We start from the raw sequence: 115,343 nt of genomic DNA on the forward strand, positions 1-115,343 counted from the left end.
CCAGTCCGACGATAATCGTTCCAGGTTTCGAGTCCGTTACCCGTAAACGCAATGTATTTCTGCGTGATGATTTGCTCCAGTTTCTGGGCGTTGGTTCCGGTTAACGTAGCAACTTTAGGATTAGCTGCCAGATACGTATCAATCTGAGCCGCCGTCAGTCCGGCCAGCGTCATCGAAGCGCGGATGCCTTCGGTATATAACGCCTGTGGATCACCTGCTGTACCCAGAATCAGAGCTGATTCGGCCAGAATGAAAGCCCGCTGAAAATTAGTAATCAAACGAACAGGTCCTTCACCATTTGCGCCCGTAACATAAGCGTTGTAACGCGACCAAGTGCTGGTTGGCGATGGACGGGCTCCTGTCTGACCATTGTCCCAGGTTACGTAATTTGCGGCTGGTTTTGTGAAGAAGATCGGCAAACGAGGATCGTTCAGGCCCTGCAATAGGGTCAGGTACCGCGTACTCATGATCAGGTCATCTTTAAACGAGCTGATGTTCGTGTATTCGAAACGTGGGTCGCGGCTACCAACGCTGGCGCCAAACGTAACGTTCAGGTCATCGGCGTTCGTTTTGATGTAATCGCCAGACGTAATAACCTGATCGATAACCGATTTAGCCAGTGCAGGCTCTTTCCGGCTGATCGTATTAGCCAGTTTAAGCAGCAACGTATTACCGGCCCGACGCCATTTGGCCAGATCGCCTTTGTAGATAGCGTCATCGTTGCCAGGCTTCGTTGCCGACGTAGCGCTCAGATCAGTGAGACCTTCGCGAACCAGGTCGAACAGGCTTTGAATACCCGCTGTCTGATTGCCTTTGTAGATATCTTCCTGTTTATCCAGACGAGGTTGCAGAACGGCTTCGCCCTGTAGCGCTTGCGAGTAAGGAATATCACCCCACACATCAGTCGTAAGCGCAAACGTGTATGCCTTCATGATTTTAGCAATACCGCTATACGCTTTCGAGCCCGACGCATCGGCCTGCTTGATGATCTGCTGATAGTTTACGAGTGCACCGTCATAAATCTCAAAACGCCACTGGTTACCAAAATCAGCACTTGTGTGTACGTATACATCGTAGTTGGCTGGGCTGTTGGCAGCACCTGCCAGTTGCTGGGTCAAGGTCGAGGCAAACCGATTTATTTCGTTCGCATTGGCAAACGCAGTGCCGTATTCTGCCCCTGGCAATAACACCGAGTTCGGAACGGCCGTCGGGTTATTGGGGGTTACGTTGACATCAAGAAATTTACTGCATCCGCCCATCCCTATTAGAAAGGGGAGAAGCAAGGCAGATTTTCGAAGTATGTTATTCATGGATGAAATCGAATTAAAACTTGTCATTAGAAGGTAAGCCGGACGTTAACACCATAGTTGCGTGTGTTTGGCGGACCGTTCAGGTCAAGACCCTGGATGTTACCAGCACCCTGCGTGTTTACTTCTGGATCAGTAAAATACCCTGGTGCGTAGAAGAACAGGTTACGTCCGCTGACACCTACCGAAATAGCGCCGAATGGCGTTTTATTCAGCAGAGACTTCGGTAAAGCGTAATTCAGGGCTACTTCGCGCAGGCGGTAATTCGTAGCGTCGAACACAGAACCTTCAGACGCCAGACCACCCAAACCTACCCAGTATGCCTGCGACGACAACTGGATGTTGTTCGGCTTGTAACCCGTAACTTTTCCATCGGCACCCGTGATCGGAATAACGCCAGGAAGGATACGTGGTTGGTCGCGGTCGACACCTGTTGCGTAGATGGCACCGGTCGTACGGTAATCAGCCGCTGCAAAGGAGAAAAGCTGACCACCCTGACGAATGTCAATCAAAGCTGACAGCGTTAAGCCTTTGAACGAGAACGAGTTGTTAATACCCAACGTATAATCTGGGTTCGGGTTAGACACCGCCTGACCAGCAAGACCCGGCGCAAACTGACCCGTGGTTGGGTTGATTACCAGTTGACCAGCATACTGCCCGCTTGCATCGTAGTTGGCTGCGTTCGGATCGGTGCTTTGTACCCGTGGGTTAGCTGTACTAACAATCAGACCATAAGGCTGGCCCGCAACGATAGATGGCGTGATACCCGTAAACCCGTTACCCGTGATACCCGATTGAAGTACGCCAGGAGCAATTGAGATAACTTTGTTACGGATGCGCGTAAAGTTGGCCGTGATGTCCCACTTGAATCCAGCAACCCGAACAGGCGTTCCTGTCAGTACAAGTTCGATACCCTTGTTCTGCAATTCACCCACGTTCGTTGTGCGGGTGTCGAAGCCTGTTGAGTTAGAGATCGATACGTTAAAGATCTGATCTGTCGAACGGCTGAAGAAGTACGTAGCATCTAAGCTCAATCGGTTGTTGAAAAAGCCTAGATTTAAACCAACTTCAGACGACGTAACGAACTCAGGCTTCAGACCGTTGTTGCCAATCCGTGTGCTGATGCCAAATCCTGGCAGGCTGCTGCCGCCCACTGAAAGCGGGAACGTAATGCTCGCTACGTTGTTACCATAACCTGATTTGGTAAATACCGAGTTCAGCAAATAAGGATCTGCATCACGACCTACGCGGGCGATGTTAGCGCGAATTTTAGCGTACGACAGCACACTCGACTGAACCTTAAAGGCGTCGGTCGGAACAAAGCTGATCGAAGCCGAAGGATAAAAATACGTATTGTTGCTGGCTGGCAGGGTCGAAGATTGGTCAGCACGGCCAGTCAATTCCAAAAACAGATAGTTGTTGTAATCGAACGAAGCCTGGGCATAGTAACCAACCAGACGACGTAGCGTGCTGGTTTCGCCACTGTTGGTGAAAACGGCGCCATTGCTTGGGTTCAGGAAGCCTGGAATAGTCAACTGCTCGGCAACCACGAACGGGTTTTGCGTTTTCCGCTGGTTGATGTTATTACCTAGTAACAGGTTAGCGCTCAAACCTTCAAGGAAGAATTTGCTGGTTTTCGCGTTGATAAGCAGGTCGCCGTTCAGCTCAGACCGGAAGAAGATATCCTGCGTAACCGAACCCTGTGGAGCGCGGGCAGCACCGATGTTTTCAACCGATTTCCGGCGGTCGGTATACGTATCACCCGTTACGCGATACGATACGTTCAACCATTTCGTGATATCATAGGCCAGCGTAAAGTTTCCGAAGAAACGATCTACCTGGCTTTCGAGGGTTGAGTTACGAATAGCCCAGTTCGGGTTAGCAGATGTAGTCAGGAAGTAAATGCTCTGACCGTTAGCGTCGATGTATGGTTCGCCAGCCAGGTTGTAGCTACGTGGAATCCGGGTGATCTGACCGAATGCACTACCACCATTTCCCAGAATGGAACCTGTCTGTACTGACTGCACATACGTACCAGTTCCCGAAACTTTCAGACCATTGTTCAGACGTGTTTCGCCACCCAGTTGTACGTTGGTACGGTTAAATTTCGACAGTTCGGTGATACCGCTTTGTGTAGAGTTACCGATGGCAAGGCTGAAGTTCCGATTCATATCCCCACCGGCAATATTGATCGAATTCTGGAAAATGCTACCCTGCTTGTAGAAATCCTGAATGTTGTTTGGATAAGCCTGATACGGAACAACCTGACCCTGCAGGTTAGTTACCGACGTTGGACCACCCGCAAAAGCAGGACCCCATGAGTTAGTCGAGTTATTGACGAACAGGTTGTTGGTACCCTGACCATATTCATTCTGGAATCTGGGCAGACCATATACGTTCTGTACGTTGTACGACGACGTAACGGTTACTTCCGTCTTGTTATTCTGATTACGTCCCGACTTGGTCGTGATAACGATAGCGCCAGCCGATGCCCGCGATCCGTACAATACAGCCGCAGCAGGTCCTTTCAGAATGTTAACTGACTCAATTGTTTCTGGGTTGATGTCGGCCAGACGGTTCGATGATTGCGCCTGGAACAACGTATTACCCGTAACGTTTACATCATTGCTGAAGATAATTCCGTCGACCACGATGAGCGGTTGGTTCGATCCGTTGAACGACGTAATACCCCGAATGTTGATGTTTGTCGACGCACCGGGAGCACCACTCTGCGTACCAATGTTTACCCCGGCTACTTTACCCTGGAGTGCATTTAGTAAGTTAGGTTCCGATTTCTGGCTCAGCAGCGAGCTGCCAACTTCCTGTGTTGAGTAACCAAGTGAGCGCTTGTCACGCTCAATACCTTGTGCTGTCACAACAATTTCATCGAGGCTTTGTGTACCACTAGCGAGTTTTACATTAATCGTTGTCTCGTTACCAACGGGAATTTCCTGACTGGCGAAGCCAATGTAGCTAAATACCAATCGACTGGCGGCTGGCACCGAAATCTGGTAGTTACCATTTGCATCGGTTGTTGCACCACGAGTTGTTCCTTTTACTTGGATGCTCACACCCGGTAGGGTAGAGCCGTCATCTGATGAAGTGACCTGGCCTTTTACAGCAACGTCCTGCGCCAATACTGGCAAGCAGAATAGCAGCGAAAGCAGCCAGCTTCCCAATAAAATTTTTCGCATTTGTGAGTAGAGATTAAATTGACATTAAAAATTAAAACGAAAATGGGTAACAAAGATAATGATTGGAATTGGAACTGTTTATGTCTAAACAGGTTAAACGCATTAAAATATATTTAACCACCCATTCAAACCATCTTGGAATAACAGAAAATAGTACTTAATAAAGGTGTTTTACAGCCGACTTGTTCCCGGAAAAGTATTAATTTTCCTAGATCTCACCTTTTCATCAGTCCTGTCTCTTAACGCACGGTTAAGTCTACATTGGATGATTTGATGGAAACTAATCAAGTTGCCTGATAGATGGTTCCGGCTGAACGAATTAAAAGGCCAATAAACAGTATGCCTGATCCATCATTTTCCTGTGAGTTCCGCAAACCCATTCCCGTAAAGACACAAGTCAGTGACAAAAAGATGCATGTCAGAAAAAAATCTTCTGCAAATACAGGCTCATACCAGTTCATTACGGCTTTTGCGTCTTGCTCTCAGGCCTTGTAAACTCTGCATGACCCTACTCGACGCAAAGGTTGGTGTAAAACGTAATACCCCGCATCTACTGGAATTTTTCACCAGTAAATGCGGGGTATTACTTTCGTCGGGATGCTAAAAATAGATACTAAAACCGGCAGTATACGTAACCTTACCGGGCAATCATCACTCGTTTACTGAGTAAACCCTGGGGTGTTTCGACGCGCAAGATGTAGTTACCCATCGGTAAATGTCCCACGTTAATACGTACCGACGTAGTGCTTGGCCGCGACGTACCGACCAATACAAATCGCCCCTGCATATCAGCCATTTCCAGCGAAGCAATCCCCTGACCAAGCAGACTGGATTCCAGCGTCAGCTCGGAGGAGGCCGGATTTGGGTAAAGCTTTACGTCTGCTGCAACAGGCTCTGTATCCGTAACGGTTTGCCGGAAAACGGGCGCTACTGAAAAGTCCTTAAACAACGCAGCCGATTCTGTAGTGGCGTCGGTACCGAACCAATCGGTCAGAATGGCTGCGTACACCTGCCGGAAATCGGTCTGCATTTTCAGGTTATTATTGTCCAGATCGCTCAGATTAGGATTCTTGCCCACCATTTGCGTCTTGATCGATGAACCGAATAGAAACATAGGGGCCGACGTACCGTGGTCTGTACCGAAACTCCCGTTGGAAATAGCCCGTCGACCAAACTCAGAAAAAGTCATCCCCGCTACCCGATCTTCGATTTTTAACTGCGCTAGATCTGTCTGAAAAGAAAGAATCGCATCCGACAGCGTTTTCAGTAACGTAGCATGTGTACCGGTAGACGTATCAGTTGTTACTACTTGGGTCGCATGTGTATCGAAACCGCCCATTGTCAGGTAATAAACTTTGGTCTGCATCCCGCCACTGATGAGCCGGGCAACGATTTTCAGCTGAGCAGCCAGCGTATTCGAAGCCGGATAGGTTGCCAGATTTTTTCCTTTTGTAGCTGCCGTTTTGATTTGTCCGGCATAACTCACCGAACTAGCCTGCTGCTGCCGGATAAACTCAACCTGTTTTCCTACGTAGCCCGTGAGCGTAGTGGCAGGCGCATTGGGTTTGTCGCCGACGAGCCGGGCGAACGTATCAGGGTCCTGCAAAACGATAGCCATCGAATCCGTGGGGCTGAGCAACGTAGTAGCCGTTACGTAGCCGATCTGGATCGCGGGCGGATCAGGCATTTGCGCGGTTGGATATTTGTCGGGAAAATCCGGGAAACGCTTATCCAGGTAACGACCTGCCCAACCCGAAAACGCTGTCTGGCTCGAATCAACGGCAGTCATCCAGATGTCGCTGGCCCGAAAGTGCGAGAAGTTGGGCGTAGGATACGATACGCCCTGTACAATGCTCAGTTTTCCATCGTTGAAAAGCTGCTGCATCCCTGTCATGGCCGGGTGTAAACCAGTAGCCGGATAGTTTTTGAGCTTGAGTGCTTTATCTTCTGCGATGGCAATATTCTTTCGAAAATTTGTGCCCGTGTATACGCTCATCTGGTCAAGCGGAATTACCGTATTCAGGCCATCGTTGCCACCCTGTAACTGGATGATAACCAGTACCCGGTCGCTCTGATCGGCTAGATTGATCAGCGATTGAACAAACGACGACGGCCGGGCAAAGGCTTTCGCCCCAAAGCCATCAATCAGAACCGGCAACGCCAGCGACGAAGCCGCCAACTGGATAAAATTACGACGCTTCATAAGTAGTAAAGAGCAGTTTCAAAGAGTGAAAGAGCGAATGAGTGCTGGCGCTGGAAATTCGCTCCGCTTCGGCGGTCCGATTTCACTCATTCGCTCTTTCACTCTTTAGTTTACCTGATACTCGGCCATTCTGAAAATGTATTGCATGAATGCCGTCAGTTTCATCTGGACGGCCTGGCGTTTGGCGGAATCGTTCGGCGCCTTTATATAGTCGTTCCATTCAATAATCCATTCGTAACGCGGGATGGAACTGAGTAGCACCGTATCGGTTAAGAAATCTTTCTGAGCCTGGTCGAGCGGAATAGCCACCAATTGAGTTACGGCCTCGTTCACTAGTTTGGCGGGGTCGGTGGGGTCGGAAAGCGTTTTGGCGTAAGCCAGTACGTCTACTGCTAGTTTGCCATTTAGCTTCAAAGCGTTGGTGGTAAGCGCATCGGCAAAAAAACCACGCAGCCCCAACGTAGTGGAATTAATCCACTGCTGATAATAGTCGTTCAGGTAATAAGCCGTCCAGCCAAAAACCGTAGGCGGATTCAGAATATCCTGTTGTTGCTCCTTCAAACGGCTGTAGAGGTAATTACCGATCTGATAATAAGCAGTCAGATTGGCCGTACTCTGGGCCGGATCGGGCGCCTGAAGGCCCCAGAACCGGAACGTACCAACCACTAAATCCATTGGCGATTTGATCACAGCTCCCCGAACGCTCTCATCGAAAAAATGCTGGCTCTGCAACAGCGCCGACACCACGGGTTTCAGCTCGAAATTGCTTTGGCGAAACAGGTCGGCCAGCGGCTGAATAAAATTGGTTTCGATGGCATCCGGAATGTCGAAGTTAATAAACCAGCGATACAGTTTCCGGCAGATGTAGCGGGGTGTTTCGGGGTTGGTCAGCAGCATATCGACCAGATCAGTCAATTCGGCCAGGCCAGCGTCGGCTCCGGTACGTCCTTTTATGATCGTATTTTTATAAGCTGCCGAAAACTTCTTGTCCGTCGTATCGTGGCGATTGGCGCGGAACGTACTACCGATGGCTGCATTGGCGGTATCGCGGTAGCCCGTATCGGCCCAGCCGGTCAATACTTTAGCTGCTTCCCGAATGTCGGTCTCGGTATAGCCGCCGTTACGTCCCGTCGTGAAAAGCTCCTGAAGCTCACGAGCGTAGTTCTCATTAGCCGTGCCTACTACGTTCTGATTACCGTTCAAAAACCGCAGCATAGCCGGGTCCTGCGTCATAGCAATCGTGAAGGTTTTGAAATTGCCCAGCGCGTGCTGACGTAGCAACGTATTGTACCGATACATAAATCGGTAATCGTTTACCGTGGCATCGTTCGTTACAAAATGATTCGACCAGAACAGGGTCATCTTTTCGAGCAGCGACACTGGCTGATTCAGCATGACATTGCTCCACCAATATTTAACGTAGAGATTTAGTTTGCCAGCGTTGGTGCTATCAAAGGGCAGGTCATGAAACGGTTTACTGGTAGCGAGGTCGAGGGGCGGAGCGGGTGCGGGCTGATCGGTGAGGAGCTTTCCTACGATTTGAGCCGCCGTTTGTCCGGTCAGCGTTTTCCCCTGATCGGGGGTAGGGCCGAACGTAGCGCGCCGAAGCAAGTACATGACTTGATCGGTCGTTAAAGGTTTTGTATACGCATCGAGTAAAGCCACAACATAAGCGATTAAATGCGACTAGATAAAGTGATTTAATATCGACATAAAATCGCAAAAATCGTTTAGTAAGTAAGTTGTAATTAACTGACTTTTAATAGTTAATAAACTATATCGCTTCCTTTGTTGATTAAAATACTATAGTAAATATACTTAATTATATGGTTAGGTATATGGCTTAATATAACTAGGGAAATTACTTACTATCGTGTCATCGAGTGGACTTCGTATGATATGAAACTATACAACAGAAAATTAAGGTGGGATATAACCAGTAGGAAACCAGTATCAGTACTCAGGTTTTACTGCTTGTATGCTGTTTAGTAGAACGACATTATAATACCATAAGGCGTATTCTCGGGAGATTGACAGGAATTTGTTTCCTTATGCTTTGTGATTGGCCGTAGTTAGGAGATCATGCAGTACCGCAGGCTCAACCCGGTGGCCACCGGCAAAATCAGTGATTTGCAGATTGGGAACCTCTTTCTGCATTCGCTTTAAATAAGTGTCAACGTTGTCGAGCAAGTTAAAATACTCGTCCTGCTTGCCGTAAACGTAGTGAGTCTCAACCGAAGTTAGCTTGGTCGGATCGATTACGTCGCTCAGCCCATTCGGGAAAAATCCTGCCCAGAGAATAAGCCGGTTGGCGGCAATATGGCCGTAGTTGAGCCATCGACAAGCCGTGGCTGCTCCCTGCGAAAACCCCAGCAACGTAATCTGAAATTGGTTTGGGTCCCGGCCTTCCAGAATACGGTCGTACAGCGTATTCAGATAGTCCAGGAAATCAGTAATTTCCTCCTCTTTGGCTTCGCGAGTGAGCCACGAAGCGCCTACTCGCTGAAATTCGCCATTCAGATATAGCCGCGATAATCCTTCGGGCACAATTACAACGGTTTGTTCATCAGCCAGACTCTCGAATTTTCGGCTGAAATAGCGCGCTAACTGCCCAAAACCATGCAGACAAAACCAGATGTTTTTTGTCTGAGAAGTTAGTTCCCCGAGCGTATAATAACGGGCCGTCCGGCGAACGGACAAATGATGTTCCTGTAACATAGCTTTTTAACGATGAAAGCGTGATTGTTGATTATCCCGCTTCCGTTGCTCGTAATGGTTTTTGTCGGCAACGTAGCACAGTCGTTCAAGCTCGGCGTAGACTGTGCCTTCTTTATCAAGCCATTGAACCCGAAACGTTTTTTCTGTCTGGCCATGCAGTGCTACGTCCTGACGTATCGTTTCAAGATCTTCGTCGGTTAGTTCGAAACGAGCGTAGAGGGTTTGGCGCCCCGGTTTACGGAATCGGATGTTGGCCGACTTGTCCCAAACAACGTACTGCTTACCCAGATTGTGAAGAATCATAAGCATGTAAAACGGGTCGGAAGCCGCAAACAGACTGCCGCCAAAGATGGTCCCGACGTAGTTGTACGTCCACAAATTCAGCCGGAGCCGAAGATGTACTTCCCGCCAGTCACTCGACCAGAACAGAATCTTTCCTCCCGTTCCGAAATACATCGGATACCAATTCATGAATGTCCGAAAGCGCCACGATTTGAACGATTCACTACGTTGTGTTTGCAGAAAAGCAGGCTTCATAACGTATTAGTTACTTTAGGGTTGCGGTTCCAACTGTGCAACTTCGCTTCCTTTTTTAGCCGCCTGAGCAATCTGGCCAGCATGGTAGGAATTATGATGCATCAAAAAAACCAACACCTGCACGCGCGGCCAATCACCAAAAGGAGACGGAATAGGTTCAGCCCATTGCTCATCGGTGAGCTTTCCAATATGTTCCGTAATCATAGCAAATGCATCTTCCACAGCTTGCTGAACAGCAGCCAGATCAAGAGACTGGCCTTCGTCGGAAACGCCACCCACGGTTTGCAGCGGAATACTGACAGGTCGGCCGAACAGCATGAACGCAAAGCGGTGCATAACCTCGGCCGTGTGCAGAGCAATAAAACCCGCCGAGGCCGTTTCGGGCGTAAGCCGGTTGCGATACGTAGCAGGGGTGAGCTTTCGGGTGGGGCCTAACGAGGGCGATTGGCTCATCTGCCACATTTGCTGGATGGATTCAGTGGTCATACGTAGTAAGAATGATTAGTTATGAAATAAGCTTAGTGATTACGTTATCCGAGAAAATAGTCAGGCCGTGGGTCGCGTCGGGACCTAATTCGGCCCAAACATGCTGATTCAGCGCTTTCCAGATTTTGTGGCATCGTTTGGCTAAAAGTCTGCCTTCTTCAGTCAGAAAAAGTCCGCTACGTATGTTATCGGTCAGCCAGCCGTTTTTCTGTAGCAACTGTACATCCCGACTCATCGCCGATTTTTCGATTTGCAATCGTTTCGAAAGCTCCGCTTGACGAATACCCGGCTGCGCGAAAATGTGCATGAGCAAACCCGCCTGCGCGAACGTAACGCCTTCGCCCGTAAACGCTTCGTTGTATCGGGACGATATCACCCGCGCCAACATCCGTAATCGTCCCGCAATGCAATACGTTTCAGTAGTCATGGTGTAAAGGTTATACGTAAAAGTTGCATATACAACTTTATTGGAAAAAGTTATAGAGTAGCAAGGTTATAAAGTCGAAAAGTTGGCTTCGCGTTGGTTCAACTCTTCAACTTTATAACCTTACTACTCTGTAATTCTGTAACTAAATAGCCTGGGGCGATGTAGTGGTTTGGGCAACTTCTTTAGGCGGGCGTTGGCTCCAGTACGTTGCCAGCAGTGAGCCAGTGGTGTTCATAATGGGACCAAATAGGGCAGGGGCCAATCCAACGGTAGCCACTTTCCCCATTTGTACGGCAATTCCTGAGGCTAGTCCGCCATTTTGCAGACCTACTTCAATGGCTACGGTACGGCAGCTCTGTTCATCCATGCCAAACAATCGAGCCGACCAATACCCAAGCGTAAAACCCGTGAGGTTGTGAATCAATACGCAAAACGCTAATGTCCAGCCAACTGTCAGCAGACTATCGCGACCGGCAGCGGTGATGATTGCTACAATCAGAACAATACCGCCCATCGAAATAAGTGGCATAATTCGGTTAATAACCACCGCCGATTTATGAAAAATGCGATTTAACGCAAGGCCGACGATTACTGGCAGAATCACAATTTGGATAATTTCAACCATCATTTTCATGAACGAAATCTCTATAAACTGACCAGCCAGTAACTTCATCAGAGCGGGCATTAGAAACGGAGCCAGCAAAGTCGAAATTGTTGTGACGGTGATGGAAAGCGGTACGTTGGCTTTGGCAATAAAGCACATTACGTTCGACGCCAGTCCGCTTGGCGAACAACCGATAAGTACGACGCCAGCCGCAATTTCGGGTGGGAATTTGAACGTATTGGCCAGCGTATAGCCCAGCAGAGGCATGATAATAAAATGGCAAACGACGCCAACGAACACAGCCCGAGGTTGTTGAATGACGCCTTCAAAATCCCTAATCGACATGGTTGTGCCCATTCCCAGCATGATAATTTGCAGCAATGGCACAATTAATTTCTTGAGCGGAAAATCACCAATTTGCGTGAACGGTCCCGGAAAAATGAGGGCAATGGTCACAGCGCCAATGATGAAAGCAGTATAAATCAGGTTATTGTACGAAGAGCGGGCGTTAGTTTCGGCTTTCATCGCTACGTAATAGATAATGGATAATTAGAAATGTAGAATGAAGGATGAGTTTGACCTAGAAAGCTTGTATTGCTCAAAACTTACCTGCTACGCTGCACATTACTAATTAACCATTATCCATTCATCGATGCCAATACGCCTTCTTTCAACGAATACGTCGATGTTCTGATTTCCGAAATACCATAGGTTTTCAACACGTAATCAATCAGGCAAACGGCTACCACAATCATGTCCACACGTAGCAAAATCATACCGGGAAGTTCCATCCGCTCGTCGTGATTGCGGGCAATTAGCAGTTGATAAGACCGATAAAATTCGGCGATGGGTAACGTAAATGTCGGCTGATTTGGGTCGGGTAAGTGGCCACGCTCGTGCATGAACCACATATCGACCAACGTATCAAACGAGCCTGATGAGCCCACTAGAATTGTCGGCTGATACTGATGAATAGCGTTGGCCAATGGAAGCAGTTGTTCCTGGAAATAGTCATGCAATTTTCGAATACTACCGGCGCTGATGGGGTCAGTCGACATAAATCGTTCTAACAGTCGCTGCCCGCCAATTTCGAAACTCTGCTTCCAGAAAATGCGGTTCTGATTTCCGAGAATAAACTCAACACTACCACCACCAATGTCCATCACCAACGACGTAGCATCGTCCAGCGCATCAGCCGCCCGGATACCCTGATAAATATAATCGGCTTCCTGATCGCCCGAAATGACTTGTATCTGAATACCCGTCGCTTTTTGAACGCGGTCAATAAATTCGGCCTGATTTTTTGCCACCCGAATCGCGCTGGTACCGATGGCCGTTACGTGCTCGGGCGCTATGTTATGCTGGTCGAGCACACTCCGAAAATAGCTCAGTACGTTCAAGGCCCGGCCAATGGCTTCTTCGGTAATAACTCCTTGATTAATACCCGCCATCCCGATTTTTGCTGGTCGGCTTTCGCGAAATAACGTAGTAACTGCCGAGCCGGTTTTTTCAGCAATAAATAAGTGGAAGGTGTTGGTGCCTAAATCAATAATCGCTTGTTTCATAGTCGCAAAGCTATTATCTTTGCCGTCCTGTTTTAGCTAAAACACAATATTAAAACATGCTTATCATTAACGTAAAAGACAACGAGTCGATTGACAAGGCCCTCAAGCGCTTCAAAAAGAAGTTTGAGAAAACGGGCGTGTTACGGCAGTTGCGGTCGCGGACGGCTTTCCAAAAACCGTCGGTAAAGCGTCGCACCGAGATCATCAAAGCCGCTTACAAAGAAAGAATGTACGGCAATCACACCGAGCAATAGATCGGTTGTGAGCGGAGTTCGGCCGCGTTGAATGCGCAGTCAGCGACGACCGACTCTTCAACAGAACGCAGAGCAGCAAGCAGGGATGTTTGCTGCTTTTTTGTTTCTGAACCCGGATTTAGCTGATTCATGGATTTTCTGGATTTTGTTTCTCGTTTTTAAGGCTATTATTTTGAAATTGGTAAAGCAAAATCCTGAAAATCCCTAAATCTGTTAAATTCCGGTTCAGATGGCATCAGACTTCCTCCAATACATTCGCTTTGAGAAACGGCTGAGTCATCATACGCTGACGGCTTATGCTAAAGATCTGGAGCAGTTCAGTACGTTCCTGACTACGGAGTGCAATATTGACGCTCCCGAAAAAGCTGATTTCCGGCATATTCGGTCGTGGATTGTGAGTCTGGTGGAAGGCGAAATGGACAAATCGTCGGTGAATCGCAAGATTGCTACGTTGCGTAGTTTCTATGGATTTCTGCTACGTCGGAAAGTGATCGATATTGATCCGATGACGAAGATTCAGGCGTTGAAAGCGAGCCGGAAACTACCGGTCTACGTGGAAGAGAAACCTATGGAAACCCTGCTGACGGACATCGATTTCCCTGATACGTTTGACGGAATTCGCGATAAACTGGTACTCGAACTGCTCTACGGAACCGGTATCCGACTGAGTGAATTAATTGGGTTGAAAACGGCCGACGTTAACCTGTACAACAAAACGATTACCGTACTGGGGAAACGTAACAAACACCGGATTGTACCCCTGACCCAGCCGCTTTTTGAGTTGATTCAGCAGTATACGCAACTGAAAGAAACGGAATTTTCGGGGCAGGCTGATAACAGTATTTTAATTGTGAGTGATAAAGGCGTAGCGGCTTATCCGGTGCTGATTCAACGTATCGTGAAACGACATCTGGAACTGATTACTACCCTCGAAAAGAAAAGCCCACACGTGCTACGTCATACCTTCGCAACACACCTGCTCAACCGGGGCGCCGATCTGAACGCCATTAAGGATTTACTGGGGCACAGTAGTCTGGCTGCCACCCAGATTTACACGCATACCAGCCTGGAACAATTGAAAAAGACCTACGACCAGGCACATCCCAAGGCGAAAAAAGAATAACGGTCGGCGGCTGACCTTCCTATTTCTTCCGTTTCGGAGCTGGCTCAACTGGCAGTGGCTTCAGATATGGCTGAAGTTTCGTCAGTAATTGTCGGTAACCTTCGGCGTTGGGGTGCAATCCGTCGCTGAACATCGACTCGTCTATTTTTCCATCTGGTTTTAGAAACACCGTTCCAGGCTGGATGAACGTTACGTTCAACTCGCCCGCAGCCTGCGCAATACGTTGATTTAGACCAGCAATTCGCGCTTCTTCATTTCGACGAGGTAATATGCCAATGAGCAGCATATCGGCGTTGGGCTGGCGGGCTTGCATGGCACGTACCAGAAACGACAGGCCATTACTGATTTCGGCATCAGAATTCAGTTGCAGATTGTTCGTACCGATCATCAGCGCAATCTGTGCTGCCTGATAACCATCGAGTTCGCCATGATAAACCCGCCATAATACGTTCTCGATTCGGTCCCAGCCATAGCCCAGATTCAATACGTCCAACGGCTTCATAACAGCATCCCAGCTATCAGCACCACGTAGCGTTGCCCCTGTCGATTCGCCACCCCAGAAATGCGTGATGGAATTTCCGATAAATAAAATGCGCGGAGGTTTACTCTGGACGCGAGACATGATTTCCCGGTGGCGCGTTTCCCAGTCGTACACACGTGCGTCGCGGTATTGGGTGCGCGGTTTCATGGTTGCTACGTCGCCAACAGGTTCGTTTAAGATTTTGCGGATGCTACGTTCGTAGGCATCAGCGTACTCCTGCATTCCCAGATCGGTAGGGTGCGTGCCATCGACCGTTGCGTCGGTGTTCATATTAATGGCCGAATAGGGAAGGAGGTATATATTTTTGATGCCTTCACTTTTTAACTGCGCAAAAGCCTGTTCCATCACTATGTTGGCATCGTTGTATTGCTGACGCCGAGTTGTGTTCGTACCGCCGTCGCTGTAACCTGCATGTTCGACCAGCAGCAGGGGCGTATCAGGTTTACGCTGACGTAGCGTTTTCACCGACGTAGTAATTTTTTCTCTCAATTCGTCGGGCTTCGTTCCGGCGGCAGCAACGAGATTTGGCAGGCAATCCAGTACGTATACTTTAGCGTCTATATCGGGGAGGATATCTATAATCTCCTTTTCCAGACGACCATTGCCGGAGAAAGCCAGATTAATAATGGGCCGGTCGAGTTTGCGTCCAAGAATAGCGGGCCAGGCCATGCCGGGTCGTGAAGCACAGGCACCTTGGGCAATCGACGTACCATAAACTACAATCGGTTTCTCACCTCGAACGGGTAGGGGCGTCAACGTAACGCTGGTCGGTACGCCAACTTCGAGCCATTTAACGGAGTTATACAATGGGAGATAGAGCCGATACTCCCGGCCTTTCTGGTGATACGTATCGTTGGGTTCGAGCCCGGTAAATTTATATTGAATGGTATCGCCAAAGGTATATTTTCCAGCGCACCACAGTGCATCACCATCACTATTAACCGCATATAAATCGACACCGCTGACGCCTGTGGCGGGCATGTGGGGAAGTTCTTTTTTACCCGTTACTACGTATCGAACAGCAATCTGGTCGGTGCTGGCGCGGAAGCGTATCAGTAAGCCAGCTGCATTATGCGACAGATTCCAGACGGGCGTTCGAACGCTTTTTTCGACTTTTGCAGGCAGTCGATCGTATGAGTTCCGTAATGCACTGGATGGCCAGCCCTGCCCCTCGATCACCGGAAAACTGTTCTGAATCGGGTTCCACCAAGTGTATTCGGTAGCGGATTGAGCGAACGTAGCAGCGGGCAATACACCGATCACCGCGAACGGAACGAGTAGCCATTTTTTCATAGTATAAAACAGACGTAGCGTTTGGCGTAAAGTCTATAAAGGTGAGTATGGCAACGTACTAATGTGTTTTTGACAAGAAAGAGTAATGATTCCTTCAGGTACCTTTGCAGTATGAATATTTCTCAGATGAGCCAGACGCTGTTCTACCTCATTGAACAGCAACCCGATTCCGAAAAAGCCGTTGATTATCTGCGCCAGCAGGCCGCTACGTTCCAGGCGAATCCGCAGACGTCACTGTTTTACCGTGTTTTTACGGCTATCCCGCGTTTCGTCGGAAAACATCCGATCAACGTAGCACCGGATATGGCTTTTTCCCTGGAACGGCTGCGTCCCGGTTTTACGCTCAATGACTGGACGCTCGACCGGCTGGCCCGCGTCTGGTGGCTCCTGCAACTTCCGGCTGATGATGAAACAACGTACGTGAAAACGATAAGCCAACTTTTTAAAGCAGCTGAACTCAACGAATTAGTAGCGCTTTACTCCGCACTGCCTATACTGGCTTTTCCGGAAAGTTGGCGGTTTCAGGCGACGGAAGGTATACGTAACAACATTGCTGATGTGCAGTCCGCGATTATGCTGCATAATCCGTACCCAATGGATTATTTCGATGAAGCCGCCTGGAATCAAATGATTCTGAAGGCCTTTTTCACAGACAAGGACGTAACACAGATTACTGGTCTGCACGAACGCAAAAACGACCGGCTAGCCCATACTTTGGCCGATTATGCCGCCGAACGTAGAGCCGCCGGCCGTAGCCTGCCGCCAAATATTGAGATGCTGATGTAGGGGTTTTATTTTACGCCTAAATCCCCTAAAGTGAACTTCGCCTACTAGTAGGAAAAGTCCACTTTAGGGGATTTAGATTGAAGTCACTTCAATGCTCTAATACCATCGATAACAAATACCAACCGATAGCATGAGGGCTGGTGCGCTGTTTTTCAGGAAGTCGTAATTGAAAAATACGTTCTGATACTGAGCCTGTATCTCAGCCCCCAAGCCCTTTTCGCGGCCCTGGTAAAACTTCAGACCAATGGCTGGCGCAATGGCGCCTTTAAACCCGGTTTGCTGGTCGGCTAGTGGCCCGAAATAATTGGTGTAATCCACAAAAGCACCCCCGCCCGCCATTTGAATATAAGGCCGAATGGCGGCTGCATTATCCGCGAAATAATAGGATAGTGAAGCCATTGCCGGGATGATTGTAAGCGTACGGGTCTGAACAGCCGAAATAGACTGCTCATCATACTGATAGACCTGCCGACCGATACGTTGCTGCGAATATTGATAGCCCGATTTTAGGCCAAGTGAAAAGCGTTGCGGAAATAACCATTCGCCGTCGAGGGCAAAATTGGTTGGCGAAATTTTGTTAATGTACCCCTGTTGGCCACCCATCGGTGCAACGACTCCGTAACGGGCTGAGATGTTGAACGTTACGTATCGGTCGTACATCGACGATTCGTACTCATTTTTATATTGTGCCCGGCCTACTGTTGTCAGGCTCACCAGGGCAATTAGTGCAATTAGGCGTTTCATGACGAATTAGCGGGTTATTTGCAAATAAGGCGATTGATTGAAAATGGCCGACGTAGCGGCATCGACTGTCTGCGTATCAGTGATGTCGGCACCACGGATCGTAGCATCATAAACGACCGGCAATTGTTGCTGTTGTCCTGTGCCAGCAGTTGGGCTATTTTTTAAATCGACTACCTGAATTTCCCAGTACCGGTCGGTGACTTCATAAGTATAGTAGCTAGGATAGTACGGCGAATAACCATAACCACCTAAGCCACCTCCATAGCCCCAATAATTTGAATAGTAAGAATACGGGTTCGACGCGACGCCGGTATACTGGTTGTTTACCAGGATGACCGCTACGCCCAAATCAGCTTTCTGGCCTCGTTCTACACGCTGAAATCCTCGGGAAGTTAACGCGGTGGCTACGTTACTCACAAAGCGATCCGAAATCGAATTCTTCGCTGTTGCATAGCTATTGTTCGACTCGATGATCACCGAATCAGGCAGACTAAACGTTTTGTACTGACCAAAGTTGACCGAGCGGTCGTAATTGGTAATGTAAACCGGGCTATCGGCCGGACTCAAATCGTTGATAGCATTGTCGCGGCAGGCTGTCAGAGCTCCGCCTACAGTCAGGAGTAGTATTACCCATAGGCTTCCTTTTCCTGACCACTGTTGTTGAAGCGTTTTCATGAGTGAGTTTGTTGTATACTAATTATAGAACGAACAGATGAAGACGAAGTTTGAAAAATGGGCCTTAAAATCGAGTGAAAAAATGACCCGTCCCGGCCAAAATTTTTAAGAACTTTGTTACGTCTATCAACGGAGTAGTTATTCCGTTATCTTTTTAGCAACGCGTATGGATTTTATGGATTCAATTCGGGGCATGTCGTTTTTCGATATGCACGTCCACATGACATCCCGAACTACCGACGATTATCAGGCAATGGCCGATGCTGGCGTAGTGGCCATGATTGAACCGGCTTTCTGGCTGGGGCAACCACGTACCGGCGTCGATTCGTTTCGGGATTATTTCGCCAGTCTGGTGGGCTGGGAGCGGTTTCGGGCGTCGCAGTTCGGTATCCGGCACTATTGCACCATTGGCCTGAACTCAAAAGAAGCTAATCAGCTGGAACTTGCCGAGCAGGTTATGGAAATTCTGCCGCTTTTCATCTATAAGGAAGGTGTAGTGGGTGTGGGCGAGATAGGCTTTGACGATCAGACGCCGGCCGAGGACAAATACTACCGCGCCCAACTCGAATTAGCCAAAGAAGCCAATTTGCCTGTGCAGATACATACTCCTCACCGCGATAAAAAACAGGGGACTAGCCGTAGCATGGACATCGCCATCGAACACGGTATCGACCCCGGCATGGTGATTGTCGATCACAATAATGAGGAAACGGTGAAGGAGGTACTTGACCGGGGTTTCTGGGCGGGTTTCACGATTTACCCATTCACGAAAATGGGCAATGAACGCATGGTCGAAATTGTGAAGCAATACGGCCCAGAACGTATCATGATCAATTCAGCCGCCGACTGGGGCATCAGCGACCCGCTGGCCGTACCGAAAACGGCTGCTCTAATGAAACAGCGCGGCATTTCGGACGAAGCGATACGTCTCGTTACGTTTACCAACGCCGTTACTGCCTTTGCCCAAAGCGGACAACTTAGTCTGGAGGAACTCACCCAACCCCTAACTATCGACCAGAGCCAGCGTTACAACGGTAGCTCGGTGCTACGTGGTGGCCAAGCCCCTCGTCGCGTCGATAAAGAATCAACAATAATTAAATAAAGAGTGAAAGAGCGAACGAATGAAAGAGTGATTCCATCCGAAGAATTTTCGCTCTTTCATTCTTTTGCTCTTTCACTCTTTCACTTTCTATGCTTAAAGCACTGATTTCCCTCACCCGTCCGGCGAATTTAGTTACGGCGATTGCCGACGTATTGGCGGGGATGGCGATTGCCGGTTATTTTCTGGATATGAATCCTCCGCCAGCGCCTGTGGGATGGCTTTGTCTGGCAACGGTTGGCTTGTATGGGGGTGGCGTTGTGTTTAATGATGTGTTCGATGCTGAATTAGACGCCATCGAGCGGCCTGAACGACCGATTCCGAGTGGATTAGTACGTAAAAGTACGGCGGTAGCATTGGCGCTGTCGCTATTTGCCATTGGTATTGTTTGCTCATTTCTGGTAAATCAGACGGCTGGTTTTCTGGCGATTGCCATTGCTGTAGCTTCCGTAGTATATGATCGATTCGGCAAACATCATAACCTGCTGGGACCGCTCAACATGGGCTTGTGCCGTGGTCTGAATTTGCTGCTTGGCGTGAGCATCCTGCCTGATCAGGTGATGCCGTGGGTGTGGGTCGGCCTGATTCCGATTGTGTACATAGCTGCCATCACCATGATTAGTCGGGGCGAAGTGCACGGAGGGCGTTCCACTACGTTGCAATTCGCCGGCTTGCTCTATGCGCTGGTAATTGGGTGCGTAGCAGCTCTGGCTCAGCGACAGCAGCAGTTGGGAACGGCTTTCCCTTTTCTAGCTCTGTTTGGCTATTATATTTTCCCTCCGCTTTGGCGAGCCGTCAAAGAGCCTGTTGGACGTAACATCGGTATGGCGGTGAAAGCAGGCGTTTTGTCGCTCATTGTAATGAATGCCGCCTGGGTCGCGGCCTTTGCTTCATTTCCCCTGGCTCTTCTGGTATTTTGTCTTCTCCCTTTGTCTCGCCTACTGGCAAAACTGTTTGCCGTTACGTAGAAGGCCCCGACAGGCTCCGGCTGTCGAAGTCGCCGGATGGTTTGTAGTTAGTCTCTAGCGCGACTCCGACAGCCAGAGCCTGTCGGGGCCTATCTCAATTTGGTACGTTAGTTGCTCTACCTAGTTGGGCGACTTCCGGAAATGTATTTAAACAAATCTTTATGACTCAGACAACTGGCTCAATTGAGGCAAAGGGTTCATTTATATTTGTGAAACATTCCGTGGAACATTCTTGGATTCGTGGAAACATTCCGGCATATTTGAAACTGCAACGTACAGACCCATGGGTAAAGTGATTGCTATCGCCAACCAAAAAGGTGGCGTCGGTAAAACTACGACAACGATTAATTTAGCTGCCAGCTTGGCCGCTCTCGAATTTCAGACGCTCATTGTTGATGCAGATCCTCAGGCGAACTCCACCTCGGGTCTGGGCTACAATCCCAAAGAAATCGAAAACAGCATTTACGAATGCATGGTGGAGGGCGTACGTCCGCACGATGCCATCATTCAGACGGATTTCCCGAACCTGGATTTACTTCCCTCGCATATTGATCTGGTGGGGGCTGAAATCGAGATGATTAACCTCCAGAATCGGGAAGATAAAATGAAGAGTACGCTCGACGGATTGCGCGAGGAGTATGACTTTATCATTATCGACTGTTCGCCCTCGCTCGGTCTGATTACCATCAATAGCCTGACAGCTGCGGATTCGGTTATCATTCCGGTACAGTGTGAATATTTTGCGCTTGAAGGACTAGGTAAACTGCTGAATACCATCAAGATTATTCAGTCGCGGCTTAATACGCATCTGGCCATCGAGGGAATTCTGCTTACGATGTATGATTTGCGCGTTCGGTTGTCGAATCAGGTTGTCAGTGAAGTTACGACCCATTTTCAACAGATGGTTTTTAATACCATCATCCCGCGTAATATCAGGCTGAGTGAATCGCCCAGCTTTGGCGTACCCGCGCTGGCGCAGGACGCCGATAGCAAAGGAGCTGTCAGCTACCTCAATCTAGCCCGTGAAATTCTGATTAAGAACGGCATGATGCCGCAGGAAGCTTAAAATATGTATGATGTATGAAGTATGGTGTATGATTGCTGGCAAGTAGTTGTACATCATATATCCTACATCCTATATCATACATCTTTACCATGGATAACGCAAAAGCACCGACTAAGAAGATGATAGGATTGGGCCGAGGGCTGGGTGCCTTGCTGCACGATAGCGAATCAGTCAATCGACAGTCGAAGCCCTCCCCATACGAGTCGATCAGTACGATGACGGAAATTGGTTTGTCTCAAATTGAAGCAAACCCGTTTCAGCCCCGTACCCGTTTCGACGAAGAAGCCCTTCAGGAACTGGCCGACTCTATCCGAACACAAGGTATCATTCAGCCAATTACGGTACGTCAGTTAGGGAAAGAGCGCTATCAGTTGATTGCGGGTGAACGCCGTCTGCAAGCGTCGAAAATTGCCGGACTGACGCATATACCCGCTTACGTACGTACCGCCAACGACCAGCAGATGCTGGAAATGGCGCTGATCGAAAACATTCAGCGCGAAAACCTCAACGCCATTGAAATTGCCCTCAGCTACCAGCGGCTCATTACCGAATGTAGTCTGAAGCAGGAAGAACTGGGCGAACGGGTTGGCAAAAATCGCACGACCGTTAACAATTACATTCGTCTGCTGAAACTGCCGCCGGTGATTCAGGCGTCGTTGCGTGACAACAAGATTTCGATGGGCCACGCGCGGGCTATTATCAATATCGAAAATCCGGATACTCAAATTCGGCTTTTCAACAGAGTAGTGGATGAAGAATGGTCGGTGCGGAAAGTTGAGGAAGCAGTCCGGAACCTTTCCGACGATGCGCAGGATCTAACGCTTGCGGCATCCCGGCGCGTTACGTTGCCGAAGCAGGAAATGCGTAGCCTTCAATTTAAATTATCATCCTTGTTCGGTACGCGCGTATCCATTAAAGCCGACGAAAAGCACAAGGGCGAAATCAAAATTCCGTTTACCTCACAGGAAGAATTGACCAAAATTCTGGAGGTACTGAACTCCCAGGCATAACCGTGTTAAATTACCTTAAAAGGGTGGATAACCGGGGCAAAGCCTGGCCGTTCAGGCGTTGTGTATGCATGAACCCAATATTGAGATTTCTGGGAACGTTGCTGCTGGTTGTTACGTCGGTTGGCACACTACTGGCGCAAAACCCGATTCTGGTACCGGCTCCCACACCTGCCCCCATCGATTCGACCCGACTGATACGTTCGATTTCCGATACGTTGCCTGCCGTGATACGTCGGAACGGCATCCTAGTGCCCACCGAACCCGCTGGTATCCGTACGGCCGTTATCCCCGGCGATTCGACTTCGCTTGATCACCCGGATACAACCCGGGTTGCGAAAAAAGTAAGCAAACATAAAATTATCCCGAAACAGGCTACCATTCGCTCGTTAATTTTGCCGGGTATGGGTCAGGCTTATAATCGCCAGTATTACAAAATACCCTTCATTTATGCTGGTTTTGGCGTGATGGGGTACTTGTTTTTTAAATACAATGGGTTGGCCAACGAGGCTGCAAATGGGTATCGGCAATTGTTGTTTGCACCAGTCATACAAGCTGCTCAATCTGTAAGTTTAGCCGCTGGTACGTTACCCGATAATCTGCTGACAGCAAATAATACGTTTACTATTCCGCCCGTCTATGGTGCCAAGCCAGAATCTGTGACTATTAGCGGGTTTAAAGTCTATTCGGTGGCTACAGCCAAAAACGCCTATGATACGTACCGTCGTTATCGCGACTTGAACGTCATTCTATCTGTCGTACTTTATGCATTAAATGCGGTGGAAGCTAACGTAGCGGCCCATCTGAAAACGTTTGATTTATCAGACGATATTTCAATGCGCATCGAACCCAACGTACTGCCCATCCCTACAGGGCCAGTGCCGGGGGTGAGGATTGCGCTTACTTTTAAATAATGTATGAAGTTTGATGTATGATATATGCCGTTTGTACATACATAATACATCATACATACCAATTACTTGATTATGAATATTCTTCTTCTCGGTTACGGTAAAATGGGCAAAACCATCGAGCAGATTGCGCTTGAGCGGGGGCACCAGATTGCCGGACGTATTGACGTGAACAATCAGACGGATTTAGTCAATCTCGAACCCGACGCTGTAGATGTCGTCATTGAATTCAGTTCACCCGAATCGGCAGTTACGAATATTAAGCACTGTCTGGAACGTAGCTGGCCTGTAGTGTGTGGAACTACCGGCTGGCTGGGTCATCGGAAGGAAATCGAAGCATTGTGTCAGGAACGTAACGGCGCTTTTTTCTACGCATCGAATTACAGCATCGGCGTTAATCTCTTTTTTCGTCTGAACAAAGTGTTAGCTAAGTTCATGCGCGACTACCCGTCGTACCACGTATCAATGACCGAAATTCATCATACGGAGAAGAAAGATGCCCCCAGCGGAACGGCCATTACGTTGGCCGAGGGCGTTATGGAACACATGCACCATAAACGCCGTTGGATAAGCAATGAAGCTGCTAATGAGCCTATTTCAGAGGCTGATGATGCTATAGAAATAGAATCGCTACGCGAGGGAACTGTGCCGGGTACCCACACGGTACGTTACGAATCGGATGTTGATCGAATTGAAATCAAACACGTAGCAAACAGTCGGCAGGGATTTGCGCTCGGAGCCGTAATTGCAGCTGAATGGCTCGTCGGCCGTCAGGGAGTTTTTGGCATGGACGACTTGCTGGGAAGTGATGAATGATGAATTATGAATGATAAACGGGTCAATAAAACCAGTTCATCTTCGTAATTTCGTATTTTATTATACAGAAATTCAGTGCTTCGGCATTTGTTCATAATTCAAACAGTCAAAATTCATCAATAGTCCACGTGTCTGAAGTAAAAACCCAAGCCGAAATAAGGTCGGCCAAAGCTAAGAAGTCACCCCTTCGCGAGTGGTTCGATTCGGTTCTGTTTGCCGTAGTAGCGGCTACGCTCATTCGCTGGCTGTTCATGGAAGCGTTTACCATTCCAACGCCTTCGATGGAAAACAGCCTGATGGTAGGCGATTTTCTATTCGTGAGTAAACTGCATTACGGCACCCGTACCCCGCGTACACCTTTGCAGGTGCCGCTCACACACCAGAAAATCTGGGGAACCGATATTCCATCTTACAGCACGGCCATTCAGTTACCATCGTATCGCCTTCCTGGTTTTACCCATGTAAAAAATGGCGACGTAGTGGTTTTTAACGTACCGCCTAAGTACCTGAATGACAATATCGATTATCCTGTCGATCTGAAAACCAACTACATCAAACGCTGCGTCGGTATTCCGGGCGACGTACTGGAAGTTCGTCAGCGCGAAGTGATTGTGAATGGAAAACCGCTTGCAAAACCACCGCGTTCAGAGCAAAAATATTTCGTGAAAACGACCGAAATGCTCGACGCTACGTTCTTCCGTAAATACGAAATCGTCAACGATTACCGTGACCCGAATCAGCCAACCGAAAACTGGAAACCGCTCGAAGAGTACAACGATTCAACCAAAACTTCGAAATTGGTTGGTTACAGCGTGAATACGACGGAGGCCGTTATTAATCAGTTTAAGGGATTTGACTGGGTAAAAGGTATTGAACCCATGACCGACAAGCCCGGCGAAATGATGCCATCGGTATATGGTACCCCGACGTTCAAATGGAATCACGACAATTTTGGCCCGATCACAATTCCGAAAAAAGGGGCAACCATTCAGATCAATCCGCAGACGATTGCCATTTATGGCCCGGTGATTGAACTATATGAAGGCAACGAAAAAGTGGAGCTGACACCGAACGCCGTTAAAATTGGCGGGCAGCCCGTTACGGTTTATACGTTCAAACAGGATTATTACTTCATGATGGGCGATAACCGCGATAACTCACTGGATTCGCGCTTCTGGGGCTTTGTTCCTGAAGATCACATCGTAGGGAAAGCGGTATTTGTCTGGATGTCGATAGATCCGAATCCGGCGAATATCTGGAATAAAATTCGCTGGAACCGACTGTTCAGAACGATTGATTAACGTAACAGAACCATAACGTAGCCCCCAAATTTGCGCCGATGGTGCCGCAGATTTGGGGGTTTTCGTTACGTAATTTTATGGGCTGTCCAGCCGTTTTAAGCGTGTATCCGAAGAAGAGTATGGCTAGAAATAACGTAATAAAGTTCTTGCGGAATCGGCTTACCAGCCGTTACGTTGGCGTGCTGTTTGGCCTGACTTTATTTTTGATTGCAGGAGATGAGTGTCAGGTAATTGCCCGTGAGAAAAGAACAATCATCGACACAATCAAAAAACCGGGCAAAAAACGTAGCAGTGCCAATACATCACGTAAATCGAAAGCGACAAAGCCGAACGCAGCAAGTGCGAAAAAGGATGTGCAGAGCGTTTCGGTGCCTATGTTCGGAAAAAGATATGCTCGTGTTGCGCTCAAGGACAGATCGTTACGTGGGGCAGTTTATTATCTGGCCTCAGGCCACGGCGGACCTGACCCTGGCGCCATCGGCTATTATGGGAAACAACAATTAGCCGAAGATGAATATGCCTATGACGTAACGATTCGACTAGCCCGCGCTTTGATGGAGCACGGAGCCGCCGTGTACATGATGGTACGTGACCCAAACGATGGCATTCGTGACGATAAAATTCTGAAAGTAGATCACGATGAAGTCGCTTATGGAGATCAGAAAATTCCGCTGGATCAAAACAAGCGTCTGCGCCAGTGTACCGACGCCGTTAATCGACTGCATAGTAAACTCAAAGCCAAGTATCAGCGGCTGATAACCATTCACGTAGATAGCCGCAGCCAGGGAGAAAAAATCGACGTATTCTTTTATCACCACGAGAATAGCAAACCGGGTAAACGACTGGCAAAACTCATTCATAAGAGCTTTAAGTCGGGCTATAAACGTAGCCAGCCGGGACGTAGCTATTCGGGAACGGTATCAGATAGAAGCGAATTATACGTAGTGAAAAATAGCAATCCGCCCACCGTTTTTATTGAGTTGGGTAATATTCAAAACGACAAAGACCAACGACGTTTCCTGATTGCCGATAATCGACAGGCGCTGGCCAACTGGATTTGTGCGGGTCTGCAAACGGATCTAAAGCGAGCACAGTGATTGATTTGTACGGGCCAAACTGGAGCTTGGCTCGTACAAATTAAATAGAGCTTACCACTCAATAGGCGCTAATCCTTTACTTTCCAGATACGTATTGGCCTGACTAAAATGTTTGTTGCCGAACCAGCCACCCCATTGTGCAGCCATGGGTGATGGGTGTTTCGATTTCAAAACCAGATGTTTTTTACCGTCGATAACCGCCCCTTTTTTCTGGGCATACGCTCCCCAAAGCATAAACACTACGTGCTGTTTTTCGTCTGAGATGAGCTTGATGACGGCGTCCGTAAAGGTTTCCCAGCCTTTGCCCTGATGCGAACCAGCCTGCCCTGCCCGAACCGTTAACGTTGAGTTGAGAAGCATAACGCCCTGTTGCGCCCAACGCTCCAGATTTCCGGATTTTGGTATAGGCTTACCAAGGTCATCCTGTATTTCTTTGAAAATATTAACCAGAGAGGGTGGTTTTGTGATGCCGTCAGCCACCGAAAAAGCTAATCCATTGGCTTGGCCCTCACCATGATACGGGTCCTGACCCAGAATTACCACGCGCGTATCCTCGAAACTGCATTTGTCAAAGGCATTAAACATCAGTTTACCGGGCGGATACACGCGCTGGGTGCTGTATTCGTGGCGCAGAAACTCGGCCAACGTAGCAAAATACGGCTTGTCAAATTCGGGTTGCAGGTGATTTTTCCACGATTCAGCAATGGATACGTTCATGGGAAGGGAACTGATAAGGGTGATTTAGTATTATGGGACTACGTACACAGAAAGCGATAATCGGAAATTTTTTGAGAACGGTTCTTGCGTAACAAAACTAATCAACTTAATTTTCGTTCTAAGGTTGCAAACGACAGGAATTTTATGGTTTCTTCCGTAACAGAAGGCGTGAAAGTTAGTGTGAAGACGGAGTATCAGTCCGATTACTCCAGTCCACTCCAGTCGCACTACGTATTCACCTATCGTATTACCATCGAAAACGCCAGCGACTGTACAATTCAGTTGCTTCGGCGCCATTGGTTAATTTATGACTCGAACGGCACCGTTCGCGAAGTGGAAGGCGAAGGCGTAGTAGGCCTACAGCCCGTACTTGAGCCGGGTGAAGTGCACGAATACGTATCGGGTTGTAATCTTCGGTCGAGTATCGGCAAGATGGTCGGTACATACCTCATCGAACGTATCATCGATGGTAAACAGCTTCGCGTGAATATTCCGGAGTTTACGATGGTAGTTCCCTATAAATTAAATTAATAACGATTAATGAATAATGGATAGTGATCGTGAATGGTGGGACAGTTCTCCCATTATTCATTTACATTTACCCGCACGGGCGGCCCTGATTATCCATTACCTATGGTGCTTGCTTATTTCCGCTATTTGAGTCGCGCCCGCGACGAACATTCGCTTCATTCTCCCTTTCTTTTTTCGCTGTATACGCAGATCATTCGGGCCAAACAGGCTCCGCAACCATTCTTTGCGTCGATTCAGCGATTACGAAAAACACTACGTAGCAGTCGTCAGTCGATAACGATAACTGATTTGGGTGCTGGCTCACGGGTCAACATGTCCCGGCAACGTACCATCGGCGACATTGCCCGTCATTCGCAAAAACCGGCCCGGTTTGGACGATTGCTGTTTCGACTAATTCAACGTTTCGAAGCGAAAACCATTCTCGATTTAGGGACGTCGTTTGGTCTCACAACGGCTTATCTGGCCGAAGCTACTAAATCTTTTGGCGGACAGGTCACTACGTTCGAAGGTTGCCCGGAAATAGCATCCATAGCCCAACAGAATTTTGAACATTTGGGGATGCAAAACGTGAACGTAATCATTGGTAATCTGGACGAAACGCTGGCGAGGCACATAGCAGCTACCCAACCTGTCGATTTCGTGTTTTTTGATGCCAACCACCGCTACGAACCTACCGTCCGTTACTTCGAAACCTGCCTGACCAAAATCCATAACGACACAGTTTTTGTTTTCGACGACATTCACTGGTCGGCTGAAATGGAACAGGCCTGGACGTACATCAAAGCGCATCCCTCCGTCAGCGTCACCATCGATTTGTTCTGGGTAGGACTCGTTTTCTTCCGGCGTGAGCAACCGAGACAGGATTTCGTGCTACGTTTCTAACAGAAAAGTCCCGGAATTACGTTATCTTTCGAGATGCTTTTTAGCATTACGTAACCTATGAACTTCCTGACTTATACTCGATTAGGTTTATCCATCGGCGTTTCGGCACTACTGCTGAATCTGGGTGGATGCAGCAAAACGGCCATGGATTCGCCAGACCCATCGGAGACGGCAACTTTTGATTTGATTCAGCAGAAAATTTTCACGCCTTCCTGTGCTACGTCAGGCTGCCACGCTTCTGATAAAGACGGTACGTTCGTTCAGCATGGACTGGTACTGTCAGCAGGCGTTGCGTATGAAAACCTGGTCAATGTCGATCCTAAGAATACGAACGCTAAAGCTGATGCGCTGAAACGTGTGAAGCCATTCGCGTCGCTGGAAAGCTTACTTTATCACAAACTGAATCTGTCAGCCAGTCACCACAGTGGGAAGTCGTATGGTAGTTTGATGCCGCTGGGAAGTGCAAATGCGTTGCCCGACGGTCAGATTGAATTTATTCGTCGCTGGATCGAAGCGGGTGCTCCTAAAACAGGTAACGTAGCGGATCCTGCATTAGTGACCGACAATACGTCGACAGCGACGCCGTACGCTTCATTGACGGTTCCTGCTGCGGGAACGGGTTACCAGATGGCCATTCCGTCCTTCGATATTCAGCCTAATTTCGAACGTGAACTATTTACCCGTCGAACAGTGGGCAACTCGAGCGATATTTATGTGAATCGTTACGAAACCAAAATGCGTAACGGAAGCCATCATTTCGTGGTGTATGATTTCCAGAATAAAAACCTGCTGCCTAATCTGAACGACATTCGCGACCTTCGAAATCCTGATAATTCGCTCAATATAGCCACAGCGCTATCAATGTCTAACCATGTCTATTTTGCCGGTTCGCAGGCGCAGTATCAGGATTATGTTTTTCCGGAGGGAACGGCCTTACTGATTCCGGCAGGGGCGACACTCGATCTGAACTCTCATTTTGTGAATAAAACGAGTTCGGTAATGAAAGGTGAAGCGCAGGTGAACTTCTATACAATCGATAAGTCGAAGGTGCAGAAGGTGGTGAAAACGCTGAATTTAAGTAATACAAGCCTGGCAATTGAACCCGGTAAAACGCAGACCTTCACCAAATCGTTTACATTCGATAAACCGCGTAAGATCCTGACGCTGACGTCGCACATGCACAAACTCGGTACGTTGTTTTCCATAAAAATAAAAGGTGGAACCCGCGACGGAGAAGTAGTATACACCTCGACCGACTGGGAACACCCGGATATTATCACCCTTAAAACGCCAATTTCGCTGCAGAAAGGGGAGGGGCTTACGTCCGAAATTACGTACAAAAACACGACGACAAAAACCGTCAATTTCGGCCTGACCAGCGAAGACGAAATGGGTATTATCTTCGGCTATTATTATGAAGAGCAGTAATGAGAACCGGGATTTAGCAGATTTAAGGATGAACAGGATTTTGTTTTCATCAGATTTATGCGCTTCGAAGAAGCGAAAACAAAATCCTGTTCATCCTTAAATCTGCTAAATCCCGGTTCAGATATTATTCGGAACGTAAACTCTTCACCGGATTCATCAGCGCAGCTTTCACACTTTGGTAACTTACCGTGAGTAAGGCAATGGCTACGGAAGCTAGACCTGCCAAGAGAAAAGCCCACCACGGAACGGCGATGTGATAGGCAAAGTCGGCTAGCCAGCGATTCATGGCGTACCAGGCAAGGGGTGAAGCCAGTACAATCGAGATCACAACCAGCCTTAGGAAATCTTTCGACAGCAATCGAATCAGGCTGGGCACGCTGGCACCCAATACTTTCCGAATGCCGATTTCCTTGGTACGTTGTTTGGCAATGAACGTAGCAAGCGCAAACAGACCTAGACAGGCGATAAAAATGGCCAGTCCCGCAAATAGCGTACAAACCTTGCCAAATTGCTGTTCGGCTTTGTACTGCTCATTGAAAAACGTATCCAGGAAGAAATATTCGAATGGGTTTCCGGGGAAAATCCGGTCATAAACGGTTTTGACACCGGCCAGTTTCGCTGGAAGATCATCCGTCGAACGTAACTGTAACGAGAAGAATCTGTCTGCAGCAGGAAGAAAACGTAGCAGCATGGGCCAGTGACCTTTCTGAAGTCCCTGCTGATGATAATCTTTCACTACGCCCACAATGGTTAACGTATCGCCACTACTGATGCGCTTGCCGATGGCGTCAGCGGGGTTGTCGAAGCCGAGCAGTTTAACCGCCGTTTCGTTGAGTAATACGTTACGTCGGTCGGTGCCAAAGGTTTTGTCGAAATTGCGGCCCGCTGCCAGTTTGATGTCGTAAGCCTCCAGGAAATTATAATCGATGGCCGTGTTATATAACGTATTGGAGGCCATATCCGACCGGTCAAGCCGTCGGAAACCGTTAGTCCACAGGATTTCGATACCCGGCACGTAGGCTGAGGCAGTGGCTTTCTCGACCAGATTAGCATTCTCCAACTCCTGCTTAAACGCGTTGGCTTTGGCTTCATACGTAGAGTCACCGCTTTCTACTCCGCGAACAATAAGCTTGTTCGTAGCACTGAACCCTAAATCCTGATTCTGCATGTAGCGCAGTTGCTGGTAGACGGTGATCGTGCCAATGATCAGAATCACCGAAGCCGCAAACTGGAAAACGATCAAACCCTGACGTAGCGAAAGCACGCCTGTTACGTTGCTCAGTTTTCCTTTCAGAACGGTAATTGGCTGGAATCCGGACAGCATAAATGCCGGATACAAACCCGATAGCAACGTACCGCCAACGAAAACGGCGATTGCCGGAAGCCATAAATCGCGTTGCAGCCATTGAGTGAGTGACAGCGGTCGTCCGGTTAATTCGTTGAAGGAGGGGGCACTGATTTGCACAATGACCAGAGCGACCAGCACCGCTAATAAATTGAGGATGAGCGACTCCATCAGAAATTGAATAACCAGTTGAAACCGCTCGGCTCCAGCTACCTTTCGAATACCCACTTCTTTGGCGCGGTCCATAGCGCGGGCAGTTGCCAGGTTGATGTAATTAATCCAGGCGATCACCAGAATAAACAGCGCGATTATAGATAAAACGGCCACTGATTTTCCATTTCCGTTCACCTCGGCTTCCTGATTCAGGTTTGAATTCAAATGAATATCACGTACTGGCTGGAGCAATAAATCGCTGTGATTGCCAGGGGTTTTGGAACGGTTGGAGTTATATTTCTGAACCAGATTTAAAATTTTCGCCTGAAACTGATCTGGATTGGTGCCCGGTTTCAGTTTTACGTACGTAAAGAAATCGTACCAGCCCCAACTGGTCTGGGCGTCGGGTTCCGTGAGGTAAGAGAAAATCAGGTCGAGTTCGAGGTGGGAGTTTTTTGGGTAGTCTTTGTAAACGCCTTTAACCAGGTACGGATTACGACCTAGTTTGATGGTTTTCCCAAGCGGATTCTGACTGCCGAAATATTTGTGAGCAATCGTTTCCGACATCACTACGGTGTTCTTGTCTTTCAGGGCAGTAGCTGGGTCACCACTCAGAAAGTCGATCTTGAAAATGTTGAAAACGGAGTTATCAGCGAAATAATAATTGTCTTCGCGGTAATGGATATTATCGTACGTCACTACGTTGGTGCTGGCGTCGTAGAGTCGGGCCGTTTCTTCCACTTCCGGAAAATCTTTCTTCAGCGTGGGGGCAATGGCGGGAAAGGACGTAGCAGATTTATAGGCCAGTTTCCCGTTCTGATAACTATCATACTCAATTCTGTAGATATTCTGGACGTTTGGGTGAAAATCATCGTAGCTACGTTCGAACGTAACGTATTGCAAAATGAGCAGGCAGGCGGCCATTCCAACGGCCAGACCGAGCGTGTTGATGAGGAAAAACGGCTTGTTTTTCAGCAGATTCCTCCAGGCGATTTTGATGTAATTACGTAGCATATGGTTAGAAGGGTTGTCTGAACCGGGATTGAGCAGATTGATGGATTTTCAGGATTTTGTTATTCGCTTCTTCGAAGCGCTCTTTCAATAACAAAATCCTGAAAATCCATCAATCTGCTCAATCCCGGTTCAGACTATTCTGAACGTAGTGATTTGACCGGATTCATCAAAGCGGCTTTAATGCTTTGGAAACTAACCGTCAGTAAAGCAATGGCAATAGCAACTAATCCGGATAGGGCGAAAATCCACCAGTCCATGCCGATGCGATACGCAAAATCAGTAAGCCAGGTGTGAACAGCGAACCAGGCCAGGGGCGTCGCAATGAGTATGGCAATCAGAACCAGTCGCAGGAAATCTCTGGAAAGCAGCGCAATAATACCTGTTACCGATGCGCCCAATACTTTCCGGATACCGATTTCCTTGATACGTTTTTCGGCGGAGTAGGAAGCTAGACCAAACAGGCCCAGGCACGAAATGAATATAGCCAGCGAAGCCAGAATACCGACAATTTCACTCACCTGAAGGTCGGCCCGGTAGAGTTCGGCAAAATGTTCATCCAGAAATGTATATTCAAAAGGAACTTCCGGCGCTATTTTTTTCCAGACGGCTTCAATCTGTCCAATGGCTTCCTGAGCTTTTCCGCCACTTATCCGAACCGACATTTCGCTGTATCCCCAATCTTTCTGGTTGAAAATACAGAGTGTTTCAATTTTATGGTGGAGTGAGTTGAAGTTAAAATCTTTCGCTACGCCGACCAGCGTTCCCAGGGAGTCCATTCCGCCGAAACCAAAACGTCGGCCAATCAGCGACTGAATGGATTTGCTGGGGTGGTCTTTCAAAAGCTCTTTTGCCAGCGTTTCGTTGATGATATACGTCCGGCCGCTTTCCGCTTTACCCGGTAAGAAATTTCGGCCGGCCACAACCGGAATTTTGTAGAGCGTCAGATAATCGGCGTCTACAATGACCTGCGAAGATGTCAACTCACGTACCGGACCATCGCCTTGAAATTTTACGCCTGTCTGGTGCAGGTTATTGCCGAGTCGCTGCTGCGAGGCCGTTACGCCCAGAACGAGCGAGTTATTCGCCAATTCCTGTTTAAGTGCATCGTATTTTGGATTCGTTTTGGAGTTGAGCGGAATAACCATTACCTGCTCTCGATTGAAGCCTGTGTCATGGCTTTGCATAAACCGAAGTTGCTTGACGGCAAAAATGGTAGCGATAATCAGGAAAATGGCGCTGGCAAACTGACTAACTACCAGTACGTTCCGAAATGTTACCTTACTACGTCCTCCTTCTATCGAGCCTTTCAAAACCTTTGTCGGCTGAAAAGATGACAGAAAAGCCGCCGGATAAAGCCCCGAGAGCGCACCGATGATTACAGTACCGGCGATAATAATAATCAGTAGTATTGGGTTACTGAACAGGGGTAAATCCAGTTCCCGTTGGCTCAGGTCTCGGGCAAATGGGAGTGTTAGTTTCACCACCAGAATAGCCAGTATTAAGGCTAAAAATGCCACCAGTATGGATTCGCCAATAAACTGTCCGGCCAGTTGCAAACGTATCGCGCCAACCGATTTTCGAATACCAACCTCCCGCGCCCGACCAGCCGAGCGAGCCGTTGATAAGTTCATGAAATTGATACAGGCAATGACCAGCACAATCAGGGCGATGACCGAGAAAACGTACGTGTAATTGGAATCGAATTTCTGGTAATTGATGTAATCGTGCGTAATCTGGACGGAGTTGGCATGAACCTCTTTTAGGGGTTGTAGGAATAGCTCATAAAACTTCCAGCCGTCCTCACGCATGTACTTTTTCAAATAGGCCGGAAATTTACGCTCCAGAGCTGCTACGTCTGTATTTTTGGCCAGTTCCAGATACGTAACGAGCCAGTTTCCGCCCCAGTTATTGGCATCTTCCGGGCTCACAAACGTCTTAAGCGTAAATAAACCTTCGAACTGGAGATGTGAATTTTTGGGCGTGTTTGCCAGAATACCCGTAACTGCAAACATAAGCGTATCGCGGCCGTAAAGAATAACTGATTTCCCGATTGGGTTTTGCGTACCGAACAGTTTAGTGGCTCCTTCTTCGGTCAGCACTACGCTGCCGGGTTTTTGCAGCGCCGTGCTACGTTCTCCTTTCAGTAATTCGAAATCGAACAGTTGCAAAAACGTCGAATCGACCCGGAGCATGTTCGGATAAACTACTTTCTGGTCCTGATACGTGAGGGTTATTTTGTTAAATGGGGTGACTCTGGTAAAGTTCAGAATTTCAGGGAACTCGCTTTTCAGCGTCGAACCCATCGGATACATGGATAACGCTACGTTCTGCGGAGCAACCATCCCTTCGAACTTCTGGACTTCGTCGAGCCGATAAATATTTTTATGGTGAAGACTATCGAAACTTCGCTCATAGAATACAAATACCGTAATCAGCAGGCAAGCGGCCATGCCTATGGCCAGACCAATAATATTAATTGCCGAAAAGCCTTTGTTTTTCCACAGGCTGCGCCAGGCGATTTTGAGGTAGTTTCGTAACATAAGGGTAGGAGGTCCGATCAGAACTATTCTGTTTTTAACGATTTTACTGGATTAATCAAGGCGGCTTTGATGCTTTGGAAACTGACCGTAAACAACGCTATGAACATAGCCAACATAAGTGCGGCCAGGAAATACCACCACTCCAACTCGATGCGATACGGATATTTTTCGAGCCAGCCGCTCAGGAAATACCCGCCAATCGGGAATGCGATAAAGGCTGCCACCAAGACCAGGACGATAAATTCTTTCGACAACATACCGACCAGATTGGTAACGCTGGCACCCAGTACTTTACGGATGCCAATCTCTTTGGTACGTTGCTCGGCCGTAAAGGTCGCAAGCCCGAACAAACCCAGACACGAAATAAAAATGGCCAGAAAAGCAAAGTAGCTCGCCAGTTTACTAACAGTGTTTTCGGCTTTGTATAGATTCCCGAACTCCTGATCAGTGAACGAATACTTGAACGGAAAACGCGGGTTGAACTTTTTGAAGGCAGCTTCCATGCTCGCGAGAGCCTGCTTGGTTTCGCCAGCTTTGGTACGTACCAGCACACTACCCCAGTTGTTTGTCGTATCGACAACACCGCGTTGCAGGCGTAAGATCAGAGGTTCGATGGCGCTGTGTAATGAGTTATAGTGGAAATCTTTCATCAGGCCGATGATTTTACCTTTCCGGTTCCACATCGTCATTTCCTTGCCGACCGGATTTTTATACCCCATTTTCCGGGCTGAGGCTTCGTTGATCAGGTAGTTGGTTGTGTCGGTCGAGTAGTCGGGTGAAAAATCACGGCCGTCGAGCAACGTAATGCCCATCGTTTTGATGTAATCGTACGAGACAGCATTCTGGCTGAACAGAATAAGTTGAGTCGTGTCTTTGCCCGGCCACTTTACGCCCTGCGTCGAGCTGCCTACTTCGAGCGGGTCTGACTGGGCGCAGGTGACGGTTTTAATTCCCGGCTGTTTTTCCAGCTCCTGCCGGAAACTCTGAAAATTCTTTTCCAGATTACCCTCCAGCGGCATATAAAGCAGGTTTTCACGGTTATAGCCGAGGTTTTTATTTTGGATGTAATTGATCTGGCGATAGACAACCAACGTACTAAGAATCAAGACAATTGATAGCCCAAATTGCAGAACGACCAGCCCTTTCCGGAAATACGTAGCACTTGACTTTAGCTTCAGGGTTCCTTTGAGAATAACAACTGGTTTTAGCCCCGACATGAATAAGGCCGGGTAGCTTCCTGATAAAAGGCCGGTTATCAGCGAAAGGCTGAGCAGCAATACGAGAAACGTAGGGTTTGCTACGTCGAGAAATAGTTTTTTGCCGGTTAGCTCATTAAAAACGGGTAGAATAAGGAACACAATCAAAATAGAGAACCCAAGTGATAGCAACGTAATGAGCATCGATTCGCCCAAAAACTGCCCGATCAGGCTAGTTCGGAATGCTCCGACTACTTTCCGAACACCAACTTCTTTTGCCCGCTTGACAGAACGAGCCGTAGCCAGATTCATAAAATTGATACAGGCAATCAGGAGGATAATAATAGCGACTATAGAAAAAATGCGAACGTATTCGATACGTCCGCCCGTTTGTTTGCCGCCTTCCCAATTCGAATACAAATACGACTCGCTATAACCTTGGAGGAATAACTCTACGTTACTGTTCTTATTTTTGGTTTTGATGTAGTTTTTAATCTTGGCATTTACCTTATCAACCGAGACATTGTTAGCTAGCATCACGTAGCAGCGAGGGCCATTATTGCCCCATTCTTTCGCCCAGCTGTTGGTTTTCAGCCAGCGATCGTAGCTGATGAGGTAATCGAATTTTAAGGAAGATGCTTCTGGAATATCGGCTAGAATACCCGTTACGATTACGGCGTCGCGGTTGTCTATCCGAATCGTTTTGCCCATCGGGTCCTGGCCTTTGAAGTATTTGTCGGCCAGTTTTTGGGAGATCACCACGCCGTCAGGCCGCTTGAGCGCCGTTTTAGGATTGCCCTCTTTGAGCGGGAAGGAAAACATGCTCAGGAAATCACCCTGCACCGCCCGACCTTTTTCCTTTTCGAACGTATTGCCTACCGTAAACAGGAGCGATTCTTCCCAAAGCATCTGGCTGGCTAACTTGATTTCCGGGAAGTCTTTGACTATGTTTTCGGCCAGAATCCCTGGTGTCGATGGGAACGTATTGACAACACCGGTATACTGCTGGTTCTCCATGACCCGGTATAGCTGGCTGTCGTTCGCATGAAATCGATCCATGCTACGTTCGTCCTGCACCCACATCATAATGAGCAGGCTACAGGCCATGCCCAGCGCCAGACCCAGAATGTTGATAAACGAAAACGTCTTGTTTTTCCAGAGATTTCTCCAGGCAATCTTGATATAGTTACGTAGCATAGCGGTGCTGTTATTCGTTAGCTCCGCTAACGGGTTCAACTACCATGCCACGCCCAAAAAAGGCCAAAGCACGTAAATCAGACGCTTTTGCGAAAAATAAGCTGTCCGAAAGCGTACAGAACCGTCCGCTTATGAACGTAGTACACTGAGCCTATTCTTTTGTTTGTAACCTGATGAAAGTAGGAGGGTGAAAAATAAACAATGGTCTGGCTACGGGCGATATTCTCCTGTAGCCAGACCATTGTTTCGTACTAATATTACGCTATTCCGAACGTAGTGATTTTACGGGGTTTACCAGTGCGGCACGGATGGCCTGATAACTCACCGTCAGGAGCGTAATGACGGTTGCGCCTAAGCCCGATAGCAAGAAAATAGTCCATGAGATCTTTGTGCGATAATCATAATGCTGAAGCCAGTCATCCAGAAAATACCAGGCAATGGGTGCGGCAATCAGGAAAGCGAGAATAACCAGCCGAACAAATTCTTTGGACAGCAGTCCCCATAAACTGAATACCGATGCACCCAGCACTTTCCGAACGCCGATTTCTTTAATACGTTGCTCGGCCATAAACGACGCTAATCCAAACAAACCCAGGCAACTGATGAAAATCGCAAGCACCGCGAATACACGCGCCAGTTTGCCCACCCGCTCTTCCGTACGGAATTTGGCATCGTATTCCTGATCTGTGAACTTGAAATCAAAGGGCGTATCCGGGTCGTACTTTTTGAAAACGGCTTTCAGTTTCTGAAGCGCTTCGTCAATCGGCGTATTCGGTTTTAGCCGGATATTGATGACGTTCGACCAGTCGTAACGTACCAAAAATATCGTTGGCTTGATGGGTTCGTAGGGTGATTCCATCACCATATCTTTTATGACACCCACTACTTCCATTGGTTTGCCGTTGTAGCGAATGGTTTTGCCGACAATGTTTTTCAGACCCGTTAATTTGACTGCGGCTTCGTTCAGAATAAACGCCGACGTATCGGTCGAAAAGTCTTTGGAAAAATCCCGTCCTTCCAGAATTTTCCAGTCGATGGATTTCCCAAATTGGTGCGTGCAGGCCACTATGCCAAACAAAGGCAGTGTCTTAGGGTCTTTCCCTTCCCACTCGAAACCAATCTGATTGGACCAAACCCCCGTGGTGGGACTAGAGGATTGGCTCATTTCGTAAACGACGCCCGTTTTCAGCAAATCGTCGCGGAGGGGATCGAATTTTCCAGACGTACCTGGACTGGTGTACGTTTGCAGTAAGTTTGATCGGTCATAACCAACGGGCCGATTTTTCGCGTGCTGAATCTGCTGGAACACGATAATGGTGCCAATAATGAGCGTAATCGATACGGTGAATTGAATCACCACGAGCACCTTCCTCGGAATAGCCGCCCAGCGCCCAACTTTGAACGTACCTTTCAATACGCTCAATGGATTGAAAGAAGATAAATAAAGGGCAGGGTAACTTCCTGACAAAAAGCCAGTTATTAATGAAAAGCCTATGATGAGCAGCCAGAAAACCGGATTAGCATAAGGGAATTCTACTTTTTTACCCGATATCTCGTTGAAGGCTGGTAAAGCAATCAATACGATCAGCAGAGATAGGACGAGGGCCATAGCTACTACGAGCATTGACTCGCTCATGAACTGCGTAATTAATTGCTGACGTAGCGAACCCACAGCTTTACGAATACCAACTTCCTTCGCTCGTTTTTCACTACGTGCCGTACTGAGGTTCATGAAGTTGATGCAGGCCAGCAGCAGCACAAATACCCCGATCAGGCTGAACAGCCAGACGAACTGAATACCGCCACCAATGTTTTTGCCATCTTTATAATCAGAGTACAAATGCCACATGCTCATCGGATGCAGAAAGTATTCGGGCTTCTCGCTTTCGGCAGCGTGTTTTTTCTCAATGTTCCGAATCTTAGCGGAAATCGCTTTCATATCGCCTTGCTCCGTGATCTGGGCAAAGCACTGAAACGAGTGATTTCCCCACTGTTGCAGCGACTCTTTCACCCATCCCTCATTGGCAAGGTAGAAACTCCAGGGGAGGTAATAATTTGCCTCATAGAAGTTTGAATTATAAGGCAAATCTTCAAAAACGCCCGTCACCTTTACGTTATTTTTGGCGTCGATTTTAAGGATTTTGTTCAGTGGATCAGCGTCGCCGAAGAGAGTTTTAGCCAGCGATTCCGACAACAGAATGGAGGCTGGTTCTTTGAGGGCAGTGGCATAATCGCCTTTCAGCATCTTGAGCGAAAGCATTTCAGGCAGCTCCGGTTCGGCATACATACCCTCTTTGTTGACTTTTTTATCGCCATTTACCAGCAGATGCCCGAAATTCCAGGAGCATAAAGCCACGGCTTTAAAATCGCTGGGGTATTTGGTCTTAACTTCATTAGCCGACGGCAGCGATACGGCTCGACTGGTCCCTGTGATCCCGTTAAATGTCTGATTAATATAGAGTTGAGCTAGTTGACCGTAATTTTTGTGAAATTTGTTGAACGATAATTCGTCATAGATCCATAAGCCAATCAGCATGGCAACAGACATGCCTACCGCCAGCCCAATGATGTTGATAGCCGAGTAAGCTTTGTTTTTAGACAGATTTCGGAGTGCAATTTTGAGGTAGTTCCGGAGCATAATGATGAGGGGTTATGGGGTGATTTTAGGCTGCCCACTTAATAGATGAAAGAATAAGCGTAAACGTTGCTTTTATCTTTGCTACGTAGTCTAATCAGGCAGTAATTTACCTGGGTTCAGAATTCCTCTTGGATCTAGCGCTTTTTTAATCGTCCGCATCAGAGCGATTTCTTCAGAGGTGCGGCTTAGGTAAAGCCACGGTTTTTTCTCCAGACCAATACCATGTTCACCGGTTATTGAGCCGCCAATGGGTTGCAGCGGTTTATAAAGTAGTTCTTCAACTCTATGTTTTGTTGGTTGGTCGTCATTGCCGCAACTGACAAATAAGTGAAGGTTTCCATCGCCCATATGCCCAAATACGTAGAGGTGCACGTCTGGCCAGACGCTTTGTAGTTCCGAACGTATCGTTTTTATGTAGGCATCCATATCGGAAATAGCCAGACTGATATCGAACAGAAAAACAGGGCGATGAATGGAAAAAATGAATTCTACATGTTCGCGGATCCCCCAGAACCAATCCAACTCTTTTTTGGCCTGAGCCATGACCGCGTCGGCAATCAACTCATTGGTCAGGCAGTGTTCTAAAAATTCTTCGAACTGGGTTTTATCTTTTTCATTATCGTACCCAAGCGATTCCAGCAGAACGTAAAAGGGATACGTCTGGGGTAAGGGTGGCGAAAAAAGGGATGGCTTCGAGGTCATTAACCGGTAGTAATCCTGCCACAATAATTCAAAGCTGGTAAGGCTACTTTTTAAAGAGGTTTTGGCTGCCAGCAATAATTCATTGGCTTTCTCAAAGCTTTCTACAGCTAGGAAAGCCGTATTGCGGGTTTTGGGCCGCTCTTCAAGTTTCAGCACCGCTTTCGTGATAATGCCAAGCGTGCCCTCTGAGCCTATGAAAAGCTGTTTCAGATCATAACCAGCATTGTTCTTCATCAATTTATTCAGCGAAGAAATGATGGTGCCATCGGCCAGAACCACTTCCAGACCCAGCACCAGATTTCGCATGACTCCATAACGTAACGCCTGCAAACCGCCCGCGTTGGAAGCGATGTTGCCACCAATCATGCAGCTACCTTTTGCCCCCAGATCAAGCGAAAACAATTGGCCATGTGTTGCTACGTTGTCCTGCAATTGCTGAAGCACTACGCCTGCCTGTACAGTTACCGTTTTGTTTACTACGTCGATTTGCTCCACCTGATTCATGCGTTCAAGGCTTAGCGCAATTTCATTCGGACGCGTCTCAGTAGCCCCCACTACGTTAGTTAATCCACCATGCGGAACGACGGGCTGATGGAATTCATGGCAGATATGAAGCATTCTAGATACGTCCTGAGTCGTGTTGGGCAAGAGCAGCGCCAGGCAATTGAGACCTCCCGACTGCTTCCAGTGACTGGCAACGCGCGTACTGGCCTCTTCACGATTTAGTACACAATTTCTCCCAAACGTATCAATCAACCGCTCGACTATATCCGACATGGCACCAGGCTTTCATAAATTGAAGAAATTAGATGATCTGACGCTACGTCGAGTGTGAGTATCACTGTTTTGTAATCCAAAGAATAGACTCAGAACCGGCTACTGTGTAATACGATTTTGGGTGGTCCTTAATTGGGCCGCACTCGTTACGTCTTCGCAGAGAAATTTATCAGAGACGTAGCACACATACCGCCGAAAACAAAAACGCCAGACTAAGCCTGGCGTTTGTACTGAGTAACTTGAACGACGGTTACAGCAACGTATCGTTTAACAGCTTTTGTTGTTGGAGCAGTTTTTTATCGTCGGAGCTGAACAGGCGGGCCATGTCTTTAAGATCGCGGGGATGATGTAAATCGCTGCCGATGAAATCAATAAGACCCTCCTGCAACAGATAGCGAGCCTGTTTCTGAATATCAGGTCCATATCTTCCCACGAACGACATCCAGTTCAGTTGAAACAGGCAATCGTTTTTGTGCAGTTGATGCAGGATTTTCTTGTCGTCGTGGTAATATTTGTACCGTTCCGGGTGCGCCAAAATCGGAGTGTATCCCTGCGTTTGAATCCGAAAGATCAAATCAAGGAAATTATTCGGTCCCCAGGCCCAGCCTGCTTCGATGAGCAGGTAACGCTTATCGCCAAACGTGAGTAAATCGTTGGCCTGAAGCAGATCGAAAAAGAAATCGTCAATTAAATACTCGGCTGCTACGTCGATGCTTAGCGGCAGTTGATGCTCGTCGATCAGTGATTGCAACGTAGCGCGCATCTGCCGGATGCTATCCGATGAGTTCGGATACCAGTCGCCACTGACGTGCGGTGTCGTAATAATTTTCTGAATTCCCCACTCCGACAGTTGCGTTAAACAGGCCAGCGCCTGTTCGGTATTTTTAACACCGTCATCAAGTCCGGGTATTAAATGCGAGTGAATATCGACCGACCAAAAGCACGTTCCATCAGTGGGCTGCGAGGTTCCTTTGAAAGGAGAAACAAAGCGTTCCCAGATGGATGAAGACATAGGCCACGACGACATAGTTAAAAACGGGCGTATAAACCGACGTTACCATCGGGTGTTATACCAAATTTAGTATTGTAAAGTAACGCAACTTTTCGCGGGCGTGAAAGTTTCGAATTGTAGTTTTTCGCCGACTTAGCTACCAGCTCGTTCGAAAATTCAATTACAGCAATTCCCCCAATAACCATGCCTATTCCTGCCAGTAACCGGGGTAAATTACGAACCGTATACTCCGCTGGTACGTCGGAAGGATATGGATTGCCTGCTGTCCGGATCCCCCGAATCATACCCGTAGCGGGTTTACCTTTGACGGCCAGATAACCAACGTATACACCAGTTACGACCATTAGCGGCCCTACGGGTTTTAAAAAGCTGCCCAATTGATACATATTTAACGATTTAGGCATCGCTTTTGGCGCTTTCTGATAGGTGTATAAAATACTGGATGTCGACAGTCGCTTTCCATTTATATAAAGTCCTGTCGTTATAAAATGCCGTTTAGCCGTTATGGTATCGAAGGGAGCTTCTGGCGCCGTCAACGAGGTTTCGGTTGGCAATGCAGAAGCAACTTTCTCCAAATTCGCTAATTCGATAGGTTCTATCTGAGCTAGTTCGGGCGACTGTGCCAGCAGAGGGAGTTGAACCAGCAGAAACAAACTGAGTAGTGCTAATTTCATAAGTTTACGGTATGTATGTAAGCTGAGAAATATCTAATCCTGAATATCTACAAGGCTGAGTGTAAAGGGTTTAAAATGTGCGCTTTACCAGGAAGTTAAGCCCGTAATTTTCCTGCAAAACACCTTCACTGTCGTAAGCAAGATTGACTGTGAACGTGTATTTATTAAGGGGAATGATAAACTGCTGCTGAAACGATTTTTGCGAAATGCTGAAGGCTGGATAATAATAGTTTCCGAAGTTCTGGCTCGACGTAAAGCGAGTCAATAAATCGACGTTACCAATACGGCTCATTATACCCAATGTATAAACCTCCACCCGGTTATTAACAATGCGATTCGGATTGCGGTCCAGATTTTGCGGCAAGCCGCTCGTATAACGTAACGGCATGATATAAGGCGTACCGATGGTTTGCCCTTTATATACCCATCCGTCGATGTATCGACCATTGTTGAAATAATCTTCGGCACCACGTAACTGCGAAATAGTGGTTCTCCCTGAGGCAACTGGCCCACCTTGGCTAGACGTTTGGAGATATTCAAAAACAACGCGTAAGATGCCAAATTGAGCGTTTTTGCGCACAAACGATATGCCATTCAGGCCATCTGCTACGTTATTCAGATAAAATAAAGCACCGGCTTCGTAAAACGACTGGCGATAGAATAACCATCTGGAATTCTCAGTTTCGTACTCGAGGCCCAAATCGAGCGATCCCAGGTGATTACCAACCCGGTTACCACCCTCGGCGGAAGCCGCTCCATTCTGCACGACCAACGTATCGAGTTCATACAGCGATTTTCCAGTCACTACGTATTGATACGTTTCCCAGTCGGTTCCGTAGCGGGTGATTTTAACCCCATTATCGAAGCGGTTGTATAATAACGTACCGCCCCATTGCACCTGGTGGTTAAACCCGCCGTATATTTTAAACCGCCAGGAGGGTTTTCCCAGACGGATGTACAGGCTTTTCTGATGCAGATACGAATTATCGAGCGAGTCATTTCGACCAAACCAACCGTGCAAATAGTTGCCTTTTACTGCGACTAAACCGTTTTTAAAGATCGGTGTATAGTTGGGAATCGAAATTTCGACGCTAGGCATGGGCAACGCATTACCCGACCAGATATACGAACCCGAACTTAAGGTTGAATCGACAAGACCTATAATCTTGCGTCGGCGTCCAGCCGATAATTCCACAGCGCCATAACGAACTTTGCCATATAGTTCCGAAAGAAGAACCTGATTGATCCGCCCAGCATTCAGCACAGCGCGAGCGCCATAACCATAGGAGAATTTTCCTTTCCCTTTTTTTGGAGAAAGATAGGGTTCATACTCTTTTTTGACTTGTGCACGTAACGTAAATCCCTGCGACTCAAGCGGAATTTCACCAAACTGATTAGATCGTATCCAGAACGGATTTGTTGACGTAGAGGACAGATACGTACCGGCTTCTACTTCATACTTAATTTTCTTAGAAGTAGTCTGTGCAGACGTAGCGGTAAGACATAAAATGCACAGTATCAATGAATAACTTATTCGTAGAATAATAGGCATATAATAGCGGTAGATCTAGTCAATGCAGATGCGTATCGAATACTATCGTTTTGGCTTTTTTACTTTTTCAACTTTGTTCTTGTTCATGTCGACCGATACACAGAGGTTTAGTGATTCGATTCGGATGAAGATTTTTCTCCCCTGCGTCGATAGCACTTCCCCTTCCTGGTCCATGAAAGCGCCTGACGTAATGCGCAGTCGGTCACTGACGGAAAAATCGATGATTTCTAGTGAGTCGTGATCAAAATCATTGAGCATCGTTTTGATTAGATCAATCTCCCACTGTTTTACGATAGCTGGTTTCTTCAGCCAATGGAGATAGCCTACTACGCCCGGTACTCCAAAAACGGTACTACGTTGTTGTTCTTCCAGATGTACAAAACAGTACGAGCGAAACAGGGGCTCTTCGACCGTCTTGATGCGGTCTGACCATTTACGCTTACTTTTTCTGAGTGGGCAGTAGACTTCAATCCCTTTCTGACGGAGCTTTTCAGCTGCTAGCTTTTCGGATCGGGATTTGGTATAAAGGACAAACCAAGGCATGGCCAATAGTTAAAAATATTGGGACAATAGTCACATGCGCCTAGAGGTTACCACCACTAAATCGTCGGGTACTTTATATAGAGTTCCGTTACGTTATAGCAAATAGAGTTTATACATCAAATTCCTGACGTATGGTAAGTAAAGGCTGCAATAGTTACAAAAATCAAAAATTGAGCCAATATGAGATTATAATGTACCTCATATATTTACTTGACGGTATACGTATCTGATTTTAAGGAATTTGTTTCCTAAAAAAAGATTATAGTATCAAATTAGCTTATGAATTGCCGAGCCAAATCTAATGAGAGATTCTACTTCCCACCGATAAAGTGTCATCTCTAACCAACGAGCTTTGGTCTAAATCATGGGCAATTTGTGGTGAATAGAAGTACTTCTTTAGGCTCAAAGCGGGTTTCTCAACAAAATGCCAGGACAGAGAAGCCAGTAAAACAGTAACAATTAGACTGTAAATAATCATCTCAATTAGACTACTAGTTGGATAAAGCGCTGCTATTGACTGCTGAACCGGAAAACCATAAATATAAATTCCGTATGAATAATCAGGTAGTTTGTTGAATTTACGTATAAATCCTTTTGGAATAAATGCCAGACAAATAACCACATAACTTATTGACAAAGTGTATGGAACTAAAAGCCAATCTGTTTTTAATAAAAATACACTAAGAAGTAAAAGTAGAGAAATAAATAATTTTTTTGATAGAATAACTTGCTCTCGATAAAGGTAAAAAATAGCTCCCGAAGAAAACATACATGCGAAACGGGAGAGATTTCCGAAAGTGTTTGTGTTAAAATATTTATAGATATATTTAAATAAACAAAGCGTAAACAACAGGATAACAACAATTTTTATGATTTGTAAAAATAAATGAACATTGACAAATACTCTTAAAAGGCCGAGAAATGCTAGCCCTAAATACATTTTTACTTCCCATGGTAATGTCCACAATGATATATTTATGGCGGAGTTAAAACGATTACTTTCAAAAACGCCCGGCAAATTCCAGTCAGGTGTTGATAATAAATTTAAATTATGGTATAGGTAGTAATAAATATGTTGATTAGACAAATAATCTTTAGATGATAGCGTGGTAAATTGAAGGCCAATAATGAAAACACTAACTAACAAACAAACCATCAATCCTGGGAATATTCTAAGAAAACGAGATACGATAAAAAATTTTAAATCATTACGATTAAGCAAACTTCCTGTTACGAGAAATCCACTCGCTATAAAAAATACGTCAACCGCCACGAAACCGGAAAAATAATGAATTGGAGTAATCGTTTCGCCGATTACTGGTTGAGCATGACAAAATAGAACAGCACATGCGGCAATAAACCGTAATAAATTGAAATTATTATCACGGATACTACTTGATTCATTTAAATATTTTGATTCCACTTTCCAGGTATATATTTATTAGCCAAAACGTGATGCCAAAAGATTGATACTTTCAATCTACATAATAATATTAAATTATTTGAAAATTTATAAACTATAGGAGTAAGCCTAGTGGCAGGTAATTCAATATAAATATGTGCTACAAACGCTATCATTATTACGAGCGGAGTTGCTAGTAGTATACAAAACCAATATTCTACGCTTGATAACGTAACAGCCTTTTCAAATCCTAAAACAAATTTGAAAAGGCAAAACAGTATCAAACCATGAAACAAGTAAACACCATATGAAAGCTGCCCTAATATTCGCGCTGATTTTATTGATAATATACCAAAAAAAGTATTACCACCTGTAGTGATGATAAAAATTATTCCTGTTATAATTAATGGTAACAATTGATAAGGAGGAATAAGTATTAAGATGAATAATAGGAGAGAAATAACAATAGAAAATCCCCAATGATTAGTTTTTTGTGAAAATTTGCCGTAGTTGATTAAATATGTCGATACAATGCCACCAACAAAATAAGTGAAATGCATATAAATATAATCCTTGAAAGGAATTAATATAATCATAATAATAAGTGTGATAAGTATTGCTGGAACATTAATCTTATTTCTAAACAAAAGAAAACTTAAAATCGGTAAACTTAGATAAAAAAACCACTCATAGCGGAGCGTCCAGGGAACGTAACAAATAATAATGCCTGTATTTTGATAATTATTAATATTAGGTGTATCCTTTATAGTAAATAACAGCCACTTTCTAAATTGGCTAAATATTGTTAGAAAGTATTCATCTTTACCATATGAGAAATGTGTTAGAAAACCAACGATAATAAATAATCCAATTATTGCCAGTGTATAAATTGGTACGAGCCGTAGTATTCGAGATATATATAGTTTTAACCAATTTGGATCTCCTTTTACCAATTTGTTGCAGAAAAAAAAACTGGACAGCATAAAAAATATCGATACACTCAAATTTGTCATTTGAATGTATAAATTAGAAGGAGCGGCCGCCCAGTTGCCTTTGTGTAAATAAAAGTACCATGTAGCACCGTGTGAAATGAAAACGATAATAGCTAAATATCCTTTTAGTCCATCTAAATTTTCATATTTTACAGATTGCATTTCTAAATGCTTATTTTTACTTAACGCAGCAGTTGTTAATAGTGATACAGCAATGATGCAAATTGCGGGAATTAATCCAACAGGCCCTAATAAGATATCTTTTGTAGTATTGTCCATTAGACTAATAAATATTTTAATAGTATCTTTTTTATTTAAACGATAAAACCTGGTTCCAGTAATAACCGGCTTTCTGTTTAGTTACTACTATATAATCGTAAATCTTCTTGTAAACTATGTGAGTGCTTTCCATAGCAGGTACTTCAACATATATATGTATAGTAAATGATAGAGTAATAATGACTGGTGTTACTAAAAGAACGTAAAACCAATGTTCTAAAGACGATAAAGTAGCCGCTTTCTCAAATCCTATAATAAATCTGAATAAGCAGAATAATATTATACCATGGAATAAATAAATTCCGTAAGAGATTTGCCCTAGTTTACGAGCGATACTATTTGTCAGAATGTTCAATACCGTATTGCCACCAACAATAATTGAAAAAATAACAGTTGTAATCGTTAAGGGCAAAACTTCGAAAAGCGAGCTGGAAGTAAATGAAAAAATTGATAGTAATGTTGTCAGTAATACTATTATAGAAATTGTACCCCATTTGCTGATTGCAAATTTCGAAAAGGAATCTGATCGGATTGATAGCGCAGCAATATAGCCACCGCAAAAAGGGCTAAAATAAGTAAAGTCAAATTGTAAGTAGTAGCTTACTATGTAAATAGTAGTACATATTGAAATGAGTATTACATAATAGTTTGGTTTGCTGCGAGAAATTATTAAGCCAAATACAGGTAACAAGATATAGAAGAGCCATTCGTAGCGTAGAGTCCATGCTACTCGGCTAATAATTTGCCATGTGTTTTCAAAGTCATTAATATCTGGATCATTTTTTATAGTAAACATGAGCCAAATGGTGATTTGTTTAATGACAACTGGTAAAGGACGATTTAAAGTAAAATGAGTTAAATAAAATACGATAAAACACAAAGTAAGTATTGCTAAAGAATATACAGGCAAAAGCCTTATGACTCGCCCAATATAAAACTTCAGCCAGCCTATTTTCCCTGATATTAGTTTATTGCAAAACAAGAAGCTTGTAATCATAAAGAAAATAGCAATGCTTGCATAACCAACTTGAGCAAACAGATTATTGGGCGGGGAATTCCAATGGCACTCTCTTAAATAATAATACCAGGTAGAACTGTGACTAATAAATACGATGATTGATAAATATCCTTTTAGGCTATCAAAAGTCACGTACTTAACTTGCTGTAATTGATAATCAATTACTTTTGATAAAATAGCAACTGTTAATAAAGAAATACCCATAATGCATAAAGCTGGGAATGGGCTGAGTATATTAAATAAATTATTGATCATACTATATTACGAAGGTATAGAGCTCTTATCGTTCTCTCAATAAGTTTATAGAATGAAAATTTTATCTTGTTTATTTTACTTTTCGTAGCCAAATGCTACCGCCTTTATTTTCGAGGCATAATGGCATATTTTTTTCGAACCATTTTTGGTAAAAATTTTCCATGAACGTATTGAACAATACTATCTCGTAATCTGGATTATTCATCAAAAAAGCTCTCAGTATATAGGCTTCGTTCCAGCCAAAGCCAGTACTGTTAATAACCCAATCTTTTGGATATTCGAATGGATAAAAAATATCGTGAAAATGAATTAGTACACCTTGTTTCAGCCGAGGAAGAATGTTAAAGATGACTTGATTAACGTCGCTCCCCGTTTTAGATACGTGGGTAGAATCGATAAAGAGTATGTCGTTTTCGGCAAGCTTATCAAATTCTGTCAAGTTTATTTCCTGTAAACCTTTTTTGTACGTAACAGTACGTTTATGGTCTTCTTCACGTAGTAAACCATAAAGCCGGTCTGGGTAAGGCTCTATAAAGGTGAATCGTATGGAGTTATTAAAAAATAATTGGTTGGTATCCAGCATCACAGCTGACGAAAAGCCTGATCCTACTTCTATAATTTGCTGTGGCTTAAATGTTCGCATTATGCAATGCAGCATAATTGCGTCAGAGTAACAATACTGATTACCAAGAGCATCATAATGGTATCGGTGCTCAGGATTGTATGCTTTGGTAAAAGGAACTGTAGGATAAAGTTTGCTAAACTGCTCCAACAACTTCATTTGTTCGCCTTCCCGAAGGTCAATATTTGGAATTTGCCGTGGAAAATTTTCGAATAATTCATTTCGATTCTGCAATTCATTTTTATTGACAACAGGACTATAATAATGTCCAGGGGGGAAACTCAGGCCTGTTTGGTGATAAAGAAGATTGTATACGTAACGAAAGCGATTGATACGTTGGAGAATCATAAATTAAGCAGACAAGAGGGACGTAGAAATACGTATGTAAGATGACAAAGTGTATATCAATTACTTTGCCGAACTCTATAATAAACGGTTAAATATGGAGCTTTTCCTGCACTAGCTTTAGCCAGGTAGCATGTCCTTCGCAGTTCCAGTGTGTGTCACCATTAAGGTAGGGTGACCTGGGAGATTGCCTGAACACCTCATATGTGTTCACAACCGGTATAGCTAAGTTTGGGTGATTCTGGATACGTTCAATTAAATGGTTATAATCGGTTCGATTCGTATCTAGAATGCTGGCTTTGTTCGGAATTAGTGACAAATAAATTTCATCGAATCTCTGGCGCCGGTAATAATCGGCGGTTTTGTTCAAATTTTGTACCAATGAGTCTACCTCAGCGTCTTCAAGCGGAGAAAAGGATGAATTCTGAGGTAACCGATTGTCAGCTTCCATGAAATAAAACAGATGCTTTTTATCTTTCGAGAGACTTACCTGAGCATCGGTGCGGTCAAACCAGTTGAGAGTCAGTTGGGCTTTAATTTCTTTGAACCAGAAAGCCCAATCATGATTGAATAGAGCCGCTTCGAGCCGGCTTTCAACCCGATTGCGATGAAAGCCTTTTCCAAATCGCTCGGTCAATTGAGCTAGCCAGTTAGGTTCCTGATACGTAGTAAATGAAGGGGGAGCTGGTTGATGGGGTGTTGCGAAATTCTGGCGAATATTACGTTCTACCGATTCAATCAATAGTACGTTGCGTTTGGTGGTGTCGGATAGCGTAAAAGATAAAGGACCCATACCCCATCGTTCATAGTGGCTTACCCGGAAATCAGATTTATTCAGAAACAACGGCAGGGTAAAACTATCACCAATAATGTAGAGATGCGTAGAGGCTGTATCGCTGAAGCGATCTGGATGTGAATAGTCTGGCCAGGGCTGCTTAAACTGAGGCAGCGCCGAAAATTGATACAAATCTCCAAAACGTACTTTATCCGTAATTAGGCCTAAATCAGAAAGTCTGTAGGAAATTCCGGTCGATAAGCCGCTTGCCCAAAAAATTGCAGCTACTAGCAAAACGCCACAGCGTAGTATGTGCATTTGTGAAAAATACTAGGCTATTAAAATTTAAAAGCTATATAATTAAGTAGTCATAACATCTGGCTGTAACACAGTGGGTATAGATTTACTTTTTTGTAATTTTTTAATGATACGAGAACCGAATTTCTGGAATGGAATTTCAATGATATGATGAAGCGCATAAGAGAATATAATATTTAATAATAAAAATATGGCCAATGAAAATATATACCCTAAAGCTGACGAATAGTGGAAAAATGATTCTATTTTATTCACCATGTCAAATTTGAGCATCAACCCTAATACAGGGTAATGAAATAAATAGATTCCATAGTTTATCTTTCCAATCATTTGCGTAGCTGAATTGGTAACTAACTTATAGTTTCGCTGAGCTATTAGATAAACAATTGCAATAAGACTAAGCGAGTAAATCGTAAATTCAGAATATAATAGTTTTTTTTCAGAGGTCAAATCTACAAATACTGCTAAAGCTGCAATACCAAAAATTAATGGATTAACATTCCACTCAGGCTTAGGTGTTGTGATTAGGTAATATAGAACTATACCAGATGCGAAAGCGGGCAATTGGTTGGGAAGCCAAAATTGAGCAAATGTTTCGCGAGGAAGGTCACCTGCAAGTAGTTGTGTTTTTGCTAAGATGATATTCAGAAGCGTGTTTAACAGTATTGCACAGAAGAGAAAGATAACGGCTCGATTCAGATTCTTTATCTTCCTTACTAAAAAGGGCAAAACGAAATAAAACTGCACTTCTATTCCAACAGACCATCCTACAGGCACGATGGCATGAATCCAATAGGGATTAAAACCGTGAAGTAAAAGAAAATTAGCAATTATTGATTGTTTACTTATGATCTCTGTATTTGTTAAAGTAAGACTGTGTTGAATAAGATAATAAATACACGCAAAATAATAGAGTGGTGCAATCCTGAAAAATCGTCTAATAAAGAAATTCCTAACATAATTTTTCTCCGACTCTCTTCTTATATTATACGAAACGAATAGCGTAAATGCACTTATCATATATAACAACTGAATACATCCTTGCCCATTATTTATAGCAATAGTTTCTAACGTTGTCGGGTTTGGGTTGAATTCACCATATGGTCTGAAATGGTTTAGTAAAACGCCAATCATCGCGATGCCTCTCAAGGCATCAATGTATTCTAATTTCTTAACCATTGTATTGGTGAATTATAATATTGTTTAAGCTTACGAAAGATAAAGCAGCTGATTTTAATTAATTGGCTAATAAAATATTCAGAATTTCCTCGGCTGTTTTTCCATCACCATATATTTGTTTGAATCGAATGTTGTTTGACTTTATAATCGCATTATAAGCCTCAAAAATTAGACTTGGATTGGCATCACATAAAAAGGCTGCTCCATTTTCTACGATTTCTACCCACTCCGTTTCCGAACGTAGTACAATGCAAGGTTTTTGGTAATAATACGCTTCTTTCTGTACGCCACCCGAATCGGTTATAACCAGCTTTGCCTGTTGTTCCAGCGTTATCATTTCCAAAAATGATACCGGCGGCAGGAAGATAATTTTAGGATTGGCGTAAATAGATTTATACAAATTTTCCGTCAGCAAAGCGGCCATTTGCTTGGCGGTGCGTGGATGCAGCGGTATAATTAATCGAGTCGAATACGTAGTTGCGATGGTCAGCAACGTATCGAAAATGGCGTTGAGCCGCGTAGCATCATCAGTATTTGCATTTCGGTGAATGGTAACTAACGCATAAGGTTCCTGTTGAAGCTGAAGCCGGTCTGTAATATCCGTTCTGGAAGCTGCTACGTTGCGGAAATACAGGCTGTTATCATACGTAATGTCGCCAACATTAAATATGCCAGGATTATCTATTGTGTAAGGAGGCTTATTACTCAGCGAAAAACCTTCTTTTTGCAGATTGTCAATGCCTGTCTGCGTAGGAGGAAATAAATAAGTCGATACGTGATCAGTTAAGATTCGATTGACTTCTTCCGGCATTTTCTTGTTGTAAGAACGTAAACCAGCTTCGATGTGGACAATAGGTACGTGTTGTTTAGAAGCCGCAATGGCGCCTGCTAGCGTTGAATTGGTATCGCCGTACAGAATCAGAAAATCGGGTTGCTCTCGGTCAAGAATCGACTCGACCTCAGTGATCATTTTGGCGGTTTGCTCGCCATGTTTTCCGGAACCAACCCGAAGATTATAAGTGGGCGCTGGAATGGCCAATTCGTCAAAAAAGACGGCCGACATATTCTCGTCGTAGTGCTGGCCTGTATGCACAATAACTTCTGCGATTTGCTCTGAAAAATTTGAACGTATCGCTCTGCTTAGTGCCGATGCCTTAATGATTTGTGGTCGGGCGCCAATCAGGGTAAGAAGTTTTATCATCACTCAAATTCAAAGTTTATTCTACGTAGAAATAGCGCTTCACTACGTTCTTCACGCTTTGCAGGGCGAGTTCACTGGCCCAGTAAAAAGGATTGGAATGCCACCGCTGCGGATGAAACGTGAACATAACCTGTTCAGGAAGCTCGTTCGCGGCCAACGTAGCAATTATGTTACAAGTGCTTTTAAATGAGTAGGGTAGTGAGGTTTCCACTTTGTCGCGAACGCTCACTTTGCTCCCATTCCAACGGCGACCGGTGTCAGTAAGGTAGGCTACTTTGCTGAAGTCGAGGTCAAAATAAGGTTCGCCAATAATGCCAAAGTCGCGGTATGAATAGACGCGCCATAAGTCTCTGGAATCATATTTTGACAGAGGGCTTCCATGCATGCAGATGGTCGATACGGGTGCGAGCTGACGTAACGCTGTCAGGTTTCGATCGAAATCTTTAATGGCCAGCGAAAGGTTTCCCTTACAGGTAGTCAGGCATTCATAATGGTAACCAATTTCATGCCCCATATTGGCGATTTCCCGAATCACCTGTTCACTCCAGCTTGACTGGTTAGCTCTGAAATAATAAACACCTGTAATGCCTCTACCATGCTGAATCTTGGCAAATTCCAGCGAACGTTCTGGTTTTGAGTCAACATCATGCCGCAGAATAACACTCCTTGACGGATTCGTAACTAGGAATTTTTCGAACGTATAGAAGTTATAGCCCGCTTCTTCAAGCTTATTTAAGAGGTTGATATACATCGATATAGTAAAATCCGTTTTCATGTCGGGTATTACTACAGCGATGATTCATTGGCCGAAACAACAAACTTATTAGTGGCCATGCTTTTCGGATAATGGAGTATTAACTGGACCAAAAAAGTGGTCAAATCAATTTTTTCGTTTAACATGACTGCTTTACGATGCGCCCATCTTTCCTTTACGTCACTTCCCATCAGTAATTCTTTGATTTTCGCAATCATTGTACCGAATTCGTCCGGAGAAAACGAATAACATAGCCGGTATTGGTACTCCAACTCATTTGGAATAGAGAGCTTACCAGCAAACGAATTCATTTTCAGGGCGGGCGTTCCTAATAAAGCTGCTTCGGTAGTCATGGTCTGACTATCACCAATAAACAACGTAGCAAAGTATAAAAGCGAATGTATTTTTTCGGCCGAAACAGGCAATCGATACTGTTGCAGTTCCGGTTCAGTGCTACGTTCCGACGTAACGAAAACTCGCCCAAAGGCGCTGAGCAGCTTTACCAGTTCAAGCTTTTGAGCGAGTGAAAAACCACGCATCCCTGCATCATGATGCGCTTTAAACGCATTGAAACGTAGCACGAAAAAAGTTTCACCCTTCTGAATTTCTGCTTCATTTAACACCGCTGGGTCGGGAACGAATCGGTTCGGGTGTAAATAAGCCAGTTCATGGTAGCTTGGGTAGCATAGTTGCTGACGTCCTCGTTTCTCATGCGCCAACGCGTCAGGGTTGAGGATCACATCCGCATACGAAATGAATTTCCCCGAAATTGGTGCAGCGTTTAAGTCATCGTCATCGAGCACGAATGACTTCATCGGTGTTAATTTAGATACAAGCGGTAACACCAGCGAAACGCCAACGCCGTAGTCAAATTTTTGGCTACGTACCAACCAGAGAACTTTTATAAAATGGATAAATTCATAAAGATACTTGAGCAAAATATGGTCTTTACGATTACCGATATTTATGAATTTTATCTGATAAAGACGTAGCAGATCAGTCACTGAGTCAATATTTTTTGCCGTCACAACAACTTCATGGCCAGCACTTTGCACTTCTTGGATAAAGTGTTTAAAGAGATGGACATGCGCCGGATGGTTAATATCGACCAGTATTCGCTTCATGAATGAAGTGTGTTACTTTCTGTTGTTTAATTACGAATGAACAGTACCAATCTTTTTAGCAGAAATCAGTAACCAGGGACTTTGCGATTGCCAATTTTTGAGATTAAGTTTCTGCTCAAGAAATACAAAAAAATCGACTAAAATATTATTAGATGTAAGCGGCAAAGGAATCCAATTCATACCCTCCACGGCTTCGATTTCAAATTGGCAATCGTTGAGTATTTTTTTTAATTCAGTCAGATTGACGTCGTAATACGAACTTTCGCCACCGGCCAGTGCTTTCAATTTTCGTAGCCAATAACGCCAGCTATCCGTATTTGTATAGGTGAAAATAATATTTCCATTATCGTCGAGAAGTTTATTCATTTTTGAAATAACCTCCTGAATATTTGGGAAATAACACAAGGCTTCAATGCATACAATCGATGAGTAAGTTTTATTAAATTCAGCCTTCATAAAATCAGTGCAAATAGCAGATATCTTTTCGTTTCGGGATTTTAAAATATCAATTGCATTCTGATTAATATCAACCACTGTAATGTCACTGGAATAATTGAGTAAGGGGATCGCAAAACGCCCTGAACCGCCTGCTACATCGAGTATACGTAAAGGCTTGCGATTTAGATGTTTTATAATAAAATTTAATTGTGTTTTTGATTTGTACCGGCCAGTACGATTGTTGTACGCATTAGAATATAAATAATCCCATGAGTAACTCGAATTAGACAGGTCTTCAATCGTAATTTGTTGCATATTTTTTTAGTTAGCGCATAAACGATACGTTCCCTAAAGTACGTATCAGCCTGAAACCAACACTCGCAACTGTGTAGAGAACCGGGAGTTCGATACGTTCATATCGACCGTAATTCACCAGTTGGCCGCCAAATTTTTTCTTGTATTCCCTCACTCCATACTGAACATCGGGCTTACCCGCACCACCGAAATCAAAGTGAGTAAGTCCATGATTTTTGGCCCATTTCATGATTTCCCAAGGCAATAAATCATTTGGATATTTATTGTAGTAATTGCTGTAAGCGCCTGCGTAGTAGTCATATAACGTACCATTATGAACCAGGCAAAGCATACAACCGATTATTGTGCCCTCCCATTTTGCAACGAATAATCGAAGGCCAGCCCTCTCGTTTGCTTGTTTGTGTAGCGCGCTGAAATGGGAGAAATCGGGTAGGGGAAGCCGGGCTCTCTGGTAAACTTCTTTTAAAATGGAATAAGCCGCGTTCAACGATTCGAGTGATGTTTCGAGATGTACGCTACATCCTTCGTTTAAGGAGCGTCGGATTTCGTTACGTCGTTTGGAATATATCTCTTTCCACAATAAATCCTCACTTTTACGTAAGTCGATAATAAAATTCAAATGCTCTTCATACGTAAATTTGTTACGTTGAAAGGCTTCTTTATATTCTAACGTATCATGCAAATTTCGAACCTGAGAGTACAAAATTTTTGCGTTTAGTTTTTTATGCTTTTCTAATAAACCATTGATGATTTCCTTAGCATTATTTTTGGCGACAGGTCCACCAGCTATTACGCTTCGACTTGTCACTACGTCCAGAATCGATACGTTCATGAATATCTGCCGGTAGAATAATAAAATCCCAACAATATTTTCATGATCTTTAGCGATTATATAAAAGGGTAATAAATTTTTAGTTGATTGGCAGACAAGAAAAAAATCAGGCGATTGAAAATACCCGAATTCGCCGTAGGATTCTAAAAATAGATTAATCTCTTTTTCGTCGTTATTGCTTAGTTGGCTTAATACGTGGTAATCGTACATTCTGTTACTACGTTAATTGTACTATACTGCTGTATTAATTCGATTATGTCTACTAACGGGATAGTTTTCAAAAAAATCAACCCAAAAACTGGTGACATCGATTTTATCATCTAGCATTTTCTGACGTTTTCGTTGAAAGCGATCGTATAAATCTGGAGTAGACAGGAGTTCGTCAATGGTTGACAGCAGTCGCTCTGTTTCTCCAATTTGTATGCCAACTGTTAAATTGTATTTGGTTTCAAGCTCGCTGAGTACCGATATTTTATTGACCAGACTGCTGTACCGAATGGACGGAATACCTAACATCGAGGCCTCAACACTCATGCTCTGGCTATCAGAAATAAGCAATTTGGCATTTGCCAAAACATGATGTATATCACCTGGGGCAATCTGTAACTGATAAGGATTGTATTTACCGGCAATGACTCCTTCGGCGGTAATCAATACGTCATAGTTTCTTTTTTTTGCAGATTGAATAATTTTATCGAGCAAATTTTCGTCCAGACCGCGCACGCCAATATCATGGTGGGCCGCTAACCGCGACAAGCGGATCATTATGTACTCCTTAGGAATGTGGTATTTAGCTAAAACCGTTTTGCTGGGCGTAAAAACATTAGGATGTAGGTAGCCAAGTTTCATATACCCTTTATATCCGACTTTTTTAGATTGCCAGCTTCCAACGTTACACACATCAGGGCATAGTATCGTCTGTGTAAACGGGAAAGTTAAATCAGCTAGGTTTTTTATAACGTCGTAATCGTCTTCCAGAATCGTGATCCGGTGGATGTTCATTAGTTTACCCAATTGAGCTAAAGCAGCATCCGTGCCAATCAGAACGTCTGGCTTCTTTTTCAGGATAATCGGAAAAATAATGACCATTCGCTTGAACAAACTCAGCAGTATCGCCAATCTGGAAGCTCCTCGTTCTTTGGGCAGTACGTTCGTATAGGGAAGGCCGTCATTCTTCAGCAAGTCCTCCAGTACATCTTTGGTTTTAATTAGAATCGTTATTCCATGCTTCTGCGAAAGACGTAGCATGGTTTCACGCAAGGCCAGGTATTGGGCTGGATGGCCGAAATAAAATAGAAATTTCATTTTTTAGTTTTTGTATCCAGTACCTGATTCGCCGTAATTGTCATGGGCGTAAAGCCATAAAGCCGCTTTATTAGTGGCTTAAAACGGCTTGATAATTTGAGTGTTAGTTCATAGTTAGATGGATAATCGAACGTATTTTTTGTAGGCGCAGCCCATATTTTATCAAACTCCTCGTCCGACAGAGCCAGTTTTTTCTGGATATAGGCTCGCATTTGCTCAAGTTCGCTTTCGGGAGCAAAGGGCTGATTTAACTGGTTGAGCGCTTCTTCGCGAGTAATCGCATTGCTCAGAACCTGGGCCGATAGGTTGATTTTACGTTTGTCGATGCCAAACTTCTTAGGCAGCCAGTAAGCCATCGAAAATTTAGTGAATAGGTTTTCGTGATGATGGCCTCCATAATCTTTCCAGTCGTATAATTCGACCATTAACTGCTTGGCTGCCTGTTTTTTATACTCCAGATAGTAGTAAGGGCGAATATCTTTAATGCCTTTTAAAATCCCGGAGTAAATCATCTTGGGCAGGGTCAGCAACGGGTACGTTTTCAGCGGGATAGCTGAGCCAAACTTCTGATGAATATGCAGCAACTGACGATCATCGGCATATGTCCACTCCTTGGGTTGTTTGCCCTCCGAGCGAAAATCGTTTCCACGAAGTATGTACTGAATACCCTCCTGCTGCGCTACGTGGTACATTGTTGCCTTGATTGCCAGATCAGTAGGTGTATCAATCCAGGGCATTCCGGCTTTCATGTAGGCACGTAGCAGATCCTGGATTTCTTCGTAATTGATTACGTAGGTCTCCAGATCAATATTCAGTTTTGATGTAACCTTATAAATATTCTGTACGGCAATCTCACTATTGAAGCCATTGTCGAGGTTAACCGCCAGCGGACGAAGGCCATACTGAACAGCTAGATGAAGCAGGTAAGAGCTATCGACGCCCCCACTAACGCCAATCAGGCAATCGTAGGGTTTATGCTGACCAACTTTCTTAATGGCTCCAACAAGTTTCTGCCAATCGGCCAATCCTTTTTCCCCTCTGGGATAGTTGGCCATCATCGTTTCCTGAAGCTTGCAGAAATTCGAGACTCCATGCTCGTCGAACGTAATGCCTGGAATTGTCTCATCCCACACGCCTTTAGCGCATATTCTCATGCCTGATTAAACAAGTTAAGTAGTTCACTACGTTGGGGATAGTTGACCAATACCGCTTTTCTGGACCCATGGTACACAAACAAAGAACCAGCGGCTACGGCAGAAGCATGTGCTTTGTGAATAGCCGCTTTTAGATCGGGTAAACTTCCGGCTCCGCCGGCTGCTACTACCGGAATATCGACTGCGGAAGATATAGCTCGAACAAGGCCCAAATCATATCCCTGCATCATGCCATCATGTTCAATGGAGGTAATAATCAATTCACCGGCGCCGTTGGCCTGCATTTGCTGAGCCCAACGTATCGGATCGAGACCGGTCGATTGGCTTCCGCTGTGGGTATAAACTTGTTGTTTACCCCAGAATTTCTTTTTGACGTCTATGGAAACGACAATGGTCGAACTCCCGAATTCATCGGACGCGGCCTTGATAAAGCCGGGATCTTTTACCGCGGATGAGTTGATGACTACCTTTTCGGCCCCGGCATTGATACGTTCTTTGATCTGCTGAAGTGTGCGTATGCCGCCCCCAATCGCAAAGGGCATGTTGGCTTCATCACCGATGGTACGTATCAGATCTAGATCGATGCAGCGATTTTCTTTTGTTGCCAGAATGTCCAGCAGCATCAGCTCATCGGCCTTCAGATCGTTAAAAATTTTGACAGCGTTAATCGGCTCTCCGATGTAGGTATAGTCGTTGAATTTGACCGACTTAACCAGACCTTTATTCTTTAAAAGAAGAACCGGAATAACGCGAGGGCGAAACATACTTAATTGAAACGCAATCCTTTAAACAAATACTAAAATTTTATAGAGCAATAAAATTGGCAATCATCTGTTCACCCCAGTCGTGGCTTTTTTCGGGATGAAATTGAGTACCATAGATATTCCCTTTTTCAATAGCGGATACAAACGGATAATTATACGTAGTCATTGTCAGTACGTCGTCGGGATGCTGGCAAACCATGTGGTACGAATGCACGAAATAAAATTGAGCGTCGTCCGGTACGTTGGTCAACAAGCGCGAGTTTTTAGTGCGGTTACTGGTATTCCATCCCATGTGCGGAACCTTGTACGCCAACGTATCACTCACCCGAAACCGCACTACGTCGGCGTCGAACCAGCCCAGTCCTGCTACGTTGCCTTCTTCGCTGGAACTGGCCATTAATTGCATACCAAGACATATGCCAAAAATGGGTGTTTGCTCCACTAAAATTTTGTGCTGTAATACGTCCCAGATACCCGACTCTTTTAGGTTTTTAACACCAGTCGCAAAATGACCTACTCCGGGCAGAACCAGTTTTTGCGCCTGTGCTACGTCCCGACTATCGGAAGTGATACGTACCGGGGCATTCAGTCGGTCGAATTTCTTCTGCACCGAACGCAGGTTGCCCATGCCGTAATCAATAATCACAATGTCGTTCTGTGAGCGCATTCAGATTTGATGATAAATACTACGTATCTGCTGAGCAATCAGTCGGTTATCAAAACGTCGAACATGCTCTCTCGCCGAAATCGGAGTCTTACTGGCTAAAACACAGCGGATTTTTGCTGCTACGTCGACCGGGTCGTACGACGTAACGTAGCAACCAACGATGTCACTTATAACTGTCTGTACATCACCCACAGCTGTAGATACGACCGGGCAATTACAAGCCAGCGCTTCTTTCACAAACTGCGGTGAACCTTCAGAGAATGAAGTCATTAAAGCTACATCGACGGCGGTTAACAAAAGCGCAACTTCTTCGCGGGTATAATTCTTTAGCTCGAGCAGTTCAACTGAATCGTCGTCAAGAATTTCAACAGCTGCTTTCGCCAGTGGGTAATTCTTAATCGGCACATTGAATCCGGCCGAAAACAGGACGTATTTTTTTTGCTGACTCAATCCTAATTGTTGTCGACTTTTCGATTTTGATCTCGGAATAAATAAGTCAAAATCGATGCCACAGGGCACTATAGCCTGCTTTTCTTTACCGGCAAAAAGCGCTTTTCGGGCAAGCTGAGGGCTGATATAAACCGTTTTCCGGCTAAGCGTATCCACCAGAGCTGCTATAAGTCTGGAAGTGGGCAGATTAATATCGGATCCATGAAACGTAGTAATGACCGGCACCCGACGCTGCAGATTTGCAAGCATACCCGACAGTGCTACGTGTGCGTGGATGCAATCATACGCCTGACTTTTAAGTTTATCAACTAGCTTGGTTAGACAAGCCAAATAGCCGGTAAAGCCCTTTCCGTTAATAAAGAAAAAATCGAAAGTGAGCGTACGATCAAGTTGTTTTAAGGCTTCAACCTGATCGTAAATAAATGCCTGATGCTTCCTAAAATCAAAAGCCGGGGCATTACCACTGCACACAATCAAAATCCGCATAATCAATCAGGAGCGCCCCGCGAGTTTAAACCAGTTCCAGCCGATGACAACGGCTAGGGTGAAAAACAGATAGGGCATGTAATATTTCCTGCTCTTGGCATTCATCTGCGAAATGCCATGGGCCGCAAATATGAGTAAATAGGGGAGTAGCGGCAGGTGAAATCGTTCGGATAAAGCAAATCCACTCGATGCTAAAACGAATATATACGAGAATGTACAGCAGAGTAAAAGCAGGTGATATCTTAACTGCTTTCGCTTATAAAGCATCCAAAGACTGACTATTATAAAAAACGCGTACACATTTCGGGTAAAATAGGAACCGGCCATCATCATGGCATTAGGCTGAAGCGTATCCACAAATGTCGGAAACGGAGCCATAAGCATGAGCGGTAGGAATACGCTACGTGACCCATACCGGGCAAATTTATTGTTACCATCTCCTCGGGTAGCATAACTATTCATTTGTGATGTAAGATTCGACGTACCCGTTTCCAAATGTTCAGTTATGTTATCCATCAGGGGGGTTAACGTTATTACATACGCACCGACTGCCAATAACATAGTGAGCAGCACTCGTTTGTTCATTGATGATATCCTACCGGATGAAAAAACAATTGTTATGGCAACTGAACCCAGCAAACAGCCAGCTAAAACAGTCCGGAAGAAGAATAAGGATGTAATGGTAAGAATAAGTAAAAATATGTCCCAGAAATGTGCTTTGTTTGCCCGTATTACTTTATCGGCCATGTAAGTGAAACAAATCGATAAAAATACCATTTCTGTTTCTTTAACGTGCAGTCCGCAATAGTAAATCATATTGGGTACTAACATGGTCATTATTCCTGCTAATCGACCAACAGCTTCACCAAAATTATTTCTCCCTAATTTATACGCTAAAACGCAGGTATAAGCGCCTAAAAAAGCCTTAATAATTCGAGGAGGTAAAACGCTATCGCCAATAGCGTAGTAGAGCATACCTAAGTAAAAAGGGTAACCCATGTCGGCATAATTTATACCAACGTATTCAATGTATCGCTCAAATTTGTGAAACCTTAGCAGAAAGCTTAGCCAGAACGCTTCATTATGGTAACCTAAGGCATCAGCTGTCTCATACTCAAAGGGTTTACCTGTATTATGTAGAAAGTAAAAATAGCTGAAAAATACCCAAGCTATCCGTATCCAGAAGGAGGTCCATAGTAATTTTCGTTCAAATGATCGAAACAGGATTGTCGACCACTTATTTGATAGCAAATTGACAAAATAGAAAAATCCTACAACCTCAATAAATCCAAATGCAATCCATTCAGCTCTTAAAAATTTTCTAAAAAAAACTACAAAAGAAATAGCTAATGCTATGAAGAAAAAAGCAATGGCCTTATTCGTGTAGAATTTAGAAAAGGGTATGACATTCAGGCTAAGCATTCGTTTTTAGTTAATTATTTGCGAATAAAGGCGTATAATATTTTCGTTTAAATTTCACTAAAATATCTGTGAGTTTTGGGCCAACAATTTTATGAAAAATGAATTTCTTTATCTTTATTCTCACAGGTTGCCAGGAACCTGCAAAATGATGAATGCTATACGTATTTTCCGTAATAGTAATAACTGCCGTGCGGGATTTAGCGCAGAAATAATCTTGCGGAAAAATGTGAATTGCATTCTTATAAACCTGGTACGTATTATTAAGCTGGAAGCCATTTGCTGCCATTTGTGTTGAGATAATCGTTACGTTTGTAGTGGTATCATACGTACCATCTGGTAACTTGAAATGTCTGGTTTCGTAATAGTTTAGTTGTTCTTTAGCCCATTCATTGTACTGCTGAGTAGCTATAAGTCCCGTTGGAACATCGACTGCGCTTTCAAACCCTGAAAAACCAGGAAGATGGAGAAATTCGTCCAGATTTTTCAGTACTTCAACATCCGAGTCCATATAGATACCGCCGTACGTATACAGTGCATACAGGCGGACATAATCGGCCACAAAGGCAAATTTTCGAGCTTCATAAGCCTCTTTTGCGTAAGGAATACTGTTTACGTCGAAAGTGTCTTCGTTCCAAAGACGTAGCTCATAATCGGGCAAAAACTTCTTCCAGGATGCAATACAGCTATGAGTAATTGCTGGCATTGCGCCCCTGCCAAACCAGCAGTAATGTATTACTTTCGGAATCATCAGGTTGTTACTACGTAGGGCTGGGTTTTCTCAATAAAATAATTGACGATTCTGGAACAGGCTTTGCCATCTCCATACGGATTATGCGCCGTAGCCATCTTGTCATAAACTTCCCAATCGTCAAGCAATAGACTTACGTTTGTTACTATACTATCCATATTTGTGCCAACTAGTTTAACCGTGCCTGCATCGACTGCTTCGGGTCGTTCAGTCGTATCACGCATGACTAAAACCGGCTTGCCCAGGCTAGGTGCTTCTTCCTGAATACCACCACTATCCGTTAAAATCAGGTAAGCCGACTTCATTAAATACACGAACGATAGATAGTCAAGCGGTGCCGTCAGAAATAGATTGTTACTAGTTGAAGGTGAAAGCAAACGGTTTACGGGCTCCTGCACACCTGGATTTAAGTGAACAGGATACACAAAATCAACATATGGATACCGAAGAGCTAGAGTTTTGATAGCCAGACAAATATTAGAAAAACCTTCTCCAAAATTTTCTCTTCGATGGCCAGTTATCAGTACGAGTCGCCTTTTATGGTTTAGTCTCAATACGTCATATCCGTTACGTCGGATCTCCTCTGTAATAGCAAGTTCCATGCCTGGACTATTGGCAATTTTATCGATTATGCATTGCAATGAGTCGATAACCGTATTGCCCGTTACGATGATCGACGTATCGACAATGTTTTCGTTCAGCAGATTGCGACGAGCTTCATAGGTAGGCGCTAGATGAAACGTAGCTAACCGACTGGTTAACTGACGATTAATCTCTTCAGGCCAGGGGCTGAATCGATTGTTTGTGCGAAGACCAGCCTCCACGTGAGCAACAGGAATATGTTGGTAAAAAGCGGCCAGAGACACTGCTAACGACGTAACAGTATCGCCATGTACGAAAACAACATCAGGTTTACAAACTATAAAAACCTGTTTCATTTCTACTAGAATACGAGCCGTAATATCATGCAGATCGTTTCCTTTTCTCATGATATTCAGGTCATGTTCAGGCGTGATGTCAAAGAGATCTAAAACCTGATCCAGCATTTCGCGATGCTGTCCTGTTACGCATACGGACACATCGAATAGATGAGGGTGTTGGTAAAATTCCCTGATCAATGGAGCAAGCTTTATACCCTCAGGCCGCGTGCCAAATGTTACTAATATCTTTACTCGCATTGTGCTACGTATCTCTTTTGAGCCGCCGGTAATTGCCCATTGTATTTATAATATTTTCTTAGCGAGAAGTTTTTAACCTTTGAGCCGTATAATTTTACAGAAAAGAATAATTGAACAAACCATTTCGGCCATGTGTAAATAAATTTATAGAAAAAGGGTTGCTTTTCCCAGTTGACAGTTTTTAAAATAGACCTAACTTCATTCCTGTATACTCCCCTCAAATAATAATTAACTAGTGACCGAACTTTTAATCCATCTAGAAGGTAATTTAGTGTATGATTATCTTGTTGGTTTTTCTGTAAAGCGCTGAAATAGAAAGTGACATGCTCGTCTTTTTTCCAGAATTTATTGTTACCGAGGGCTCGGTATTGCGGATCCGCATCCTGATTGGAATACGCTAAAGCTTTGTTTACGTAGGCAACTTTTCCTTTTAAAGCAATCCGTACCCATAGATCAAAATCTTCACCGAATTTTATTGATGAATTGAAACCACCGACTTGATCAAAAGCTGTTTTCGATAATACAACAAAAGAGCAGTTAATAGGTACCCAAAACGTACGACTATATACTTTAAAATAATCAATGTAACCTGCTTCAAAGTTAGAACTTAGACCAATTTCAGCCCTCTTGTTGATACCATGCTTTACTACGTAATAACTGGAGCCATATAAATTAGCTTCAGGATAATTGGTAATTAGTTTAGCCATTTCTTCCAGAAAACAGTTGTTCCACCAATCGTCAGCATCGAGAAATGCAATGAAATTGAACTGTGCATACTGAACACCTTTGTTTCTTGTAGATGATACTCCAGCATTGAGTTGACGGATAACTTTCAGGCGAGGGTCAGTGTATTTATTAACTTCATAAAGGCTATTGTCAGCGGAACCATCGTCTACAATAATCAACTCAAAATTCTGAAACGTTTGCTTCAAAACAGATTCAATAGCCTTGCCAACATAAGCGGCTTTATTATATAAGGGTATAACTATTGAAAACATTTTCTATTGATAAACTGCTGATTCTAGATAATGTATTTTTCCAGAACTTTAATTAAGCCTATATCTTTTGTTACAAGGAAATCGTTTGACTCAGGGTAAGAATTATTTTCATTATTCTTGTATATTTTCTCAAAATACTTGCCCGACTTTTTACTAACTATAGCAAACAACTCATAGTTATACTCTCTAACTATTTTTCTGAAATCTTGGAAATGATTTGAACTGTTATTCACTTCTATAATCATTGTTGGATTGAATGATTTTATAAATGATCTAGCCCCTTCTAAAACCTGCAATTCGTGACCTTCGACGTCTACTTTGATACAGGCCGTTTCTGCGTGTTGGAGTAGATCAAGAAATAAGCTATCAATTGTTGCAATTTGTATAGTCTCCTCTTTAAGAATGTCCTGATCTTGTAGGAGATTTGTATTTAGTGTGCTGTTATAGGAGCTGTTATCAATGTAAAAGTTGCTGTACCCTTCTCTGTCTGAAGCCCCAACTTCGAAAAAAGTATAATTTGAAAAATTATTTAGCTCACAACGCTCTCTATTTAAGGTATTTAACTCTTTGTTAGGCTCAACGAAAAAAACCGGCCGCCCTTCTGTTAATGATAGTAATGATCGCATGCCCAGATTAGCGCCAATATCTATCCAGGGTACACGTTTGTCAAAATACTGATTTAATAAATATTCTGTAAAATTTAACTCAGGTGAATGCCATTTGTACGATACGGCAAACTGTCTGGTTTTATCGTTTCCTGCTAAAATGTTCGTGTTTAGCTGCTTGCCATTTTCCAAAAGGATTTTCCATTCATTATTTCTATCCGGTAGTGCTATATATTTTCCGGCAAGATGCGTAAATGAATAAGGACTGCGCTCGTAAATAAAATTGTACCACTTGTATATTTTTTTATATACAAGCAGAGAGCTAATATGTCCTCCGGCCTTTTTTAGAATATTTTTCAGTAATGAACGAAGCATAGAATTTTTAGCTATATATTTTTAATAAGCTCCCTGAAGCACTTCCTCTTTGCACTTTTGAAGTAAAATTCTTATGGATTGTGAAGGTGATACGTACTTTAGATAATAATCATGCGCATTTCGTTCGAGAGACTTCCTGTATGCTGTATCATTTACTATTAATTCAATGGCATTACGTATTTCATCTTCGCTACCAGAAACAATGTGAATATGTTTTCCATGAACTAAAGGTTCAGGTAACTGATTTATTATTGGAGTTGAAATAATTGCTTTTCCTAGGGCTAAATATTCACCTAATTTCCAGCCGTGACACAGCGCCCATGCTGGTGTATTGAAAACCAAAATTGATGCTTTTATTTTATTGATATATGTTCCCTTTGGAATCCATTTTTCGTTAATAATAAAGCGTTGAAAACGTGGATTCATATTTTTTACCTTACTGTATATAAATCCACCTTCAAAATTTATATCGGGTAAATTCTTACAAACATTCATGAAGTTTGCACGGTACAAATTTACTGTTTCGTCATTGTTTATCCATTGATCGCTACTCCAAAGAGTATTAACAGAGTAGATATAATCGTCCGTGCTTTTATTGGGTTTATAATTACTGATTCCTACCTGCCTGCTTTGTTTATAGTAACTGGACAAAAAACTTTTAATCTTACTTAATTTTCTTTGAATTCGAACTAGATTCTGAAAACCATAGATTCCGGTATCTAGATTGCTCCATATTTTAACGCCAAAACTAGGCGCTAAACTCGCTATCTTCTGATGATACTGTTCAGATGTTTGAGCTGGATTAAAGTTTATCTTTCCGTATACGTCACACCAGGCGTAATCTGATGGTTCAATGCTAGTATCGTCGCTCCAATCGATGATGTATTTATGAACTACATTATCGTTGAAAATAATGAATTTTATAGCATTACTTGGCTTTAATTTACGGAAATAACGATACGAAAAATTAACATTCGATTCTCCAAATACATCATATAAGCCTTTAATATAATAGGCTGTATAATCTATATTTGAATGAGGGTCTATGTATACTTTCACGTTAGTTTTAATTGATACGTTTCATTTGACCAATTACACAAACATCTTCGTTAGGACGGTTGTGGGTAAATGGAATATTAGCGAATTCATCGTCTAGCATTACTTCGCGAATATTTTTGAACATATCGGCGCGTTCGAGCTGATAGATTAAGCCATCCGCATCATAACACCACTCATGTTTTTCGTTTGGCAGACTGTGCGAGAATATGGAAAAATAGAAACTGTTGGGGCTATCGCTTGGAATCCGGTCCAGTGCCCAGTCGAAACCGTCACGTATCTTACCTGATGCGTATAAGTTGACGTACTTTTTCAGATCGGGTGTTGAAATGAGGATATAGCCGTCGTTGTTGAGCAGTTTGGCACAGTTTTTTAAGACTGTGAGTCCCGCTTCAGGGCTGAAGTGTTCAAAAACGTGCTGCATACGTATCAGGTCGAATTTGCCGAGTTTTTCCAGCGCCGACTCAGATGCATTTACCATATCTAGCCGATAATATCTTCCTTTTTTATCGATCAACGTTTCGGGAAACAAATCGACGTAAGTGAAATATTCATCGAACGTACCACCGCAGCCAATTTCCAGCCATCTGGTTTTGTTTTCTGCCAGGAGTTTCGAACGTAATCCGCCATTTTTACAAGCTTTCAGAAAAGCACCTTTTCCTTCAAGCGAAGGATGGAATTTTTCCAATTGTGATGTATTGTAGGATTGTATCGTCCTCTTCGTGAACACAATAAATCCGAGACTGTCCAGAAAATTGATAACTCCTTGCTTCATATTGTCTCAGGCTCGGAGTTTGTCTAGTCGAAATAGCAGCCTGTATGTATTCAGTATCATAAACCAAGCCAATCTATTTCGCTTCAACCGTCTTATAATTATACCATCCAAGTGAAATTCCTGGTAGTTTGGTAAAATACTGTGCGGCAACGTACTGTTTAGCACCTCAATACGTTCTTTCCGGTCTAATTCTTTATTGCTGCTGCTGATGCCAGTCAGGTCGAAAAATGCTACGTCGACATCTCGGTAGATCACTTTTTCATTGTGCATGCCGACAGTTATCAGATAAAATTTCCAGTCAGATACGATCTTCAGCGATTCATCGTAAAGGCCGTATTGTTCAAATAATGAGCGTTTTATGTAGGCCGATGAATGGGAGATCGTTGACCGATACATATCCAGCAACGTAATCTGACGACCGTTGTAACCGCGTTCAACAACTCGTTTCCCATTTATTTTCCGTACTTCATTGCCATATATAATGCTACAATCTGGTAAATCACGTAGCATTTGCTCGGTTACATCTGGGCTAACCAGATAATCGCCTGAGTTTAGAAACTGGCAGTATTCTCCGGTGGCTTGCTGTATCCCTTTATTCATGGCATGATAAATGCCTCGGTCTGGCTCACTTACCCAATACGTAAGTTTGTCCTGATACAGCCTGATTAGCTCGGCGCTTCCGTCTGTTGAGCCGCCGTCAATGATAATGTATTCGAAATCGGGCGAAGTTTGATTCACTACGCTGTCAATCGTTTTTCGCAACCCCTCGGCGTTATTATAATTAATGGTTATAATAGACAGCTTTGGCATGGCGGGGGTAAGCGTAAAGCGTATACAGGATGCTAACTATCTGATCAATTTGCTGATACGTTAGCTCGTAGAACAAAGGAAGCCTCACAAGGCAGTCCGAATAGCGGTCGGTGTGAGGTAGTGCCCGGCCGTCGTGTTTGTCTTGGTAATAGTCGCTTTGATGAAGGCTGAGGTAATGGAAAACGGCCAATATGCCCTGTTCTTTTAACGTAGCGATGAGCCGGTTACGATCTTCCAGCGAATTGCACACCAGGTACAACATGTGGGCATTGTTGCTGGCGTAATCGGGAATCAATGGTAGCTGAAAATGTCCTTTTTCGGCCAGCGGACGTAACGCTTCGTAATAATAGCTCCACAAATCCATCCGACGATTTTGTATCTGCTCTAGGTTTTCTAACTGAGCATACAAAAACGCCGAAATAACTTCAGACGGAAGAAAGGACGATCCCACATCGACCCAGCCATATTTATTGACTTCACCCCGGAAAAACTCGCTTCGGTTAGTGCCTTTTTCCCAGATAATTTCTGATCGATGCACAAAACGTTCGTCATTTATGGCCAGTAATCCGCCTTCGCCCGCGATAATGTTTTTGGTTTCGTGAAAGGAAAAAGCCGCCAAATGACCTATAGAACCTAAAGCGCGACCTTTATAAAACGACTCGATAGCCTGAGCCGCATCCTCAATAACGAGCAGATTATATTTCTCCGCCAGCCGCATTAGCTTATCCATGTCGCAGGATATACCGGCATAATGAACAGGCACGATAGCTTTGGTTCGTGGCGTAATCAGCGCTTCAAGCAACCGGACGTCGAGATGGGGCTGGCTGGCACTGCTATCGGCAAAAACTACCTTGGCTCCCTGGCGAATGAAAGGCAAAGCCGTTGAAACAAAGGTGTATGACGGCACAATGACCTCGTCGCCGGGTTGAATGTTAGCCAGTAATGCCGCCATTTCAAGCGCGTCGGTGCAAGAGGTAGTCAGCAGGGCTTTGCGAAAGCCATACCGCTTCTCCAGAAAACGCTGGCATCGCTGCGTAAACAACCCATTTCCAGAAATCTTTCCCGAATTGACAGCCTCAATGATGTATTGCGTCTCCTTGCCGGTGAGATACGGTTTGTTGAACGGAATTTCGATTGAGTTCATAGCCAGACGTGGTAAATGTTGGTCTTTGACAACAACTGGCAGTTTAGTTTTTCATAAAATTGACAAGCCGCCCGATTCGACTGCTGCGTACTTACATTCATCTGCGCTACGTTATTGGCGTACAGATAGTTAAGCATGTGCCGAAAGTAAGCTTTGCCTATGCCCTCACCTCGTTTCGTATAATCGGTTGCTACAAGCCCCGGCTGGGCTATGCCCTCAGAAATTTTTACGGTGATCAGCCCGACGTTTTTTTTGTCAATCCTGTAGGCAAATACCTTGTCGGCGATTACCGAATCAATGGATTTATCAACCCAACTCCGATACAGTTGCTGAAAGGCTTCTTCTGAAAAAAACGGATCGACTTTGAACCGCGAATACTCACCACACTGGTAAGCCAGATCGTATAGCTGGCTTCTGTCTTCATCTGGGTGAACTGTATACATATTCGGGTTATTGCTGGCGAACGGCTGATCAATCTGGTACGTGTACGTAGTTCGAACATCGACAAGTCTGGCGTTAAATCGCTTACAAACCGTATCGGATAGTAGCTGATTTTCAGGGGTGAACAGATACAGCAACTCATATTGCTGCTTTTGAGCTTCTGCCAATACGTTCACTGCGGTTACTACGTCGTCGGGTGTGTGGAACTCGCATCTGCCGATTTTTTTCCCGAAGAAATCACTGTCCCATTTCAGGTATTCGAGCGAGGGCATGGTAACGAACGTACTAACCAAAATTAAGCGGCTATTAGTTGATGAATTTGCTGCTGAAACGACCGTCGCCCGTAGAGCGAAACGGCCATTTCGCGACAAGTCTGCGCCATTGTAACGTAGCAGTCGTTGGTCATCTGAATAAGGGAAAGAATGCCCTTTGCCAAATCGTTGAAGTCGTTGATTTCGGCGAGATACCCCGTTTTGCCCGTTATAACCAGATCCTGCGCTACGCCTGTATTGAATGCAGCAACAGGCGTGCCACACATGATAGCCTGATTAACCATAATTGGGCCTGAGTCTTCAATGGATGGGCAAACAAACAAATCGGCCGCTTGATACGCTTTGATCAGATCAGCTTCGTTCAGATGCCCGGCGAGTTTAATGTTTTTTCCCTCAAACGTGAGTGGGAAATTGCCGGCAATGAGCAGCGTTACGTTGTCGAACTGCAAACCGTTGATGGCATTCACGAGTAACTGCATTCCTTTTCGTCGTTCCTTGAGAGATGCCGCTCCGAAAAAAATAACTTTATGCTCAGCGGGCAGACCGAAAAATGACTTTGCTGCCGTTTTGTCGCCCGGTACAAATTTATCTTCATTAACGTAGCCCAGCAGCTTTGCCACGGGCTTGTCGTTGAAAAGTCTCGATTGGCGCGCCCGTTCGTAATCGCTGTTGGAAAACGCCATCACGCCTAACGTAGCGGGTAAATATTGAATTTTTAATTTCAGGTTTTCGCTGGCGAGCCACTGATCTGCTGGCGATGAAATAGCCAGGCACGTACTGCAATCGGATTTGTACCCCTCGCACGACCACGGATAATGACAGCCGCCCGTTAAAGGCGCGTTATCGATCATCAGCCAGTACATTTTCGCACCAGTTAGCTGGTGCAACTCGTTCATTAGTTGGGCGTTGATAAAATCGGTAACCCAATGCATAAAAATGACATCTGGTTTTGCCGGAAGCGAGTCCAGAATTTTCTTCGCCGATATGGTCGAATACCGTTCGTAAATATTGTAGAAGTAATAATCGTAATTGAACGTAACATGCTCCCACTTCGATTTGGCAGCTTTTCGGGCGAGTTTCGAGAAAGGCTTACTGAGTCGACTTCCGGCGTATTTCAGTACGTTCGGCGAATCGGTTTTTTGATCCATCACGACCAGATTGGATTCGTAACCCGCCTGACGGAGAAGGTCATTGAAATCAACCGCGAATTTCCCGGCTCCTCCGTAATCCAGCGCCGATAAATTTAAAATAGTCAAAGCCGTTTCAGAATTACGTTTCTATGTTAACTAACTCGTTGTGAGTGACTTCACTAATTTTAAAACGGCTTTCTTGGCAAAGCTTCGTTTTCCCGGATTGAAAAACCGTTCAAACACGTACCAGTCGAAATACGTATCCGCTTTTTTTGATGTCGGATGTTTCAAAGGCCATTTTAATGTTGAAAACGGCAAATGAGCATAATTGGAATTGACATCGAAGGTGTGCGTCGAATGCTCGTCGAAACCAATGTTGGCAATCAGGTTAACGGTGGGCACGAGGGTATAACTCCCGTGATACAATCGTGCGAAAAACCACTGAAAATCCCACACGTCGTTACGTACCTCTTTGAAATAATAGTCGAACTCGCGGGATAAATGATTGAACAGCGCGTCGTTCGTTACGTGTTTTCTGACCCGTTCTTTCCCGGCGGCAGTGGCCCACCCGCTTGCTACGTAGTCGAAGTTGTTCCAGGCCCGGCGCCAGGTGGCCCATCCCCAACTGAAACCCATGTGCGAGAATAGGTAGGAGGCCGTTGAAAACTTCCAGTCGACGGCCGGATTCGTACCGCAGATCATGGAAACGCTGGTATCTGATTTATATCGATCAAGCAATTCCTCGCAGAATAAAAAAAAGCTTTCGTGCGCAAGACAGTCATCTTCCAGAATAATGCCCTGTTCTACATGCTCAAAAAACCACGTAATGGCTTCGGCTGGGCCACGGCCGCATCCTCGGTTCTGATCGCGAAAAAGCGTTTTTACGTCGCACGGCCAGTCAATCTGATTGATGATTTCGCGGCTGGCAGCGCAGCTCCGAATGTCTCCCGGTTTATCGGGTCGTGGACCGTCGGCAGCGATGAATAACTGATCAGGTTTGACCTTTCTGATTTGCGCGAATGATTTCTGGGCAGCCTCCGGGCGATTGAAAATAATCAGCAATACGGGCGTAGCGAGCATAAAAAACTACTTGTCAACTGGTTTTCGGGCTTCGATAAACAAAGCGGCAGGGTCGAAAACCTGGCCATCTTTTACATCTAAATTGTAGCTTGCCCAGTCAGGTACGTCGCTTTTAAAGGGCGTTTTCTGGGTAGGATTTTCGAAGCCAGTTTTTAACAGCAACCTGGACAACGAGAAACGGTCATACATCCAATAATGAATTTCACCCCCGTTTCGGAACTGCCCCAGACGTATCGATTCCCGCTCTTCCGATGTCAGAACCGCCGAAAGGAGCCTGCTACGTATCTTTTTGTAATTGAGGTTCCGGACAATTCTTTCAAACGTGCGTTTAAGACGTGGACGTGCTACGTTGGTTTCAGTACGTTGTTGATAGTGGTTCCTTAGCGCCTGACCTATATAACCGCTACGTTCCAACACATATGTTTCGTTTTGCAGCTCCGGTTTCGCAAAATAGGTTCCCATATGACCACCGGGCCTGTTACGTACCGTTTGATCATACATTTCGAGCAAAATCCAGTCGTAATTTGCTTCTGCTACGTCGGTTCTCTCCGAAACACACAAATTCATGTATTTCTGATATTCGTTCACAATGTTTTCGAGGTCGGGAAGGACAACCCGGATGATACCTCCGGGCTTTAACACGCGAAAACATTCGGCTAGAAAATCATCAGCTTTTTCTTTGGGAATATGTTCAAGCACCTGCGAATGATATACTACGTCAAACTGGTTCGATGGAAATGGAAGCCCGCTCAGGATATTGTGCTCCATAACAGCAGGATGGCTGGAAACCATATCAATATTGACCCAATCTTCGTGGAATTTATGGCCGCACCCAACGTTTAACAGCATCTTTTTCACGCCAGAAACAAACTTGTTACCAGTATTCAGGCCACTAGCCTGCGGAGATTTTTTACAATCTTATAGAGAAATACAAGCCCGCCGTAGAGCACTTTCTGGTCCTTATACCATACCAGAATCTCCAATTCACGCTCGCGTTTGTGCCAGTAATCGTAGTCATCTAATACGCGTTTGGGAAGACTTTGGCTCAATACAGCGCTGACTTCCTGAAGCGTATAGGGGTTCGCGTTAGCCGTTTGCCCGCCCATGTCGTAGTAAGACAGAAACTTGTTTACGTATTTGCACGTAGCGTTCTCGAGGATGATGGATTTCAGCCAGAATGCGTAATCCGCGTGCAGACGTAGCGTTTCATCGTACATACCAAAACGGTCGAATAACGATCTCTTAATCAGTGTAGACTGATGACCAATTGTGCTTTTGAAAAAGTTACGCATGGTCAGAGTAGGGGAGTAGCTCAGCGGCTCGAACCGGTTGTTGTCGTAACTTAAATACGTATTGAAATAAATGACATCCTCGCCGGTGCATTCGCTAACGGCTTCCGGCAGAATCCCGCTAACGAGCCAGTCGCTGGCGTTCAAAAACAAACAGTAGTCGCCAGTAGCTTGGGCAATGCCTTTGTTCATGTCGGCGTATATGCCCGCTTTCGGTTCTGATTGCCAGTATGTTATCAGGCTAGTGTATTCGCGTATTACGTCTTGACTGCCATCGTCGGAATTGCCGTCAATCACTATGTATTCGCAATCACTGGTAAGCTGGGACGTAACGCTTTCCAATGTCTGGCGCAAACCGTTGGCATTGTTCCAGTTGATGGTTATTATGGAAAGCTTTTTCGACATAATGCCCAACGTAGCATCACCAGGCGATGGCTTTATTTCTGAAGCTCTACGTACGTATTTACTTTATCCTGATTGGCGCGGGTTTCTAATCCGTGGAGTTCAGCGTGGTCCGAGGTGCCATACGTAGTGAATGTTACGTTCGAATAGCCCAGGTGCGTAGCTACCAGCCGCAGTTCTTCGCGACTATAGAAATGAATGTGCTCCCACTGATCGTAACAGTCCTGTTTTGCTACGTTAGCTGATTGATAGGACGTTGGTCCGAAATAATGATTCTTCAGAACGCCTTCTAATCCCGGAAAACTCATGCGGAGTATGCCGCCGGGTTTTAATACACGATAGCACTCGCTCAAAAACGTAATTGATTCTGCCTGAGAAATATGCTCGATAAAATCTTCGCAGAAGCCGTACTCAAAGCAATTGTCGGCAAAGGGTTGGCGCGAGGTAAGGTCCAGTGTTCGATAAAAAAACAGTTCGACCGGATGCTGATCGGCATCGGGCATCTGGTTCCTACGCCAGGCGGCCAGCAGTTCTACAGGTAAAGAATCGACATTGACCCATTCGTTAAGCAACTTTGTTCCGCAGCCGTACTGAATCTTGCTGTATCCGTTTGTATCAATGAAAAACCTCTCGTCTGCCTGGTTCGGGAATTTGTTTGATTGAATTTTTTTCAATTCATATCCCAATCCATTGACGGCTGAATACAAACTTCGTTTAAGCGATTTAACCATGTTTTGCGTGGAATTTAACTATGATTAATAGGCTGCTTCGCGATAGAAATAGCCTTCGGCCTGTAATATCTCGCCCGTGTCGTAGTTGCGGTGACCGGCTTCCAGGAGCATGAGTTTGAAACCATGATCACGTAGCAGGTTAACCATCTCGAACATAAGCGTTTCGCCTTCATAGAGTGGCATCAACGATAGTTCCATCTGGAACCCACTGATTTTGTCCAGCGAACGCAGACATCCTTCGAAAACCTGCTTCTCGTAACCCTGCGTATCTATCTTTACGTAAAGCCGCGAATCTTCGGTATAATATTGATCGATCAGTGAATCGATGGTTTGTACGGGTACATCGATTTTGTAAAGCGAAATGGATTCAGGAGCGCTCGCTACATGTATGGGCAGTACGTCCAGTATCGAACTACTATACGAATTCTGTGATACGTTAATTGACGTTTCGCCGATAAAATTACCGATTGCCGTATGAACAACGGTCCAGGCAGCATCCTGATCAGACGTGTTTTTAGCCTGCTGAAAGGCATCAGGAAGTGGCTCAAACGAAACGATCTGACCGGTAAAACCTAATTTTCGGAGTCGCTGACCAAACTGGCCTGTGTTAGCCCCTACGTCAAAAACCAGATTGATATTGTATTTTCTGAGCAAATCAAGTTGCTGACGTAGCATCGGATCAGTGGGCAGATGCAGAATATCGTACCCAAACTGTTGCGCAATATTTTTTAATATTTTTCTCATAATCAGAACAAGCGCAATACGGTTCGCTGCATGCTACGTTTCACCCGTCGACAGAAGACCCCAAATCGAATGACGCCGGTATTTTCTAAAAATTTGTAGACCCTATATTCCCGGCTCGCCAGCCACTGATTTGACTGTTTTTCCAACCTATCGAAATGCTCATAATCGGCTAGAAACAGTGGATACTTTTGCTGTAAAATGCTACGTTGTTCGCGCCGGGGAAGAGAGTTTGTTTCTGGGTTGCAACTAATTCCATCCATACTAAAATAAGCCACCACGCCCTTGAAATGCTGATACGTATGCTGCTTTACCAAAAGTGCTTCCAAAAAAAAGAGCCAGTCCGATGCTATTCTCAACTGTTCATTATAAAAACCAAGACTGTTGAACAAAGAACGTTTGATGAAAGTGGCCTGATGAGGCAGCATGCCCGAAAAAAAAGTCTTGGCCGTTACGTTGTCAGGCGAAGTGACCAGCCATTTTACCTGATCGAGATTTGTATCGTAAAAATAAATGTCGCCAGAAACGATATCAGCTTGCGGATTTTCTGAAAAAACACTCGTTATTACATTATTGTCGACCAACCAATCACCCGAATTAAGGAATAAACAATACGTACCCGTAGCCAGCCGAATTCCTTTATTCATGGCGTTGTAGATACCCTTATCAGGTTCGGAAATCGAGTGATGAATTTGGGATGCATAATAATCAATAAGCTGTACACTATCATCTGTAGACCCGCCATCAATTACAATATGTTCAATTGATGAATAGGATTGGTTTACTACGCTTTCAATCGTTTTTTTTAAACCTGATGCATTATTCAAGTTAATAGTAATAATTGAAAGACTAATACCCATTGTACGTAAAATATTAGGCTATTCGCTCTGCCAGAAAATTAGTCGTTAAAAATAATTCGTAGTCTTCTCTATAAGCGTCAATTTTATGAAGCCCATTCTGAACAATTCGATAAATAGTATACTTATCCTTTAGTTGATAGAAAAAATCTTGAAAATAGGTTTTAGAATCAATATTACAGCCGCCAAACTCAAATTGTATAAAATCTATTTTACCTGCATCGATCATCTGTTTGGCACCTTGCAGCACTTGTATTTCATGTCCTTCAACGTCTATTTTTATAAAATGTATATGATCAATAAAATTATCTTGACAAAATTCATCTACCGTTCGAAGATCTACTTCTTCGCAATAACTCATTTCAATATTAAAATGATCTAATTTTCTGTTGTATAAACTTGCTAATGCTGATTCGTTCTTCTCACTAAATAAAGTAACTTTTTCAGAGTGGCTACCGAAGCCAAAATTGTAATACTTTATATTATCGAACTCTTTCGTATTAGTTAATAACTTACTATAAGTATTGATTGATGGTTCAAAGCAATAAATTGATGCACTTTCAAAATGTCTCTCTAGCAATATTACATATTCGCCAACATTTGCGCCTACATCAAAAATAGTTACGCATTCCTGCTTACTCAACTTCTTATAAATGTAATCAATTACACGGGCTTCTCCGGAATTATCTGGTGAAGCACCGCTACCAATGTTCATGCCTGCTATGGAAAGTCGATGGAGACGCTCAAAGAGCTCCTGATTTTCAACTTTACCAGACATTGATTGGTTAATGGTATTAGAATTAAGGAATTTATTAATCAGCTTTTTGACGAGGATTACCTGTACACCGTTAAGTATATTTCCAGACTTAATAAGCGAATATAATTTTTGCGAAAAAGACATAATATATGGATCTAGAACCTATTAAATCACCTTCTTAACAATTCGTTTGATTTGTTTATATAAGCTTACCACTTCAATTTCTCCGAAAAGTAATTTTTGTATGTATACATCAGCTTCATAATTTCTAGTAATCGTTGCAGGATGTATCAATGGAAAACGTAGATCATACATCGGTAAACTGGCGATTATACCGTTAGGATCCTGAAAGTGAGTACCACTTGCCCCATGGCCAATATTAGAAACCAGATTCGCTTTTGGTATTATAGCTAATTGCCGGTTCAACATGCTATGATAATGGAACTGAAAATCCCACATATCCTGTGGCTGATCTTTATACATCCAATCGAACCGGTGCTTCCACCATAAATAGTAATTCTTTTCTCTGAAAATAAACTTCAGCGCACGCATGGACTTCCGTTTTTTCCAACTACCAAGGTTAAAATCGAAGCCTTGCCAAGCTCGACGCCACGTAGCCCAACCCCAACTTGAAGGGAAGACAGAAAAATAATAATCCGAGGGCGTATTCATAGGCTGAAGAGCCTGAAAATTATTACCTGAAATAGCTGATATTGCCTGATTGTGACGGTATTGACTTAATAATTCCTGACAAAAAGAAAAAAATGACGGATTTGGCAAGCAATCGTCTTCTAGAATAATTCCCTCTTCTACATGGTTGAAAAACCAGGTAATTGCTTCCGATGGCCCTCTACCGCATCCAATGTTCTGATCACGAAAAAGCGTATGCACATCGCACGCCCAATCTATATGGTCAATAACCCACAACTTAACAGTATTGCAGGTCTGTTTTTCATCTTCCACAAATGAACGAGGGCCATCTGCCGCAATAAATAACTTAGCAGGTTTATATAAACGTATCGTTTCAAAAACTTTTTTAGTTTCCTCAATTTTATTAAAAATAATAAACAGAACTGGTACAGTGTTCATATAAACTTTTAAATACTCAGTTTTGAAGCAAGTAATGAAATCAAAGGATTTTTATCATGCCAAATGGATTTAAAGGCATGACTAATAAATGAAATTGATTGGTTTTTAAAAGCATACTTAGCGCGTTTCATATACTCAAGAGCAATACACCTATTAACGATACTTGCATATTTTCCTTGAAATTCTTTGTTTAAATAAATAAGATGCTGGATGTATGTTAAGTAGCTTAAATTACTATTCGTTATACTGTTCGGATGTCTTCTATACACACACATGACATCGTTAAGACAGAAAATTTTTCCTTGCTCACAAAGTTTTAGAAATAGAATTATGTCATAAAAAAGAAACTTATCTAAATAACTAAACGCTAATGAAGCAGGCTTCCTAAAAACAACCGAGGCCGTTGGAATTAACCAACTCGATAATATCTCTTCTCCAGAATAAGTACGTTCATCAACAATACTAAAAATGTTAGATGTGGGATCAAGATTTTCATATTCATGTACTTCTAAACCGCTGTGGAAACACATGCTATAATCTGGATTTGCTTCTAGAAAATCAACTTGCTTTTGTAATTTATACTTATCTGTCCAATAATCATCACCCTCGCAGATTGCAATATACTTACCAGTACAAGCATCGATATTGTCAAAATAATTATACTTCAAACCCAAATTCTTAGGCCTATATCTAAGTTTAATTTTATCTGAATATTCTTTTTGATAAGTATTTAAAATATCTCTTGTTGAATCAGTACTGTAATCATCGCATACAACTATTTCGAAAGAGAAAGTTGTTTTTTGCATTAACGCTCCTTCAATAGCCTCTCTAATAAATTTTTCATGATTATAGGTTATTAAATTAACACTTACTGTATAGTTATTTTCTTGACTCATACTATTACAACCTAATCCAGGATTGAGGGACAATGTCATTGTCTGGCAATGTATTAAACCACTTTTTAGGCGCTATTACCAATTTGTTTGGATTGCTGTTTAACCAGGCACCCCACCAGCTAAAACTGCTATTTGCAATAATATTATGCTTGCAATTACTCATTAAGAACATATCCTGCCAACTAGATTTCCCTTTGTTCCAATCAATTAGCGTATAACTAAAGTCTTCGAAATTAGATTTGACCCATTCTGGTTCATCAGTGAATACATAGAATACCGGACTTTTAATTTGATCTGAAATATATCGCACTGATGCTCTATAATAAGATAGTGAGCATACATTGCTAAGCTCAGTATTACCAGTGTAATCCCCTCTTCTAATGTGAATACTTACTGAATTTGTACTTTGTATACGTTCTAAAATACACCTTGTATGGTTATTAATCAATGCATGATTAAATTTAAAAATATTTTTTATTTCAGCTTCGTAGGATTTAAAATATAATTCAGACTGCCAAAAACCTTTATATATTAGAAAAGGATAATTATTGTCAATAAGTGATTTAAAAAAGCCTACTTGCGTTTGCTCAATTTCAATGAATATAGATTTTTTTATAAAATTAAAAAAGCTATATCTATAAAATACATATTTACTCTTGCTGACTTGCGGAAAAACTGATTGGATTTCATAGCCGTTATGCTGTGCTTCGCTCAATGACGGATTAATTATTATAGATGAATACAATTTTCTTTTCTTTAAGCTATGATAAAATGCATAAGCAAACATCTGATTGCCTAGGCCGCCCATAAATGTTATAATATTTAACAATTTTAGTAGCTATTATATCGTTATGAATATTCTATTAATAATAATTCTTAACTATATTATATGTTACTCGTAGAGTACGAATCCATTTCTCTAGTCCAACTAATTTAAAATAGGTAAATGAAAAATAAATTTTTAATAATTGATTTAAATCTATTTTATTAATACAAATCGCATTGACAATTCCGTAAAATGCAGCTTCTTCTTCTTTGGCCTTTTCCACACTATCTGCATGGTTCACGGAGCAAGGTAGTTCCTTTTTCCACTTATTATGCAATTTAATAGTCTCAAAAAACCAGGATTTATCATAACTGCCTCCTGATACATGTGATAATAGTATATTAAAATCAACTATGACTCTATATCGCTTATTCACTTGTAAAGAAAAATCTATATCATAGCAGTGAAAATTTTTAAACGATGTCTGATCGAATGAAATCTCATGAACAATTCTTTTGTGAGTAAACATAAAACATCCATCAATTGAAACAACCTGAACTAAGTTTTCATTTGAGATATTTGTTTTATAATGAACGGGCTTCCCAGAGCCAGTATGAACAATGTTTACAGCAATAAACCTTGTTGGATCGTGCTGAGATGTATGCCATCCTGATAATACCCAGGATTTATATCCAGATCCAGCAACGCCAATTAATCCAATAGATGAATCACTTTCAAAGTCTTGTATTAATATTTCACCCCAGTTGTCTGTATTGAAAGTGATATCTTCGTGAACAAAGCATATATATGGGTAGTTTGCCAATTTTAAGCCTAAATTATATACTTCGCATAGCCCGTATTGCCCTTTATTAAATACTTGTATTATTTCATAATCTGTACCGATTGTTTCTTCAACTGATTTTGTGAATTTTTGAAATAGGTCTTCTTTATAAGAAGATACAATTAAAGAGATCATTTCTACTTTTTATAGTTTTAAACTAGTATTTGCTGATCTAAAATAGTTGATAATTCTATTTGCTCTTCTTGTGTATTTTCCTAATAAATAGCAGATATGATCTAAAAATTGTGTTTTGTAATAATAAAGAGGTATGATTTTTTTGAACCAAAAATTGTTATCGTGAATACCAAAATCATTTCTGTACCAGGCATGACAGCCTGTAGGTAATTGCTGAGCATTTGCTTTGTAGGCCTGGCGAGGGTGCGCTTCAAAAGCAAAAGTTAATGCCTCTTTTTTGTCTGGTAGTTTGTATTTATTTTCGCTTAATAGTATAGCTAGTATCATATCCTCAGGCCAACTTTTGTTTAAAAAGTTCTGTATCCGCTCTTCTTTATATTGTAACACTTTAATTATAGTCTGAATATGTCTGAGTGAAAAACCACCATTCATGAGAATTATTTTCTGATCTAGTTTTGTGTTGAAATCAACAAAGTATTTGTGTCTGATTATTTTTAAGATATCTTCGTGAATAGGTGCGCCAACCAAAGTATAGTTCTTGTTACACCATTCACTTATTTGGTCTTTAAATATATAAGCATCTAACTGATACAATAGTAAAAAATTATAATCTGTAAACTGTTGATAAAAACCTACCGATAGCATTAGGCGATTGTATCCATCGATACCTTGGAAATACTGACTATCAATGGCTTTTATTAAAAAATTTACTCCAGCCTTTTTTAAGCGTGTGTCATAATATGAAACATCAAGACCGTCTGGATGAACGATACATATATCGTATTTTTTTAAAACTATAAGGCATTGTGATAATGACTTCTTCTCAAAAAAACTTATTTCTTTTTTATAAACTGGTACTATGATTACAATATTTTCCAAACCGCTCTATTGATCGTAACTAATGAATAATCCTGACTTATTCTTTTTTATGTATTATTTGGCTTTAAAGGCTAAGAAAAGCTGCAGCTAACAGACTTTTTAGCTGTTTTACCGGTTTTACCACTAAATTGCCTAATCTGTAGGACAATGAATTGTATACTTGTAATTGCCCTTTAATATTTTCGCTTATGAGTTCATCATACATAAACTCATCTCGAGACATAATTCTATTAGCCTCTGCATAGTTAATTGTCGTATAGTTTAAATTAATTTCTTTACCATCTGTACATATTGCGAGGTTGTATTTTGGTTCAAACATTTTACTTTCTCCATTCTTATTAATAATTAAAGGCTTTTTATATTTCTCACTTTCATCATCTAAAGATATTACTGATCCTACAAATATATTCTGGCTAAAGAAGATAGAATTTTTGAAATTTTTATTGATTAGTGATTTGAATTCATTCCCATACAACTCTTTAACATGAAAATGATTTACATGAATAATTTCATCGCTATAATGTAATTTGTCAGGTGAGGATATTACTAATAATCCGTCTTTTTTTAAAACACGCTTTATTTCATCGATCATCTCTTGGTGCTTATCGATGTGCTCAATTGTTTCGAAACTTATTACAATATCTACTGATTCGTTTTGTAAAGGAATTAAGGTCGCATCTCCTTTAGTGAATGTTAAATTTTTTCTCTTATATTTTTTCTGCGCATGTTCAATAGCTTCTGCGCTAATATCTACTCCATACACCTGATCCGCGAACTGGGCAATAAGATTAGAACCATATCCCTCACCGGAGGCTATATCCAACACTTTCTTATTCTTAAGATCTAATTGGTTAGTTACAAAATAATACCTGTTCAGATGTTCGCAGGCAATTTCCCCTGAAAGTTCTGGTAAATATCTTTCTCCCGTGAATTCCATGTTAATTTTTTAATTTTTGTAAAGTAATTGACGTTCTTCCCATTTGAGATGGGGTCTTACTAATCCAGGTAATTTGCCTTTATAACTTTCACTTCCTGTTATCGCAATCTCTGGCTCAAGCACATTAATTCTAAGTACATTTATTTCATGAAATAATTGCTCGAAAGGTTCATATTTCATACACGCAAAGCTAATCTTTATGTAGTCACTCTGCAATAAATTAGCTGGTATCCACACTGTAGTTTTGTAATGGCCAGGTGTGAATATTTTATCTTTTTCTAGTTTTATATTGTCATGCGAAGAAAATAAATGGATGTCCATACTGCTGAACACATTTATTCCATGAGTAAATGAACTTATTTCACTTAATAATTCATATTCGACACAAAACCCAATCTCTTCATTAATATAAGCATGACTGATAGGTTTATTTTCTTTATTAGTTATATAAGCTTTTTTTAATTTTATTTTATCATTTCCCGGCGCATTTTCGTTTAGCCATTTTTTTTCAGTTACTGAATTATTACTTGTTATATGCTTGAATATGACATTTTTAATAGGAGCATCGCTCTTAACTATACCGTTTTCTAACAAGATACCTCTATTACATAATTCACTCATTATTGTCATATTGTGGCTCACAACGAGGACAGTTCTTCCATCTTTTTTATTCACGTCCTGCATCTTTCCGACCGCTTTTTTCTGAAATTCAGCGTCTCCTACTGCCAAGACTTCATCTACTATTAATATTTCAGGTTCCAGGTGGGCTGCTACAGCAAATCCTAAGCGAACTATCATGCCACTTGAATAGCGTTTTACGGGGGTATCGATATACCGCTCGCAACCAGAAAAATCAATAATCTCCTCGAGCCTGCTACGTATTTCTCGTTTATTCAGTCCAAGAATGGCCCCGTTTAGAAAAATATTTTCCCGCCCTGTCAAGTCGGGATGGAATCCGGTTCCAACCTCAAGTAAACTGCTTATTCGACCGTTAAAATCGATGCGCCCTGTAGTAGGCCCGGTTACTTTTGAGAGTATTTTTAATAGTGTTGACTTTCCAGCACCATTTTCGCCTATTATGCCAAGAATGTCGCCCGGCATGACACTAAATGAAATATCTTTTAGTGCCCAGACATACTCGCTCGATCCTTTCAGTTTACGATCATTTATTTCCCCTATTTTTAAAAGTGGATCTTCTTTCCCCTGAATGCGGTGCAACCAGCGCTGAAAATCGTCTCGAATTGTATTCAAGCCAATATTACCAAGGCGGTACTGTTTCGAGATATTTTCTACCTTAATGATCGGCTTCATGAGTTATTTACTCAGTTCTGCTTTATAGAATCCCTCTTCAATTGTCAATCCTCTCAGGTGTACATTGCTTAAAAGATGAGAGGTACATGGGAGGGCATGATTGAAGCATTGATCAGTGTCAAGCGGATAGTAGCACTTGACTTTCTTGTCAATTAGAAAGTAGCTGTATGTGGGCATATTAGCAGACTCTAGTGGGTAAGGTATTAACAATCTCTGACTTATATTCTTGGCAAAGTGCCAAGGATGGTTCCAGTTATTTTTTAAAAATATGAGAGCTAATAACAGCCCTGGAGCATAGAAAACGTATTTATTACTTGTCTGCTGTGTATCTAAGATGTTTATGCACAAAGCAATGGCTGCCAGAAAGAATGAAATACAGTATCTCAAACTTGGTGAACTCAAAAACATGAAAAGAATGCCTAAGGCAGATACAATGATTGATGCTAAATGGAATTGATTGATTGATAATTTCTTCGTGATCAGTTTAGAAAATAATATAACTAGAAATGTAGATGCCATTACCATTGTCAATATCTCTACAAGCGAGTGGTCAAAGAACCATACCGTAAGTTGAGAAAGCCCTGAGCCTGCATCTTTAGGTAAATAATAAGTATCAATTACTTTTTTTTGAAGCACTACGTCACTTAATGGTACTTTCCAATCGACGGAAAAAAGATCTAAGTATGGAAATGGAAATAATAGCCATCCTGTGATAAGTACATTTTTTGTAAGCCAGGGAATCAAAATGAAAGCGCTAATTAATATTGTTCCTAGCGCTTTTCTTTTAGACTGCCAATAGCTTTTAGAAAAAACAATAAAGATTGCTAACAATAAGACTGGAATGGCAGATAACTTTATTGTAATAACGTACGTCGATAAAATAACTACTGAATATATGTCATCTTTATTTCTTTTGTACGACAAACCTGCCAATAATATAGATAATACCAGAATATAAACGATAATATCATTTGATGTAGTTGATACGTGTGGCCAATAATATTCAATTAAGGCATAGAAAATTAAGATTAAGCTAGCTACAAATAAATACCGTTTAAAATCAATTGAATAAACTATTATTGAGAACAACCATATACAGAAACAACTAACAATTGTAAAGTTTATAGAATAAATAGCTTGTCCAAACCAATTTTCCAATGAGAAAGCTGCATATAAAGGAAAGATATTGAAATTGTACCCTAGTACAATATTCAGATTGGCTAACCCCGCAATTGTTGAGTGTTCTCTTGTCCACTTTATAGCTGGTACGTGATATAGCGCTGCGTCATAATGAAGATTAGGCGTATATAATGACTGGAAAAACGTGATTATAATAAATAAACTTATAACTGAAAAGATAATTGGCCTGTTAATGATTTTTATAAGTAAATAGTTAGTTAAGTTAGAAATGTAGAATGATAACCATTTTCTGTACCTAAAAGCTACCATAAATAGAATACAAAGAAAAATACATAAACTTTTTTCATTAACAGGGTAAGCTATAGAAATGGTTGTAAAAACTGCATTCAGACAAGCAAATCCAATTAAAAGATCATAATAATATGAAGTTGACCAACCAATTATTTTTTTTAGTATCCCTCCGATGGTCAGGAAACAGAGAACGTATAATAATGAAACTAGAAATTGGGCAATCATTTTTTAGAAATAGTTATTGGCTTACTTATATTATTTAAACAGTATCCATAAAATTCTTTTCTGTATTGTTAAATATGATATACCCAATTAGAAAAAAACTGATTGCGAAGCCTATTGAATAACTTAATAGTTGCCAGGAAAGTAAGCTCGTTCCAAAAAAGCTGTATTTGAACGTTTCAATTATGCCAGTCATCGGATTGATTAGCATAATTGGTGCATATTTCGAAGGTATGGCCGACAGTGGAATAATTACAGGCGTTGCATACATAAGTAACTGCATGCCGAAGTCGACTAGGTATTGTAAATCACGGTAACGGGTTGTTAATGAGGAAATCAGCATGCCTAACCCAAGCCCCATAATTCCCATGCTAAAAATGAGTACTGGTAACAATAACAAGGTGCTGTTCGGGCGAAAGTGACTACCAGTAACTAAATAATAGAGATAGATGATCAGAAATAGTAGTAAGCCAATGCCAAACTGAATGAGGTTGCTAAGTACTACCGAAATAGGAGTTACTACTCTTGGGAAATAGACTTTTCCAAATAAGTGAGCATTAGCCGCAAATGTATTTGACGTAGATCGGAGGCAGTTGGAAAAATAGTTCCAGGCCGTTATTCCTGCTAAATAAAAAAGAATAGGAGGAATTCCGTCGGTAGGCAGTCCAGCCATGCGACCGAAGGCAACGGTTAATACAAGTGTTTGAAAAATGGGTTGAATGAAAAACCATATTGGCCCCAGAACGGTTTGCTTGTATTTAGCTACAAAATCACGTTTAATAAATAACGTAACCAGATCGCGGTACTGCCATAATTCGCCCAGTCTAAAATCGAACAGGCTGTTATGGGGCGTTATTGAATGCGAATACGTATCGTTAGTAGGAGTCACGTAGTGGCCGGGTTATGATCTGACAGCTTTCTATTGGCTTGGGTGCTACGTCGATCAGGCAGCGATCCGGTAACGTAGCTGCTGAACGAGTGGATGATAATCGCTGTTGAGCTGCGTCAGGCTGGTGTTGCGGATGACGTGAACAATTTCAATTGAGGGGATGGCTTCAAGGAGCCCGAATCCCTGACCGGCCAGAATTTGCTCATAACTTTTTGTGTGCAGATCTGTGAAGCCATCGCTAAACTCAATTTCTTCGCCCTCAATCTGCAACGAGCGATACGTCTGCTTGTTCTTCATTTTAACGGCCTGGGGCAGCGATTCGGAATCGGTGCTGAGAAACCAGCGTACGCGCGCCTTGTCCAGTTCGAGATAGCCAGAAGCAGTATTCTTCTCGCGGATATGGACGAGATTTTTTTTCACACCGCCGAAAATCCAGGTGAGCATATCAAAAAAATGAACGCCAATGTTCGTTGCGATACCCCCCGATTTCGCCGTATCACCTTTCCAACTGATGTTGTACCATTTACCTCTTGACGTAATGTAAGCTAAATCAAGGTCATAGATTTTATCCGCGGGCCCTTCGTCAATGCGCTTTTTTAGAGCAACAATAGTCGGATGCAAACGAAGCTGAAGAATGTTAAAGACCCGCCGTCCCGTTTCGTTTTCCATTTCGGCGAGTGCATCAATATTCCAGGGATTTAATACTAGCGGCTTTTCGCAGATAACATCGGCTCCACTACGTAAGCCGAAACGAATGTGTGCGTCGTGCAGGTAGTTCGGGCTACAGATTGTTACGTAGTTGACGGGGTTATCCTGTCGACGTAGTTTGTCGATGTGGCGGTCGAAGCGCTCAAATTCCGTAAAGAAATTAGCATCTGGAAAATAGCTGTCCATAACCCCAACCGAATCGAATTTATCGAAAGCGGTTACCAGTACGTTACCCGTTTCGCGGATGGCTTTCATGTGCCGTGGAGCAATAAAACCAGCCGCACCAATTAGAGCGAATTTTTTCATATAGAGGAAGGAAGTGAGGTTACTCGACGACGGAAACGCTACCGTTTTTCAATTCATAAATGCCCCCGCTCTCTGGACAGGTGGCTTTCCCGGTCGTATCAAATGATAAACGATGCCCATAGGCACTGATCCATCCTACTTGTCGGGCTGGATTGCCAACAACCAGGGCGTACGGCGGTACATTTTTAGTTACTACAGCACCAGCGCCGATAAACGCGTAGTTACCAATAGTATTTCCACAAACAATTGTCGCATTTGCCCCTATACTGGCCCCTTTGCCAACATAGGTAGATTCGTACTGACTCCGGCGGTTAACGGCACTACGTGGATTTGATACGTTAGTGAACACCATAGAAGGACCTAGGAAAACATCGTCGGCACACGTAACGCCTGTGTAAATCGATACGTTATTCTGAACCTTTACGTTGTTACCTAGTATCACTTGCGGAGAAATGACTACGTTCTGACCAATGTTACAGTCTTTTCCGATGGTGCTGCCGGGCATGATGTGGCAGAAATGCCAGATTTTGGTGCCCTCGCCAATTGTGCATCCATCATCGACAACGGCTGTTGAATGAATAAATACGGAGTCCACAGGTTCAGGCGAAATGGGTATTGACAGCATCTGTAATGTATTCAATCTGAGAGACTGACAATTCCGTGTGAATTGGCAGCGACAATACCCGACTGCATAAATCCTGCGTTACGTTCAAATCGCCAACGACCCTGCCAATGTTTTGATAAGCCTTTTGCTGATGGAGCGGAATCGGGTAATAGACCATGCTGGGAATGCCTTTCAAAGCCAGAGCCGTTTTTAACGTATCACGTTCAGTAGCAGGTACTTTCAGCGTATACTGGTGAAAAACATGCGTTGAATGAGGATTTCGAAAAGGTATTTCGAGAGCGCTATTCTGCCCAAAAGCTTTATCGTACATATCGGCAACTTGACGGCGCGTCTGAACGTAGTGATCCAGATGTTTTAACTTCTCAATCAGGATAGCTGCCTGAATAGAGTCAAGTCTGGAGTTTATGCCAATACGTTCATGCTGGTATTTTCGAGCCTGCCCGTGATTGCCGATCAGACTCACCTTTTGAGCCAGCTCATCGCTATTGGTATAAACAGCGCCACCATCGCCAAAGCATCCTAAATTTTTGGATGGGAAAAACGACGTAGTACCCAGATCACCAATAGCCCCGGCCGATGTTGCATTACCCTGGCTAAACGTATACGTAGCACCAATTGCCTGAGCCGTATCTTCAACAATGAAAATATTATGTGACTCACAGAGCTGTTTAATTCCTTCCATATCGGCACATTGACCGAATAGATGAACCGGAACAACCAGCCTCGTTCTGGGCGTAAGGGCAGCTTCAACCAGGTCACGGTTGATAGTAAACGTTTGGGCATCTACATCAATCATTATGGGTTTGAGGCCAAGTAGAGCAATTACCTCGGCAGTTGCTACGTACGTAAACGCCGGAACAATAACTTCATCACCTGGTTCTAAGTCCAACGCCATCATGGCAAGCTGTAAGGCGTCGGTACCGTTGGCGCAACTGATAACGTGTTTTACATTCAGGTACTGGCTGAGTTGTTTCTCAAAATAACCAACCTGTGGCCCTTTAATAAACGTAGTAGAATCGATGCATTCCTGAATTGCCGCATCGACAGCGGGCTTAATTCGTAGATATTGATTTTTTAAATCAACCATCTGAATCTGCTCTACGTTACTCTGTACCATTTACTGAATAGACTATTTGCTCCGTGCGTTTTTGAACAGAATATTCGTCGCAATTTTGAAGAGGTATTTGACGTCTGTTTTGAATGGCGCCTTTTCGTACTGATTTAGGTAATTCAATTCTGACTGTACAATCTCGTCAAACGTACCAGGCATATCTGCATAAAAAGGAGGTAACAAACCTGGTTTATGATTGTGTCTTATTGCCTGCGCTTCGGCTGGATACAAGCAGAAATAATAACTACTAATTGGTCGAACGCCAACCAACTTTATATCTCCTTTTAGAAGATTATAGAACATCGGAATTTCATCAATCCAATATTTACGTAATGTTCGACCACTCGTACTGATTCTAAAATCGTTTTTAAATTTCCCACCGATATCAAGCCCATGTGCTTTATGCAGATAATCCAATACGTATTCCGCATACGGGTGCATCGTTCGTAATTTGTAGACGACTATATTTTTGCCGTTCTTTCCAAGCCGATTCATCTTAAAAATAAATCCTTCACAGGGAATAGGCTTCGACTCGCTGGGGTTTTCGTTTGGATTAACCTGTGTAATTAGAATAGTTTCGTAACCCGTTTCTAACAAATCAATAATTTTAAACCCTTTATAAATAAGTCTGCCGATTATTTCAGCTTTAGACACATCTATCGGCACTTCTAATAACTTACATATTTTTCTAAATCCTTTCAGTTTAGGGATTAATCTCCTCGATAGAAAATAAAATGGATAATAAATTGAGAATGTAATTGGCGAATAAATATCCTGAAGCTTTGTTTTTAAATTTTCTGCTGTAGCAATTCTAAATGCGAAGTAATTTTCAGTAGAAATTGTTTGCCGAATAGACTCAAATATGAAGTTAGGATCGTCAGCTTTTACTAATAGATCATCAATGAAAATATTTCTTACATGAGCCGCAGTTGCCCCATTTTTAATATCTTTTAATTGAATAAACTCCCATGTTTCCCGCGTGCTGTATTTTGCTAAATAATCGAATATTCTAGTAGACGTAATTTCAGGTATTTTAGAGCTAATATTAACTATATCTAATTGCGAGTTATGATAAGCCGGACCTAATGATCCCTCATCAGATATACTATATTGATTATAAGACATTAGTAAAAGAGCTAGTAGAGGTATGCCAAATGAAATGTATTTATAATCTTATATCAACCAAATCTCTATCAAAAATTGACTTTATATCAAAAACAATAGATTTATCATTCTTCTTAAGGTTTCTTATTTGTAAATCAAAAAATTGCTGATGTGCTACTGTTATAATTACACCATCGTATTGATTTTTGCCTATTTCACTCAATAATTCAATCCCGTATTCTTCGTATACTGCACAGGCAGAAGCCCAGGGATCGTACACGTCAACGGCTATTCCAAAATCTTTCAGCTCGTGATAAATATCTATAACTTTTGTATTACGTGTATCAGGGCAATTTTCTTTGAATGTAAATCCTAAAAGCAGCACATTACTTTGTTGAATCTGTACTCCATTAGCAATTAGCTGTTTTAATATTTTTTTGGCCACGAATACACCCATCCGGTCGTTAACGAGTCGTCCTGATGAAATTACTTGTGGATGATAACCAAGGCTTTGTGCTTTGTGAACCAAATAGTACGGATCGACACCAATGCAGTGACCACCAACCAGCCCTGGTTTAAATTTTAGGAAATTCCACTTAGTGCTGGCTGCTTCGAGTACGTCATTGGTATCGATTCCCATACGGTCGAATATCAAAGCCAACTCATTGATAAAGGATATATTAATATCCCGTTGAGCGTTTTCTATAGCTTTAGCGGCTTCTGCTACCCGAATAGATGGAGCCTGGTACGTTCCTGCTTCGATAATAGAGCCGTATAGTTTATCAATAAAATTGGCTGTTTCGATAGTGGAACCTGACGTTATTTTTAAAATTTTTGTCAGCGTTCTTTCTTTGTCACCTGGATTGATACGTTCGGGTGAATAGCCACAGAAGAAGTCTTTATTGTAAATTAATTTGCTACTTTTTTCCAGGATAGGAACACAATCTTCCTCGGTACAACCAGGATAAACCGTAGATTCATATACGACAGTATCCCCTTTCTTTAATAGCTTGCCCACTGCTGCGGATGCTTTATTCAAAAAACTTAAATCTGGTTTTTTGAAATTATCAATTGGCGTGGGTACTGTAATAATAAATACGGTACAATCCTTAAGGTAATCTATGTCATTCGTGAACGATAAACAATGCGACTCAATAATCTGTGATTCACTAATTTCTAGCGTAGAATCATAGCCTTCTGTCAATTGCTTTATACGATTTTTATTGGTATCAAATCCCTTTACTACGTATTTTTTACCAAACTCGACAGCTAACGGTAAACCAACGTATCCAAGGCCTATTACACCTATGGACATTTTATCGTACTTGACTGACATAGAATTGCCTAATTGTAGGTAAATCTAAAACCTGAGCGAACTACTAAAAGTGAAAAATTTAGTCTTTAGTAACTAAGTTTTTTAACCAACTTTTTTTCTCAGGTTCCTCCCCATAGTACTCCGTTTTTCTCTGGCCGTAACCATAACTATACGAAGGGGAATTTTTATAATTTATAGCGTTAAAAATAATATTAATTGATCTGAACAGTTTCTTTTCATTTAATTCTTTAATAGCCGACAAATAAGATTTAGGTGTTTTCTCATGACGTATTAAATAAAAACAAACATCTGTACAAGACTCTAATAATAGTGCGTCTGTTACAAGGCCAACTGGAGGAGTATCGATGATAATATAGTCGAAAGGCTGACGTAGCGTTGTAACCAATTCTTTAATGCGTCCTCTGCTAATTAATTCAGAAGGATTTGGCGGAACAGGTCCGCTTGGAATCATGTACAGGTTTTCAATAGAAGTTGACTGAATAATATCTGCCAAACTCAGTTGTCCAATTAAATAATTTGACATGCCTACCTTATTACTTACCTGCAAATGCTCATGAATTCTAGGCTTCCTTAAATCCAGGCCAATAATCACTACCTTTTTCCCCAATAAGGATAATGAAGCGGCTAAATTTAACGTCATAAAGCTTTTTCCTTCACCGCTGATCGACGACGTGATGAGAATCGATTTACCAATACTTTCGTGTGTATCAAGAAATAAATACCGCATATTGGAACGTAACATACGTATCTGTTCGCTCACAAAATTTCGGCTTCTAGTATCGATAATTTCTCCCTTTTCCCCCTTAGGTTGGAGACCTATTTCTCCGAAAACTTTGAGGCCAGTTTTTTTCTCAATTTCCTTCTTCGATTGAATCGTATTAGTCAGCGCTTCTTTGCCGGCAATTAAGGCAATTGGGATAGTTAGCCCAATCAAAAAGGCCATCAAATAAATATTGCCGCGATCGGGTCGGATAGGGCCTTCCGAAGAGTAAGGTGCATCAACTACCCGACTGTCTGTAACCGTTGATGCATAGGAAAGCGAAGTTTGCTCCCTTGTTTTCAGCAGAAGCAGATACAAGTCTTCCTTAATATTAGCCTGGCGTTTAATACCCACAAATTCCCGTTCTTTTGTAGGAATCCTCATGATTGCACTTTCCAGGTTATGATTTATGCCCAGTAAATTCTGTCTGGCAACCGTCAGGCTAGCGCGCTGTTTAGTTAAGCTTTCTTTAATTGATTGTTTAACCGTCCGAATCTGCGCATTTAACGCTTCCAGTGATGGATTGCCCGGTTGAACAGCCTGTGCCAATTTTACCCGGTCTGATTCAAGTTGTGAAAGCTGATTCACATAGCCGCTTAAAATAGCGTCACTAAAGCCCATCATAGTAGCTGGTGCTACAATTCCTGCCTGTGAGCTGGTTAAGTATTCTTCGGCTCGATCTAGTAACTGGAACTGTACGTCTAATTCATTAAGCTTTGAATCATTGTCTTCCACCTTCTTTAAAAAAGTGGCTGCTTCACTACTTAAACCACTTACACCCTGTGCTTTACGGTATTGTTCAATATTCTGTTCAACACCACCAAGCTCAGCAGTAATTAACTTTAATCGCTCTTCAATGAAACGTAGCGTATTAGCAGCTTCCTTGTTTTTGTCCTCCAGTGAAGCCGTGGAGTATACATTAAGTAACTCGGTCAATATATCTTTCCCTTGCTTAGGAACGGCACTTTCGAGGCCCAATGAAATAAGCGAACTCTGCGGATTGAGTAATTCAATTTGAAGCCCGCTGATTAAATAATTGACTAAACCATCGCGACTGCGGAAGATTACTTTAATAGTAGCGGGAGTCTGATTATTTATGCTGTCTCTGGCAGTTACTGTTAGATCACCGAATTTATTTTTAATCAATTTTCCATATTCATAAGTGCCCAAGTCGTTTTTTTCTTCATCAAGCAACTGAAACATGTTACTCGGGCCGACTTTAACGTATAAAGGCGTCCGGTAAGCGAACGGAGTCAATTCTTCCGCTTTGATAACAATTGGGCTTTCCGTATGAAGTTCGCTATTTCGAAATTTTCCTTCTTTCCAGTATGAAACAACTAAATTGAGTTTATCAACAACACGGCCAATTAAAGCTCTTGATTTTAGAACTTCTATTTCATTTTCAACGAGCTTATTTCTGATATTCATATCTAATTTTTCAATTACATCTGAATTCATTTTTTTCTCGTCTTTTATAAGCAACGTAGCACTTACCTGATAAACCGGTGTGAATTTTTTCAGATAAACGTAAGCAATCGTAAAGCTGATTATCAACGACAGTACAATCCAGTACCAATATCGAAGAAATTTATACAGATAGTCGAGAATAGCGGTGGTGCCTTCTTCTTCCTCGAAAACAAAATTCTCGTTATTCATTTTCTTGATGTCATTAATAATATCCCGTCAGTTTTCCTGACACCTTCTAACAAAAATTTGGTCTTAGAACGTAATCGAATTGTTATTAAATGTCATTCACTCAGAGCAAATTATACGCTAGTTTTTGTAACTGTGATCCGTATTAAAAAAATCGTGTTAACACAGTGGCTACGGTAGCGAGTGTGCTTATCAGTCCTAAATAAAGAACAGTACGTTGAACCAGCAGATTGCCAGTTGTAGGCGGCTCTGGAACGGTTTTCGTTTTCTTAGGCTCTACGTAAATAATATCGTCGTGACGAACGTAGTAATAAGGAGAAGAAAACACATCGGTACCTCTTAAGCTCACAATCCCTACTTCTCTTCTATTATTGACTGTTCTGATAATTTTTATACTGTCGCGTTTGGCATACATAGACAAATCGCCAGCGCCTGCTATAGCGTCAATAAGCGTAGTTTCATCATTTAGTAAACCGAAAGTACCTACTCGGCTGGCTTCACCCAGTATGGTAAATTTATGATTCATATATCGGATCGTGACCGACGGAAATTTTATTGATTTTTCAAGCTCAATTCGTATTTTTTCTTCTGCTTCTTTTATAGACAGACCTGCCAGTTTTTGTTTGCCAATTAATGGCATAGTGATGTATCCTAACGAATCAACCGGATAGCCGATCACCTGGGCACCTGAGCTTGCTGCACCAGGAGCAAATGTTGCTTGTGGCAATGAACTTCCGTTATTTAAATTTAAAAGTTCATTATATTCTTTACTTGAGCTACTCACCATAATTCCTAAAATATCCTTTTGCTGAATTCGAGAAATTGGTGGAGGTATTATCTTAATCTGAGCTGGATAAATTGAATCACTAGTTTGAAAATATTCTAATTCAGGAGGTAAAGGTTTTACGACTGCGCAGGACCCCAGAAGAAACACTATTAAGCAATTAATTACTAAAAATCCTGCTAGTTTTCTAATAGCCATGTTTTAATAATGATGAGATATAATACGTATTATAATTTACAGCTTCGCCCGTTCAGTCCCATTTTGTGTCTGGACTTACTTATATTTTACCTCCCTGTAAATGATTAGGGTGCTCTGGTCAACTAAATAAAATGCCAACCATTATCTATGCCAACCGGCATTGTACGCTACTTGGTAATCGGGCAATTCCTGCTAAATATTCAGAAACACAATGATTGCTCACTGTGTAGCTTACCATTTAGTAGAGGATGGTACTGACCTGGCTTTGATAGCCTGCTGTAATTGGTATTTATGCAATAAGTGAACCAGAAAATCAGATTTGAAAAGGAACGTATCTAAAAATTAATCTTTTTCTGGATAAAGCTTCAGTAGTCAAATTTTAGTATACTTCATAGTTATGTCAGTATAAATCTGAATGCTTGTAAGTCTACGCTAGATAGTCCTATAGCCGGTTTGTGGCCTCCTTGAGAAGCGGCTCGATAGGTATATCGGTTTTTGTACCTTTTTAAGTCAATTGTAAATTTCTTCATAAGTGTATCTGTACAAGTCGGTATAAGTCTCAATTTTAGTTGAGAGTATCACAAATATAAAAATAATTAGTTAAAACAAATTATTTATGGTAACAAAAAAGCCGAAATGAATTTATCATTTCGGCTTTTTTGTTAATAGAGGATCGACAATTATCGTGCCACCTCAATATTTACTCGGCGTCCTTTGATGGTGTTGCCTTCCATAGCATCAACAACCCGATTGGCTACGTCCTTCGGTACGTCTACATAGGTGAATTTGTCGAAAATATCGATGCTGCCAATGCTATTACCAGGAATATTGGCTTCTCCAGCTATCGCGCCAACAATATCGCCAGGTCGTACATAATCGCGACGGCCGATGCTCACCATCAGGCGAGTCATGTTCGCTTCGCGTTCACGGGGCGCCCGTTTTTCTTCGCGATCAAAATAGCCGTTACGTCCAGAACCTTCGCGTGGACCAAACGACCGATCACGGTCCTGGCCTTCATTACGTCCAAACCGTGGGCGGTCGCCGTAACCATTCCGATCGCGGTCGCCGAAACGGCTTCCTCCGTCATTACGTCCCCGATCGTTACGTTCTCTGTCGCCAAAGCGGCCACCACGCTCATCGCGGTCACTAAAGCGGCCACCACGACGGTCATCAAAACGACCACCCCGGTCACGACGATCTTCACGGCGACGGTCATCGTCGAGGCCAAGGTTTTGATCGGCAAATTCGTTTTTCTCGATACCCATGCTACGTTTCACCAGAGCCGCAACAATTTGTTCAGTAGAGAAACCCGCATGATGCAGTTGCGTCAGCAGATCATCATATAGATTCAAATCCTGACTTTCATTGATCGTTTGTTGCAATTGCTCGATGAAACGCGCTTTGCGAATGCCAACAATATCTTCAAACGATGGAATCACGCCTTTCTCAACCCGAACTTTCGTGTAGTTCTGAATTTCGCGGAAGCGGTATTTCTCATCACGACCGACCATTGAGAACGCACGGCCCGATTTACCAGCCCGGCCCGTCCGACCGATCCGGTGAACGTAGTATTCTTCGTCAAGCGGAATGTCGAAGTTGATCACTGCGTCTACATCATCGACATCAATACCCCGAGCTGCTACGTCGGTAGCGACCAGAATGCTGGTTGTACCCGCCCGGAATTTGCTCATTACGTTGTTACGTTGTGCCTGACGCAAATCACCGTGCAACCCTTCGGCCTGATACCCCCGAATCTGCAAATCTTCGACGATCTCATCGACTTTGCGTTTGGTATTGCAGAAAACCAGCAGCAGTTTCAGGTCATACATGTCGATCAAACGACACATTACTTCAACTTTTGCCTTTGGTTTAACTTCGAAATAAACCTGCTCAATGTTGGTGTTGGTCAGCTCTTTTTTGACAACCTTCACCAGAACCGGATCTTGCTGGAATTTCTGGGTGATCTGCATGATCGGCTTCGACATAGTTGCCGAGAACAGAATCGTTTGCCGTTCTTCGGGCATGTCTTCCAGGATGCTCTCAATGTCCTCACGGAAGCCCATATCGAGCATTTCGTCAGCCTCATCGAGAATCATCATTTTCACATTGTCGAGCTTCAGCGTGTTACGTTCCATATGGTCCATAACCCGGCCTGGAGTACCAATAACAATGTGAACGCCCGACTTAAGCGACCGAATCTGACGTTCGATGGAATCACCACCGTAAATAGCCTCGACTTTTACACCGCGCTTGTATTTAGATAGCTTCCGAATTTCGTCGGCAACTTGCAGAGCAAGTTCGCGGGTGGGGCAAAGAATAAGTGTTTGTACTGATCGATCCTGAACATCAACCAGTTCAAGAGCAGGTATACCAAAAGCAGCCGTTTTTCCGGTACCGGTCTGCGCCTGACCAATTACGTCGCGGCCATCCAGAATGGGCGGAATAGCTTCAGCCTGAATCGGCGAAGGGCTCACAAAACCCATGTCAGTTACGGCCCGCAGAATTTCCTCCGAAATCGGAAGATCAGCAAATAAAATCTGATTGGGATCTGCTGGTTTAGCAGGAGCCGTTTCGGTAGCTGTAGCTTCAGGCGTAGTTGAAAGCGGCTCATCGGCTACGATGACAACCTTATCGGCGATACCCTCCGCAACCGTTTCGCTGGCAGAATCAAATGTAGTAATCTCAGATGCCGGTTCAGCAGCTGCTTTTTCGGCTTTTTTGCGCGATGCTTTTGGTTTAGCATCGGCGGTTTTTTCTGCAGGAGTGCCTGCGCTAGCGGCCATTTCCTGCGCGATTTTTTCAATGTCGATCAGATCATTCTGATCATTGGATTTAGTTGTTTTCGTTTTCATCAACTTGGAAAATAAGTGGTTAGAAACCTCCAAGCGAAGACGAGTGTATGCCTGTGAACGGCGTGATAATGCGAAAATTGCCCAACGAACGAAGCTGCCCAACGACCCAACAAGGACCCATTTTCCCGAGTCGGCGGCCCGCCAACTTCTTTAGGGAAAAGACAACGAATCAGCGTGATACCCACAACGTGCTGATTACGACCGATTGACGATTAGCCCACGCGCAATTGCTCCAACCCGGGAGCGTCCACACAGAAAACCCATCTGTACATCCGTACTGGGCTCTGTCAGACCTATCTCAGCGTGTAAAAAGGAGAGAAACAGAGACGCGACGGATGTCGCTTTAGAAAATCTGGTGCAAAAGTAAGAAGAAATCCCCGAAAAAGCAAGTGAGCGCTGATTAATATTGGATTTATTCGGGAAAGCCGCTTTTAAATAATGTATGAAGTAGGATGTATAATGTATATTCGTAGTAGCAATGAGTCAGTTTTATCCGTTATATTTCATACATCATACATTCACTCTATGTCGCCCACTGTTGGCAAATACATTATTCTGATTGGCGCTGCACTTATACTTATAGGTGGGGTGATTTACTTTTTTGGAGATAAACTTCACTGGCTGGGGCGACTACCCGGCGATATACGTATTGAAGGCAAAAATGGGGGCGGTTTCTATTTCCCAATCGTTACGTGCATTGTTGTCAGCCTACTCCTGAACCTGATTATCGTTCTGATCCGCCGTTTTTTCGGGTCTTAACGCTGGTCGATTTTGCGGGCTGTTCAGCATTCTCCTGATACGTTAACTTGTTGAGGTAAAAGACCTCGCGTTGCCGGGCGATGTTTTTTGAAGGGGCAATTTTCTGAAATCCGCAGGCCAGGAAATGCTGACCGTACCAGGCCATGAGGTTATCCTGGGCCGAAAACGTCACTTTATCCTCTTCGGCGTTCGTCTGCAACTTAAACTTTTCGGTCTCTTTCAGGATTTTGTTCTGCTGAATGACTTCGGTCGTGATCTCGCCGTCGTTGGGGTAAGCCAATACGACACGGTCGCCCTGTTGCGAAACCTGCACCATTTCAGTTAGCTCTGTACTAACCAATTCCTTGATTGGGAAGCAGTTATCCCATAGCAACTTGCCCTGTTTGTCAAATTCACAGATGAAAGCGTGGGTATAGCGAAATCCTTCGTATCGGTCGGCGTTACGTAGGTAGCCGCCATAAGCCAGTGTACTGCCCCGGTATTGTGGATAATAGACTTCGGCTACCAAAATGAGGCCATTGGGTGTCGGCTGAAGGTCATGAACCAGCAGTCGGTAATGAAACTTGTAATCTTTACCCTCTTCTTTTTTCTTCTGAGCTTTAGCCAGCAATTTCTGCTGACGTTGCGGCTTTAAGAAATTGAAAAAATTTTCCAGTTGCGAAAACTCTATGTATTGAATCGAACTGATCAGATCACTGGTAGTTTCGCCCTGACGTAGTTTCGTTACGTATATACCTTGCGAGTAAGGTGTGCAGTTGGTCGAGTAATTACCCACCAGCAACGACTCCTGTTCGTTGATTGGCAACAGCTTTCCCGAAATCAGGCTATTCTGAGCTCCATCGAAATCGGTGGTACGTAGCAGCTTTGATTCATAATCGTATGTCCGGAGCGAAAACTTGCAATTTCGTCTGAGCGAGTGAACCAGTACGTTTACTTCCTGCCGACTTTCATCGACCTCCAGACTGCTGATTTCCATACGATTGACGTACATTCCCGGTAAAACTTTGGCTGAATGGTCGAAAAACGAAAAAGCCATGACTACCGGACGGCCATGCCGATACCCGCCCACATATGCCTGGCTGCCCATTACTTTAAACTGCTGGACGTCGAACTGGTCAATGAGCCTGCCTTCTGTCGTTTCGAACGTACCGTCTTCAAGATGTAGGCGAAGAAACTGGAACCGGTCGGAGTCGTCTTCCCGAAACAGGTGATAAACAAACTGGCCGGTGTTGTAAGTCATCACGGGCTTGAATGCTATGTTTTGCTCGAACGTAGTATTCCAGATACGTTTAAGATTAATATCGTATTTCTGAAAGTTGAATTTAGGTGGAGTGTTATCCAGAAAACCACCTGTTCTAATAGACACCAGCACACCTTGTTCGCTCAGTGGCGTTACGTCGAAAGACTCTGCTTCGTCTGGATCCGACGGAATTTCAATCCGCAGGGTGTGGGCCAGTTGCGCCCAGGCTGGGCAACTGGCAATTGCTACCAAAAACCAGACTATGTAGAGGGTTCGAAGCATATACTCAAATTTACGAATTACTACGTAGGATTGATACGTACAGTTTATGATACGTAGCAAAAATCATACTATAAGTAATCTCGTACTGTGGACAAAATGTTCTTACACCAACTGGGCCGCGTTACACTTGCCAGCGTTTTTTCAGAAAATCTTTCATAAATACGTTCACATCCCATTGGCTAGCAACAGGTTGCTGCGTGTACGGAAGGGTAGGTAGGTAACCCGCCGGACCGAATTCACACGTAACAGTCAGCGTAGACGCATTCGCTTTTTGCAGCCTCGCCCGGATGGCATCCCACCATTTGGCATGAGTTTCGAGAGCATCTTTCCACTCCGGCGCACGAGGGTCGTTTACCTGTGGTCCTTCAGGATGGCCCACCCGGCAGTGAATATGATCGCTGACTGCAATTGCCCGGTTGACATTTTCAGCCTGGTCGGCCAGGTACGATTCTGCTACGTTGACCCAATGGGAGTAATCGGCCGTTAGCCGAAGCTCAGGCAGTTTCATTAAGTAGTACTGAATAGCTGGAGCACTGTAAGAGAATCGCCCCCGATGCGTTTCGTGCAGAATACGAATGCCGGTCTGTTTCTGTACGTCAGTAGCTACGCCAATTAACTCGGCGTTTTGTTCAAACGTGAAGTAGTCGTGGCCGGTATGGGCATTAATAAACGAAGGCTTGTGCGAAGCGATGTCGAGCAGGTCGTCGTGATACTTTTTTTTGTGTTCGGCAAAATTGGATCCGCTACCAAATGCCATTAATATCAGGTCGAGGCCGTTGTCACGGGTAACTTGTACAGCTTCTTTACGTTGAGTAGGACCGGCCGCAATTTCCATTCCGTCGTATCCGGCGGTTTTCACCCGTTTGGCCGCTTCTGGATAAGGCAGACTTTCCATACCCCACATCGGGCAGTAAAAGAGAGTTTTCAAAGGATAAGTGGTTTAGTTTATGAGGTCAAAGTTGTAGAGAAAAAATCGTTTCGAGAAACGTTATTCATACTGTGCCAACTATGGCTGTACATCACTGAAAAGAGTAAAGACTCGGTAAGTTTAATGCATTTTAATGCGCCTTTACTTGAACTAAAAATTATAGCCCAAGTAAAGCGTGATGGAAAAATGGGCGTGTTCAACGAAGTGTAGCACGCCGAGTAATGGCTTACGTGATACACTTCGTTGAAGACTTTCGAAAATTTGGTACTTTTGCATCGAGTATACCTGATTTACTCCCTTAAAACAAAATGTAATCTGTCTGGCATCATTTGGGTGACACAAAAAATGGAAAAAGACAGATTGACTTCTAGCTTATGAGCGAAACTGCCACCCGATTTTCCCCCGGTGTTGTAACCGGCGAAGGTGTTACCGAATTATTTCGGCACGCTAATGAAAATGATTATGCATTACCCGCCGTCAACGTAGTTGGCACGGATTCGGTAAACGCTGTTCTGGAAACAGCCAAAGCTGTTAACTCGCCGGTAATCATTCAATTCTCCAATGGGGGCGGCATTTTTTATGCTGGTAAATCGCTTCCCAACGATAAGCAACAGGCGGCCATTGCGGGCTCTATTTCGGGCGCTATGCACGTTCACCACGTAGCAGAATTATATGGGGTGCCGGTTATCTTGCATACCGACCACTGCGCTAAGAAATTGCTGCCCTGGATCGATGGTCTGCTGACTGCTGGCGAGAAGCATTTCGACCAGACGGGTAAACCGTTGTTTTCGTCGCACATGCTCGATTTATCGGAAGAGCCGATCGAAGAAAACATCGAAATCTGTTCGAAATACTTTGAGCGGATGGCCAAAATCGGCATGACGCTCGAAATTGAATTAGGCGTAACGGGTGGCGAAGAAGACGGCGTTGATAACTCGGACGTTGATGATTCAAAACTATATACTCAGCCTTCAGAAGTAGCCTATGCTTACGAAGAACTGAGCAAAATTTCGCCGAATTTCACGATTGCGGCTGCCTTTGGAAACGTGCACGGTGTGTATAAGCCAGGTAACGTAAAACTTCAGCCCATCATCCTGAACAATTCGCAGAATTATATTCAAGAGCATTATAACACAGGACCACTGCCGGTGAATTTTGTTTTCCACGGTGGTTCAGGCTCAAGCCGCGAGGAAATTCGCGAAGCTATCCGCTACGGTGCCATTAAAATGAATATCGATACCGATATGCAATGGGCTATGTGGGAAGGTATTCTGAACTATTATAAATCGAAAGAGGGCTACCTGCAATCGCAATTGGGCAACCCCGAAGGTCCTGATTCGCCAAACAAAAAATACTACGATCCACGCGTGTGGCTACGTAAAGGCGAAGAAAGCATGGTACAGCGCCTGAAAATAGCATTTGAAGATTTGAACTGCATCAATCGACTGGCCTAAGCTGGTAGATTGCTAATAGAGATGCCGGATTCATCAAATCCGGCATTTTTTATGACTCAAACGCTACGTAGCAGCAGCGGTAATTGCGAACGTAGCAACCTTATTTAATCTGGAAAGTGTCGGGTCGAAATGCTCGGCACTTTTTGGTTTTCAGTCATCGACAGGATTAACTTTTGTCAGAAAAATTTCACTAAAGTTCTTGGGTAATTTTCTGGTTTGAAGGCAATTCCAAATCTACTTTACCGTAATGCTACGTTCAAAACGAATGCCTGGTTTATACCACGTTTTAGGACTTTTACCAGAAAGTTAGTTGTAAGTGTTTTTACCTAAGCACATGATATGAACGAACGTAACGCTTCAAAAATGTCATTTAACGTACTGGTATTCAATAAGTGGAAGTCCCGTCCAAATTCATTAACTTTCAGGGATGTATAAGCGCGTATGGGATAGATTCTGGAAAAAATTGGCTTTTACAAAAGAATAAAAATCATTACCCGCACAACATCATACTTACCAACGTAGCGTTTTGATGATTTTAGAATAAACCTATGGATTTAATTCGTGCCGCCTTACGTAAGCCGATTACGATTCTGGTAATCGTGGCCAGTTTGTTTTACTTTGGCGTAGGTGCTGTCCGCAATATCAAGATTGACATATTTCCCAATCTGAATTTGCCGGTTATTTATATTTCCCAACCCTTTGGCGGCTACACCCCCGACCAGATGGAGTCTTTTTTTGGGAAACAGTACGTTAACCTGCTCCTCTACGTATCGGGCGTAAAAAGTATTGAAACCAAAAACATTCAGGGCATTACGTTGCTGAAACTTTCGTTTTACGAAGGTACCAACATGGCGCAGGCTGCCGCCGAAGTGTCGGCCTACTCCAACCGGGCGCAGTCCAGCTTTCCGCCTGGCTCGCAACCGCCGTTTATTTTACGTTTCGATGCTTCTACGTTGCCAGTTGGGCAACTGGTTTTGAGCAGTCCGATACGTACCAATAACGAGTTGCAGGATATGGCCAACGTCTATATCCGATCGGGTTTTACGTCGGTGCCGGGGTTGGTGTCACCCGCGCCGTTTGGGGGGAACTCCCGCTCCATCGTGATCAAAGCCGACCCTGAACTGCTACGTGCCCACAACCTCTCTCCTGATCAGTTGGTGGCGGCACTACGTATCAATAACACCGCTACACCAGCCGGAAACGTACGTATCGGCGATTACAACTATTTTACGCCGGCTAACACGACCGTCAAAACTATTGAGGATTTTGGCAACATTCCGCTCTACACCGGTTCAGTACAAAACTTGTATTTAAAGGACGTAGCCTCTATTGAAGATGGCGCCGACATTACACAGGGATACGTATTGGTTAACGGCAAACGATCAGTGTATCTGCCGATTACGAAATCTGCTGACGCATCGACCTGGGAGGTGGTTCAGAATTTGAAAGCTGCTTTACCGCGCTTCCAGGCGCTGTTGCCCGAAGATGTAAAACTGACCTACACTTTCGACCAGTCGGTTTACGTCATCAACGCCGTCGAAAGTTTGATGACCGAAGGGGCCATTGGAGCCATTCTGACTGGCTTGATGGTGTTGCTTTTTCTGGGCGACTGGCGGGGCGCTTTAATCGTTATCATTACTATTCCGACCTGTATTATTTCGGGGGTACTGTTTTTGTCGTTGTTTGGGCAGACCATCAACATTATGACCCTGAGCGGCTTATCGCTGGCTATCGGTATTCTGGTCGATGAAAGTACGGTGACGATTGAAAATATTCACCAGCACATGGACATGGGCAAACCGAAAGCACTGGCGATCTGGGATGCCTGTAAAGAAATTGCATTCTCTAAACTGCTGATTCTATTCTGTATTCTGGCCGTTTTCGCGCCTGCTTTTACGATGACGGGTATACCAGGGGCCTTGTTTCTGCCGCTGGCATTGGCTATCGGGTTCTCCATGATTACATCGTACCTGATGGCACAGACGCTGGTGCCTGTGCTGGCCAACTGGATGATGAAAGGCCACGCGCATGTTGGAAACGATAAGGTGCCAAAACAGAAAGGCCGTAAACTCTTTAAATTCAAGAAGAACGTAGTAACCGTAAATGGTAACGGAAATGGGCATTATGAAAAAGAAGCGCTGCTACGTTCCAAGGAGATTCTGGCCAATCGGGAAGACCTGAATAAAAACGGCAAAATCAGTTATTTCGAACGGGTACGGGGTCGATTTACGCGCTTCATTCGACGTATCATGCCTCATCGCAAACTGATTGTGACGGCATACGTAGTGGGGACGATGGCAATCGTGTTTCTGCTGATTACAAACATTGGCCGCGACGTGTTACCCAAAGTAACTGGTCACCAGTTTCAGGTTCGACTACGTAATCCCGACGGTACGCGACTCGAAAAAACTGAGGCTACCATGCTGAAAACCATCGACGTGCTGAAGCAACTCGTTGGGAAAGATAATATTGAGATTACGTCAGCTATGGTTGGGATGCACGGGTCTCAATTTTCGACGAGCCCGATTTACCTGTTCATGGCTGGCCCACAGGAAGGCGTTTTGCAGGTAAGTTTGAAAGAAGATTACGACGTAGAACTGGACGAACTGAAAGACAAATTCAGGGCTAGTATGAAAAAAGCACTGCCCGGCGTGAAGCTTTCGTTTGAACCGATTGAACTTACGGATAAGATCCTGAGTCAGGGTTCACCAACCCCCATTGAGGTGAAACTGTCGGGCAAGAACAAAAAACAGAATGAAGAGTACGCAAACAAAGTAATTGCCAAGTTAAATCAGTTACGTTATCTGCGTGATGTGCAAATTGGTCAGGCTACTAAATATCCGACCATTAACGTAACAATCGACCGGACGCGGGCTGCTCAACTCGGCACCGATATTTCGGCTATTTCGCGCTCGCTCATAGCTGCTACGTCGTCGTCGCGATACACGGAGAAAAGCGTCTGGATTGACCCGAAATCGAGCCAGAGTTATACAGTGCAAGTGCAGGTTCCCGAAAACCGGATGACTACCATCAACGATTTAGGTGAGATACCGGTTTTGCCCAACTCAAATCGTCCGGTGCTGAGCGACGTTGCTACGTTACAGAAGGGTACTACGTATGGCGAAAACGATAACATTGGCGCTATTCCGGTACTGTCGGTAACAGCCAATCTGAACGATATTGATTTGGGAACGGCCGCCCACGACGTGCAGAAAGCCATTGATTCACTCGGTGAATTGCCTCGTGGATTGACGATTAAAATGCAGGGCCTGACTCAGGTACTTATCGATACGTTAGATAGTCTGCAAACGGGGTTATTAACCGCTATTGTGGTTATCTTCCTGATGCTGGCGGCTAATTTTCAATCGTTTAAAGTATCGTTGGTGGTTTTATGCACCGTTCCGGCTGTGCTTTTAGGCTCGCTGGTGTTGCTGATGCTGACGGGTTCGACACTGAATCTGCAATCGTACATGGGGATGATTATGTCGGTGGGCGTATCTATCTCCAACGCCGTTCTCATGGTCACTAACGCCGAAGATTTGCGGATGCGTAATGGCAATGCGCTGCTGTCGGCTCGCGAAGCAGCTTCGCTACGTATGCGCCCCATTCTGATGACGAGCGTTGCGATGGTTGTCGGGATGATACCGATGGCTTCTGGATTGGGCGAAGGTGGTTCGCAGGCGGCACCGCTGGGACGCGCCGTTATTGGTGGCCTGATTGCTTCTACGTTTGCCGCCCTGTTTATTCTGCCGCTGGCCTTTGGCTGGGTGCAGGAGAAAACCTCAACCGAATCGGTGTCGCTTGACCCCGAAGATAAAGACAGTAAATTTTATAGTCCTTCCCCCTATGAAACGGCTCATTCATAAGCCTGTGCGTAATCTGATTGTTCTGGCTGGCGGTTTGCTGCTGGCTTCTTCCTTGACGAATTGCCATTCTTCAGAATCGGAGGCTAAAGAAGCCGCTTCTGAAGCGCCGGAAGCCCCTGCGGCTATCGACGTATTTTCGCTAAAAAGAGGAAAATTATCATCCTCGCTCAATATCCCTGGCGAATTGATGGCGTATCGTGATGTAGATATCTATGCGAAAGTGAGCGGATTTATTAAATCGCTCAAAGTGGATGTAGGGTCAGAAGTACGTCAGGGACAGTTGCTGGCGCAGGCCGAAGCACCTGAATTGAGCGCCCAGCTCGCTTCTGCCGAATCGCGATTGAAAGCACAGGAAGCCCTTTCTATAGCCAGCAAAGCCAATTATGAACGCGTTTTGGAAGCCAGTAAATTTTCGGGAGCCGTCTCGAAAAACGACGTCGATCAGGCACTCGCCAAACGTAACGCCGATTTAGCCCAACTGGATGCTGCTAAATCAGCGTACCGGGAAGTGGCCACGCTTCAGAATTATCTGGCCATTCGTGCCCCGTTCGACGGTGTCATCAGCACCCGGAATGCAAGTACTGGAGCCTATATCGGACCAGCCGGTAAAGGCTCAGAATTTCCGCTATTTGTACTGACTGAGCAAAAGCGACTCCGGCTGGTTGTGGCTGTGCCTGAAGCTTATACGGGTTATGTTCATCAAAATGGCGAAGTGAGCTTCACTGTCAAAACCTTCCCGGATAAGAAGTTTACCGGGCAGATAAAACGGCTATCGGGGGCATTGGACAAACGTCTTCGCTCTGAACGTATTGAGGTGGACGTAGTGAACAACGACAAAAAACTGCTGCCCGGCATGGTGGCCGAAGTCAATCTGCCGCTCCCTACCCAGAGCAATACGTTTATTATTCCGAAATCGGCGTTGGTTAATTCAACCAAGGGCGTTTACGTAATAAAAGTCATCGATAAAAAGGCTGTCTGGGTACCTGTCAAAAAAGGGCTGGAAGCCGACGAACAAGTAGAAGTTTTCGGGCAACTCACTGAGGGAGATCAACTTGTCGCAACCGCCGGCGAAGAAATTCGGGACGGTGGGCCGGTAAATGTAAAATAGCAATGATCTTGTTTTATTGCCAAAGCTGGTTTTGTCATGCTGAGGAACAAAGCATGACAAAACCAGCGTCCTAAATAATTCTATTTCACGTATCCCAGTTTCCTCGGAATGGTGTAGATTTCTGTCTGTCGCCCGTCGATGTAGCGGAAGCTCTGTCCATCAAAAAATCCGTCTTCCTCGAGCATGATACGTACCACTTTCTTCCATTCTGGTATTTCAACGGCTGCGTTCAATTCAATGGAATAAGCCGTGTTAGCCAGCAACGGATAATCTCCGGGGCCCGGAACGCCTTTCTGCTGATCCCAGAGGCCGATGGTTGGGCCAGCCGCGTGGCCGTGAACACCGATCGGGTGCGAGTAAATGGTGCCCATAATTCCTTCTTTCTTCGACTGATCAAGGGCCGCCAGTAACATCTGATTTCCGGTTTTGCCAGCTTTAAACTGCTCAGTCAGTATGTCCTGTAGTCGATTCCCTTGCTTAAAAGCCATTTTGATGGCTTCCGGTACGTCGGTCTCGCCAGGACGTAGCACGTAGGCGTGTTGCTGTTGGTCGGTGTTTAGGCGCAGGTACGTAATGCCGAAATCGACGTGGAGCAAATCACCAGGCATAATTACCTGTTTGTCAGGCCGCTTTGAAAACGTACGTAAATGTTCAAACTGCTGATTATCGGCGCGTTGTACGTCGACTGTCGGGTGAAACCACGTATCTAGGCCCAGATTGGTGATACGTTGCCGGAACCACCATACTACGTCGTCGGTTGTCGTTACGCCGGGCTGGATGACCTGCTCCGAAAAACCTTCCTGAATAATCTGATGCGACAATCGGCAGATGAGCGGATAAATCGCCATTTCTTTCTCGGTACGCGTTTCGAGCCAGCCAACCGCTATTTTCTCCGCCGAAACGATACGTTTCTGATACTCAGCAGGCAGCTTTTTCAAAAACTCTTCATGTTCCGAGAATGAAAGCCCGTCGGCGTGCCCGTAATTCAGGGACGTATTCAGCCCAATTTTTTTAGGTTTTCGGTCTTCGATAATCTTCGCCAGCGCTTCCCACTGATTTGGCCGAACATCGATGTCCCAGGCGCCTTTGAGCAGATTTCCTACATCGTACCGGGCAATGGCGAGCTTCTCAACCGCATCGGCGGACCGTTCTTTGCCATTATCGAAAAATACCATAATGGTACGTCGGCGGGCCGATAGCCAGGTGCTGGGGAGCATGGTACGTAGCACCGGATCTTCGTTGTATTCGCGAGAAATAATTATCCACATGTCAATCCCTTCGCGACGCATCAGTTGGGGCAGCAGATTGGCGAAACGATCTTCCAGAATTTCATCAACGATACGGGCCCGTTCGCGTTCGGGAAGTACCGTAGAGGGTGAGGGCTGGGCAGATGCCGCTGAAAAGAAGATGGAAAAAATGAATAAATTAATGATGAAGTAGCCTATTTTCTGCATGTTATTCAGGTTAGTACGGTTTTAGGCAAGATACATAAATGATAAAAGCAACCCTAACCAGCCTGAATGACAATCAAGTCTTTTCTGAACAAAACTCAATTCTCTATTTTTAACATACTATCCAGACAACGATTAAATAGTATTATGCATCTACTCGGTAGCCAATTCGCAAAAATGGCAACTTGTTAAAGTCAACAGGTATAAATAGATTCCAAGTTTATATTCGTTAGCTTGATGTAACGAATGCAAATCGTTTCTTTCGTGCATGAAAATTTCTCTGATTAGTTTATTCTTTATATGCTATACCATCGTTGCCATAGCTCAAACCGCGACTACGGGTTTGCGTGGAACGGTTAAAAATGCTAAAGGCGACCCGCTGCCGTATGCGGCCATAATTGTGAAAGGTACGCCGACTGGTACTATTTCCAATGATGAAGGGCGCTTTGAAATTGCACTGGCACCGGGTAAATACAACATTGTTTTCCAGTACCTGGGCTTTCAAACTATTCAGAAACCCGTTGAGGTAGAAACGGGCTTTGCTACGTTGGATGTTACGTTGGAGGAGCAGGCGCTACGTTTGTCCGAAGTACAGGCGAAGGCTGGTAATGAAGATCCGGCCTACACCATTATGCGCCGGGCCATTGCTAAGAGTCGGTACCATCAATTACAGGTGCAACGTTTTAAAGCTCGCGTATACACTAAGTCGTCAGTTACAGTACTGGATATTCCTAAACTGGCCGAAATGGCGTTTAAGAAACAACTTAAAGAAGCCGAACGCGACGCTAATTTTAAAGTCGGAGTGCCCATACTGAACGAAACCGTTGCCGAAGTAACCTTTAGTTTGCCTAATACGTACCGACAAAAGATTATTGCCAATCGGAATTCGTCGGGCGATTTTCTAAGCCCCAGTCGATTCTACAATGCTAGCTTTTATAATCCTGAAATCGGTGGCGCCGTATCGCCCCTGTCGCCGAAAGCGTTTGCGTATTATAAATTTGAGTACAAAGGCACGTTTCGCGAACCGGGGCCAAACGGTGAGCCCATCGAAATTAGTAAAATTCAGGTCATTCCGCGTCAGTACGGCGAAGGCGTTTTTCGAGGCACCATCTACATTCTCGAAAATAGCTGGGCCATACACAGCCTACAACTGGAGACCGTCACAAACATCGGTATTACGATTGGAGTAAATCATATTTGCAGTCCTGTGCAAGGCGTATGGATGCCTGCTAACCAGCGGTATACCGGCAGTGGCTCGTATTTGGGAGTGCGGGCTTCTGGTTACTACGTTCGCAATTTGACATTTAGCGAATTTGTCGTAAATCCGGCGTTTGCCGCTGATATTGAAGTGGCCGATGAGAAAAAAGGACCGCCTGCCAATACGTTGTCGAAGCGTGATATTAAAAGCAGTCAGTTGGAAGACGTCGTGAAAAAGCAAAAGGAGTTTTCGACCAAAAATCTGCGTCAGTTAGTCAAAGAATACGAAAAGCAGGAAAAAGAAGCCCGGAAAAAGCGTAAAGAAGACGTAGCAGTCGTGCGCGACGATTCGCTGGTGGTCGATTCGCTGGCCCGCAAACGCTCCAATGTATTTTGGGATTCGCTACGTTCGGTGCCACTGACCACGAATGAGGCTAAAAGCTACAAAAAGGCTGATAGTCTTGGGCTGGTACGTGAAATAAAAGCGCCCGGCACCGACACTACGCGATCTGACAGTACAAACCGACGACGAAACCGGAATAAATTTTCCGTAGGTCAGTTGTTGGGCGATTACACCTGGCGACCGTCGAAAGTCACTACGTTGCAGTATCGTGGGCCACTCACTCAAATTGAATACAACACCGTGGAAGGCTATGCTGTGGAAAGTAGTTTACTTGTGCGCTATCGGCCGAAAGTGGATTCGATTAGCCGGTTTTTGCAAATTCCCCTGAGTGAGTGGACAGTTGGCGGAAATCTGCGGTATCAGTTCGGGCGGAAACAATTTGTTGGGTACGGACAGGCGGGGTATCAGCATAAATCGACACGAATCAACGTATCAGGAGGGCGTTATCTGTTCCAGTTTAATCCTGATAACCCGATTAGTCCGGCGCTTAATACGTTCACTACGTTGTTGTTTGAGCAGAATCTGGCCAAATTATACCAGAAAGATTATCTGAACGTAACGGTGAGTGCCAACCCTTTTGAAAACAGGTTATCGTTAGTGGGGAGTCTGGAATACGCCCGACGTACTGAACTTGCCAATTTTAAAGAAGATATCAAGCCCTGGTTCAACTGGAAAAATCGCGAATTTACGCCCAATCGGCCGTACAATGCTGAGTTGGAAACAACGGCCTTCCCAACGCATAATGCGCTGGTTTTGAACCTAACGGCATCAGCAAAATTGGGAACGACCGAATACATCATTCGAAATGGCCGACGTATCGCCCGGCGCGACAACGACGCTCCGCAACTGACGCTGAATTACCGAAAAGGCATGGCTGACCTGGATTACGATTTCATGCAGGCGACAATCAGTCATTCGTTCGAGACGGGGATTCGGAGCCGGTTAAATTACCAACTGAGTGCTGGTACGTTCCTGAATGACCGCAAGCTTTACTTGCCGGATTTCAAACATTTTGCGGGCAATGAGTTTTTCTTCCAGCAGGGCGACGTAGTATCGACGTATCGGCTGCTGCCTTATTATCAGTACAGTACAGGGAAACGTTTTTTTGAGGGACACGTACTGGCCGAATTTCGTAAGTTTTTCGTGACGCAACTGACACTGATGCGACTGGTTGGCCTTAAAGAAAACCTGTTCGTGCATTATCTCTACACGCCAGCATCCCGAAATTACACTGAAGTAGGCTACGGGCTGGATGGGTTGATTCCGCAGGTATTGCCTTTCTTCCGGGTTGAAATTATTTCGCAGTGGCAGGACGCCAAATACCAGGGGTTAGGATTCCGCATTGGCACTACGTTGAAATTCGGTCGGTAAAGTGACGTAATGATATTACGTTGTTTATAGATGAATAACTCAAGAATTTCCTAACACAATCGTAAAAGACAGGTAATCACTACGTCACAGACGAACTCTTACTTTGCGCAAACCAACGTAGGCATGAATCGTCGAGACGTAGTAAGACGAATGGGTACGGGCCTCGCGGCTCTTTCTGTAAATAATCTGGCCACTGCTCAGGTGGCATCTTTGCCCCGGCAACGGGCCTTACGAATCGCTCACCTTACCGATATTCACATGCAACCGCTGGTTGGCGCGGCTAAGGGATTTGAGCATTGTCTGCATCATGTACAGGCTATGCCCGAAAAGCCTGATTTGATTATCAACGGGGGCGATGCCATAATGGAAGCGCATGGGCGTGGACAGGACAGCGTAAAGCGCCAATGGCGGCTGTATCAGGACGTAATACGCAGCGAAAATGGCTTGCCCCTGCTAAGCTGCGTAGGAAACCACGACATCTGGTGCAAGGAGGAAACCGCCACTGCGTTTGGCGACGGGCGGAAGTGGGCCATGGATGAACTACAAATGTCGCGGCCGTACTATAGTCTCACTCAGAATGGCTGGCACATTATCGTTTTAGACAGCGTACAGCCGAAAGCCGATGGGAGTTGGTATACCGCCCATCTGGACGAAGAGCAATACCACTGGCTCGAAGCTGATCTGAAAGAAACCCCACCCGAAACGCCCGTTTTGATTGTCTCGCACGTACCGATTCTGGCGGCTTGTGTATTTTTCGACGGTCAGCGATTTGCCAACGAAAACTGGAGCATTCCCGCTCGCTGGATGCACAGCGATACCGTCCGACTCACCAATCTTTTTCATCGTTACCCCAACGTAAAGGCCGCCCTCAGCGGTCATATTCATTTAGTAGATCGGGTCGACTACAATAACGTATCGTATTTCTGCAACGGCGCAGTTAGTGGTGCCTGGTGGTTCGGCAAATACCATCACACCGCAGCTGGTTATGCCGTCGTTGATTTATTTGATGACGGAACGGTCGAGAATCGGTACGTGAATTACGTCTGAAGAATTCTGAGCCAGGATTTTAGCAAGATTTAAATGATTAAGCAGAATTATAGATCTGTAATCTTGTTAATCATTTAAATCCTGCTAAAATCCTGGCTCAGACTATGGAGAATATAAAAGACCTTTTTCACAAATTTCCCCACTCCGGACGGGTTGAGTGGATCGGTATTCGACCTGCCCGAAAAGCACCTGTTCAGGTAGTCGATTCGGTTGAGGTTTCCGAGAAAAAAGGACTTATTGGTGATCACTACAGCGGCCAGAGTGGAAATAGGCACGTAACGCTCATTCAGGCCGA

Annotated in this window: 98 protein-coding genes (2 of these 98 running past the window's edge); 21 read left to right on the top strand and 77 right to left on the bottom strand. The window is 43.8% G+C overall.

Going from position 1 to position 115,343, the window contains the following annotated elements:
• The 10 genes from ACYVF1_RS06460 to ACYVF1_RS06505 form a co-directional block, all read right to left on the bottom strand.
• On the bottom strand, positions 1–1,310 hold the 5' portion of the coding sequence (locus ACYVF1_RS06460; RefSeq protein WP_461076756.1) for a SusD/RagB family nutrient-binding outer membrane lipoprotein. It extends 154 nt beyond the left edge of the window; 1,310 of the gene's 1,464 nt are visible here — the first part of the coding sequence; it begins with the start codon at positions 1,308–1,310; the stop codon falls past the left edge of the window.
• Positions 1,311–1,336: 26 nt separating this feature from the next.
• Complete coding sequence (locus ACYVF1_RS06465) at positions 1,337–4,501, bottom strand: SusC/RagA family TonB-linked outer membrane protein (protein WP_461076758.1); 3,165 nt, start codon at positions 4,499–4,501, stop codon at positions 1,337–1,339.
• A 637-nt stretch (positions 4,502–5,138) separates the two neighbouring features.
• Complete coding sequence (locus ACYVF1_RS06470) at positions 5,139–6,704, bottom strand: DUF1501 domain-containing protein (protein ID WP_461076760.1); 1,566 nt, start codon at positions 6,702–6,704, stop codon at positions 5,139–5,141.
• 105 nt (positions 6,705–6,809) lie between these two features.
• Positions 6,810–8,369, bottom strand: a complete 1,560-nt coding sequence (locus tag ACYVF1_RS06475; protein WP_461076762.1) for a DUF1800 domain-containing protein — start codon at positions 8,367–8,369, stop codon at positions 6,810–6,812.
• A gap of 384 nt (positions 8,370–8,753) precedes the next feature.
• Entirely contained in the window at positions 8,754–9,422 is a 669-nt protein-coding gene (locus ACYVF1_RS06480) for an alpha/beta hydrolase (RefSeq protein WP_461076764.1), read from the bottom strand.
• Between the two features lie 6 nt (positions 9,423–9,428).
• Entirely contained in the window at positions 9,429–9,959 is a 531-nt protein-coding gene (locus ACYVF1_RS06485; protein WP_461076766.1) for a DUF4442 domain-containing protein, read from the bottom strand.
• 15 nt (positions 9,960–9,974) lie between these two features.
• Complete coding sequence (locus ACYVF1_RS06490; protein WP_461076768.1) at positions 9,975–10,445, bottom strand: DinB family protein; 471 nt, start codon at positions 10,443–10,445, stop codon at positions 9,975–9,977.
• A 19-nt stretch (positions 10,446–10,464) separates the two neighbouring features.
• Positions 10,465–10,872, bottom strand: coding sequence for a MarR family winged helix-turn-helix transcriptional regulator (locus tag ACYVF1_RS06495; protein WP_461076770.1), 408 nt, complete (start codon positions 10,870–10,872; stop codon positions 10,465–10,467).
• A gap of 142 nt (positions 10,873–11,014) precedes the next feature.
• Positions 11,015–12,001 carry a bile acid:sodium symporter family protein gene (locus ACYVF1_RS06500; protein WP_461076772.1) on the bottom strand — a complete coding sequence of 329 codons (987 nt, stop codon included), beginning with the start codon at positions 11,999–12,001 and terminating at the stop codon, positions 11,015–11,017.
• A gap of 113 nt (positions 12,002–12,114) precedes the next feature.
• Positions 12,115–13,041: a Ppx/GppA phosphatase family protein gene (locus ACYVF1_RS06505; protein WP_461076774.1), complete on the bottom strand. Its 927-nt coding sequence runs from the start codon at positions 13,039–13,041 to the stop codon at positions 12,115–12,117.
• A 56-nt stretch (positions 13,042–13,097) separates the two neighbouring features.
• Here ACYVF1_RS06505 and rpsU point away from each other — a divergent pair, with 56 nt between their 5' ends.
• Entirely contained in the window at positions 13,098–13,295 is a 198-nt protein-coding gene (rpsU, locus tag ACYVF1_RS06510) for a 30S ribosomal protein S21 (RefSeq protein ID WP_012924721.1), read from the top strand.
• Between the two features lie 229 nt (positions 13,296–13,524).
• Positions 13,525–14,418, top strand: coding sequence for a tyrosine-type recombinase/integrase (locus ACYVF1_RS06515; protein WP_461076776.1), 894 nt, complete (start codon positions 13,525–13,527; stop codon positions 14,416–14,418).
• Between the two features lie 19 nt (positions 14,419–14,437).
• On the opposite strand, the gene ACYVF1_RS06520 is transcribed toward ACYVF1_RS06515, so the two are convergent.
• Complete coding sequence (locus ACYVF1_RS06520; protein WP_461076778.1) at positions 14,438–16,252, bottom strand: SGNH/GDSL hydrolase family protein; 1,815 nt, start codon at positions 16,250–16,252, stop codon at positions 14,438–14,440.
• A gap of 111 nt (positions 16,253–16,363) precedes the next feature.
• Between ACYVF1_RS06520 and ACYVF1_RS06525 the strand changes: the two genes are divergently transcribed.
• Positions 16,364–17,038, top strand: coding sequence for an EboA domain-containing protein (locus ACYVF1_RS06525; RefSeq protein WP_461076780.1), 675 nt, complete (start codon positions 16,364–16,366; stop codon positions 17,036–17,038).
• 96 nt (positions 17,039–17,134) lie between these two features.
• Here the strand turns inward: ACYVF1_RS06525 and ACYVF1_RS06530 are convergent, their stop codons facing one another.
• Entirely contained in the window at positions 17,135–17,782 is a 648-nt protein-coding gene (locus ACYVF1_RS06530) for a porin family protein (protein ID WP_461076782.1), read from the bottom strand.
• A gap of 6 nt (positions 17,783–17,788) precedes the next feature.
• Positions 17,789–18,457, bottom strand: coding sequence for a DUF4136 domain-containing protein (locus ACYVF1_RS06535; RefSeq protein ID WP_461076784.1), 669 nt, complete (start codon positions 18,455–18,457; stop codon positions 17,789–17,791).
• A 166-nt stretch (positions 18,458–18,623) separates the two neighbouring features.
• On the opposite strand from ACYVF1_RS06535, the gene ACYVF1_RS06540 reads away from it, so the two are divergent.
• The 8 genes from ACYVF1_RS06540 (at position 18,624) to ACYVF1_RS06575 (ending at position 26,722) form a co-directional block, all read left to right on the top strand.
• The gene (locus ACYVF1_RS06540) at positions 18,624–19,559 is read left to right on the top strand and encodes a TatD family hydrolase (protein ID WP_461076786.1); all 936 of its coding nucleotides are present in this window, start codon (positions 18,624–18,626) and stop codon (positions 19,557–19,559) included.
• An 89-nt stretch (positions 19,560–19,648) separates the two neighbouring features.
• Complete coding sequence (eboC, locus tag ACYVF1_RS06545; protein ID WP_461076788.1) at positions 19,649–20,524, top strand: UbiA-like protein EboC; 876 nt, start codon at positions 19,649–19,651, stop codon at positions 20,522–20,524.
• Between the two features lie 283 nt (positions 20,525–20,807).
• A complete protein-coding gene (locus ACYVF1_RS06550; protein WP_190886585.1) occupies positions 20,808–21,590 on the top strand; it encodes a ParA family protein in 783 nt (260 codons plus the stop codon).
• Positions 21,591–21,679: 89 nt separating this feature from the next.
• The gene (locus tag ACYVF1_RS06555; RefSeq protein WP_461076790.1) at positions 21,680–22,600 is read left to right on the top strand and encodes a ParB/RepB/Spo0J family partition protein; all 921 of its coding nucleotides are present in this window, start codon (positions 21,680–21,682) and stop codon (positions 22,598–22,600) included.
• A 68-nt stretch (positions 22,601–22,668) separates the two neighbouring features.
• Positions 22,669–23,511, top strand: a complete 843-nt coding sequence (locus ACYVF1_RS06560; RefSeq protein ID WP_461076792.1) for a DUF5683 domain-containing protein — start codon at positions 22,669–22,671, stop codon at positions 23,509–23,511.
• Positions 23,512–23,583: 72 nt separating this feature from the next.
• Entirely contained in the window at positions 23,584–24,324 is a 741-nt protein-coding gene (dapB, locus tag ACYVF1_RS06565) for a 4-hydroxy-tetrahydrodipicolinate reductase (protein ID WP_461076794.1), read from the top strand.
• A 128-nt stretch (positions 24,325–24,452) separates the two neighbouring features.
• Positions 24,453–25,625, top strand: coding sequence for a signal peptidase I (lepB, locus tag ACYVF1_RS06570; RefSeq protein WP_461076796.1), 1,173 nt, complete (start codon positions 24,453–24,455; stop codon positions 25,623–25,625).
• 146 nt (positions 25,626–25,771) lie between these two features.
• Entirely contained in the window at positions 25,772–26,722 is a 951-nt protein-coding gene (locus tag ACYVF1_RS06575) for an N-acetylmuramoyl-L-alanine amidase family protein (RefSeq protein WP_461076797.1), read from the top strand.
• 51 nt (positions 26,723–26,773) lie between these two features.
• Here ACYVF1_RS06575 and ung read toward each other — a convergent pair whose 3' ends face one another.
• Positions 26,774–27,439, bottom strand: a complete 666-nt coding sequence (ung, locus tag ACYVF1_RS06580) for a uracil-DNA glycosylase (RefSeq protein ID WP_461076798.1) — start codon at positions 27,437–27,439, stop codon at positions 26,774–26,776.
• 144 nt (positions 27,440–27,583) lie between these two features.
• On the opposite strand from ung, the gene apaG reads away from it, so the two are divergent.
• From apaG to ACYVF1_RS06595, 3 genes are all read left to right on the top strand, one after another.
• Positions 27,584–27,970 carry a Co2+/Mg2+ efflux protein ApaG gene (gene apaG / locus ACYVF1_RS06585; protein WP_461076800.1) on the top strand — a complete coding sequence of 129 codons (387 nt, stop codon included), beginning with the start codon at positions 27,584–27,586 and terminating at the stop codon, positions 27,968–27,970.
• A 102-nt stretch (positions 27,971–28,072) separates the two neighbouring features.
• A complete protein-coding gene (locus tag ACYVF1_RS06590; RefSeq protein ID WP_461077831.1) occupies positions 28,073–28,852 on the top strand; it encodes an O-methyltransferase in 780 nt (259 codons plus the stop codon).
• A gap of 57 nt (positions 28,853–28,909) precedes the next feature.
• Positions 28,910–30,280: a monooxygenase gene (locus ACYVF1_RS06595; RefSeq protein WP_461076802.1), complete on the top strand. Its 1,371-nt coding sequence runs from the start codon at positions 28,910–28,912 to the stop codon at positions 30,278–30,280.
• Positions 30,281–30,404: 124 nt separating this feature from the next.
• On the opposite strand, the gene ACYVF1_RS06600 is transcribed toward ACYVF1_RS06595, so the two are convergent.
• The 60 genes from ACYVF1_RS06600 to ACYVF1_RS06895 all read right to left on the bottom strand — a co-directional run bounded on the left by ACYVF1_RS06600 (position 30,405) and on the right by ACYVF1_RS06895 (position 99,942).
• Complete coding sequence (locus tag ACYVF1_RS06600) at positions 30,405–32,792, bottom strand: ABC transporter permease (RefSeq protein WP_461076804.1); 2,388 nt, start codon at positions 32,790–32,792, stop codon at positions 30,405–30,407.
• A gap of 134 nt (positions 32,793–32,926) precedes the next feature.
• Entirely contained in the window at positions 32,927–35,332 is a 2,406-nt protein-coding gene (locus ACYVF1_RS06605; RefSeq protein WP_461076806.1) for an ABC transporter permease, read from the bottom strand.
• Positions 35,333–35,355: 23 nt separating this feature from the next.
• Positions 35,356–37,725, bottom strand: coding sequence for an ABC transporter permease (locus tag ACYVF1_RS06610; RefSeq protein ID WP_461076808.1), 2,370 nt, complete (start codon positions 37,723–37,725; stop codon positions 35,356–35,358).
• Between the two features lie 262 nt (positions 37,726–37,987).
• On the bottom strand, positions 37,988–40,363 hold the full coding sequence (locus ACYVF1_RS06615) for an ABC transporter permease (protein ID WP_461076810.1): 2,376 nt from the start codon (positions 40,361–40,363) through the stop codon (positions 37,988–37,990).
• Positions 40,364–40,453: 90 nt separating this feature from the next.
• Positions 40,454–41,842 carry an FAD-binding oxidoreductase gene (locus ACYVF1_RS06620; RefSeq protein WP_461076812.1) on the bottom strand — a complete coding sequence of 463 codons (1,389 nt, stop codon included), beginning with the start codon at positions 41,840–41,842 and terminating at the stop codon, positions 40,454–40,456.
• A 250-nt stretch (positions 41,843–42,092) separates the two neighbouring features.
• The gene (locus ACYVF1_RS06625) at positions 42,093–42,854 is read right to left on the bottom strand and encodes a tyrosine-protein phosphatase (RefSeq protein ID WP_461076814.1); all 762 of its coding nucleotides are present in this window, start codon (positions 42,852–42,854) and stop codon (positions 42,093–42,095) included.
• Positions 42,855–42,871: 17 nt separating this feature from the next.
• Positions 42,872–43,528, bottom strand: a complete 657-nt coding sequence (locus ACYVF1_RS06630) for a hypothetical protein (RefSeq protein WP_461076816.1) — start codon at positions 43,526–43,528, stop codon at positions 42,872–42,874.
• A 70-nt stretch (positions 43,529–43,598) separates the two neighbouring features.
• Positions 43,599–45,080, bottom strand: coding sequence for a capsule assembly Wzi family protein (locus tag ACYVF1_RS06635; protein WP_461076818.1), 1,482 nt, complete (start codon positions 45,078–45,080; stop codon positions 43,599–43,601).
• 42 nt (positions 45,081–45,122) lie between these two features.
• On the bottom strand, positions 45,123–45,623 hold the full coding sequence (locus tag ACYVF1_RS06640; RefSeq protein ID WP_461076820.1) for a UpxY family transcription antiterminator: 501 nt from the start codon (positions 45,621–45,623) through the stop codon (positions 45,123–45,125).
• A 298-nt stretch (positions 45,624–45,921) separates the two neighbouring features.
• A complete protein-coding gene (locus ACYVF1_RS06645; RefSeq protein ID WP_461076821.1) occupies positions 45,922–47,046 on the bottom strand; it encodes an acyltransferase family protein in 1,125 nt (374 codons plus the stop codon).
• The gene (locus tag ACYVF1_RS06650) at positions 47,028–48,296 is read right to left on the bottom strand and encodes an acyltransferase family protein (protein WP_461076823.1); all 1,269 of its coding nucleotides are present in this window, start codon (positions 48,294–48,296) and stop codon (positions 47,028–47,030) included. Before ACYVF1_RS06650 ends, ACYVF1_RS06645 begins: the two co-directional genes overlap by 19 nt.
• A 31-nt stretch (positions 48,297–48,327) precedes the next feature.
• Positions 48,328–49,569, bottom strand: coding sequence for an acyltransferase family protein (locus ACYVF1_RS06655; protein ID WP_461076825.1), 1,242 nt, complete (start codon positions 49,567–49,569; stop codon positions 48,328–48,330).
• 70 nt (positions 49,570–49,639) lie between these two features.
• Positions 49,640–50,539, bottom strand: coding sequence for a class I SAM-dependent methyltransferase (locus ACYVF1_RS06660; protein ID WP_461076827.1), 900 nt, complete (start codon positions 50,537–50,539; stop codon positions 49,640–49,642).
• Between the two features lie 88 nt (positions 50,540–50,627).
• Positions 50,628–51,629 (bottom strand): hypothetical protein, encoded by a 1,002-nt coding sequence (locus ACYVF1_RS06665; RefSeq protein ID WP_461076829.1) that lies wholly within the window; start codon positions 51,627–51,629, stop codon positions 50,628–50,630.
• Between the two features lie 42 nt (positions 51,630–51,671).
• A complete protein-coding gene (locus ACYVF1_RS06670) occupies positions 51,672–52,808 on the bottom strand; it encodes an acyltransferase family protein (protein WP_461076831.1) in 1,137 nt (378 codons plus the stop codon).
• Between the two features lie 58 nt (positions 52,809–52,866).
• Entirely contained in the window at positions 52,867–54,009 is a 1,143-nt protein-coding gene (wecB, locus tag ACYVF1_RS06675; protein ID WP_461076833.1) for a non-hydrolyzing UDP-N-acetylglucosamine 2-epimerase, read from the bottom strand.
• Between the two features lie 16 nt (positions 54,010–54,025).
• Positions 54,026–54,784, bottom strand: a complete 759-nt coding sequence (locus ACYVF1_RS06680) for a polysaccharide deacetylase family protein (protein WP_461076835.1) — start codon at positions 54,782–54,784, stop codon at positions 54,026–54,028.
• A gap of 11 nt (positions 54,785–54,795) precedes the next feature.
• A complete protein-coding gene (locus ACYVF1_RS06685; RefSeq protein WP_461076837.1) occupies positions 54,796–55,887 on the bottom strand; it encodes a DUF354 domain-containing protein in 1,092 nt (363 codons plus the stop codon).
• A gap of 30 nt (positions 55,888–55,917) precedes the next feature.
• Positions 55,918–56,640 carry a class I SAM-dependent methyltransferase gene (locus ACYVF1_RS06690; RefSeq protein ID WP_461076839.1) on the bottom strand — a complete coding sequence of 241 codons (723 nt, stop codon included), beginning with the start codon at positions 56,638–56,640 and terminating at the stop codon, positions 55,918–55,920.
• A gap of 10 nt (positions 56,641–56,650) precedes the next feature.
• Positions 56,651–57,472 carry a lipid II:glycine glycyltransferase FemX gene (locus ACYVF1_RS06695; RefSeq protein WP_461076841.1) on the bottom strand — a complete coding sequence of 274 codons (822 nt, stop codon included), beginning with the start codon at positions 57,470–57,472 and terminating at the stop codon, positions 56,651–56,653.
• A 231-nt stretch (positions 57,473–57,703) separates the two neighbouring features.
• On the bottom strand, positions 57,704–58,777 hold the full coding sequence (locus ACYVF1_RS06700) for a hypothetical protein (RefSeq protein ID WP_461076843.1): 1,074 nt from the start codon (positions 58,775–58,777) through the stop codon (positions 57,704–57,706).
• Positions 58,774–59,931 (bottom strand): N-acetyl sugar amidotransferase, encoded by a 1,158-nt coding sequence (locus tag ACYVF1_RS06705; RefSeq protein WP_461076845.1) that lies wholly within the window; start codon positions 59,929–59,931, stop codon positions 58,774–58,776. The genes ACYVF1_RS06700 and ACYVF1_RS06705 overlap by 4 nt, the downstream gene beginning before the upstream one ends.
• Positions 59,928–60,695 carry an AglZ/HisF2 family acetamidino modification protein gene (locus ACYVF1_RS06710; protein ID WP_461076847.1) on the bottom strand — a complete coding sequence of 256 codons (768 nt, stop codon included), beginning with the start codon at positions 60,693–60,695 and terminating at the stop codon, positions 59,928–59,930. The genes ACYVF1_RS06705 and ACYVF1_RS06710 overlap by 4 nt, the downstream gene beginning before the upstream one ends.
• Before the next feature lie 40 nt (positions 60,696–60,735).
• Complete coding sequence (gene hisH / locus ACYVF1_RS06715) at positions 60,736–61,362, bottom strand: imidazole glycerol phosphate synthase subunit HisH (protein WP_461076849.1); 627 nt, start codon at positions 61,360–61,362, stop codon at positions 60,736–60,738.
• Positions 61,363–62,298 (bottom strand): glycosyltransferase, encoded by a 936-nt coding sequence (locus tag ACYVF1_RS06720; protein ID WP_461076851.1) that lies wholly within the window; start codon positions 62,296–62,298, stop codon positions 61,363–61,365.
• 6 nt (positions 62,299–62,304) lie between these two features.
• Positions 62,305–63,720 (bottom strand): glycosyltransferase family protein, encoded by a 1,416-nt coding sequence (locus ACYVF1_RS06725; protein WP_461076853.1) that lies wholly within the window; start codon positions 63,718–63,720, stop codon positions 62,305–62,307.
• A 10-nt stretch (positions 63,721–63,730) separates the two neighbouring features.
• Positions 63,731–64,423, bottom strand: coding sequence for a glycosyltransferase family 32 protein (locus ACYVF1_RS06730; protein WP_461076855.1), 693 nt, complete (start codon positions 64,421–64,423; stop codon positions 63,731–63,733).
• A 44-nt stretch (positions 64,424–64,467) separates the two neighbouring features.
• The gene (gene wecB / locus ACYVF1_RS06735; RefSeq protein WP_461076857.1) at positions 64,468–65,646 is read right to left on the bottom strand and encodes a non-hydrolyzing UDP-N-acetylglucosamine 2-epimerase; all 1,179 of its coding nucleotides are present in this window, start codon (positions 65,644–65,646) and stop codon (positions 64,468–64,470) included.
• On the bottom strand, positions 65,637–66,644 hold the full coding sequence (locus ACYVF1_RS06740; protein WP_461076859.1) for a glycosyltransferase family 2 protein: 1,008 nt from the start codon (positions 66,642–66,644) through the stop codon (positions 65,637–65,639). The genes wecB (ACYVF1_RS06735) and ACYVF1_RS06740 overlap by 10 nt, the downstream gene beginning before the upstream one ends.
• Positions 66,645–66,667: 23 nt before the next feature.
• Positions 66,668–67,624, bottom strand: a complete 957-nt coding sequence (locus ACYVF1_RS06745) for an FkbM family methyltransferase (RefSeq protein WP_461076861.1) — start codon at positions 67,622–67,624, stop codon at positions 66,668–66,670.
• Between the two features lie 21 nt (positions 67,625–67,645).
• Positions 67,646–68,683 (bottom strand): glycosyltransferase, encoded by a 1,038-nt coding sequence (locus ACYVF1_RS06750; protein WP_461076863.1) that lies wholly within the window; start codon positions 68,681–68,683, stop codon positions 67,646–67,648.
• Positions 68,684–68,690: 7 nt separating this feature from the next.
• Positions 68,691–69,455 carry a methyltransferase domain-containing protein gene (locus ACYVF1_RS06755; protein ID WP_461076865.1) on the bottom strand — a complete coding sequence of 255 codons (765 nt, stop codon included), beginning with the start codon at positions 69,453–69,455 and terminating at the stop codon, positions 68,691–68,693.
• Positions 69,456–69,461: 6 nt separating this feature from the next.
• Positions 69,462–70,265 carry a glycosyltransferase family 2 protein gene (locus tag ACYVF1_RS06760; protein ID WP_461076867.1) on the bottom strand — a complete coding sequence of 268 codons (804 nt, stop codon included), beginning with the start codon at positions 70,263–70,265 and terminating at the stop codon, positions 69,462–69,464.
• Positions 70,237–71,409 (bottom strand): dTDP-4-amino-4,6-dideoxygalactose transaminase, encoded by a 1,173-nt coding sequence (gene rffA / locus ACYVF1_RS06765; RefSeq protein WP_461076869.1) that lies wholly within the window; start codon positions 71,407–71,409, stop codon positions 70,237–70,239. Before rffA ends, ACYVF1_RS06760 begins: the two co-directional genes overlap by 29 nt.
• Positions 71,406–72,122 (bottom strand): GNAT family N-acetyltransferase, encoded by a 717-nt coding sequence (locus tag ACYVF1_RS06770; protein ID WP_461076871.1) that lies wholly within the window; start codon positions 72,120–72,122, stop codon positions 71,406–71,408. The genes rffA and ACYVF1_RS06770 overlap by 4 nt, the downstream gene beginning before the upstream one ends.
• 23 nt (positions 72,123–72,145) lie before the next feature.
• Positions 72,146–73,378, bottom strand: a complete 1,233-nt coding sequence (locus ACYVF1_RS06775; protein ID WP_461076873.1) for a glycosyltransferase — start codon at positions 73,376–73,378, stop codon at positions 72,146–72,148.
• Between the two features lie 30 nt (positions 73,379–73,408).
• Positions 73,409–74,332: a nucleotide-diphospho-sugar transferase gene (locus ACYVF1_RS06780; protein ID WP_461076875.1), complete on the bottom strand. Its 924-nt coding sequence runs from the start codon at positions 74,330–74,332 to the stop codon at positions 73,409–73,411.
• 6 nt (positions 74,333–74,338) lie between these two features.
• Positions 74,339–75,181 carry a class I SAM-dependent methyltransferase gene (locus ACYVF1_RS06785; RefSeq protein WP_461076877.1) on the bottom strand — a complete coding sequence of 281 codons (843 nt, stop codon included), beginning with the start codon at positions 75,179–75,181 and terminating at the stop codon, positions 74,339–74,341.
• Positions 75,182–75,216: 35 nt separating this feature from the next.
• Positions 75,217–76,026 (bottom strand): glycosyltransferase family 2 protein, encoded by an 810-nt coding sequence (locus tag ACYVF1_RS06790; protein WP_461076879.1) that lies wholly within the window; start codon positions 76,024–76,026, stop codon positions 75,217–75,219.
• A 32-nt stretch (positions 76,027–76,058) separates the two neighbouring features.
• Positions 76,059–76,754 (bottom strand): class I SAM-dependent methyltransferase, encoded by a 696-nt coding sequence (locus tag ACYVF1_RS06795; RefSeq protein WP_461076881.1) that lies wholly within the window; start codon positions 76,752–76,754, stop codon positions 76,059–76,061.
• Positions 76,755–76,778: 24 nt separating this feature from the next.
• On the bottom strand, positions 76,779–77,498 hold the full coding sequence (locus ACYVF1_RS06800) for an FkbM family methyltransferase (protein WP_461076883.1): 720 nt from the start codon (positions 77,496–77,498) through the stop codon (positions 76,779–76,781).
• Positions 77,499–77,500: 2 nt separating this feature from the next.
• A complete protein-coding gene (locus ACYVF1_RS06805) occupies positions 77,501–78,355 on the bottom strand; it encodes a glycosyltransferase family 2 protein (protein ID WP_461076885.1) in 855 nt (284 codons plus the stop codon).
• A 13-nt stretch (positions 78,356–78,368) separates the two neighbouring features.
• Positions 78,369–79,253, bottom strand: coding sequence for an FkbM family methyltransferase (locus tag ACYVF1_RS06810; RefSeq protein WP_461076887.1), 885 nt, complete (start codon positions 79,251–79,253; stop codon positions 78,369–78,371).
• A gap of 21 nt (positions 79,254–79,274) precedes the next feature.
• Entirely contained in the window at positions 79,275–80,198 is a 924-nt protein-coding gene (locus ACYVF1_RS06815; RefSeq protein WP_461076889.1) for a nucleotide-diphospho-sugar transferase, read from the bottom strand.
• Positions 80,199–80,206: 8 nt separating this feature from the next.
• Complete coding sequence (locus ACYVF1_RS06820) at positions 80,207–81,133, bottom strand: glycosyltransferase (RefSeq protein WP_461076891.1); 927 nt, start codon at positions 81,131–81,133, stop codon at positions 80,207–80,209.
• Positions 81,099–81,923 (bottom strand): alpha-1,2-fucosyltransferase, encoded by an 825-nt coding sequence (locus ACYVF1_RS06825; RefSeq protein WP_461076893.1) that lies wholly within the window; start codon positions 81,921–81,923, stop codon positions 81,099–81,101. Before ACYVF1_RS06825 ends, ACYVF1_RS06820 begins: the two co-directional genes overlap by 35 nt.
• A 34-nt stretch (positions 81,924–81,957) precedes the next feature.
• Positions 81,958–82,836, bottom strand: coding sequence for a glycosyltransferase (locus tag ACYVF1_RS06830; RefSeq protein ID WP_461076895.1), 879 nt, complete (start codon positions 82,834–82,836; stop codon positions 81,958–81,960).
• Between the two features lie 9 nt (positions 82,837–82,845).
• The gene (locus ACYVF1_RS06835) at positions 82,846–83,715 is read right to left on the bottom strand and encodes a DUF5672 family protein (protein WP_461076897.1); all 870 of its coding nucleotides are present in this window, start codon (positions 83,713–83,715) and stop codon (positions 82,846–82,848) included.
• A 64-nt stretch (positions 83,716–83,779) separates the two neighbouring features.
• Complete coding sequence (locus ACYVF1_RS06840; RefSeq protein ID WP_461076899.1) at positions 83,780–84,652, bottom strand: class I SAM-dependent methyltransferase; 873 nt, start codon at positions 84,650–84,652, stop codon at positions 83,780–83,782.
• Positions 84,653–84,661: 9 nt separating this feature from the next.
• Positions 84,662–85,963: an ABC transporter ATP-binding protein gene (locus ACYVF1_RS06845; protein ID WP_461076901.1), complete on the bottom strand. Its 1,302-nt coding sequence runs from the start codon at positions 85,961–85,963 to the stop codon at positions 84,662–84,664.
• A gap of 3 nt (positions 85,964–85,966) precedes the next feature.
• Positions 85,967–87,619, bottom strand: a complete 1,653-nt coding sequence (locus ACYVF1_RS06850) for an LIC_10190 family membrane protein (RefSeq protein ID WP_461076903.1) — start codon at positions 87,617–87,619, stop codon at positions 85,967–85,969.
• A gap of 34 nt (positions 87,620–87,653) precedes the next feature.
• Positions 87,654–88,505 carry an ABC transporter permease gene (locus ACYVF1_RS06855; protein ID WP_461076905.1) on the bottom strand — a complete coding sequence of 284 codons (852 nt, stop codon included), beginning with the start codon at positions 88,503–88,505 and terminating at the stop codon, positions 87,654–87,656.
• 54 nt (positions 88,506–88,559) lie between these two features.
• Positions 88,560–89,519 (bottom strand): Gfo/Idh/MocA family oxidoreductase, encoded by a 960-nt coding sequence (locus tag ACYVF1_RS06860; protein ID WP_461076907.1) that lies wholly within the window; start codon positions 89,517–89,519, stop codon positions 88,560–88,562.
• Between the two features lie 19 nt (positions 89,520–89,538).
• Positions 89,539–90,114, bottom strand: coding sequence for an acyltransferase (locus tag ACYVF1_RS06865; RefSeq protein WP_461076909.1), 576 nt, complete (start codon positions 90,112–90,114; stop codon positions 89,539–89,541).
• A 4-nt stretch (positions 90,115–90,118) separates the two neighbouring features.
• Positions 90,119–91,261, bottom strand: a complete 1,143-nt coding sequence (locus ACYVF1_RS06870) for a DegT/DnrJ/EryC1/StrS family aminotransferase (protein ID WP_461076911.1) — start codon at positions 91,259–91,261, stop codon at positions 90,119–90,121.
• A gap of 12 nt (positions 91,262–91,273) precedes the next feature.
• Positions 91,274–92,380 (bottom strand): sugar transferase, encoded by a 1,107-nt coding sequence (locus tag ACYVF1_RS06875; protein WP_461076913.1) that lies wholly within the window; start codon positions 92,378–92,380, stop codon positions 91,274–91,276.
• A gap of 40 nt (positions 92,381–92,420) precedes the next feature.
• The gene (locus tag ACYVF1_RS06880; RefSeq protein ID WP_461076915.1) at positions 92,421–93,695 is read right to left on the bottom strand and encodes a nucleotide sugar dehydrogenase; all 1,275 of its coding nucleotides are present in this window, start codon (positions 93,693–93,695) and stop codon (positions 92,421–92,423) included.
• A 58-nt stretch (positions 93,696–93,753) separates the two neighbouring features.
• Complete coding sequence (locus ACYVF1_RS06885; protein ID WP_461076917.1) at positions 93,754–96,111, bottom strand: GumC family protein; 2,358 nt, start codon at positions 96,109–96,111, stop codon at positions 93,754–93,756.
• Positions 96,112–96,253: 142 nt separating this feature from the next.
• A complete protein-coding gene (locus tag ACYVF1_RS06890; protein WP_461076919.1) occupies positions 96,254–97,090 on the bottom strand; it encodes a polysaccharide biosynthesis/export family protein in 837 nt (278 codons plus the stop codon).
• Positions 97,091–97,770: 680 nt separating this feature from the next.
• Positions 97,771–99,942 (bottom strand): DEAD/DEAH box helicase, encoded by a 2,172-nt coding sequence (locus tag ACYVF1_RS06895; RefSeq protein WP_461076921.1) that lies wholly within the window; start codon positions 99,940–99,942, stop codon positions 97,771–97,773.
• A gap of 525 nt (positions 99,943–100,467) precedes the next feature.
• Here ACYVF1_RS06895 and ACYVF1_RS06900 point away from each other — a divergent pair.
• Positions 100,468–100,701, top strand: a complete 234-nt coding sequence (locus tag ACYVF1_RS06900) for a DUF2905 domain-containing protein (RefSeq protein ID WP_461076923.1) — start codon at positions 100,468–100,470, stop codon at positions 100,699–100,701.
• Here ACYVF1_RS06900 and ACYVF1_RS06905 read toward each other — a convergent pair.
• Positions 100,667–102,223: a hypothetical protein gene (locus ACYVF1_RS06905; RefSeq protein ID WP_461076925.1), complete on the bottom strand. Its 1,557-nt coding sequence runs from the start codon at positions 102,221–102,223 to the stop codon at positions 100,667–100,669. The two genes, ACYVF1_RS06900 and ACYVF1_RS06905, sit on opposite strands and share 35 nt — an antisense overlap.
• A 121-nt stretch (positions 102,224–102,344) precedes the next feature.
• Positions 102,345–103,151 carry a sugar phosphate isomerase/epimerase family protein gene (locus ACYVF1_RS06910; RefSeq protein ID WP_461076927.1) on the bottom strand — a complete coding sequence of 269 codons (807 nt, stop codon included), beginning with the start codon at positions 103,149–103,151 and terminating at the stop codon, positions 102,345–102,347.
• A gap of 374 nt (positions 103,152–103,525) precedes the next feature.
• Here ACYVF1_RS06910 and fbaA point away from each other — a divergent pair, with 374 nt between their 5' ends.
• From fbaA to ACYVF1_RS06925, 3 genes are all read left to right on the top strand, one after another.
• Positions 103,526–104,605, top strand: coding sequence for a class II fructose-bisphosphate aldolase (fbaA, locus tag ACYVF1_RS06915; protein WP_461076929.1), 1,080 nt, complete (start codon positions 103,526–103,528; stop codon positions 104,603–104,605).
• Between the two features lie 548 nt (positions 104,606–105,153).
• On the top strand, positions 105,154–108,471 hold the full coding sequence (locus ACYVF1_RS06920) for an efflux RND transporter permease subunit (RefSeq protein WP_461076931.1): 3,318 nt from the start codon (positions 105,154–105,156) through the stop codon (positions 108,469–108,471).
• The gene (locus ACYVF1_RS06925) at positions 108,452–109,579 is read left to right on the top strand and encodes an efflux RND transporter periplasmic adaptor subunit (protein ID WP_461076933.1); all 1,128 of its coding nucleotides are present in this window, start codon (positions 108,452–108,454) and stop codon (positions 109,577–109,579) included. The genes ACYVF1_RS06920 and ACYVF1_RS06925 overlap by 20 nt, the downstream gene beginning before the upstream one ends.
• An 80-nt stretch (positions 109,580–109,659) precedes the next feature.
• Here ACYVF1_RS06925 and ACYVF1_RS06930 read toward each other — a convergent pair whose 3' ends face one another.
• Positions 109,660–111,033 carry a M24 family metallopeptidase gene (locus tag ACYVF1_RS06930; RefSeq protein ID WP_461076935.1) on the bottom strand — a complete coding sequence of 458 codons (1,374 nt, stop codon included), beginning with the start codon at positions 111,031–111,033 and terminating at the stop codon, positions 109,660–109,662.
• A gap of 265 nt (positions 111,034–111,298) precedes the next feature.
• On the opposite strand from ACYVF1_RS06930, the gene ACYVF1_RS06935 reads away from it, so the two are divergent.
• From ACYVF1_RS06935 to ACYVF1_RS06945, 3 genes are all read left to right on the top strand, one after another.
• Entirely contained in the window at positions 111,299–114,001 is a 2,703-nt protein-coding gene (locus ACYVF1_RS06935; protein ID WP_461076937.1) for a DUF5686 and carboxypeptidase regulatory-like domain-containing protein, read from the top strand.
• 123 nt (positions 114,002–114,124) lie between these two features.
• Entirely contained in the window at positions 114,125–115,048 is a 924-nt protein-coding gene (locus tag ACYVF1_RS06940; protein ID WP_461076939.1) for a metallophosphoesterase family protein, read from the top strand.
• A 104-nt stretch (positions 115,049–115,152) separates the two neighbouring features.
• A protein-coding gene (locus tag ACYVF1_RS06945; RefSeq protein ID WP_461076941.1) for an MOSC domain-containing protein crosses the window boundary here: on the top strand, positions 115,153–115,343 show its beginning. Its footprint extends 304 nt past the window's final position; only the first 191 of its 495 coding nucleotides appear in the window; the start codon lies at positions 115,153–115,155; its stop codon lies off the right edge, out of view.

The sequence above is a fragment of the Spirosoma flavus genome (genome assembly GCF_054778555.1).

Bases quoted from the DNA above. Each gene is read 5' to 3' on its own strand.
- ACYVF1_RS06465 (WP_461076758.1), bottom strand. From the start codon at position 4,501: ATGCGAAAAATTTTATTGGGAAGCTGGCTGCTTTCGCTGCTATTCTGC.
- ACYVF1_RS06470 (WP_461076760.1), bottom strand. From the start codon at position 6,704: ATGAAGCGTCGTAATTTTATCCAGTTGGCGGCTTCGTCGCTGGCGTTG.
- ACYVF1_RS06480 (WP_461076764.1), bottom strand. From the start codon at position 9,422: ATGTTACAGGAACATCATTTGTCCGTTCGCCGGACGGCCCGTTATTAT.
- ACYVF1_RS06485 (WP_461076766.1), bottom strand. From the start codon at position 9,959: ATGAAGCCTGCTTTTCTGCAAACACAACGTAGTGAATCGTTCAAATCG.
- ACYVF1_RS06490 (WP_461076768.1), bottom strand. From the start codon at position 10,445: ATGACCACTGAATCCATCCAGCAAATGTGGCAGATGAGCCAATCGCCC.
- ACYVF1_RS06495 (WP_461076770.1), bottom strand. From the start codon at position 10,872: ATGACTACTGAAACGTATTGCATTGCGGGACGATTACGGATGTTGGCG.
- ACYVF1_RS06500 (WP_461076772.1), bottom strand. From the start codon at position 12,001: ATGAAAGCCGAAACTAACGCCCGCTCTTCGTACAATAACCTGATTTAT.
- ACYVF1_RS06505 (WP_461076774.1), bottom strand. From the start codon at position 13,041: ATGAAACAAGCGATTATTGATTTAGGCACCAACACCTTCCACTTATTT.
- rpsU (WP_012924721.1), top strand. From the start codon at position 13,098: ATGCTTATCATTAACGTAAAAGACAACGAGTCGATTGACAAGGCCCTC.
- ACYVF1_RS06515 (WP_461076776.1), top strand. From the start codon at position 13,525: ATGGCATCAGACTTCCTCCAATACATTCGCTTTGAGAAACGGCTGAGT.
- ACYVF1_RS06520 (WP_461076778.1), bottom strand. From the start codon at position 16,252: ATGAAAAAATGGCTACTCGTTCCGTTCGCGGTGATCGGTGTATTGCCC.
- ACYVF1_RS06525 (WP_461076780.1), top strand. From the start codon at position 16,364: ATGAATATTTCTCAGATGAGCCAGACGCTGTTCTACCTCATTGAACAG.
- ACYVF1_RS06530 (WP_461076782.1), bottom strand. From the start codon at position 17,782: ATGAAACGCCTAATTGCACTAATTGCCCTGGTGAGCCTGACAACAGTA.
- ACYVF1_RS06535 (WP_461076784.1), bottom strand. From the start codon at position 18,457: ATGAAAACGCTTCAACAACAGTGGTCAGGAAAAGGAAGCCTATGGGTA.
- ACYVF1_RS06540 (WP_461076786.1), top strand. From the start codon at position 18,624: ATGGATTTTATGGATTCAATTCGGGGCATGTCGTTTTTCGATATGCAC.
- eboC (WP_461076788.1), top strand. From the start codon at position 19,649: ATGCTTAAAGCACTGATTTCCCTCACCCGTCCGGCGAATTTAGTTACG.
- ACYVF1_RS06550 (WP_190886585.1), top strand. From the start codon at position 20,808: ATGGGTAAAGTGATTGCTATCGCCAACCAAAAAGGTGGCGTCGGTAAA.
- ACYVF1_RS06555 (WP_461076790.1), top strand. From the start codon at position 21,680: ATGGATAACGCAAAAGCACCGACTAAGAAGATGATAGGATTGGGCCGA.
- ACYVF1_RS06560 (WP_461076792.1), top strand. From the start codon at position 22,669: ATGAACCCAATATTGAGATTTCTGGGAACGTTGCTGCTGGTTGTTACG.
- dapB (WP_461076794.1), top strand. From the start codon at position 23,584: ATGAATATTCTTCTTCTCGGTTACGGTAAAATGGGCAAAACCATCGAG.
- ung (WP_461076798.1), bottom strand. From the start codon at position 27,439: ATGAACGTATCCATTGCTGAATCGTGGAAAAATCACCTGCAACCCGAA.
- apaG (WP_461076800.1), top strand. From the start codon at position 27,584: ATGGTTTCTTCCGTAACAGAAGGCGTGAAAGTTAGTGTGAAGACGGAG.
- ACYVF1_RS06590 (WP_461077831.1), top strand. From the start codon at position 28,073: ATGGTGCTTGCTTATTTCCGCTATTTGAGTCGCGCCCGCGACGAACAT.
- ACYVF1_RS06595 (WP_461076802.1), top strand. From the start codon at position 28,910: ATGAACTTCCTGACTTATACTCGATTAGGTTTATCCATCGGCGTTTCG.
- ACYVF1_RS06600 (WP_461076804.1), bottom strand. From the start codon at position 32,792: ATGCTACGTAATTACATCAAAATCGCCTGGAGGAATCTGCTGAAAAAC.
- ACYVF1_RS06605 (WP_461076806.1), bottom strand. From the start codon at position 35,332: ATGTTACGAAACTACCTCAAAATCGCCTGGCGCAGCCTGTGGAAAAAC.
- ACYVF1_RS06610 (WP_461076808.1), bottom strand. From the start codon at position 37,725: ATGCTACGTAACTATATCAAGATTGCCTGGAGAAATCTCTGGAAAAAC.
- ACYVF1_RS06615 (WP_461076810.1), bottom strand. From the start codon at position 40,363: ATGCTCCGGAACTACCTCAAAATTGCACTCCGAAATCTGTCTAAAAAC.
- ACYVF1_RS06620 (WP_461076812.1), bottom strand. From the start codon at position 41,842: ATGTCGGATATAGTCGAGCGGTTGATTGATACGTTTGGGAGAAATTGT.
- ACYVF1_RS06625 (WP_461076814.1), bottom strand. From the start codon at position 42,854: ATGTCTTCATCCATCTGGGAACGCTTTGTTTCTCCTTTCAAAGGAACC.
- ACYVF1_RS06630 (WP_461076816.1), bottom strand. From the start codon at position 43,528: ATGAAATTAGCACTACTCAGTTTGTTTCTGCTGGTTCAACTCCCTCTG.
- ACYVF1_RS06635 (WP_461076818.1), bottom strand. From the start codon at position 45,080: ATGCCTATTATTCTACGAATAAGTTATTCATTGATACTGTGCATTTTA.
- ACYVF1_RS06640 (WP_461076820.1), bottom strand. From the start codon at position 45,623: ATGCCTTGGTTTGTCCTTTATACCAAATCCCGATCCGAAAAGCTAGCA.
- ACYVF1_RS06650 (WP_461076823.1), bottom strand. From the start codon at position 48,296: ATGGACAATACTACAAAAGATATCTTATTAGGGCCTGTTGGATTAATT.
- ACYVF1_RS06655 (WP_461076825.1), bottom strand. From the start codon at position 49,569: ATGATCAATAATTTATTTAATATACTCAGCCCATTCCCAGCTTTATGC.
- ACYVF1_RS06660 (WP_461076827.1), bottom strand. From the start codon at position 50,539: ATGATTCTCCAACGTATCAATCGCTTTCGTTACGTATACAATCTTCTT.
- ACYVF1_RS06665 (WP_461076829.1), bottom strand. From the start codon at position 51,629: ATGCACATACTACGCTGTGGCGTTTTGCTAGTAGCTGCAATTTTTTGG.
- ACYVF1_RS06670 (WP_461076831.1), bottom strand. From the start codon at position 52,808: ATGGTTAAGAAATTAGAATACATTGATGCCTTGAGAGGCATCGCGATG.
- wecB (WP_461076833.1), bottom strand. From the start codon at position 54,009: ATGATAAAACTTCTTACCCTGATTGGCGCCCGACCACAAATCATTAAG.
- ACYVF1_RS06680 (WP_461076835.1), bottom strand. From the start codon at position 54,784: ATGAAAACGGATTTTACTATATCGATGTATATCAACCTCTTAAATAAG.
- ACYVF1_RS06685 (WP_461076837.1), bottom strand. From the start codon at position 55,887: ATGAAGCGAATACTGGTCGATATTAACCATCCGGCGCATGTCCATCTC.
- ACYVF1_RS06690 (WP_461076839.1), bottom strand. From the start codon at position 56,640: ATGCAACAAATTACGATTGAAGACCTGTCTAATTCGAGTTACTCATGG.
- ACYVF1_RS06695 (WP_461076841.1), bottom strand. From the start codon at position 57,472: ATGAACGTATCGATTCTGGACGTAGTGACAAGTCGAAGCGTAATAGCT.
- ACYVF1_RS06700 (WP_461076843.1), bottom strand. From the start codon at position 58,777: ATGAAATTTCTATTTTATTTCGGCCATCCAGCCCAATACCTGGCCTTG.
- ACYVF1_RS06705 (WP_461076845.1), bottom strand. From the start codon at position 59,931: ATGAGAATATGCGCTAAAGGCGTGTGGGATGAGACAATTCCAGGCATT.
- ACYVF1_RS06710 (WP_461076847.1), bottom strand. From the start codon at position 60,695: ATGTTTCGCCCTCGCGTTATTCCGGTTCTTCTTTTAAAGAATAAAGGT.
- hisH (WP_461076849.1), bottom strand. From the start codon at position 61,362: ATGCGCTCACAGAACGACATTGTGATTATTGATTACGGCATGGGCAAC.
- ACYVF1_RS06720 (WP_461076851.1), bottom strand. From the start codon at position 62,298: ATGCGGATTTTGATTGTGTGCAGTGGTAATGCCCCGGCTTTTGATTTT.
- ACYVF1_RS06725 (WP_461076853.1), bottom strand. From the start codon at position 63,720: ATGCTTAGCCTGAATGTCATACCCTTTTCTAAATTCTACACGAATAAG.
- ACYVF1_RS06730 (WP_461076855.1), bottom strand. From the start codon at position 64,423: ATGCCAGCAATTACTCATAGCTGTATTGCATCCTGGAAGAAGTTTTTG.
- wecB (WP_461076857.1), bottom strand. From the start codon at position 65,646: ATGCGAGTAAAGATATTAGTAACATTTGGCACGCGGCCTGAGGGTATA.
- ACYVF1_RS06740 (WP_461076859.1), bottom strand. From the start codon at position 66,644: ATGTTTTCAATAGTTATACCCTTATATAATAAAGCCGCTTATGTTGGC.
- ACYVF1_RS06745 (WP_461076861.1), bottom strand. From the start codon at position 67,624: ATGCTTCGTTCATTACTGAAAAATATTCTAAAAAAGGCCGGAGGACAT.
- ACYVF1_RS06755 (WP_461076865.1), bottom strand. From the start codon at position 69,455: ATGAAGCAAGGAGTTATCAATTTTCTGGACAGTCTCGGATTTATTGTG.
- ACYVF1_RS06760 (WP_461076867.1), bottom strand. From the start codon at position 70,265: ATGCCAAAGCTGTCTATTATAACCATTAATTATAATAACGCCGAGGGG.
- rffA (WP_461076869.1), bottom strand. From the start codon at position 71,409: ATGAACTCAATCGAAATTCCGTTCAACAAACCGTATCTCACCGGCAAG.
- ACYVF1_RS06770 (WP_461076871.1), bottom strand. From the start codon at position 72,122: ATGCCCTCGCTCGAATACCTGAAATGGGACAGTGATTTCTTCGGGAAA.
- ACYVF1_RS06780 (WP_461076875.1), bottom strand. From the start codon at position 74,332: ATGCTCGCTACGCCCGTATTGCTGATTATTTTCAATCGCCCGGAGGCT.
- ACYVF1_RS06785 (WP_461076877.1), bottom strand. From the start codon at position 75,181: ATGCTGTTAAACGTTGGGTGCGGCCATAAATTCCACGAAGATTGGGTC.
- ACYVF1_RS06790 (WP_461076879.1), bottom strand. From the start codon at position 76,026: ATGTCGAAAAAGCTTTCCATAATAACCATCAACTGGAACAATGCCAAC.
- ACYVF1_RS06795 (WP_461076881.1), bottom strand. From the start codon at position 76,754: ATGGTTAAATCGCTTAAACGAAGTTTGTATTCAGCCGTCAATGGATTG.
- ACYVF1_RS06800 (WP_461076883.1), bottom strand. From the start codon at position 77,498: ATGAGAAAAATATTAAAAAATATTGCGCAACAGTTTGGGTACGATATT.
- ACYVF1_RS06805 (WP_461076885.1), bottom strand. From the start codon at position 78,355: ATGGGTATTAGTCTTTCAATTATTACTATTAACTTGAATAATGCATCA.
- ACYVF1_RS06810 (WP_461076887.1), bottom strand. From the start codon at position 79,253: ATGTCTTTTTCGCAAAAATTATATTCGCTTATTAAGTCTGGAAATATA.
- ACYVF1_RS06815 (WP_461076889.1), bottom strand. From the start codon at position 80,198: ATGAACACTGTACCAGTTCTGTTTATTATTTTTAATAAAATTGAGGAA.
- ACYVF1_RS06820 (WP_461076891.1), bottom strand. From the start codon at position 81,133: ATGACATTGTCCCTCAATCCTGGATTAGGTTGTAATAGTATGAGTCAA.
- ACYVF1_RS06830 (WP_461076895.1), bottom strand. From the start codon at position 82,836: ATGATCTCTTTAATTGTATCTTCTTATAAAGAAGACCTATTTCAAAAA.
- ACYVF1_RS06840 (WP_461076899.1), bottom strand. From the start codon at position 84,652: ATGGAATTCACGGGAGAAAGATATTTACCAGAACTTTCAGGGGAAATT.
- ACYVF1_RS06845 (WP_461076901.1), bottom strand. From the start codon at position 85,963: ATGAAGCCGATCATTAAGGTAGAAAATATCTCGAAACAGTACCGCCTT.
- ACYVF1_RS06850 (WP_461076903.1), bottom strand. From the start codon at position 87,619: ATGATTGCCCAATTTCTAGTTTCATTATTATACGTTCTCTGTTTCCTG.
- ACYVF1_RS06860 (WP_461076907.1), bottom strand. From the start codon at position 89,519: ATGAAAAAATTCGCTCTAATTGGTGCGGCTGGTTTTATTGCTCCACGG.
- ACYVF1_RS06870 (WP_461076911.1), bottom strand. From the start codon at position 91,261: ATGGTACAGAGTAACGTAGAGCAGATTCAGATGGTTGATTTAAAAAAT.
- ACYVF1_RS06875 (WP_461076913.1), bottom strand. From the start codon at position 92,380: ATGTCTTATAATCAATATAGTATATCTGATGAGGGATCATTAGGTCCG.
- ACYVF1_RS06880 (WP_461076915.1), bottom strand. From the start codon at position 93,695: ATGTCAGTCAAGTACGATAAAATGTCCATAGGTGTAATAGGCCTTGGA.
- ACYVF1_RS06885 (WP_461076917.1), bottom strand. From the start codon at position 96,111: ATGAATAACGAGAATTTTGTTTTCGAGGAAGAAGAAGGCACCACCGCT.
- ACYVF1_RS06890 (WP_461076919.1), bottom strand. From the start codon at position 97,090: ATGGCTATTAGAAAACTAGCAGGATTTTTAGTAATTAATTGCTTAATA.
- ACYVF1_RS06895 (WP_461076921.1), bottom strand. From the start codon at position 99,942: ATGAAAACGAAAACAACTAAATCCAATGATCAGAATGATCTGATCGAC.
- ACYVF1_RS06900 (WP_461076923.1), top strand. From the start codon at position 100,468: ATGTCGCCCACTGTTGGCAAATACATTATTCTGATTGGCGCTGCACTT.
- ACYVF1_RS06905 (WP_461076925.1), bottom strand. From the start codon at position 102,223: ATGCTTCGAACCCTCTACATAGTCTGGTTTTTGGTAGCAATTGCCAGT.
- fbaA (WP_461076929.1), top strand. From the start codon at position 103,526: ATGAGCGAAACTGCCACCCGATTTTCCCCCGGTGTTGTAACCGGCGAA.
- ACYVF1_RS06920 (WP_461076931.1), top strand. From the start codon at position 105,154: ATGGATTTAATTCGTGCCGCCTTACGTAAGCCGATTACGATTCTGGTA.
- ACYVF1_RS06925 (WP_461076933.1), top strand. From the start codon at position 108,452: ATGAAACGGCTCATTCATAAGCCTGTGCGTAATCTGATTGTTCTGGCT.
- ACYVF1_RS06930 (WP_461076935.1), bottom strand. From the start codon at position 111,033: ATGCAGAAAATAGGCTACTTCATCATTAATTTATTCATTTTTTCCATC.
- ACYVF1_RS06935 (WP_461076937.1), top strand. From the start codon at position 111,299: ATGAAAATTTCTCTGATTAGTTTATTCTTTATATGCTATACCATCGTT.
- ACYVF1_RS06940 (WP_461076939.1), top strand. From the start codon at position 114,125: ATGAATCGTCGAGACGTAGTAAGACGAATGGGTACGGGCCTCGCGGCT.